Origin of the sequence: Rhizohabitans arisaemae (assembly GCF_025996515.1) — a bacterium.
In the GTDB taxonomy this organism is placed as follows: domain Bacteria; phylum Actinomycetota; class Actinomycetes; order Streptosporangiales; family Streptosporangiaceae; genus Rhizohabitans; species Rhizohabitans arisaemae.
The window spans coordinates 861471-976813 of the sequence record NZ_BLRH01000035.1; the positions used below are offsets into that span (position 1 = coordinate 861471).

Sequence of the window (115343 nt, forward strand, 5' to 3'; positions counted from 1 at the left end):
GACAGCGGGAGAGGTGACCGGGTCGCCGGTGCATCTGCTGGACATCGGCAGTGACGTCGGTGTGCCGACCATGCTGGCGTACACGGCTCCCACGTCCCGGCATCCGCACCGGCGCGGCGCCGGCACCTCGCTGAGTCCGGCCTACGCCGCCTGGCGCGCCCTCACCGAGCTCATCCAGGTCACCCTCGGGGAGGGTTTGCCGCAGTCCGGAGCTCTCAAACGTGGTGATCTGACGGGGCTGGCGGCGCACCCCGAGCTGCACACGTGTGGGCGGTTCGATCTCACCGGCCTCCTGGGTGAGGCGCGTGTGATCCCCTTTCCCCGGGCCGTCGAGGTGGCCGAGCCATCCGAGGGCCAGGTGCGGAGGGTGGCCGCGATGCTGGCCGCCCGGGGTTACCGGGCCTACCACCGTACGATGTGCGCCCTTCCCGGCGGGATCACCGCCGTCCACGTGATGGTGCCTGGCATGGAGCGATTCATGCTGATAACCGACGGCAACCTGGTCATCCCCGGCCGTAGAGGGCAGGCAGCCGCGGCCGGGCGGCCCTTTCCCCGGCCTCCGGAAGGGTTTCCAAACGATCGATGCCTGGCTATTGGCGGCACTATTAATGAGGCGGCCGGTTTTTCCGGTTTATAAAGCTGCCTGTGTTGGTGTTTGGTTCTCTTTTCGACTTATGTCAATACAGTAGACTTATGTCATTGCGATATCGGCAGAATCGCAAAGCGAGGGCGTCCGTCGCGCTCGGCGTTCTCCTCTTGGCGCTGTCCACCGTGTTCCTGTTGGTCGCCCCGCGACTGCCCGGGGGATCGGGGACAACGGTCGGAGCCGCCTCCATCGTGGCGGCGGCGGCCAGCGCGATGGCGCTGGGCAACGGCTTGGTGCAGTTCCTGTCCTGGTGGCGCAGACGAGCCGCACCGGCGCCCGCGCCGACGTCGGCCGACATCGCCACCGCGAAGGACATCCTGGGCGGTCTGGTGACCCAGCAATGGCGTGACGAGACGGCCCTGCGCTCACTGTGCGATCCGGAGCCCATGCCGCTGCCCTGGCGCTCGACGCGGCGGCGCGAACTCGTCGACCACCCCGAGATCATCGCCAAGGGCACCGTGGCCTTCCCCGGCTTGGGCTTGCACATCGCGGACATGGTGCGCAACTTCCGCGACCTTCGCTGCCGTCGGCTGGTCATTCTGGGCGATCCGGGTACCGGCAAGACGACACTGGCCGTGCAACTGGTGCTCGAACTGCTGCGTACGCGGCGGCCGGAGGAACCGGTCCCGGTGCTGCTCTCGGCTGTACGCTGGGACGACCGCCTCTACCCGAACCTCCAGGACTGGCTGGCGGCGAGCCTGGCGTCGGACTACCCCGCACTGCGCGCGGAGAGCCTCGGCCCCGACATCCCGGAGACGCTCGTGGCCCGCGGCGAGGTGCTGCCCGTCATCGACGGGCTGGACGAGCTGCCCGGCTCCGCCCGCGTGGACCTGCTCACCGCGCTGAACCGCTCGATGCACGAGAACGACCAACTCGTCATCACCTGCCGTACGGACCAGTTCGCGAAGTCCGTCCAGGAGGTCGGCGACGTCCTCACCGCGACGGCGGTCATCGAGCCACAGCCCATGACCCCCGTCGCGGCTGCGGAATACCTGCGGGCGTGCCTTCCCCCCGTGCCGCATCCCGCCTGGCCCCGGGTCCTTTCTGCGCTGCGTACGGGCGCCGCCCCCGCGCTGTCCGAGGTCACCTCGACGTCCCTGGGGCTCTGGCTGGTCCGCGCCACCTACATCGCGCCGCGGGTGGATCCCACGCCGCTGCTGGAACTCGGGCGCGGCAGCACGGCGGAACTGCACGACCATCTGTGCGACCAGCTCATCCCCGCCCTGGTGAGTGCCCGCCCACCCGCCGACAACCCGGCCCAGCCCTTCCGGCCGCAGCACGCGTGGCGCCCGGAGCAGGTCGGACGCTGGCTCACCTACCTTTCCCGCCAGCTCCAGTTCAGCGAGGACGACCCACGCGACATGGCGTGGTGGCACCTGGCCCGCCATGCCTCCAGCCGCGCGGTCCGGGTGTGGTCGGGCATCGCGATCGGAATCGGGGTCGGGCTGGTCTTCCTGCTGCTGACCGGGATGCCCCACGCCAGCCTGGGCATCGGCCTGCTGTCCGCGCTCGTGGTCCTGATCATGATCGGGTCCTGGTTCACCGAGCCGCCGGGCCACGCCGACTTCCAGCTCCGCGACAGAATCCCCCAGCTCCTCCGCGTCCTGCGGGACGGGCTGATCGTCGGAGCCCTGGGGGCTCTCGTCGGCTGGCTCATGGCCAGCCCGGTGGGAGGCACGAAGGTCGGTTTGCTGGCCGCGCGGGACATCGGCCTGCTCTCCGGCATCGGGTTCATCGTCGTACTCAGCCTCATCCGCTGGGTCGAGCACCCCACCGCCGCCGCGACCGCCAGATCCCCTCGCTCGACCTGGCGGGCCGACCGGAACCTGACCGTCATCCGGATCGTCAGCGGGCTCGTGGTCGGACTCATGGGCGGGGCGATCGGGCTGAAGGCGCAGCTCAGCCCGAGCGTCGCGATTGTCGGCGGGCTGCTGCTGGGACTGCTGTTCGGGATCATCCTGGGACGCCACCACGCCTGGCTGGCCTACAAGCTGACCGTCCCCCGGCTGGCCGCCAAGGGGTGGGTGCCGCTGCGGGCGATGGACTTCCTGGACGACGCCCACCGTCTGGGTCTGCTGCGCACCGAGGGGCCGTACTACCAGTTCCGGCACGTCGAGTTGCAGCAGCATCTCGCGCGCGGGCGGCAGGGGTCCCCCGCGAAGGAAGGACGGAGACCGCCAAGAGCCCGGACATCCGGCCGGCGAACGCGAACACCGTCCAAGGAGATCTGACTCCGGCCGGGAGCAACCGCTTTCGCCGGGACGGCACCAGGTCCGAAGGGGGCAGGGCATGACCACGATGGAAGAGACGCCTGCCACGCTGCGGGAGGACGTCGCGGCGCGGGTGGCCGACAGGAGTGAGCAGCGCCGCCGGAAGATCGCGGTGCTCGCCGAGCCGGGCGGGATCGCCCGGGCCGACGAGCCCGAGCGGGTGGCCGACCGCATCGACCGGCTCAGCCACCACTACCCGGGCATCCGCCCGATCGACCCAGCGGCGATCACCGCGGCCGAACCGGCGGCCGTCACGGCGGCGGCGGTGGTGCTGGAGCGGATCATCCAAACCAACGACCTGCTGCCCGTCGGCTACCTGGAAGGCGGGGCGGTCGCGGCGCGGGCGGTCGGGCGCGTGGTCATCCGCGACGTCCGCGGACGGCCGACCGGATACGGCACCGGCTCGCTGGTCTCCCCGGAGCTGCTGCTCACCAACCATCACGTGCTCACCGACGCCGCCACAGCCGGCCAAAGCGTCGTCGAGTTCGACTACCAGGACGGTGTCGACGGACGGCCCCTGCCGCCACAGAGATTCTCCCTGGACCCGGACCGGTTCTTCTTCGCCGACGAGCAGCTGGACTTCGCACTGGTGGCGGTGAAGGCCGGCCCGGGCGAGCTGGCCCGGTTCGGGTTCAACCGGATGATGGCCGCCGAGGGCAAAGCCATCGTCGGGGACTTCGTCACGATCGTCCAGCATCCGGGTGGGGAAAGGAAGCAGGTCGCCCTGCGGGAGAACCGCATCGTCGACATCCTGGAGCTGTTCCTGCACTACCAGACCGACACCGAGCCGGGCTCCTCCGGCTCTCCGGTCTTCAACGACCAGTGGGAGATCGTGGCCCTGCACCACGCCGGCGTCCCCGATCCCGACCGCGACGACTTCGGCGGCGTCATCAACGAGGGGGTGCGGGTCAGCCGACTGCTGGACTTCCTGCGCGGCCGGGCGTTCCCGCCGGCCCAGCAGGCCCTGGTCGACCGGTTGCTCACCGACCGCGTCGGCCTCCCGTCAGCCTCACCGGCCTCGGACGCGCCGGCCGCCCGACCGGCCGAGCGGCGGGAGACGGTGGGACAGGCGGCTGACGGGCAGATGCCGCTGACGCTCACGCTGTCGGTCCCCGTCGACGTCCTGCTCCGCGGCGAGCCGGTCGAGACGGCCCGTACGGCCGGGGCGGTGCCGGAGGCGATCCAGATCGATCCGGACTACGCACACCGGCGCGGCTACGACCCGGGCTTCCTGCCAGGCGGGCATCGGGTGCCGCTGCCCGCCCTCGACCCCGATCTCCTCGCGCTGGCGGCCCGCAACCGGCAGGCCGGCGACGGGCAGGAGCATGTGCTGGACTACCACCACTTCAGCGTGGTGCTGAACCGTCGGCGGCGGCTGGCCTTCTTCACCGCGGTCAACATCGACGGGGAGACCAGCGTCCGTATCCGCCGCGATCCCGACCGATGGGTTTTCGACCCTCGCCTGCCCGACAGCGAGCAGACAGGGGAGGAGGTCTACCGCGACAACCCCCTGGACCGCGGCCATCTGGTCCGCCGCCTGGACCCAGCCTGGGGCGCCGGCCAAGCCGTGGCCAAGGCCGGCAACGACGACACCTTCCACTTCACCAACTGCACCCCGCAGCACAAGGACTTCAACCAGAACCGGACCACCTGGGCCGGTCTGGAGGACTACATCCTGGAGAACGCCGACAACCGCGACCTGAAGGTCACCGTCTTCACCGGCCCGGTCCTGGCCGCCGACGACGACCCCTACCGAGGTGTCCAGCTGCCCCGCCAGTACTGGAAGGTCGTGGCGATGACCAAGCAGAACGGGGAATTGTCGGCCACCGGCTACCTGCTCAGCCAGGATCACCTCATCGAGGGCCTGGAAGCCGCCGGCGAGGATTTCTCCTACGGCGCCTACAAGACCTACCAGGTCCCGATCCGGCGCATCGAGCACCTCACCCGGCTGTCCTTCGACACCCTCGCCGACGCCGACCCGCTAGCCCGAATGGAGGTGACGGACACCGCGGCACGGGAGATCACCCATCTTTCTCAGCTCACCCTCTGACAATCGCCTCGCACCTACCCTGCCCTCACCGAGGCGGTGGCGACCTTCTCCCCCGGTCGCCGGGAGACTGGTTCACCATCAACTCCTGCCTCCTCCCACCACCGCTCATAAGTGATCAACATGCCGATTCCGGGTACGGGCTACGCCGAATTGGGCGCCTGGGTCCTGCGGCCGGTGTCCGGTTCACCCTGATGCCGGTGTCCGCCGCCACCGAGCAGAAGCTTCGCGAGGCCATGGCCCGCCTGTCGGCTGGCGAGCCCCTGCACACCGACGGCGCGCTGACCAAGGAGAACCTGGCATGCGAGGTGAAAGTCAGCCACGCCACCGTCCACCGCGTCGAGGAGATCCTGGCTGAATGGGACGCCAAGGTGGCCCGTCCGATGCTCCGTACGCCGGGAGAAGTCCAACGCGACGAGACAATCGCCGACCTACGCAATCGACTACGGGACGCCGCCGCCAGGGCGACCGAACTCCGGGGCAGGCTCGACGCACTCGCCACGATGATCGCGAACCAGTACTACGAGAACCTCGAACTGAGAAAGAAGGCATCGGCCCAGCGACAAGGCCGGGTTTCCGCCCTACCCGCGTCAACCCCCAGGCCGTAGCCTCGGCCGGCGCCGGCGCTCGCCAAGAACCTGGGCCGTCTACTCGAAGCGCAGGCTGTCGATGGCGTGGAGGTCGATGCCGTACTGGGCGTAGACCTCCGTCGTATTGATCGAGGTCAGAGACTCGCGCGCGATCCCGAGACGCGCCGCCGCTGCCCAGACCTCGTCCTCGCTGTCGGCTTCAACTTCCAGATACGGCGGAATGCTCGGCCACTCATCGACCTCCAAGCGCACCGCACCAAGCCGATACGAGGTCCGGTAGTTCTCCTGGTAGGTACGTGGCGCCAGCCCAGCTAGCTGAAGAAGCGCATGCGCCTCCGCGAAGTCGCTGACCACGACCTCCGTCTCATGAGTGCCGTCGACCTCGTCCGACAAGATCTGCTTGACGCACAGAGTGACGGTCTGGCCCGTATCACGGAGCCGGACCCACTTGCCCACCAGAGCCGGGATGGTGTCGTAGACGTAGCGTCGCTGCAGCTGCCGATCGCTGACCTGCTCCCCGCCGGCCTCGTCAATGAGTTGCCGGACCTTCTCCGGGTCGACCTCCAAGGCCTTCGCCTCGTATTCGATGCCTGCCATGAACGGGTTCCTTCGCTTTCCCGCCGGGCCGCCATAGCCGGGCGCCACTCACCATAGATCACGCTGACCAAGCGGTACGGGTCCAAGGTCGCCGTCGATCACCTGTCGTTCGAGGTGAAACCGGGGCAGGTGACCGGGTTCCTCCTCTCTCAGCTCACCCTCTGACAATCGCCCCGCACGCCGACCCGGCCCGCACCGAGGCGGTGGCGACCTTCGCCCCCGGTCGCCCGGCGACCGGTTCATCGAGGATTTCCTGCCTCCTCCCACCACCGCCACTAAGTGATCACCATGCCGATTCCGGGCACGGGCTACGCCGAATCGGGCGCCTGGATCCTGCGGTCAGTGACCGGCTCCACCCGTCGTCGAAACGCCTCCCGCAGCCCCGGTCAGTGCCAGGGGGCTGGTTCGGGTTGCGGCTCTCGCCCTCACAGGCTGGGGTGCCATGTCCTTCCCAATCGGGTCACTCGCAGCATTCTCAAGCACACCGATTGACCGCAGGAGGATCGCAGACTGATCCTCAACACGTCGGAGCATGCGATTCCCAAGGCGCGTGGTTCGCCAAGTGTCCTGGGAGGTGTGGCTGCGCGAACCGGCGTCAGGCGAGAACTCTGAACTGGAAGGAGGTTCCGATGGCTCTACGGTTTGTGGGCAAAGATCCAGAGTTGGATCACAACGGATCCCCTACGATCTACGAGGACGGGGACACATACATCCTCCAAGGATGGGTGATCGAGGATCCGTTGACCCTTGCGGAGATCCATGAATTTCAGCCCATCCCTGATGGCGAGGCGGTCATTCGTTTTCCGAAACGGATGATGCCACTCTTCCCGGAGGTTTACTGTGCGGCCGACGACGAGCGCCGTCAGCGTGGCGACGGCGACGCGTAACGAGTTTGCCGAACTACTCGAGTCAGCCCAGCACTCGGCTGTGCACTTGGAGACACGGGATGTCTATGCCGTCGGTGACCCGTTCTTCCAAGCGTGGAAGGCCGGAGAGCCGTTCGACCGATCCGAGCGTGATCAGGTGTGGAAGGAGATCCTGGTCGGTCCCGTCAGCCGGGGTGTGGAGATCCGGCGGGCACGTATTGTGTCCGAACCCGTCTCGGACTACATCAGGTACGAACACTCGATCACTGTCTATGCCAACATCGCGGCCGGTGAGCAGGTTAGGTGGCTGTCCCGTCGCCTCGCCTCCGACCTGGCTTTGCCGGGAAACGACTTTTGGTTGTTCGACGGCGAAACCGCGGTGTTCAATCACTTCACCGGGGACGGTGAATGGGTGGGGACGGAGGTCCTTGTCGACCCTGCAGTCACGAGGCTGTGCGCGTCGGCCTTTGACGCGGTCTGGGATCGTGCCACACCCCACCAGGAGTATCGGCTCAGCTGAGATATGCGACCCACATGTCGGTTTCCAGCGTAGAAGCGGCACGTAGGGCTCTTGCCCTACGGCTTCGCGAGATACGTGTCGAACGCGGCCATACGGCCAAGGAACTGGCGAGACTCGCCGGGTGGCATGACGGCAGCAAGGTCTCCAAGATCGAGCACGGCAGGCAGACACCTTCCGCCGACGATATCCGTGCCTGGTGCCGTCATTGTGACGCGTCGGATCAGATCGACGATCTTATGGAGAGCATGCGGATCGTCGAGGGGATGTACGTCGAGTGGAGACGGCGGCAACGCACCGGGATGCGCCGTCTTCAGGAGTCCTATGTGCCGTTGTATGAGGCGACCAGCCACTTTCGCATCTACCAATCGCTGTGTGTGCCCGGCCTTCTTCAGACGGAGGAGTATGCTTCGGTGCTGCTTGGGGCGATCATCTCTGCCCAAGGCGTTCCTGATGACACACAGGCCGCTGTCGCAGCCCGCATACGGCGGCAGCAGGTTCTCCACGAGGGTACTCGCCGGTTCGCGATTCTCCTGGAAGAGTCCGTGCTGCGCACGGGTCTGGGTGGGTCCGAGGTCATGGCCGGTCAGCTCAACCGGTTGACGGCGGCGATGTCGTTGCCTCGGGTGAGCCTTGGAATCATCCCGGCAACCGTCAACCGGACCGCTTGGCCGACTGTTCCGTTCTGGGTCTATGACGAGAATCGGGTCATCGTCGAACTGCCGTCAGCCGAGGTGACGATCACACAGCCTCGCGAGATCGCGATATACACCGCCACATTTAGGTCTCACGCCAAGGACGCCGTCTATGGCATACAGGCTCGGGCCTTGATCGATTCAATCATGAGTGAAATCTCTTGATCTGACATTGACGAGCATTCTTCAGCACAGTTATCGGCCGCTGCACTGCGCGGGTCGATCCTTGAGGTGCCTCCGTGGCAGGCATTACCGCCTTAGATCAGATGGTTCGGAAGGGAGATCTTCTAGTGCTTGAAGACTTCGAGCTCAACCGGGTCGAGGCGTTCTTCCGGAAGGTTGCCGACCGCTTTCCTCTTGTTGAGTCTGTGTCCACGGTCGTGATCACGCATCTGCTGCCTGAGCGGCCCGTGTTCTTGCGCGCTGTTGATCGCATTGCTCCGGTTGTATCGGTTTTGCCCAAGCCTAAGTCGATAAATGCGGCTGCCCTGCGTGAGATCAGCAAAGCCATGCCCGTGGGCGAACTGGACCGTGCCGCGCTTGCTGCACCCGACCACGCTCTAGCCTTCCTGGAGTCACAGGCGGCGGGCCGTAATCTCGTACTCCTGGATATCGGCGGATACTTCGCACCCACCCTGGCATACCTGTGCGACCAATTCTCAGGTCAGATCAGCGGCGTCGTGGAAGATACCGAGAACGGTCATCAGCGTTATGCGGCGTTGGCCAAGCTGCCGTGTCCCGTTCTCAGCGTTGCCAGATCTCCTTTGAAGGAGCCTGAGGACTTCCTGGTAGGGCAGTCGGTTACCTTCTCGACAGAAGCGCTGATCCGATCGCGCGGCGACATCCTCAACGGACGTCCGGCCACCGTCATCGGCTACGGCAAGATCGGCCGATCTATCGCCTCGATGCTCCACGCGAAGAACGTCGGCGTTACCGTGTACGACTCCGACCCCGTCCGCCGCGCTCAGGCCCTCTCCCAAGGATTCAGGTCAGCGTCGACACTCGCCCAAGCACTTAGAGGAGCGGGGGTCATCATATGCGCGACAGGAAACCTTGCACTCAGAGAAGACGACTTCGCAGCCGTGGCTAACGGCGCGTACATTGCCTCGGTAACAAGCAGTGACGATGAACTGGAGCTGGCCGCGCTCGACGCGCTATATGAGCGGACCTCAGCGGGGGAGTACATCACCCGATATGCACGGACCGGGCACTACTTCTACGTGCTGGCAGACGGGAACGCGGTCAACTTCCTGCACGGCGCGAGCGTCGTGGGACGCTGTCGGGGGGCAGCGGCTGCATGCGATGGACGCCGCCGATTCGGTGAACGCGGTGGCCGTGGGGCGGTTCAACGGTAAGCCCGTGATCATCTCCGGCGGCGACGACGGCAGCGGCGGCGGCAAGGTGGAGATCTGGGATGCCGTCGGCGGGCAGCGGCTGCACGCGATGGACACCAACGGTTCGGTGTACACGGTGGCCGTGGGGCGGTTCAACGGTAAGCCCGTGATCATCTCCGGCAGCGGCTCTAGCTCGAGCGGCGACAAATTCGTGGGCAAGGTGGAGATCTGGGATGCCGTCGGCGGGCAGCGGCTGCACGCGATGGACACCGGCGGTTCGGTGTACACGGTGGCCGTGGGGCGGTTCAACGGTAAGCCCGTGATCATCTCCGGCAGCGGCTCTAGCTCGAGCGGCGACAAATTCGTGGGCAAGGTGGAGATCTGGGATGCCGTCGGCGGGCAGCGGCTGCACGCGATGGAAACAGCCGATTTCGTGTCCGCGGTGGCCGTGGGGCAGTTCAACGGCCAACCCGTGATCATCTCCGGCGGCGGAGATCTGCTCCAGGTTTGGGCGACCTCATTGCCCGCCGATCTCCTCAGCGATGTATGCGCCCAGGTATCTCGCCCCCTCACCCCGGCCGAATGGATCGAACACATCGGGATTGACGACGCTTTCCGACAGGTGTGTCCAGACCAAGGTTCGACGTACGCTCCGCCGTGAACTCCCGGACCGGATCCGCATCCTCGGCGCCGGCCGCCAAGCTCGCGGCTTTGTAGCGCGATCCCGCCTGGCGACCGGTTCCCCAGTACCGCCTCAACCGTTCGGGGAACCTCGCCGGTACTTACGTTGGGTTCGGCGTCTGGGCTGCTTGGGGCCGCACACATCTGTTGAGACCGGGTACGGGCTGCGCTGGGGAGCGGGCTGCGGGCGCCGTACCGGATAACGGTTCAGCCTGGGGGTGGACAGTCTGTGGTCCGATGTGCGGGACGGGGTGGGTGGGTCACGCTGGCGGGCATGATTGAGTTGCGGGAGTTGACCAAGCGGTACGGGACCAAGGTTGCCGTCGATCACCTGTCCTTCGAGGTGAAACCGGGGCAGGTGACCGGGTTCCTCGGGCCGAACGGCGCAGGGAAGTCGACCAGCATGCGGGCCGTACTCGGCCTGGACGCCCCCACCTCCGGGGAGGCGCTGGTGGGCGGCCGGCGGTACGCCACGTTCCGGCGTCCGCTGCACGAGGTGGGCGCGCTGCTCGACGCCGGGGCGGTGCACCCGGCCCGTACCGCGCTGGACCATCTGCGCTGCCTGGGCCGGAGCAACGGGATCGGGCGGCGCCGCGCCGAACAGGTGCTTGAGCTGGCCGGGATCGCCGAGGTCGGGCGGCGGCGGGTCGGCGGTTTCTCGCTGGGGATGCGGCAGCGGCTGGGGATCGCCGCGGCGCTCCTCGGCGACCCGAAGGTGCTGCTGTTCGACGAGCCGGTCAACGGGCTCGACCTGGACGGGGTCCGGTGGATCCGGGAGCTGCTCCGCGGGTTCGCCGCCGAAGGCCGTACCGTCCTGATCTCCAGCCATCTGATGAGCGAGATGGAGCTCGTCGCGGACCGGCTGCTCATCGTCGGGCGGGGACGCCTGATCGCCGACACCACCGTCGAGGAGCTGGCCGAACGCTACCAGCGGGGCGTGATCGTCCGGACGCCGCAGCCGGAGCGGCTCGCCGCCGCGCTGGAGGCCGTCGGGGCGAGGGTCGTCGCCGAACCGGACGGGCGGCTCGCCGTTCGCGGAGTGGACGCCGTCAAGATCGGGGATCTGGCGGCGGAGGGCGGCATCCCGGTGTACGAGGTGACCCGGCGCGGCGCCACCCTGGAGGAGGCGTACCTGCAGCTCACCGCGGAGAGCGTCGAGTTCGGGGGAGCGGCGGCGTGATCGACGCCGTCGCGGCGGAGTGGCTGAAGCTCCGTACCGTCCGCTCCACCTACTGGATCGTCGGCCTGGCGTTCGCGACGCTGCTCCTCGGCTCGGCGATGGCGCTCTCGGGGGTGAGCGGCTGGGACAGCCTGCCGCCGGAACGCCGGGTGCGTTTCCAGGCTGTGCCGATGGAGCAGGTCATCGCGCCGATCGTCCAGCTTTCCCTGGCGGTCCTCGCGGTGCTCGCGATCACCTCCGAGTACGCCACCGGGCTGATCCGCGCCACGGTCACGGCGGCGCCCCGGCGCTGGACGGTGCTCGCCGCCAAAGCGTCCGTGCTCGCCGCCGTCACCCTGGTCGCCGGGACCGCGATCGTGTTCGCGATGTTCTTCCTCGGCCGTCTGATCGTCGGCGACCGGCCGATGCCCGGGCACACATCCCCGATCCCGGAGGAGATCCCCCGGCTGATCGCCGCCACGGTGACGATCACGGTCGTCGCCCTTTTCGGCCTCGGGCTCGGCGCGGTGCTCCGCTCCACAGCGGGGGCGCTCAGCGTGCTCTTCGGGTTCGTCTTCGTGCTGCCGCCCATCGTGGGACTCGTGCTGCCCGAGCCGTGGGACGCCCGGGTCGCCGCGTTCCTGCCGCCCGGTCTGGCCGACGGGCTGGCGGGTACGGTGGCCGACCCCGTGCTGTCCCCGCTCGCCGCCGGGCTGGTGCTGGCCGGATATGTCGTGATCTCGCTGGGCGCCGGGGTCTTCGCGCTCACCCGCCGAGACTGCTAGAAGCGGGCTCGATCGGCAGTGCTTCCGATGCCGGGTCCGGGCGACCGTTCCGGGGTGCGGTGGCCGAACCTGTATCGAGGTGTCCGCGCTCCCCGAAGGGGCTGTTGAAAGCAGGGGTTCGTGCCCGAACCGTGAGACGCGGCGGTCGCCGTGTCCCCATCGCCGGTTCCGGCAGACGGGCTCACGGGTGCGGTGGCCGAGCCTGCGCCCGCCGGATATCTGCGTATGTGCTCACCCACAGGGACTGCTGGAGGCGGGCTCGATCGGCATGCGAGAACACCGGGTAGGCTCGCCTGCCATGGTGACAGCCGGACTGATGGAGGAGATTCCGCTCGAAGGCGGGGACGTGACCGCCGGCGTGGTGCGGGTGGGGGACACGGTACGGCGTCCGCCCCGGCCCACGGCGCCCGCCGTACACGCCCTGCTCAAGCATGTACGGTCCCGCGGGTTCGCCGGGGCGCCGCAGGTCATCGGGGTGGACGACCAGGGGAGGGAGATCCTCACCTACGTGCACGGGGAGACGGCGCTGCGCCCCCTGCCCGACTACGCGGTGACCGAGCGGACCCTGGTGGAGCTGGCCCGGCTGCTCCGCCGGTACCACGACGCGGCCGAGTCCTTCGTGCCCCCGACCGACGCGGTGTGGGAGTCCGGCTCCAATGTGGACGACGAGCCCGAGCTGATCGGGCACTGCGACGTCACCCCGGAGAACGTGGTGTTCCGTCTGGAACGTCCCTACGCCCTGATCGACTTCGACATGGCGCGGCCGACGACCCGGCTGTTCGACGTGGTGACGACGCTCCGGCACTGGGTTCCCCTCGCCGACCCGGCGGACCGCGACCCTCGGCAGGCCGGGCTGCAGGCCGGACCGCGGATCCGGCTCTTCTGCGACGCCTACGGGCTTACTTCTGAGGAACGGCGGAAGGTGCTGCCCATCGCCCGTCTCCGCTTCCAGCGGTCCTACGACGAGATGGCCGATCGCGCGATCACCCACGGCGGCGGCTGGGCTCGGATGTGGGACCAGGGGGCGGGGGAACGGATCCAGCGGGCCCAGTCCTGGCTCACCGCGAACTGGGGCGAACTCGATGCCCACCTGGCGTAGGTCACACAGCCGGGCCCTCGGTCTGGCGCTCGGCTTCGCCCTCGACAAGATCTTCGCCGACCCACGCCGTGGCCACCCCGTCGCCGCGTTCGGGCGGGCCGCCGGTTTTCTGGAGAAGCGTCTGTACGGCGACTCGCGGGTCCGCGGCTCGGTCTTCGCCGCACTCTCCGTGGGCGCGGTGGCCGGGGCCGGGATCGCCCTGGAGCGGGTCACCCGCTCCGGCCGGGGTTCGGCGTTCACCCAAACCGCCGCCACCGCCGCCGCCACCTGGGCTGTCCTCGGCGGCACCAGCCTGGCCCGGGAAGGCGAGCGGATGGCGCGCACCCTGTCCGACGGCGACCTGACCGCCGCCCGGGGCCGGCTCGGCCACCTCTGCGGCCGGGACCCCTCCCGGTTGGACAGCGCCGGAATCGCCCGAGCCGCCTTGGAGTCGGTCGCAGAGAACACCTCCGACGCGGTGGTCGCCCCTCTGTTCTGGGGAGCCTGCCTGGGCGTTCCCGGACTGCTCGCCTACCGGGCGATCAACACCCTCGACGCGATGGTCGGCCACCGGTCACCCCGCTACCAGCGGTTCGGCTGGGCCTCGGCCCGCCTCGACGACCTCGCCAACCATCTTCCCGCCCGGATCACCGGACTCCTCGGCGCTGTCGCCGCCCCCATCGTCGGCGGCTCTCCACGCCGGGCGCTGTCCACGATGCTCCGGTACGGCTACCGCCACCCCAGCCCCAACTCCGGTGTCTGCGAAGCCGCCTTCGCCGGCGCCCTCGGGGTACGGCTCGGCGGTCTTAACCACTACGCGGGCCGCGACGAGTTCCGCCCCCACCTCGGCGAAGGCGCCCCGCCCACCCCCCAGGACCTCCGCAACGGCGTCCGCCTGGCCCGCACCGTCAACCTCCTCGCCCTCGCCACCGCCGCAGCCATCACCCTCCGCCCGTCGCGTGAGCGGCAGCAGACCGGCTGAGCCAAGTAGGCCGAACACAGGTCAGGCTTCTTCCAGATTCCTGAGGAGTTCGAACATGCCGGACGAAGGATTGTCCTTGGGAAAGAGCGTGCCGTTCCGCTTGCCTCGTCGTGGTCGCTGTGGCATCCGACTAGCCGATCAGCCCAAGCGCACGGCGGATGCCGGACTGGTCTATGTGGGGGAGTGCTCCGAACCTACCGCGCAGATAGGCGTCTTCGAGATTCCGGGAATTCCGTACACGTTCACCCGCGAATTCAGCGAGTGCCCCCAGGTGGGTGGAACCGTCGTCACGCTTCTCGGTGAGCCAAATTTCGTCCCGGTTGAGATGGTTGAGCAGGCTTGTAGCATGTGAGGTGAAGATAAGCTGTGCATCTCGCGGGTTGGTCGCCGGGCTGTGAAAGATTGTCAGTAGCTCTGCGGACAGGATTGGATGCAGGTTTGCATCCAACTCATCGAGAATTATAACGGACCCTCTTCTTGGGGCTGTCAAGACAGGCCCGATCAGGTGGAACGAGGTCTTGGTTCCCTCAGATTCGGAACTGAAATTTAGAGGTATATCTCCTTCGGAGAATCTCAGGCCTCGGTGCGTCTGAATTTCCTGGATCTTGCGGGCGAAATCCGAGACAAGTGGCTCGTCGAATCGGCGTGCGATTGAGAGGGCCAGGGCGCTGTGGGTCAGCAACTTACGGGTTCCGGAAATGCCACCAAGGCCTCGCTGTAGCTTAAGCTCCAGGCCGTCCCGCTCAAAGATTCGCCTGCGATTCTTCTCCGGATAGTGGAACAGACCTTCGTAGAGAATCCTCGCCTGGGTGAGTGCGAGAACATACTCGAATCTCACTCCTTTTATGGTCATCTCGACGGAGAACTCGCTAGGCATGGTCGGGCCTGTACCGAACGCGAATGGGTCGATGGGGATTTCGTCTTCCCAGAAACGCAGGGAGTGCTGAACGGCGTCGCGGACCCAGGAAAGCGCCGCCACGACATTCGACTTTCCCGAGGCGTTGGGGCCGAACACTGCGGCGACGGGCAGGAGGCTCGCGCCGAGTTGTGGAGCCGGACGGGCCTCTTCCCGATCATCGATCGCCACCATCGAAAGCTCGACCCGCTCTCTGATGGAGCGGTAGTTCTTTGCATCGAATCTTATCAACACTATGCCACAATATTCGCTGTTAGTCGTCGATGCAGATGAAATCTGTAACCATGGGACGGAGACTGGGCTTGAAACCAGTTAAAGTGTGAGTGTGCTGGTTGCCCAAATCCGACTAAATCCTGAATTTGAAATTTGGGGCGTTCTGTGACTCCATTAACAGATGGACAGTACGACCTGACCCCGGTTGGTGGGGAGCTCGCCAATCAGGGTGTGCGGGCGCGTATGCGGTCGTCGAGGAGGAGTAGGTCGGCCACGAGGCGTTCGGGGGTGTGGGCCGCAAGTTCCAGGTCGGCCACCACCACGTGACCTCCTGCCGGAGCGGTGCACGGGTAGACGGTGAGCGTTTCCGGCAGCCCGGTGGCATCGACGTTCCGGGGCAGGTAGGTGACCGTCCACGCCTCGACCGCGTCTCGGACGTCCATCAGTTCGTCGCGAAGCAGGTTGTTGCCGATGCGAACCGTGGGTGCGTCGATAGCCTGCACTACATCTGAGACCAATGACACCAGCCAGACAGGCGGATGTTCCTCCAAAGGTCTAGCCCCGCCCTGCGCGACCGGATAGCGCGTATAGAAGCCGAACGATGCGGTGAACGACCACCTGTGCAACACCCCGGCGGTCCATCGCGAGTGGATGATGTTCTTGGGCATATCGTTGAGGCGGCCCTGGGCGATACCACTCGTCCCAGCCGCCTCGAACAGCTTGCCAAAGGCATCAACCCTGCGGTTGCCCACCATCTCGGCTTCGATGGCATCCGGATCCGCCCACTGTTCGGCCGTCATGCCCTCCGAGTGCCAGGAGACTGGGGCCTCATAGGCTTCGGTTACGTGGGCGTCGATCACGTCCATGAGGTTGCGTAGCCGTCGCGCTTCCCCGTGCCAGCGCTCAGCGGGTACCTGCGAACCCGTTGAGAGCGTCCATTCATCGAGCGCCATGGGGCCATCCTTTCTTATTCCGGTGGCTTGGGCCGGTACACGGCACGGATTTGCCCTTCAAGTCGAGGGTCGTTGTTGAAGGCTCGGTTGAGCAGGCGGGCGAAGGCCCGTTCGGCGCACCACCACTCAACCGGTCTTCCGGCACCCGCCACCACTTGATCAAGCGCTCGATCCAGTAGTTTCGGAAGGCCGCTGCGCGATGAATGCGCCCACCGTGAATAAAAGTCGCCGGTGCCTTTGTCGATGAACTGGTCGTACCGCCCTTTGGCGTCAACCAGCACCTCAACCGAAACGCCATCGCGCTGTTCAACCCGGGCTGCGTCGAACATCACCGACTTGCCACCGTGCACTACCAGGTATTCGCGGTCCGCGGGGCCGCCGCACTCGCGCCGGACCCAGCCCTCATAGTCGGCGTTGAACGGGGCGCCGTGGTGGCGGGGCGGGGCCACGATCCAGCCCGAGCCGAGCAGCGTCGCCGCGTACAGCAGGACCAGGTTGTGGCCTTTCCGCATTTGGACGTACGCGTCCTCCAGCCGGGCCAGGGCCTCTGCCAGATGCGCCAGTCCTTCCTGGGGTAGCGGGGAGAGAGCACCGTCCGCGATCGGAGCCAAGATGCTCGCCGCCGTCTCCACTCTTTCCCTGGCGGACTCCAGCGGCTCGACCGGGAGCCCCTCGGCGATGGCGCGTAGACGCGCGGCGAGATCAGTGATCAAAGACATCCGGACCGCCGTTCGTCTCCGGAGGGGGAAGCGACGTCGACGCCTCGCGAATCACCCGAATTCAGCACCCAACGGTCGGCGGCAGAGAGAACGGCCTTACCCCGGTGACACTTCGGAAGTGCGTCCCGCCGGGAACGTACGGTCGGTATCGTCATGTATGCAAGGAGTTATTCCGGAATGGCATGCCGCAACGGCCGCCGGTGGGATTCGCCCTTGTGCCTAGCGACACCGGGTTGCTCAGCTGTTCAAGCTGGGGCGTCGAATCGCCGGGATAAACCTGATACCTATGTGCGTGGGTGTTTTGCGCAAAGAGTGAGGGGACTCGGTGGCGAGGAACGGGGCGTTGCTGGTGGCGGGGACGGCCAGTGATGCGGGGAAGAGTGTGCTGACCGCGGGGATCTGCCGGTGGCTGGCACGGCAGGGGGTGAAGGTGGCCCCGTTCAAGGCGCAGAACATGTCGCTCAACTCCTTCGTCACCGCCGACGGGGCCGAGATCGGGCGGGCGCAGGCGATGCAGGCGGCGGCGTGCGGGATCGAGCCCACCGCGGACATGAACCCGGTGCTGCTTAAGCCGGGGAGCGACCGGCACAGCCAGGTGGTGGTGCTCGGCCGGCCGGTCGCCGAGGTGGACGCGCTCGGGTACCGGGAGCATCGGGACCGGCTCCGCGAGGTGGTGCTCGCCTCCCTGGAGCGGCTCCGCGAGGCGTACGACGTGGTCATCTGCGAGGGCGCGGGCAGCCCGGCCGAGATCAACCTGCGGGCGGGGGACATCGCGAACATGGGGCTGGCCCGGCCCGCGCGGCTCCCGGTGCTGGTGGTGGGGGACATCGACCGGGGCGGGGTCTTCGCTGCGCTCTACGGGACCCTGGCGCTGCTGGATCGGGAGGATCAGGCCTTGATCGCCGGATGGGTGATCAACAAGTTCCGGGGGGCGCCCGAGCTGCTCGCGCCGGGACTGGACATGCTGCGGGAGCTCACCTCGCGGCCGGTGCTCGGCGTGCTGCCGTGGCTCGCCGGACCGGAGATCGACGTGGAGGACTCCCTGGCGCTGGAGCGTCCGGCGGCGACCCCGCTGCCGCCGTACGGAGCGCAGACCCTGCGGGTCGCGGTGGTGCGGTATCCGCGGATCTCCAACTTCACCGACCTGGACGCCCTCGCCGCCGAACCCGGGGTCGTGGTCCGGTTCACCGCGGATCCGGCCGAGGTGGCGGCGGCGGATCTCGCCGTGCTGCCGGGTTCCCGGGCCACCGTCGCCGATCTGGAGTGGCTGACCGAGCGGGGGCTCGCGGCGGCCCTGACGCGGCGGGCCGCGGCGGGTCGGCCGATCCTCGGGGTGTGCGGCGGATATCAGATGCTGGCCGGGACGATCCACGACGAGGTCGAGTCGGGGCGGGGTCTGGTGCCGGGGCTGGGGCTGCTGCCGACCCGGGTGGAGTTCGCCAAGGCCAAGACGCTGGGGCGGCCAGCGGGGGAGGGGTACGGCCATCCGGTGGCCGCCTACGAGATCCATCACGGGCTGACCACGGTGGAGGGTGACGCGGACCGCTTCCTCGACGGCTGCCGGGTGGGGGGCGTCTACGGGACGACCTGGCACGGGGCGATGGAGAACGACGACTTCCGCCGGGCGTTCCTGGCCGATGTCGCGCGGCGGGCGGGCCGCTCCTTCGTCCCCGCGCCGGACGTGTCGTTCGCCGCGATCCGGGAGGCGCGGCTGGACGCGCTCGGCGATCTGGTGGAACGGCATTTGGACACGGCCGCGATCTGGCGCATCCTTGAGCATGGAGTGCCGACCGGCCTGCCGGTCATTCCACCCGCCGGCCTGGGAGGCGCGTCGTGAACTTTCTGCTCTTCGTGGTGACGGTCATGGTCGTCGTGATCGGTGTGTCGATCCTGCTCCGCGATTCCCGGGCACGCCGGGCGCTGGCCGGCAGGCCGAAGCAGGAGAGCCCGCGCGAGATCCTCATGCGCCGGTATGCGGCCGGGGAGATCGACGAGGACGAGTACCTGCGCCGAATGTCCGGGCTGTCGCAGAGCTGGTGATCACGCGCGGGTCCCGGCACCGGGTCAGGAGGGCTGGAAGCTCCCGGTGAGCTCGCCCTTGGCGATCGCGTTCTGATCCAGGCTCTTGCCGATCTCGACCGGGCTTTGGGTCTCGGCGTTCTGCAGCGGCTCCTTCAAGGCGTAGACCTTGAACACGTAGCGGTGCCGCTGTCCGGGCGGGCACATGCCGGCGTAGGCGGCCTGCCCGTTCGATCCCTTGAGCTGCGTCCCCTTGGCGGGCACGGCCCCTTCGGCCACCTCGGTCGCGGCCGGGTCGATGTTCAGGACGACCCAGTGGACGTACGGGGGATTCGGCGCGTCCGGGTCGTCCACCACGAGGGCGAGTGAGGTCGCCTCCTTGGGCACCCCGCTCCACTGCAGCGGCGGCGAGATGTTCTCTCCCTTACAGGAGTACTTCACCGGGATGTCCGCACCGGCGGCGAACGCCGAGCTGGTGACGGTGATCGACGCGGTGGCGGGGGCGGAGGAAGCCGGGGGTTTCGTGCCGTCCTGGCTGCTTTCGCCGGTACCTGACGAGCATCCGGCGAGGGCGAGGATGGTCACGCTGATACAGATAAGCCGCTTCATACCCGGGATTGTTGCTGGAGTCGCCGTTGTTTTCAGCATTTTTCGCTTATCAAGATTTACGAGTGTTCGGCACTGTTATGTCGGTGCAGGTGGGCATGGGTTTTTGTGGTGTTATGTCGAGATTCTGAGGTGAAGCCGCCTCGTCTATAAAGTGATAAACGGTGAAATAATGTAATAAGAGATCATGGAGGCGTCGAGTAACGCTCGGGCTCGATCGGTTAACGGGATAAAGACACATAATCGAGCTGGGTACGGCCTGCGGGTGCCCAGACGCCGGACTCCGGCGGAGCAAGCGTCCGCGCAGCCCGTACACCGTCTGACTCGGGCATTGACCGGCCCGGCACCTGAGGGCGGGCCTTGGCGTGGCCTTGTTCCGCCGGGCGCGTGCACCGCGTCGGCCCCGCGGTGCACGCGTAGCCCGTACATGATCGGAAGGGTCCACGGAGCCGGTACCCGACCGGGTTCCGGCGGCCCGGCGCCCGCCGCACCGGGGCGAACCACCCGTCGGGCACGCCGGGGAGAAGCGCCGGCGGACATGTTGCCGGGACCGGGAAGCGAAGACCAGGATGAACTGTCCGGGTACGGTACTCGTCCGGCGATGGCGGGAACATCAGGATTGCCCCATGACAGCAGTGATTGAGGCCGAGGGACTGAGCAAGTTCTACGGCCGGCGACGAGGGCTGGAGAATCTCACCCTGACCGTCGCAGCCGGGGAGGTGTTCGGATACCTCGGGCCGAACGGCGCGGGAAAAACCACCACCATCCGGCTCCTCCTGGACGTGATCAGGCCGACCAGAGGCCGGATCAGGATCCTGGGGAAGGACCCCCGGGACCACCGGGTCCGCGCGCGGATCGGCTACCTCCCCGGTGAGCTCTCCCTGGAGGGCACCGAGCGGGCGAGGGAGTACCTGGAGTTCCTCGCCCAGGTCAGAGGGTCCGGCAGGAGTCAGATCCCGGTGCTCGCCGAGCGGCTGGAGGCGGATCTGTCCGTCAGCATGGGCAAGCTTTCCAAGGGCAACAAGCAGAAGGTCGGCCTGATCCAGGCGTTCATGCACAATCCAGATCTTCTGGTGCTCGACGAGCCGACCAGCGGCCTGGATCCGCTGGTTCAGCAGGAGTTCCTCGCAATGGTCCGCGAGGCCAGGAACGCGGGCCGTACCGTGCTCATGTCCTCCCACGTGCTCGCCGAGGTCGAGCACGTCTCCGACCGGGTGGGGGTGGTCCGCGGGGGCCGGCTCGTGGCGGTGGAGGGTGTGGCCGCGCTGCGCGAGAAGGCGATCCGCCGGGTGGAGTTCCACTTCGACGCGCCCGTTCCGCCGGAGGCGTTCGAGGGGCTGCCCGGGGTGCGTGACCTGAGGGTCGAGGGTACGGCGGTCCGCTGCACGATCGACGGGCGGCCCGACGCGCTGATCAAGGCCGCGGCGCGCTTCACGGTCGTGCACATGGTGAGCGAGGAACCCGACCTGGAAGAGATCTTCCTGGCGTACTACAGCGAGGAGGAGGACCATGCCTACGCTGGTGCGTAAGACCCTGCGGGACTACCGGCGCTCGCTGATCGGCTGGACTGTGGGCATATGCGCGTTCCTCACACTTTATCTGTCGATATATCCGAGCATTGCCGCCAACCCCGACGTGTACGGCGATGCCGCGCTCGCCAAGTACCCCGGCGCGCTCCGCGACCTCATGGGAGGTCTCGACGACATCGCCAGCGGTGCGGGCTACCTGCAGACCCTGGTCTACCAGCTCTTCGGGCCGCTGCTGTTCATCGTCTGCGCCGTTCTGCTCGCCAACCGGGCCATCGCCGTCCCCGAGGGGAAAGGCACCCTGGAACTCACCCTCGCCCTCCCGCTCTCCCGGAGCCGGATCGTCCTGGAGCGGTGGGCCGCCGTCGCGGTCGGGCTCCTCATCGTGACCGTCGTCAGCTTCGCGCTGGTCACGACCATGGTTGCGCTTGTCGACATGAACGTCGAGGTGGACCGGGTTCTCGCCGCGCACACCGGGCTCTACCTGCTCGCCCTGCTGGTCGGCACCCTCGCCCTCGCCATCGGGGCGATCACCGGCCGTAAGGCGGTCGCCTTGGCGGCGTCCGGCGGGGTGGCCGTCGCCTCCTACGCGATCGAGTCGCTTGCCAAGAACGTCGACGCGATCTCCTGGCTGCGCTGGGTCTCCCCGTTCCGCTACTACGCGGACGGAAACCCACTCCGCCTGGGCTGGCCCGTCGGGGACTACCTGATCCTCGCCGCCGCCATCGCCGTCCTGCTCTTCACGGCGGTCCGCGCCTTCGACCGCCGTGACGTCGGGGTGTGAGCGTGGCACGTGACCGAATCGGGTAAAACGGAGCCCCGGGACGACCGGGGCTCCGCGGCTGAGAGGGCCGGAGTAGGGTTGCCGTCGGTGCGCACCGCGAGGAGGGGACGTGGCCGGAAACGGTGACCTCTCCACCCGGATCGGCGAGGCCGTCGGGGTTCCCGCCGACCTGCTCCGTGAACCGGTCTCCGTCGTGGTGGACGCCGTGGACACCGGCCGCCCGCCCGGGCGGGACGCGATCGGCCGCTGCCGCGAGGCCGCGGCGCTCGCCGCAGAACGGGGCGCCCCGCTGAAGGCGCTGGTCGAGGCCGTACTGCTCGCCGCGGAACACCTGACCGCATCCGGTACGGCGTCCGCGCCGATCGCCGCGTTACGCCGTACGATCCTCACACTCATGGACGGCTACGAGGCCGCCCAGCGCGCCGCGATCAGAAAAGAGGTCGAGGCCCGCAGGGAGTTCATCCACGATCTGCTGCACGGCAGGGCCGAACGGCTCGCCGAACGCGCGGAGCACTTCGGGCTCGCTCTCGCCGAGGCGTACACGGTCACCGTGGCCAGGCCCGCCCAGTCCCCGATCGGCGCGGATCCCGTCATCCGGCGGATCGAACACCTGATGATCGCGCGATTCGGGTCGCACAACGTCCTCGTCACCGGAGAGGACGGCCTGCTCGTCTGTGTCTCCCCGGGCACCCTCCCCGCGGCGGTCGGGGAGTTCACCCACCACGTCAGGGCGGCGCTGGAACCCGGCTGGCGGATCGGAGTCGGCCGCCCGCACCACGGACCCGGCGGGGTGGTCACCTCCTACCGGGAGGCCTGCGGGGCGGTCGAGCTCGGCGATCGGCTCGGCCTGCGAGCCCCCGTGCTCAAAGCCGCCGACCTGCTCGTCTTCCCCGTCCTGCTGCGGGACCGGGCGGCCATCGAGGACCTCGTCGGCTCGGTGCTCGCCCCGCTCCGCCAGGCCAGGGGAGGCCCGGGGCCGCTGCTGGCGACCCTGGAGGCGGTGTTCGCCGCGCAAGGCAACCAGAGCGCCGCCGCCCGCAGACTCGGCATCAGCTCCCGGGCGGTCACCTACCGGCTGGAACGCATCCGCCGGCTCACCGGTTTCTCCCCCGACGACCCGACCCAGCGGTTCACCCTGGAGGCCGCGGTCCTCGGCGCCCGGCTGCTCGACTGGCCCGAGCACCCGTTCCCGCACGATCGGTGACTTGATACGATCTTGATCGACATCGTCGGATCGAGGGGAATCGCATGCGTATCGACAAGGCCGACCTCGCCGCTCCGACGCGAGGGGACATCGCGCTCTAGCCGCTCGATCGGCACCCTCACTCCTCGCCTCGGGGCGGTCACAGGCACTGACCGATTCCCTCCTCCGAGGAGCAACTTTTGCGTGCCCGTACATCCGCGCGTCTTGGCGCGGATTTTTCCAAGCTGTGGACCGCCACGGCCATTTCCAACATCGGCGACGGCATCACCATGGCCGCCGGACCGCTGCTCATCGCCTCCCTCACCGCAGACCCCGCCGCGGTGGCCGCCGCCGTCTTCGTCCAGCAGCTGCCCTGGCTGCTCTTCGCCCTGATCAGCGGGGCGTACGTCGACCGGGTGGACCGGCGGCGGCTCATCGTCGTGGTCAACCTGCTCCGCGGTCTGGCGCTCGCCGCCCTGACCGTCACGGTGGCGACAGACCTGGTGAGCCTCCCGGTCGTCTACCTCACCCTCTTCCTGCTCGGTGCCGGTGAGACCCTCGCCGACACCGCCGCCGGGGCGATCCTCCCCGCCGTCGTCCCGCCGGAGCGGCTCGCCGGCGCCAACGCCCGGCTGATGGCCACCTTCACCCTCGGCAACCAGTTCCTCGCCAAACCGCTCGGTGCGGCTCTGTTCGTCGTCGCCGCCGCACTGCCGTTCGGCGTGGACGCGCTCACCTTCCTGGTGGCCGCCGCGCTCATGGCATGGGTACGGCCGATTCCGGCGCAGCCGTCCGAGCCCTCCGCCGGGCTGCGCGCCGAGATCGCCGCGGGGGTTCGCTGGCTCTGGCGGCACCGCCTGATGCGGACCCTCACCGTGAGCATGGGCCTGTCCAACGTGGTGTTCGGCGCGGCCTTCTCGGTCTTCGTCCTCTACGTTCAGCAGCGGCTGGGCCTGTCGGAGCTCGGGTACGGCCTGCTGCTCACCACCTTCGGGGTCGGCGGCCTGGTCGGCACCGGCCTGGCCGCCCGGCTCCAGGCCCGCTTCGGCGCCGCGGTCCTGCTCCGGGCCGGGCTCGTCGTCGAAGCATCCACCCATGCCGTCCTCGCCCTGGCCACCACGGCGTGGATCGCCGTGCCCACCCTGGTGTTCTTCGGCATCCACGCCATGGTGTGGGGCGTCATCGCGGTGACCCTGCGCCAGCGGGTCGTACCGCCGGACCTGCTCGGGCGGGTCGGCAGCGTCAACGCGCTCTTCGACGTCGGCGGTTCCGCCTTGGGCGCCCTTCTCGGCGGGCTGCTCGCCTCGACCCTCGGCATCACCGCCCCGTTCTGGACGGCCGCCGTCGTGGTGACCGTCATCACGATCGTCGCCTGGCGTCGACTGGGGGAGGCCCCTGGGAAGTAGCACCATCCCCGCCAGGCGGGTCCCCCTCGGGCCCGCCTGGCCCTTACCGGATCCATACCGATCAGGTCAGATCGCTTGAAAAAACGACGAACACGAATTGTCTAATCGATGTAACTAATTGCTATGGCGGTTGATATGCCGAAATCCCCCTGATATCGGAGAGCTGGATTGTCCCTGGGAGAGGTGATCGCACGAGCGGGATCGGCGCTTGTCGGTTCGGAACGGGCTCGGCATCTTTCGGCCGAGGCGGCGGATGCGCTGGACTGGGCCTGCGCCGAACTGCGTCGCACCCTCCACGGCTCAAGCGCACCCGAGTTCGAGGAAGCCCTTGCGTCGTTGACCAGAGCCCAGGACGCGATCGGTGAGATGTGCTCCACCCTGGCCTTGGCGGAGACGGCAATCCACGCCTACCTTCGCCACCTGGGCGTATCTGACACCGACGCCCCGGTCACCACCGTTGCGCCGGAATCGAGATCGGCGAGGGCCGTCGGCACGCCTGGTGCCGGGCCCTCGAGGAAGCCGGGTCGGGATACGCCGGCTGCGGCTGATCAAGGTGTTGCCGCCGACACTGAAAGGTACTGGAAACCGGACGGGCTTCCTGAAACGATTCCGGTTGAATGGGGGGCTGGAATTTCGAATAGGAAGGGTACGGGAATACGCTGGCATGATCCCTTGAATCCTCGTGGAAGCGGTGTCAGGATCGACAAGGGAGACCCAGATAGTGCATGGCCGTCACAGCGAGTTGATCACGTTATTGTTCGTTACAATGGCAAGGTGATCGGGCGTGACGGGAACCCGATAGAGGGATCGATTAAAGTTTATTTCGAGAATGCCCATATTCCGTTCAGTGAATGGTCGAAGTGGTCGACATGGCACACTCCATGAGTGATGATGTCCGATTTCCGGAAATGCGGCGGGAGATAATCTCCGCGGTCAACGCGCTGGCGAGTCCCGAGCACCAGCAGAGGGTGTGGATCGATCGGGAGTATCCTCATCCGGGATACTACGACGACTTCACTCTGAATATACATATTCTCTATGATGACACGGATGTCCTGGAGAACACTTCATCGTGCATCGGGGACTATCTCAGGTCGCAGGATGAAGTCGACGCCCTAACAAAGCTTGCCGCCGCGATCGACGCGATGTTCGCAGCTCTGGGGACGGAACTTGAGGACCTGGATTACATGAGATCCCCGTTCTGGGGTTCCGTGGTCAGCGCTGCCGCTGCCGCGGTTCGTGTTCTAGCGAATGAGGGCGACCAATCCGCGAGAACTTAGGTCTCACGGCAGAAGCAGGAGTTTGCCGGTGGTGCGGCGGCTTTCCAGGTCCTCGTGCGCCTTGCGGGCGTCGTCGAGGTTGTAGCGCTGGAAGATGCGGACGGATAGGGCGCCGGAGGCCAGCAGGCGGAAGATGTCGGCGGTGCGGGTGCGGAGTTCCTCGGGGGTGGCGAGGTAGGCGCCCAGGGAGGGGCGGGTGAGGAAGAGCGAGCCTCCGGCGGCGAGCCGCTGGGGGTCGACGGGGGAGACCGGGCCGCTGGCTTGGCCGTACAGGGCCATCATGCCCCGGGGTCGCAGGGAGTTCAGGCTGCCCTCGAAGGTGGCGGCGCCGACCCCGTCGTAGACGACGTGCACGCCGGCGCCGCCGGTGAACTCCCGGGCGGCGGTGGCGAAGTCGTCGTAGCGCAAGACCTCGTCGGCTCCGGCTTCCCGGGCAATCTTCTCCTTCTCCTCGGTGGACACGGTGCCGATGACCCGTCCGCCGAGGAGTTTGACCATCTGGGTGAGGAGCTGCCCTACTCCGCCCGCCGCGGCGTGGACCAGGGCCACATCGCCCGGCTGGACGGGGTAGGTGGAGTGGGTGAGGTAGTGCGCGGTGAGCCCTTGCAGCAGTACGGCGGCCGCGTCCTCGATCCAGACACCGGAAGGGACGGCGATGACCTTGTCAGCGGGGATCACCGCCTTCTGTGCGTATCCGCCGGGAACGTTCACCCAGGCGACGGGGTCGCCGACCGCGAATCCGGTGACGTTCTCGCCGAGGGCCGAGACGGTGCCCGCGCCCTCGACCCCGGGGACGAACGGCATCGGCATGGGGTAGAGACCGGTGCGCTGGTAGGTGTCGATGTAGTTCACGCCGGAGGCGGCGACGTCGATCAGGATCTCGCCGGGACCGGGGAGGGGATCAGCCAGGTCGCGTGGCTCAAGAACCTCGGGTCCGCCGAGGGACGAGACGACTACCGCGCGCATGGCTGCCTCTTTCGCGAAACGACTTCTGATCGTTCACGATATCGCCCCGGAGCTTTCCGCTTGCTGCACCGGGGGTGTGTCCCAGCCGAACCGCAGTGCCTCCCCGGCGATCGCGAGGGTCTCGTCGATCCGGGTGGAGAGCTCCTCCAGGTCCGTGGTGTCGGGGTGGATGCAGAGTCCGGTGCCGACGCGCACCGCGGCCCAGAAGAACTCGACGATCAGGATTGGCCGTGGATCGGCTTCCGGGTCGATGCCCCATCGGGTGGCGATCGCGTCAGCGAGCTGTTTCCCGACTTTCAGGTTCCGGCGGAGGTTGCCGGCGAACAGAATCGGACTCATCTCGGCAAGTCGTACAGACTTGCGAAATCTCTGTGATCTTTCGGTGTTACTGAGAATAGTCGTTTGCATGATGGTACGCCATGCGGTGCACAATGCTGCGAAGGGTGCTTCGTGGTCGAGGCGCAGCATGAACTCGGCGAAGAAGGCGTGCTCGGTCTCGACGAAGCAGGCCAAGGCGACCTCTTCCTTGGTGGCGAAGTAGCGGAAGAACGTCCGCTGGGAGACGTTCACGGCCGCGGCGATCTCATCGACGGTGGTCGTCTCGTAGCCCTGGGTGAGGAAGAGGTCGAGCGCTGTGTCGATCAGGGCGGTCCTGGTCTGCTGCTTCTTGCGTTCCCGTAGCCCGCTGTCTGACATTGTGACCTTCCTCTCAGATCGGTCAGTCGCTGATAAATGTCAGTAGCTGACTGATTGGTCTAGTATATGTCAGCAGCTGACACTTAATGTACTTATGCCCCCGGGGGAAAGAACCACCATGTCTCAGGCGAACGCTGTAATCGACCCACCTGCTCAGGTTCCGAAAGGCCCGCAGGGTCACCCGTGGCTCACCCTTCTCGCGGTCTCGCTCGGCGTGATCATGGTGATGCTGGACGGCACCGTCGTCGCCATCGCCAACCCCGCCATCGCCGCCGACCTGAACACCACACTCGCCGACCTCCAGTGGATCACCACCGGATACCTGCTCGCCCTGGCCGTCTTCCTCGTCACCGCGGGCAAGCTGGGTGACCTGTTCGGACATAAGCGGATCTTCGTCGTCGGCATCGTCGGATTCACCCTCACCTCGCTGGCGATCGGCTTGACCTCTTCAGTCGGCTGGCTGATCGCGTTCCGGGTGCTCCAGGGCCTGTTCGGCGCGCTGCTGCAGCCCGCCGCGCTGGCGTTGCTCCGCGCGGCGTTCCCCCCTGAGCGGCTGAACATGGCGATCGGCATCTGGGGTGCGACCATCGGTGTCTCCAGCGCGGCCGGCCCGATCATCGGCGGCGTCCTGGTGGAGAACGTGAGCTGGCAGTCGGTCTTCTTCATCAACGTTCCCGTCGGCATCGTCGCGTTGATCGTCGCCGTTCTGGTGATCAAGGAAAGCAAGGCGGGCATCCTCTCCAAGATCGACGTTCCCGGGGTGGTCCTGCTGTCGGGTGCCATGTTCGCCCTGATCTGGGCGATCATCAAGGCCCCGGAGGAGGGCTGGGGTTCCGGCTACACCCTCGGCTTCCTCGGCGGGGCGATCCTGCTCACCGCGATTTTCCTCTGGTGGCAGACCCGGGCCGTGGAGCCGCTGCTCCCGCTCAGTCTCTTCCGGAACATGTCGGTGTCCATGGGCACCGTGCTGATGGTGCTCGTCGCCTTCTCGATGTTCGGCGCGATGTTCTTCCTCACGTTCTTCTTCCAAGGCGTGCACAGCCTCTCACCCCTGGAGGCGGGTCTGCGGATGATGCCGATGAGTGCGGGCATGATCGTCGCCTCGCCGCTCGCCGGGTTCCTCATCGGCAAACTCGGGCCGAAGATCCCCATCGTGGTGGGCATGCTGCTCACCGGGACGGCGATGTTCCTCCTCTCCCGGCTCGGGATGGACGCCGGCTACATCGACACCGCCATCCCGTTCGTACTGCTCGCCTTCGGTCTGTCCCCCGTCATGGTCGGTGCGACGGAGATCATCGTCGGGAACTCGCCCGAGCACCTCAGCGGGGTCGCCTCCGGCATGCAGCAGTCGGCCATGCAGGTCGGCGGATCGCTCGGTACGGCCGTGCTGGGCGCGCTGATCACCGCCAAGGTCACGGACGTGCTCCCCGGCCACTTCGGCGCGACCGGGCTGCCCGTCCCGTCGGCGGAGCAGGTCGACCAGATCAAGGGCGTGGTCGCCTCCGGGTTCGCCCCGGTCCCCCCGGGCACCCCCGACCAGGTGGCCTCTCTGATCGAGAAGGCCTCGCACCTGTCGTTCCTCGACGGCATGCACCTCGGCTTCACGGTGAGCACCGGCGTCGCGGTCTTCGCCGCGGTCCTCGGCCTCCTGGTCAAGGCCGGCCGCAAGACCGACGCCCCGGCGGTCCACGTCGGATAGCCCAGGACAGCCGTGAAGGGCGGCCGGCTTCTCCAGGGAAACCGGCCGCCCTTCCTGTCTTCCGGCTCACCACGGCGGGAGTCCCGGCCCAGCCGTGTGCCGGCGCCATGAGGCTCCGTTCCCGGGACTCATGGCGCTGTCCGTGCTCAGGCCGAAGCCGTCACTGGTCGATGGCCCAATTGCCGCACCTGGATACATTGTCGATGCGAGCGCACGCCCGTACGGCGTAGTGCCAGCTGTAGACCGACTGGGTTCTGAAGACGTTGAACGGGCCGCACTGTTTCCAGCCGCCGCCGTAGGAGCGCACACGGTTGTCGTCGCTGAAGTACCTGGGCGATCGCTGGCTCATCGTTCGCCTGCTCCGGTCGATCCATACCTGGTCGCCGGAGCGGAACCCCGTCTTGATCTCGGCGCGGCTGTAGCGGTCCAGGAGACTCTCGTTCTGCAATTCGACCCTGCGGCCGTTGAAGTTGAACGACGCTCCGCTCTCGACGGCCCGGAACCGTCCGACCACCGCGGTGCCGTCGCATTCGGCGGGGGTCGCCTGGGCCGTTCCCGGCGTCAGCGCCGTAAACGCCGTGACGCTGAGCAGGATGGCGGCGAACGCACCACCGCGACGCTTGATATTTCGGTTTCCCATGAAATTCTCCTTTGATTCTTTCCAGGTCCTGAGTCCAGGACGATTTCCTGCGCGGAATCCGCGGGATGGCTGCCGCCAGGCCGGCGACGACGGAGAATGCTCATCGCTTACGTGGCTTCGCACCCCTGTTCGCCGTCACCGGCGTCCCTCGTCAGCGGCGCCGCACTGGAAACACAGGCGATATTTGCCGCTGATACCGACCCCTGGCAATAGAAAACCGACGAGATGGGATACTGGGACGTCTCTCCCACCATGAGCTGCGGCTTCTTAGCCTGCTGGGATATGGGTGGGACATGCTTCTCGATTGATGGGACCATAACGGAGGGGGCGATGACCCTGACGAAAGAGATTGAGCAGTTCGCCGCCCGCCTCCGGGTACTCAAGAACCGGGCGGGGAGAAGCTCCGAAGCGCTGGCCAAGTAGACCGGAATCAGCCGTTCCAGCCTCCATCGTTGCTGCGCGGGCACGAAATTTCCGGCCGGCCACGGTGCGGTTCACGCATTCGCCGTGGCACGTGGGGCGTTGGGTGCCGGCCCGGCTGCTCTCCGTACGTGCGCTTCGCCTGGTCCGGGGACAAGCGGCGATCGAGTTCCTTGGCCGACGTGGACCGGCTTACGTCCGGACCGCAGACGCCGGATCCTTGCGACCATCGCGGTACGGCAACGGGAAGCCACCCTGCCTGCGCGGGTGCGGCGGTATGTCACATTCATGGGCTTGCTTTCCCTCGTATGGGGTGAGGACCGGGAAGGCAAGGAGGAAACGGATATGCCAAAGGAGATCACGGTTGTCGGGGGAGGGCTGGCGGGGCTGGTGGCGGCCATCGCGTGCGCCGAGGCCGGGGCGCGGGTCACGCTGCATGAGGCCCACGCCACGTTCGGCGGGCGAGGCCGGGCGACCGCCGCGCCGTACATCGCCCATGAGGGGGCACACGTCTTCTACGCAGACGGCCCGCACTGGAGCTGGCTCACCTCGCGGGGCCTGACGGGTCCGCTCGGCAGGCCGCCGCTCCGGGACGCCGTACGGATGGGATTCCTGCACGGCGGCCGGATGCGCCGCCTCCCGCCCGCCGGGTTCCTCCGCCTGATGGCGGGGCGGGGCAGGAAAGCCCCCGTCGACGAGGACTTCTTCACCTGGGTTTCCAGGACCCACGGTGCGGAGACGGCCAGGGTGGCCGCCAACGCGATCGGCGTCGTCACCTACGACGCCGACACCGGGCGTCTGTCGGCCGCCTTCGTGTGGGAGTTGCTGCGGCGGGTGTTCGCGCCGGCTCCGCCCGCCGTCCGATGGGTGATCGGAGGCTGGCAGGCCGTCGTCGGCAGGCTTGTCGACCGGGCCCGCGAGCTCGGGGTCCGCCTGGAACCGAACTCCCGGGTGACCGAGCTTCCCGGTGGGCCGGTGATCGTGGCGACCGAGCTGGCCTCGGCCCGGGTGCTCCTCGGCGATGCGTCGCTGACCTGGGAGAGCGGGAACTGTGCGATGCTCGACCTGGCCGTCCGCCGGGACTCGCGGGACCGTTTCATCTGCTTCGACCTCGACGGCGGCGGCTTCCACGAAAGCTATTCGATGCAGGATCCGACGGTCGCGCCGGAGGGGGAGTCACTGTTCCAGATCGACATGCCGGTCCGCCGGGACGAGGGCAGGACGGACGCCCGGAGGCGGGTGGAGGAGCTCGCCGACCTGACGGTCCCCGGCTGGCGGGAGCGGACGACCTGGCGGCGGTCGGGGTTCTCCAAGGGTCGTACCGGAGCTCTGGACCTGCCGGGATACACCTGGCGGGACCGTCCCGCGATCGACCGCGGCGACGGCGTGTTCCTGGCGGGTGACATGGTGGCGGCGCCCGGTATGCGCGGTGAGATCTCCGTCAACAGTGCGATCAAGGCGGCCGAGGGGGCGGTGCGTGCGGCGGCGGGCAAGGTCGGGGCGGCGCCGTGACCACGGCCCACGACGTCTTCCAGGCTCACCGGAACCTGCTGTTCAGCCTCGCCTACGACATTCTGGGCAGTGTCGCCGACGCCGAGGACACGGTTCAGGAGACCTGGCTGCGCTGGTCCGGGGTGGACCATGCCGGGGTAGGCAACCCGCGCGCCTACCTGGTGCGGATCACCACCCGCCTGGCGCTGGACCAGGTGACGCGTGCCCGTTCGGCCCGGGAGGACTACGTCGGTCCCTGGCTGCCCGAACCGCTGTGGACCGAGCGGCCGGAGAGCGGCGGGGACCCGGCCGAGGACGTCGTCCGCGCCCAGACCGTCGCCTTCGGCTTGATGGTGGTGCTGGAGACCCTGTCGCCGCTGGAACGCGCGGCGTTCGTGCTGCGGGAGGCGTTCGGGTTCGAGCATTCCGAGATCGCCGTCATCCTCGCCCGGTCACCCGCCGCCGTTCGCCAGCTCGTCCATCGCGCCCGTGAGCACGTTCAGGCCCGCCGCCCCCGGTTCGCCGCGGAGCGGGCCGTCGCGCAGGCCGCCGCGGAACGTTTCCTGGACGCGGCGCTCGGCGGCAGTTTCGACGGCCTGATGGAGGTTCTCGCCCCCGACGTCACGCTCTGGTTCGACGGCGGGGGACAGGTCCGTACGGCGCTGCGGCCGATCCGGGGGAACGACAAGGTGAGCCGTCTGCTCGCCGTCGTGGCCCGGACCGACCGGCCCCTGGACGTCCGCTGGTCGCGGGGCGACGGCCCGCCGACCGCGCTGATGCTGGCCGACGGGACGCCGCTCGGCGTGCTCACCGTGGTCACCACTCCGGGCGGGGAGCTGATCAGGGAGGTTTACGGGCTCCTCAACCCGGCCAAGCTCACGCACCTCCGGCCGGCGGAGTGATCGCGCACCCCGATCCCGTCGGTGAACGTCGCCGTGGGAGCCGGGGGTGGGCGGCGGAAACCTCCGTGGATTCCGGCGATGCGTCTTCGGGTGGGCGGCTTCCCGTCTATTACCGCATACACGGTCGATGACATGCGGAAAATCGGCAAACTAACGAACTTGCGTTCGATCATGTTATGAACGTATGTTCGATCCGAAGTCTACAGCCGTGCCTCTCCCCCGGAGGCGATTCGTGCGCCTGGGGAGAGTGACCATGAACGGGTGGACCGCCGACAACCGTGCTGATGCTGACGCGACGGCCGAACCGCTGGGCGAGGAGGAGACGTGAGCAGAGTGTACGGAGACCCCATCGAGGCATGGACCCGGGACGGACGGCCGGACCGGTTCCTCTGGCGCGATCGCCTCTACACGGTGGAACGGGTGCTCGATCACTGGGTGACCTCCCGCCAGTGGTGGAAGACCACCGAGACCGACCTGGGGGAGCGCCGGTTCTGGCGGGTCGAGGCGACCCCGGACCGGGAGGTCGGGGTCTACGAGCTGCGGTACGACACCGCGAGCAACGGCTGGCTGATGCTGCGGGTCTGGGACTGAGCGGTGCGCCCGTTCACCCATCTGCACGTCGCCTCCGCCTACTCGCTCCGGTACGGCGCCGCGTTTCCGGCGGCCCTCGCCGCGCGGGCGGCCGAGCTCGGCATGGACGCCCTGGCGCTGACGGACCGCGACGGGATCTACGGCGCGGTCAAGCACGTCCAGGCCTGCGTGAAAGCCGGTATCCGGGCGATCGTCGGCGTCGACCTGGTGCTGGCGGACGATTCCGCGCCGGGGAAGCCGGCGAGGGTCACCCTGCTGGCCAAACCCGGCGGGTGGGGCGCGCTCTGCCGGGTGGCCAGCGCGGCCCATCTGGGGCAGGCCGGCGCCCGGGGCGCCCCCGCGGTGACCCGTGAGTCGATCGCGGAGCAGGCGCAGGGGGAGCTGGTCCTCTTGCTCGGCCGGGGGTCGGACGTCGGGCGGGCGGTGGCCGAGCATCGGTTCGACGACGCGCGGGACCTGTTCCGGCGCTGGCGTGAAGCGGTCCCGGACCTCGCCGTGGAGGTCGTCGACCAGTACGGCTACCGCGAGGCGAGCACGGCGGCCCGGATGCTCGCCTTCGCCGACCGGGTGCGCGCCAAGGCCGTACTCACCAATCAGGTGCGGTATGCGGATCCGCAGGACGCGCCGGTCGCGGACGTCCTGGACGCGGCGCGGCGGCTGGCGCCGCTGCACCCCCGGCATCTGGATCAGAGCACGTCGCACGCCTATCTGAAGAGCGGGAAGGAGATGCTGGAGGTCGCGGAGCGGATCTGCGGGCCGGACCGGGCGGCGATCGGCCGGTTGCTGCACACCACCCGCGAGGTCGCGGAGGGCTGCGTGCTCGACCCGGACGACGTGCTGGCGATGCGCGTGGGCCGGGTCCACCTGCCGGAGGTCGGCCGGGATCCGGTGCCGCTCCTGCGCAACCACTGCGAGGACGGACTGATCCGCCGAGGTATGGAACGATCCAAAACGACACGGGCCCGGCTTGAGGACGAGCTGCGCGTCATCGAGCGGAAGAACCTATCCGGATATTTCATCGTCATCGCGGAAATCGCCAGCATGATTCGGCACATCCCGGTCCGCTGCGCCATCCGCGGATCCGGCGCGGGCAGCCTGGTCAACCACCTGATCGGCATCAGCGAGGTGAACCCGATCGAGCACGGCCTGCTCATGGAGCGCTTCCTCTCCGACGGCAGGATCGGGCTCCCCGACATCGACCTCGACGTGGAGTCCGCCGCGCGGCTCGACTGCTATCGGGCGATCTACGAGCGGTACGGCGAGACGCGGATGGCCTGCGTCTCGATGATGGAGACCTATCGGGCCCGCAGCGCGATCCGGGACGTCGGCGCGGGGGTGGGCCTGCCGCCGCACGAGATCGATGTGATCGCCAAGGCGTTCCCGCACATCCGGGCACGGCAGATCCGGGCCGCGCTGAACGACCTGCCCGAGCTGCGGGCGAGTGGGCTGGACCAGGCACAGCTGCGTCAGGTGTTCGCCCTGGCGGAGCGGCTCGACGGGCTGCCCCGGCACATCGCCATGCATCCGTGCGGGGTGCTGGTCGGCAACGGCGGGCTGCGGGACCGCACGCCGGTGCAGCACAGCCTGATGGGTTTCCCGATGAGCCAGTTCGACAAGGACGACGTGGAGGAGGCCGGTCTGCTCAAACTGGACGTCCTCGGGGTACGGATGCAGTCGGCCATCGCCTACACGCTCTCGGAGATCTCCAGGGTGGACGGGGTGACGGTGGATCCGGACGCGGTGCCCCGGGACGACGCCGCGACCTACGACATGATCTGCTCGGGCCGTACCCTGGGCTGCTTCCAGATCGAGTCGCCGGGTCAGCGGGAGCTGGTGGCCAAGCTGGAGCCCCGGACCGTCCACGATCTGATCGTCGACATCTCGCTGTTCCGCCCCGGACCGGTCAACTCCGACATGGTCACCCCGTATCTGGAGACCCGGCACGGCTGGCGTGTCGCGAAATATCCGCATGAAAGTCTGCGGGAGGCGCTGGCCGAGACCCACGGGGTGGTCGTCTTTCACGAACAGGTTCTCCGGGTCGTCGACGCCGTCACCGGCTGCGGCCTCTCCCACGCGGAGAAGGTGCGCCGGACGCTGAGCGACCCGGACCGGCGCCAGGACGTCCGCCGCTGGTTCCTGGCGAACGCCCGGCCGGACTTCGACCCGGCGACGGTGGAGCGGGTGTGGACGATCCTGGAGGCGTTCGGCGCGTTCGGCTTCTGCAAGGCCCACGCCGCGGCCTTCGCCCTGCCCACCTACCAGTCCGCCTGGCTGAAACGGCACCACACCGCGGCCTTCTTCGCCGGGATCCTCACCCACGAGCCGGGGATGTACCCGCCGCGGGTCATCCTCGACGACGCCCGCCGATGCGGGGTGGAGATCCTCCCGCTCGACGTCAACCGGTCCGGCCGGAACTGGGAGGTGGAGAAACGCCCGACCCCGGACGGACCCGTCTACGGCCTGCGGGTTCCGCTGTCCGCGGTGAAGGGGGTCTCCGACGCCGAAGTCGAGCGGATCACGGCGGGCCGCCCGTACACCTCCCTCGCCGACTTCTGGGCGCGGGCGCGGCCGTCCCGCCCCGTCGCCGAACGCGTCGTCGAGGTGGGGGGAGCCGACGGCCTGTACGGGCTGAGCCTGGCCGGTCCCCGCTGGCGCCCGGGGCGCCTGACCAGGCGCGATCTGATCGCCCAGGTGGGGGCGCTGGCGCGGGGGCCGTCGGGGGCGGGGGCGCAGATGCCCCTGGAGTTCACCGAGCGCATCGAGCCGGGGGAGCTGCCGGAGATGACCGAGGCCGAGGCGGTCCGGGCGGAGCTGGAGATCCTGGGGATGGACGTCAGCCGGCACGTGGTCGGGTTCCACGAGGAGCTGCTCGCGGAGCTCGGCGTCGTCCGCTCCCGCGACCTGCTGCGCTGCCGGAACAACTCCTCGATCCTGGTCGCCGGGGTCAAGGTCGCCACCCAGACGCCCGCGGTGCGCTCCGGGCAGCGGGTGATTTTCGTGACGCTGGACGACTCGACCGGGCCGGTCGACCTGACGTTCTTCGAGTCGGTCCAGGGGGCCTGCGCCGCCACGGTGTTCGGGTCCTGGCTGCTGGTGGCGAGGGGGGTGGTCCGCCGTACCGGCGCTCGGGCGGTCTCCCTGCGCGCCGAGGCGTGCTGGGACCTTCCGGCGCTTGAGGAGCTCCGCGCCGCCGAGGGGCCGGACGCGGTGCGGAGCCTGGTACGGCGTGCGCCCGCAACCCGCGACGGGGGCGTCGGCGGCCGGGCGATCGAGTACGGCAACGGCTACCGGCTCTCGCCGTACGCAGACCTCGGGCCCGTTCCGTCTCCGGCGGCCGGCCTGGCGGCGAGCGTGCCGTCCGCCAGGCTCTGGCACGCCAGCCAGGGAAGCTCCGGGGACACCGGGCGCCGACAGTATTTACCTCGGCACTGATCCGGGGTTGCGGATTCTCGACGATCGGCTTTCTACATTCTTCGTTGTCCCGTTCAGCCGATCGAAAGTGAGACGCCATGAAGCCCTCCGCGCTTCTGATTCCCCTGATCGCAGCCGGTGTGGTCGCGGTGACAGCCGTCCCCGCCAACGCCGAGGTGAACTCCTTCAGAGTGACGGTGAACCCCGGTGAGGAGATCTTCGCCAGCGGTCCGCTCAAGAAGACGAAGGACTCGCTCGGCGCGGTCCTGGTGAAGCTGGAGGAGAACGCCGCCAACGCCGAGGTGAAGGTCGGCAACTGCAAGGGCAAGTACCTCGGTGCCGCCGCCATCGTGGCGAACGACCACCGGCCGGCCGTCGCCGCCGCCCAGATCCCCACCGGCCAGTGCGTCAGGCTCAAGGTGAAGAACAACGGCACGGCTCCCACGGTCTTCGCCGGTACCTGGTCCTTCTGAGCGACCCGTCCCCGCGAGGGCCTGTGACCGGGCCCTCGCGGTCGGCCGTACTTCGCGGGTATCCGGCGGATGCGCGGGCGGGATGCGCTCCGACCTGTTACTAATGGGGCAACGTCAGATCGGTAACGGGGTCCGTCATGCGCCGTGGGGCGATTGCCGCTGCTCTGTGTGTCGCGCTGGCGGCATGCTCCGTCGTCTCGCGGCCCCAGGTCGGCGGGACCGGCCCGGCGCCGCCGTCGGCGACCGTCGCCGATCGGGGCGGGCCGCAGCCCGCCGTGGCCGAGGCGGAGGCGGAGCGGATCGCCCGGCGCTATCTGGAGGTCGCGGGCGAAGCCGACCTGCGTAGGGACCAGCGGCTGCTCGCCCAGGTGGAGGGCGGTACGGCGCTCGCCGTGCACAGTGCCCTCTACCGGATTCTCCCCAGGCCCGGCCGGATCCCCGGCGATGTGACGGACCGGTTCCTGATCCCCAAGTTCACCGGGTATCCGCGGTGGTTCGTCGCGGAGGGCCGGGGGCATGCCGCCGTGTTCGTCCGGCGGTCGCCGGGCGCGCCGTGGCTGGTCCGCCATCGGGTCACCCTGCAGGGGCCGCTGCCGCGGGTCAAACGGGATCGGGACGGATACGCCGTCCAGCCCCGGGAGGTTCCGGACCCGGCCGTCGACCACGCCCAGCTGATCACCCGCGGCGGATGCGGCGATCTCTGTACGGCGCTCCGCCGCCACCACCGCCTGTTCGCCGGCGCGCGCTGGCGGGCACGGGTGCAGATCCGGCCGGGGCAGGAGCGCTACGCGCTGCGTACGGCCGACGGCGGTTCGCTCGTCTGGTACTTCCTCGATCACTCGTTCACGGCGGTCAGAGGCGAAGGCGGTCACCCGGTCACGATGGAGCAGGAGGCGGCCCGCATGCTCGGCGTCGCCGAGCTCACCCGCAGGATGGACTGGCGGTCGAGCTACCAGGCCGTCGCCCACGCCGGCCGGGGGCGGACGCTCTGGCTCGGCCTGGAGCTGCCCGGCTGGGTGAGCGTCACCGGGCGGTGACCCGGGGCGTCACCGCAGGCCCCGCCGACCGGCCCCGGCGGGTACGTCGAGGCGGACGGTGGAGTCGGTGGTCATCTGCTGGGCCCGGGTGATCTCCCAGATCGTCGCCCCGCACAGCAGCGCGGAGACCAGGACCGAGGCGGCCTGCGCGTGGCCGGTCCCGGTCAGCAGCGGGCCACGGGAGAACACCAGCGTCCAGACCGTCACCAGGCAGCTCGCCCACCAGCAGGTGAGCAGGGTGAGCCAGGGGGCGAGGGTGAGGCGCCGGGGGGAGGAGCTGCCCCGCCAGACGTCGTGGACGATCAGGGGCGGCAGGACCAGGTTGACCAGCGGGACGAACCACACCGCGATCGCCCATCCCCGGCTGAACCGCGGCCTGGTCAGCCCGTACACCTCGATGGTCTGCCTGGCCCGCCACAGCCAGCCCAGGTAGGACCCGGCGGTGGTGAGGGCGATTCCGGTCGCCAGCAGGACAAGCAGGGCGAAGACCGTGACGGCCCCGACGACGGGGTTACCTTCCGATTCCCTGGGCATACCGCCCATGGCGGCGATCTCTCGCATCAACGTCTGGCCACGGGTGGCCTCGAAGATCGCGAGAGCGGTGACCGCCAGGACGTTCGAAACCAGTAAAACGCAGGTCCACATGGCAGGCCGAACCGGCGCACTTGGCGCATAGCGCATGATGTCTCCCCCCGCATGCGCTTGATCACAGACAGTGCCTACATATCCCGGGGTTGGACACTCCTAACCCAAGATCGTTCCATCTCTGTGACCGGTAACGGGGGCGTAGTACCGGTTCAGGTGACGAATCCGGACTCCCAGGCCCATGCCGCGACCTCCACCCGGTTCCGTACGCCGAGTTTGGTCTGGATGCTGCCGAGGTGGGTCTTGACGGTGGACAGCGAGACGAAGAGCTCGGCGGCGACCTCCTGGTTGGTACGGCCCCGCGCGACCAGCCGGACCACGTCCAGCTCGCGCTCGGTGAGCGGTTCGGCCGGGGCCCGTCCGTGCCCGGTCGTCGAGGGTTTGGCCAGATGCTCCAGGAGCCGTACGGTCACCGACGGCGAGACCAGGGCGTCTCCGCCCGCGGCGGCCCGGATCGCCTCGATCAGCAGGGTGGGCCCGCTGTCCTTGAGCAGGAAGCCGCACGCTCCCGCGCGCAGCGCGCCGTACACGTATTCGTCGAGGTCGAACGTGGTGACGATGACCACGCGGAACGGCTGGGCCACCCCGGGGCCGGCCAGGATCCGGGTGACCTCTATTCCGTCGAGCCGGGGCATCCGGATGTCGAGCAGGCACACGTCCGGTCTGAGCCGCCGCGCGTGCTCGACGGCCTCCGCCCCGTCGGCCACCGACGCGACGACCTCGATGTCCGGCTGGGCATCCAAGATCATTTTAAAGCCGGTGCGAACAAGCTGCTGGTCGTCGGCGATGAGAACCCGAATCGTCACATAGGTGATTCTGTCACCTCGAAAAAGGGGGCAGTCCGTACTAATCAGCCATTCGGCTGACCCGTCGGCCATCGGATAGCACCACCGGCCGATCCGGTGACGGCCTTGCGACACCCATGATCGGTCGTATGAGTGAAGACGTGCTGTCCGGCATCGGCCTGGTCAAGAGATTCGGGGAGACCGTCGCCCTCGGCGGCGTCGGCCTGCAGGTCGCCCGAGGCGAGGCCGTGGCGATCATGGGCCCGAGCGGGTCGGGAAAATCCACCCTCCTGCACTGCCTGGCGGGGATCACCCGACCCGACGCCGGCCGGGTCCACCTGCTCGGACAACGCATCGACACGATAGGGGAGCGGCGCCGCAGCGAGCTGCGGAGAACCCGGTTCGGCTTCGTCTTCCAGTTCGGCCAGCTCCTCCCCGAACTCCCCGCCGAGGAGAACGTCGCCCTCCCCCTCATGCTGGGCGGGATGCCCCGGACCAAGGCGGTCGGGCGGGCCCGGGACTGGTTCGGCCCACTCGGGCTCACCGGTAAGGAGCGGCGACGACCCGGTGAACTGTCCGGCGGCGAGGCACAGCGGGTCGCGATCGCCCGGGCGCTCGTCACCGAGCCGGCCGTGGTCTTCGCCGACGAGCCCACCGGCGCACTCGACCAGGCCACCGGCCACACCGTGATGGGGCTGCTCGTCGACTCCACCAGGAAAGGCGGGGCCTCGCTGGTCGTCGTCACCCACGACCCGGAGGTCGCGCGCTGGTGCGACCGCGTCGTCGAGGTACGCGACGGACTCCTGCGCGGCGCCGCCGGCGCGGAGGCCGGCCGGTGAGCGCGCTCCTCAGACTGAACGTCCGGCTGCTGCGCGGCGGCGGGCGGGGCGGCCTGCTCGGCAGCGGCCTGACCCTCGTCGCCGTCGCGGTCGCCACCACCCTGCTGCTCTTCTCCGTCTCGGTCAACGTCGCGTTCGCCGACCGGGCCGCCCGCGAAACGTGGCGCAACCCGGCCCCCGCCGAGAGCGGCGCCCGGGTGATCCAAGCCGTCGGCACCGAGTTCGCCGGCGGCAAGCCGATCGTCGTGGTCGACCTCGCCGCACTCGACCCCGGCGCCCCCGCGCCGCCCGGACTGCCCCGGTTCCCCCGGCCAGGGGAGGTATGGCTCTCCTCCGCGCTCGCCGAACTGGCGGCAGAGCTCCCCGCCGACCGGCTCGCGGCCAGATTCCCCGGCGAACGGGCGGGTACCGTCGGGGACGACGCGCTCATCCACCCGGACGAGCTCGTCGCCGTGCTCGGGCATCGGCCCGGCGCCCCCGCCGTGACCGCCGAGCGGCCGCCCGGCCCCGACCTCACCTCCGTCTCCCCGACTCCGATCAAGGACTTCGCCGGTACGGAGACCCGGCTCGCGGTGAACTACCGGATTCTCGCCGCCGTCGCCGCCGTACTCATGATCGTCCCGCTGCTGGTCTTCGGCGGCGCCGCGGCCCGGCTCACGGTCGCGCGCCGCGACGCCAGACTCGCCGCGCTCCGCCTCGTCGGGGCCACCCCCGGCCAGGTCGTCGGCATGACCGTGGCCGAAGCCGTGGTCACCGCGCTGGCCGGCTCGGCGGTCGGCACCGTCCTGTACACCGTGGCGATCCCGGTACTCGCCCGGATCGAGATCGCCGGTGGGGGCTGGTACGCGGCGGACCTCTGGCCGGGGATCCCGATCGTCGCCGCGGTGCTGTTCGCCGTACCGCTGCTCGTCGGGCTCAGTGCGGCGATCGGGCTCCGCCAAGTCGTGGTGAGCCCACTCGGGGTGGCCAGACGGCACACGCCGCCCGCCCTGCGCGTGATCCGGGTCCTGGCCTTCGTCACGGCGCTGCTGGTCGTACCCTTCATGAGCCCGGAGGTCGGGGTCGGCGTCATCCTCACCGTGATCGGCCTGGTCTTTCTGGCGATCAACCTCGTCGGCCCGTGGGTGGTGGCGCTGATCGGCCGGATCACCGCCGCGGTCGCCCGGCGGCCCGCGGGACTCCTCGCGGCCAGGAGGCTCGTGGACGACCCGCGGTCCGCCTGGCGGACGGTGAGCGGGGTCGCCCTCACCGGGTTCGTCGCCGGTTTCGTCAGCCTGCTCAGCCCCGACCCGAGCGCGTTCACCCGCGACACCCCCGGCGACCGGCTGGAACTCACCGTGCCCGCCGCACAGGCGGCCGGCACGGCCGACGCCGCCCGCCGGAGACTGGCCCAGGCGGGGGTGCGGGCCACGGTGACGGCGGAGGACACCCGGCTCCAGGGCGCCGACCGGGTCGCGACCGTCGTCGCGACGGTGAGCGGAGGCGGCGACGAGGCGCTGGACCGTGGCCGGACCGCCCTGCGCGACCTCGTCCCCGGACAGCCCCCGCAGGCGAGCCGGGACCGCGACGCGCAAGCCGTCTCCCTCTTCACCGACATCCGCACCGGGACCGTCGTGGTACTCGCCGTGTCGTTCCTCGTCGCCGTCGCCGGAGCCGGGATCACCGCCGCCTCCACCATCTTGGACCGGCGCCGGACGTACGCGCTGCTCCGCCTGGCCGGAACCCCCCTGGAGGTCCTCGATCGGGCCAGACGGTCCGAAACCATGATCCCCCTCACGATCATGGGCGGCGGGGCGATCCTCACCGGACTGTTCGTCGCGGCGCCGTTCGCGACGCAGGTCGGGCTGAATCCCGGCGGCCTCGTCACCCTCGCGATCTGCGTGAGCCTGGGCGTCGCCGGGGTGATCGGCGCCGGCGCGCTCACCAGGCCCCTCCTCAAATCCGTGACCGAGAACCCGGCCCCCCGCCCCGACTGACCGCTGCCGGTACGGGGCAAAGCCCGAGGTCGTCCCGGGGAGCCGCTCGCGCCGCGTCCGGCGGGGGCCGCACCCGGAACCGGTTCGTGCCGCCCTTCGCGCGGCACGAACCATCCGCAATCGATGTCGGCTGGGAAGAGCGCGATGCCGGTGTGGGGGACGGCAGGATAGGTTGACGTGTCCGAGGCGGCGGTGCTCGGTTTCGTGGTCGCCGGGCAGATGATTCCGCGTGAAGGGGCTCGGATGAGTGTTGACCTTTGGACACCAGGCACCACGGTGTCGACCGGGCGCCTGCTGCTGCGGCCGTGGGAGGAAGGGGACGTCGAGGACTGCTGGGCGGCCGTCCACGGGGACCCCGAGATCGGCCGCTGGATGCCGTGGGCCGAGGACTACACCGTGGAGACCGCGCGGGACTGGTGCACCGTGCACGCGCACGCCAATCCGCGCACCTCGCTGAACTTCGCGATCGTCCCCCAGGATCGGTCCGGCTCCGCCCCGGTGGGGGGCCCGGCGGTCGGCTCGATCGGGCTGACCCGCTTCGCCGCCATGGCGCGCGTCCCCACCGTGGAGATCGGCTACTGGCTGGCCGCCCCGGCGCGGGGCCGGGGCTACATGTACGAGGCGGTCGGCGCGCTGTCCGTGTACGCCTTCGAGACCGGGGCCGAGCGGGTGGAGATCCTGGCCGCGTCCGGCAACGAAGCCTCGCAGCGGGTCGCGCTGAAGTGCGGTTTCACCCGGGAGGGGACGCTCCGCGGCGCCGGGCGGGTCACCGGGGGAGTCGTCGATCTCGTGGTGTTCGGCCTGCTCCCCGGGGAGACGCCGTGACCGGGTGCGCCGACGTCGATCTGCGGCACCACGGCGACACCGAAGTGGGTCCGGGCCTGACGGACCTCGCGGTCAACGTACGGCCGGACACCCCGCCACGTTGGCTCGCCGACCTGCTGCGGGAGTCGATCTCCGAGCTGTCCGCCTACCCAGACCAGCGTGCCGCGCGGGCCGCGGTGGCCGCCCGGCACGGCCGTACCGCCGGCGAGGTGCTGCTTACCGCGGGGGCCGCGGAGGCGTTCGTGCTGCTCGCTCGGGTGCTGCGGCCGGAACGGGCCGTGGTGGTGCATCCGCAGTTCACCGAACCCGAGGCGGCGCTGCGCGCGGCCGGCCACCGGGTGGACCGGGTGCTCCTCCATCCCGGCCGTTTCCTCCTCGACCCGGCCGCGGTCCCGGCGGACGCCGATCTCGTGGTCGTCGGCAACCCCACCAACCCGACCTCGGTCCTCCATCCCGCCGAGGCGGTCGCCGCCCTGGCCCGGCCCGGCCGGACCCTCGTGGTGGACGAGGCTTTCGCGGACTGCGTCCCGGGGGAGACCGAGAGCCTGGCCGACCGGGGTGACCTGCCGGGGCTTGTGGTGGTCCGCAGTCTCACCAAGACCTGGGGGCTGGCGGGGCTGCGGATCGGATACCTGCTCGCCGAACCCGCCCTCGTCGCGGAGCTGACAGGGGTCCAGCCGCTCTGGGCGGTGTCCACTCCCGCGCTGCTCGCGGCGCAGGCCTGTTCGGCACCGCACGCGGTCGCCGAGGCGGAGGAGTGGGCTGTGTCCCTCGCCGCGGATCGCGCCCACCTCGTGGCGACGTTGGCCGAGGCGGGGGCCGAGGTCGTGCCCGATCCGCGAGCCTCCTTCGTCTGCGTTCGCCTCCCCGGGGCGGACAAGGTACGGCTGGCGCTGCGGGATCGCGGCTTCGCGCTTCGCCGGGGGGACACCTTCCCCGGTCTCGGCCAGGATTGGCTGCGTATCGCCGTACGCGACAAACAGACCACGGACCGGCTTGCCGCCGCGCTCGCGAACGTGCTCTGACCCATCTCCCCGAAGGAAGTGACCCGTGGTGGAAACGACCCTGCTCGACGAGACCCTCGCCCTCCTCAGCCCGCCGGACGGGCGGGCGGCGGAAGAGGCCCGGGCGCACCAGGACCGGCTGACCAAGCCGCGGGGCGCGCTGGGCGCCCTGGAGGACGTGTCGGTGCGGCTCGCCGGGATCGCGGGCGCGTGCCCGCCGCCGATGCCCGCCCCGGTGTCGCTCGCCATCTTCGCCGCCGACCACGGGGTGCACGCGCAGGGGGTGTCACCCTGGCCGCAGGAGGTGACCACCCAGATGGTGGCGAACTTCCTCGCGGGCGGGGCGGTGGCCAACTGCTTCGCCGCGCAGGTCGGCGCCGAGGTGATGGTGGTCGACGTCGGGGTTGCCGGTGACATGACCGGCATGTCAGGACTTGTCGCCCGTAAGATCGCGTACGGCACCGCGGACATGACCCAAGGGCCCGCGATGACCCTCGCCCAGGCCCGGGACGCGATCGAAGTCGGCATCACCGTCGCCCACGGGCTGATCGACCGGGGCAGCCGCTGCCTGATCACCGGGGACATGGGGATCGCCAACACCACGGCCTCGGCGGCGCTGATCGCCTGCCTGACCGGTAAGGACCCGGCCGAGGTCACCGGGCGTGGCACCGGAATCGACGACGCGGTGTACACACACAAGATCGAAATGGTCCGGCGCGCGCTCGTCGTCAACGGGCTCGACGGTGCCGGCTCCCGGGACGCGCTGCACGTCGTGGCCGCGGTCGGCGGGCTGGAGCACGCGGCGCTGGCCGGATACCTCCTCGGCGCGGCGAGCAGGCGGATCCCGGTCATCCTCGACGGGGTGATCGCCGGGGCGGCGGCGCTGGTCGCGTCCGCGTTCGCCCCCGTCGTCGCCGAGTACTGCGTGGCCGGACACCGCTCGGCCGAACCCGGGCACGCCGCCGCGCTCGACGTCCTCCGGCTCCGCCCCCTGGTCGACCTGGAACTCCGCCTTGGCGAAGGCACCGGCGGCCTCCTGGCGTACCCCCTGGTCAGCAGCGCGGTCCGGGTCCTGCACGACGTCGCCACCTTCGACTCCGCCGGCGTCACCGACAAGGACGCCCCCGCGTGACCTCCGGACGCCGCCTCCGGTCGGCGTCCCGGTGCACCACCCCACGGATCCTGTACGGGCACACCCGGCGAAACCGGCTACCCAGCCCGTACAGGATCGCCCACCTACGAGCATGTGAACTCGTATGCCTCCTTCGGGGAAGCCGGTTAGGAGAGAGCGCGTTGGCGGCTGGTGTGGCGGAGCCGGGGTCGGGCTAGAGTCGGGCGTGGAATGACCTTTTGACATGAGAAGAATCGCCCGTGATTCGCGCGACCGCTCGGATTCGTGCCAAGCTCGCAGCACTCCGGCTCAGAGAGAGCGTCACTCTCGGTCCCGTGCTTACCGATACGCAGGTCTCACAGTTCGAAGCCGACCACGGCATCCGGCTACCGGAGGAGTTCTGGTGGTTCGTGACCCGTATCGGTCACGGCGGATACGGCCCCGCCTGCGGATTACTGCCGATGGAGCGGTGGATATGCAGGGGAGCGGCGAAGAGAGGCGAAAGGCTCGACCAACCGTTTCCGGTGGATCCCGATCTGGAAGTTCCCACCAGCCTCGATATGCATGACGGGATTGTGGGTTCCTGTCCCGGTACCATCCAGGTCGCCGATGGTGGCTGCACCACCTACACACTGCTCGTTGTCACCGGGTCCGGTCGTGGGCGCCTGGTCGAGGATTACGGCGATCTGGCCGCTCCGCGATATTGCGCCGACTCCGACTTCCTTTCCTGGTACGAGCGCTGGCTGGACTTCGTCCTGGCGGGACACCGAAGTCTGACCTCGTTCTCCCACCAGATGGCCGGTGACGAAGACCGGCTTGTGGCCACGCTCCGGCACGACCCCAGCACGGCGCGGCGCCGCGCCGCCGCTTACACGTTCATCACTTACCCGGGTCCAAGTGACATGCTGGTCGGCAGTCTTCTTCAGGCTTTGGCGGCTGAGCCTCATCCGGCGGTCCGAGAGACGATTCTGCGCGCCCTTGCCGCACAGGACGAGGATGACCCTGAGCTGCCGACTGCGGCTCTTGCGGATCCGCATCCCCGCATTCGCTCCCTCGCGGCCGGCATGGTGGATTCGAGGACTCCGAATGTGCACAGCGGCCATTCACCGAGATGAGGGGCTCATGGTTGCCCCATAGCCCCGCCTATGCGAGTGAGACGCCGGGTCAGTGAGCGTGGTCGGCAGCCGCATCCGGCTGGGCGGCCTCATCCCGCGTCGTCCTGCACTCCCGACCGGACTCGATCAGGGAGGCGCAGGTTCGTGGTGTTTCTCCGGCCCCGCCGGGCTGGTGTGGTGGGAGCCGAGTGGGGTGTTCGGGGTGGACGATGCCGAGACTCGACAAGATCGAGACCATTATGTCGCCCGCAGTGTCTTGAATGGGGTCCTTCCAGGTCAGCGAGGAAACGCCCGTGGGGCCACATAGAGGCCAGCAACCTGTTTTGAGCCATCAAGGGCTCAGATGGCGCTATTTTTCTTGTCTGGTTACAAGTAGCCAAAAGGGTGCGTGAGGCCGGTCGACGACAACCGATAGGTTTACCCCATACCTAACGTGCGAGGCACACTTCGATGGGAGATCCTGCAATGCCGCCCTACCTGCTCGGTCTGCGCCTCCACGGGCGCCGGGTTCTCGTGGCCGGCGGTGGTCGGGTGGCCCAGCGGCGCGTGCCCACCCTGCTGGGAGCGGGCGCCGAGGTGCTCCTAGTCTCGCCCGAGGTGACGCCGGCGCTTGACGATCTCATCGCGGCCGGGCGCATCACCTGGCGCCGCAGGCCGTACCAGGCGGAGGACTGCGCCGGGGTGTGGCTGATCCAGGCGTGCACGGACGACCCCGTGGTCAACGACGAGATCGCCCAAGAGGCCGAGCGTCGGCACATCTGGTGTGTACGCGCCGACGACAAGGACGCCTCCGCCGCGTGGACCCCGGCGAGCGGCCAGGTCGACGAGATCGGGATCGGAGTGGTGGCCGGGGGCGATCCCCGTCGCTCCGCGGGTGTCCGGGACGCGATCGTCGAAGCGCTCAGGGACGGCACGGTGGACGCCAGGCGGGGCCGCGCCCGGCCGGTCGGCGTCGCCTTGGTGGGTGGGGGGCCCGGCGACCCCGGGCTGATCACCGTCCGCGGCAGGCAGCTGCTCGCCCAGGCCGACGTGGTCGTCGCCGACCGGCTCGCGCCCAGCGCGCTCCTGGACGAGCTGCCGCCCGACGTCGAGCTGATCGACGCGGCGAAGATCCCGTACGGGCGTTCGCTCGCCCAGGAGAAGATCAACGAGGTGATCGTCGACCGCGCGCTCGCGGGCAAGTTCGTGGTCCGTCTCAAGGGAGGCGATCCGTTCGTCTTCGGCAGAGGGGGCGAGGAGCTTGAGGCGTGCGCCGCGGCCGGGGTTCCGGTCGTCGTCGTCCCCGGTGTGACCAGCGCGATCGCCGTACCCGGATCCGCAGGGGTACCGGTGACCCATCGGGGGGTCACCCAGGAGCTGCACATCGTCTCCGCCCACGTGGCGCCGGGGGACCCGGCCTCCACCGTCGACTGGGCCGGACTGGCGCGATCGACGGGCACGCTGATCCTTCTCATGGCCGTCGAGCGCATTTCGGTCATCGCCTCAACATTGGTCCGGTACGGACGTTCTCCTGAGACTGCCGTAATGGTGGTACAGGACGGTACTCTTCCCACCCAGCGCACTCTCGTCGCGACGCTGTCCGATGTCGCGGAGCGGGTGAAATCGGCTGGAGTTCGACCTCCGGCGATCGTGGTCGTCGGTGATGTTGTCAGGGTCGGCCAGGAGATTGAAATGGTTCGAGCGGGGCAGATTCCGTGACATCTGCGGCCAAGAAGCCAGGACAGGCGAACTCGCCTGACGGCGGCGTTCCGGTGGGCTCCGGCAGCATGGAGACCGAGCCGTCGATGGGCGAACAGACACTTACCTTCACCGCGATCTCCGCGGGGACCCCCGACCCCCGGGAGTCCGCAGCGGCCCGGGTCGAGGACGACGATCCGCCCACAGGCGAGATCGACCTCCCCGGCGACCTGGCCGGGGACACCGTCTACTCGGACTTCGGCGCGTTCGAGGACTCCGAGGACGACGATCTCGCCGCCTCCGGAGACGATCCGGCCGGTTCACGCGATCTCGACGATCCGATCGACCTGGACGATCCGGTGGCCCTCGGCGACCTGGACGACCTCGACCTGGAAGACGACCAGGACGATCGGGTTGATCTGGACGACCTGGCCGGAGACGACGTCGGCAAGTCCGACCGGGACTCCGGGAAGATCGACGCGTTCGACTTCGGTGTGGGTGCGCGGCCCGAACGTGAACCGCGCGTCCCCGACCCGATCGCCAAGCAGGTCGAGGCGGCGCTTTCGACGCTGCGCGAACTCATCGGCGGGATCCGGCTCGGACTGGAGCTGCCCGGGGTGGAGAAGGCGAGGAAGTCCCGGCAGGAGATCCTCGCCCAGCTCGACGACTACGTGGTGCCCAGGCTCACCTTCTCCACGGCACCCGCGCTCGTCGTCGTGGCCGGATCCACCGGCGCGGGCAAATCGACCCTCGTCAACACCCTCGCGGGCGCGAAGGTCAGCGCCACCGGGGTACGCCGCCCCACCACCAGCGTCCCCGTCCTCGTGTTCCACCCGTCCGACCGGGCTTGGTTCCAGGAGGGCGGTGTCCTTCCCGACCTGGTCGCGACGGCCGGGGCGCCGGAGCAGGCGCAGATCGTGCTCACCGAGACCGAGCGGCTGCCCGAGGGGGTGGCCGTACTCGACACCCCCGACATCGACTCGGTGGTGGAGGAGAACCACGCGGTCGCGCACCGGCTCCTCGCCGCGGCCGACCTGTGGGTGTTCGTGACCACGGCCGCCCGGTACGCCGACGCGCCGGCGTGGCGGCTGCTCCGCCTGGCCAAGGAGCGCGGGGCGAGACTGGCGATCGTGCTGTCCCGGGTGCCGGGGCGGTCGAAAGACGTGGTCGTCGCCCACTTCACCCGCATGCTGGAGGACTACGGCCTCGGTGACGTGGAGCGGTTCGTCATCCCCGAGTGCGCGGTGACCGACGGCAGGCTCCCCTCGGCCGAGGTCACCGAGCTGCGGATGTGGCTTGCCGAGCTCTCCGTGGACGAGGAGAGCCGCGACCGGGCCGTCCAGCAGACGCTCTCCGGGGTGCTGGACAGTTTCCGGACCCGGATCCCCGAGCTCGCGCGGCACCTGGAGGCCCAGGTCGCCTTCCGGGCGGAGATGCGCGCCGACGTCGAGGCGGCGTACGGCACGGCGCTGGCGGAGATCGACGAGGCGATGCGGAGCGGCTCGCTGCTCCGCGGCGAGATCCTCGCCCGATGGCAGGACTTCTCCGGAACGGGGGAGCTCATCCGAAGCCTGCACGTCGGCCGCTCCCGCCGGCTCCGCGCGCCCGGGAGCAAGCACCAGGAGCCGGCCCGGGCCGGCACGTTGAAGGCCGCCATCCGCTCCGGACTCGAGGCCGTGATCATCGCTGCGGCGCATCGGGCGTCCGAGGAGGTCGTGGTCCGCTGGGGCTACCGGGCCCCCGCGGGGACCGCGCTCGCCGCGACCCCGGGGCTCGGCCGGGCCTCCGAGGAGCTGATCCGCCGGGCCACCCGTGCCATCGGCGCCTGGCAGGAGCACGTCCTGGAGCTCATCCGCACCCATGGGGTGGCCAAGCGATCGGTCGCCAGGGTCGTCTCGTTCGACGAAGAGGCGCTGGCGATGGTCTTCACCGTCGGCCTGCTCGGCTACGGCACCTCCGACGTGCGGATCGAGACGGGGACGAGTGTGATGCCCCAGCGGCTGCTTCGTGCCCTGTTCGGCGCCGAGTATCTGCGGAACATGAGCGCCAAGGCGCGCAACGACCTGCGGGCCCGGGTCAGCATGCTCTTCGACGAAGAGATGATCAGGTACGCCGACGCGCTCGACCACGCCGGGATCCCCGACGAGAACGCCGCCACCCATCTGTACCAGGCCACGTACAACCTCGAGGTCGCACGATGACGACAGTCACGACGTCCGGCAACGATCTCGCCGCGCGCCTGACCGCGCTCTCCAGGATCGTCGAGTTCGGCGCCGACCGGGTCGAGCCGCGGGCGCTCGCGGAGGCCAGGCAGTTGCTCGGCCGGGCCGGGGACCGGCTGGCGCTCTCGGGCGAGCACACGGTGGTGGCGCTCGCCGGTGGCACCGGCAGCGGAAAGTCGACCCTGTTCAACGCGGTCTGCGGGTTGGACCTGTCCCCGGTGGGGATGCGGCGGCCGACCACGTCGAACACGCACGCCTGTGTGTGGGGCCTGGAAGGGTCGGGACAGCTGCTCGACTGGCTTGGCGTCCAGTCGCGATACCGGTTCAACCGGGCCAGCGCGCTCGACCGGGACGACAACCGGCTCCACGGTCTGATTTTGCTCGACCTCCCCGACCACGACTCCATCCGGGCGCTCACCGACTACGAGGCCGATCGCATGATCGGTGTGGCCGACCTGATCGTCTGGGTGCTGGATCCGCAGAAGTACGCCGACGCGTCGGTCCACCGTAAGTACGTCACCGAGCTGGCTGGGCACGACGCCGTCACCGTGTTCGTCCTCAACCAGATCGACCGCCTCACCCCCGACGAGGTGGCCGAATGCGTCGATGACCTGCGGGATCTGCTGCGGCGGGAAGGCCTGGAGAACCCGATCATCGTCACCACCTCGGCGCTGACCAGGAAGGGCGTCGACGGGTTCCGGAGCGTCGTCGCCCAGATCGTGGCCACCAGGCGCGCCTCGGCTCAGCGCATCGCCGCGGACCTGGAGCGGATCGTGCCCCAGATCACGCCGCCTCTGCCCCCCGTGGAGATCGACGTGGTGGTCGATCGGCAGCGCCGAACGGGGCTCACCGACGCCCTCTGCGACGCCGTCGGGGTCGCCGCGGTCGCCGACACCGTGGAGAACGTCTACGCCGCGCGGTCGGTGGAGTGGGTGGGCTGGCCCTACGCCCGATGGGTCACCTCCCTCGGCACCGACCCACTGCGCACACTCAACCTCCACGGCTTCCGGGACGACATCAGGGCCGGCCTGACCGCGGCGTCGGTGAGCGCACAGCCCGCCGAGGTCGACAACGCCGTACAGTCCCTGGTGGATGGGGTAAGTTCCGGCATACCGGATAACTGGCGCTATGGCATCCGCGACATCGCCCGGGCCAACTCGGCGAACCTCCCCCGGGCGCTCGCCGATGAGCTGGTGAGCGTCGCCCCACGCCTGGATCACGTGCCCGGCTGGTGGCAACTCATGCGTCTGTGGCAATTTCTCCTGGTCCTCCTCGCCGTCGTCGGGGTGGTCTGGGCGGGCTCCCTCCTGCTGTTCGGCGTGCCGGAGTCGCAGACACCGGTTCCCTGGGTCGCCGCCGGGGTCGCCGTATCCCTGGGTCTGGGTCTGCTCACCGCCGTCGTCAGCCGCAACGTGGTCCGGCGCACCGCCGCCGCCGACCGGGAGCACCTCGAACGGGAGATGCGCGGGCGGGTCGAACGGATCGCCGAGGAGTCCGTGATCCTCCCGGTGGAGGGGGAGCTCGCCAGGTACGGGGAGTTCCACACGGCCCTGGCCACGGTCGGCGCGATCCAGCGGCCCATGGCGGGCCTGCGCGGATAGGGCTTCGGCTCCCCGGTCCCGCTCCGTACCGCACACGCCCCACCGCGCCCAACACACGTCGACTGTCGCCGGCCGCGCCGACGCGGAGCCGTCGATCGCCGCGTCGGTGAACGACGCAAGCGGGGAGGCGAGCCGCCGTACGTCGGGGGAGAGCGCAGGCGCACGGTGGGATTCCCGGTTCGTCGCATCGGTCAGGCGGCACGGGTCCGGCCATCGGGCCACCCTTCGCCGTCCTCGGCCGGAAGGCCCGCCTCCTCCGGCGGCTCGTACCCGGAGGAGTCCCCGTAGGACGACTCCCCGCCGTCGTCGATGGGTTCGACGCCCTGGGCCCACTCCCCGGTGTCCTCGTCGTGCCGCTTCATCGCCTGAGAGTCGCCGGGGATCGTCCACGCCCGGTCGGCTTTGCTGAACGTCGAGACACCCCACCGCAGGTCGTGGCCGAGGGCGACGGCTTCGAGCTCGATGGAGACCCGCCGGGTGCGTCCGTCCTCGAAGCTGCGGACGTTGAGCCTGCCGTGGGCGATGATCCGCTGTCCCACCCGGACCGACTGATGGACGTGGTCCGCGAGCTGACGCCAGCAGCGGACGTTGAGATAGACCGTGTTGCCGTCTTTCCAGCTCTCGGTCTGGCGGTCGAACTTGCGGGGTGTGGACGCGACACGCAACGTCAGGACGTGCACCCCGTTCGCGACTTCGGCGATCTTGGGTGTGGCGGTGACGTTGCCGACCACGGTGATATACGTTTCGTTCACAACGGCCTCCTGTCCTCAACGGGCCCGGCGCGCTGCCGAAGGCCACCGGACAAGCGTGGCCGAGCACCCGTCGGCCGACCTCGACCGAGCGCCGTTCTGTGGAAATCCCCACTCCCGACGATCACACCTGTGGACAACACGGGGAGCACCTCGGACAGCGCCCCGTCGCGAGGGGCAACCGTGGAGCCCGCCGACGGCGAAGCCGACGCGGGGGAATTGCGCAGACCGGTCGGCTGAAGGGTCGTGACGGCGTGGCCCTGCGCGGACGGCGCCGAGGTGGGGAGGGCGTCTGCGTCGGCGGGCGGACCGTTCGGAGGAGAGCATCCGCGGCGGGGCCGGCCGGGTGTGCCGGTGTGGGTTGCGGGAGTGGATTTATTCACCCGCGATGGATCGGATCCTCGGCGCCGACGGCGGGACCGCATGGGGATGCCGATCTTCAAACCGGACTTCGGTCCAGGTGAGACCCCTGCTTGGTGCATGCCGGATCACGCGGAGACCGGCCCGGCCGGGATGTCTCTCCAGCGGTGGGAGTTCCGGAGGAGGTCAAGAAGCCACCGGTTCAAGTCGCACTCTGCACGAGGCGCAATTATTGTGTTACACAACGTGATAGCAGTTGTGGCCTCACGGCACTCCGGGTGATCCGCGGATGATGGGGGAGGGATGTTGGCTCCCAGTCGGGCTGGTGTTGAAGGCGATGTGAGAAGGCGGCGGCGAACCGCGTGGCCGATTCGTCGCTGGCCACTGCTCACGCAGCGGCATCCCCTGATCGTTTATGTGGGCGCGGTCGTCTCACTCCACCTGTTCGCGATCGGGCTGTTCGCCGCGCAGACGGAGCTGCGCTGGCGTGAGCTGCTCACCTTCGTGGCGTTGACGATCTGCGGCGCGGTCTGCATCGAGGCCACCCGAAGACTCGGCATGCCGGCCGGGGTCTCCCGTGACCTGCTGTCCGCGTGGTGGCTCCCGGCGGCGCTCCTCCTACCGCCGGTCTACGCGTTGCTCGCGCCGGTGCCCCTGCAGATCCTGCTCCAGTTGCGTGTCCGCCCGACGATGCTCTTCCGCAGGGTGTTCAGCGCGGCCGCCATCGGGTTGTCCGCGCTCATGGCCTCGCTGGTGTTCCACGGGGCGGTGCCCGCGCCCCTGGAGAGTCCGAGCGCCTGGCTCCTCGGCTCCGGCATGAAGATCATGCTTGCCGTCGTCTGCGGGGTGCTCTTCACCGTCGCGAACACGGTCCTGGTCGCGGTCGCCGCGCACACCTCCGACCCCAAGGCCAGGTGGCGGGGTCTCTTCTGGAACCGCGAGACCCTCATCCTCGACATCGTCGAGCTCTGCCTCGGGGTCCTCGTGGCGATCACCTGCGCCCTCAGCCCGGCGCTGCTTCTGGTCACCCTGCCCCCCGTGGTCCTGCTCCAGCGGAGCCTGCTCCACGCCCAGTTGCAGGCGGCGGCGCGTACCGACGCCAAGACCGGCCTGCTCAACGCGGCGGCCTGGCAGCGGGAGGCCGACACCGAGATCGGGCGGGCCCAGCGCACCGGGGAGACCCTCGGGCTCCTCATCGTCGACATCGACCACTTCAAACGGGTCAACGACGGCTACGGGCACCTCGTCGGAGACCAGGTGCTCATCGCGGTGGCCGGGACGCTCCGCAACCAGCTCCGTGACTACGACGTCGTCGGGCGGTTCGGCGGCGAGGAGTTCGTCGTGCTGCTGCCCCGGGCCGACGTCGCCGAGGCCCGCAGGGTCGCCGAGCGGCTGCGCTCCCGGGTCGGCCGGCTTGCCGTCCCCGTAGACGACACGTTGATCACGGTCACGATCTCGGTGGGGGTCGCGATTCTCCGCACCCACGGGGACGACCTGATCGAGCTTCTCGCCGCCGCGGACCTCGCCCTCTACCGGGCCAAGGAACTCGGCCGCGACCGGGTCTGCGTACCGGTGGTCGCCACGCCCGCCCCGAGCACAGGGGATGAGGCCGCCCAACCGGGCTGAGGCCCGTCAGTCGGCCTCCCGCCAAGAGGTCGTCGACCACACGGGCGCGTGATGTGAGGGATGTCCGGGATAGGTGGGGACTGAGGGCGGCGATGGGTCGCGGCCAGGCCTTCCTCGATGACAGCACTGGACGAGAAAGGCCCTAGGCTTGCTGACATGCCGGAGTACATCTACACGTTGCAGCGCGTGCGCAAGGCGCACGGGGACAAGGTTGTCCTTGACAACGTCACGCTGTCGTTTCTGCCCGGGGCGAAGATCGGTGTGCTGGGTCCAAACGGCACGGGAAAGTCCACTCTGCTGAGGATGATGGCCGGTCTGGAACAGCCCTCCAACGGTGAGGCCCGGCTGATGCCGGGGTTCACCGTGGGAATGCTTCAGCAGGAGCCCCCGCTCAACGAGTCCAAGACGGTGCTGGGCAACGTCGAGGAAGGCGTGGCCGAGACCAAGGCGATGATCGATCGGTATTACGAGATCGGCGAGCTGATGGCCACCGACTACAGCGACGCCCTCCTCGAAGAGATGGGCAAGCTGCAGGAGCAGCTCGATCACCGCAACGCGTGGGATCTGGAGGCGCAGCTGGAGCAGGCGATGGACGCGCTGCGCTGCCCGCCTCCCGACGCCGAGGTGAGCAACCTTTCCGGTGGAGAACGCCGGAGGGTGGCGCTCTGCAAGCTTCTCCTCGAACAGCCCGACCTGCTTCTTCTCGACGAGCCCACCAACCACCTCGACGCCGAGAGCGTGCAGTGGCTGGAGTCCCACCTGGAGAAGTATCCGGGGACGGTGCTGGCGGTCACCCACGACCGGTACTTCCTGGACAACGTCGCCACCTGGATTCTGGAGCTGGACCGCGGCCGCTGCTACCCCTACGAGGGGAACTACTCGACCTATCTGGAGGCGAAGGCCGCCCGGATGAAGGTGGAGGGCCAAAAAGACGCCAAGCGCCGCAGGCGCCTGGAGGACGAGCTGGAGTGGGTGCGCTCCAATCCGAAGGCACGCCAGACGAAGAGCAAGGCCCGTCTGCAGCGCTATGAGGAGATGGCGGCGGAAGCCGACAAGTATCGCAAGCTCGACTTCGAGGAGATCCAGATCCCGCCGGGCCCGCGCCTGGGCTCCGTGGTGATCCAGGCGTCGGGACTGACCAAGGGGTTCGACGACCGGCTGCTGATGGAGAGCCTTTCGTTCGACCTTCCGCGCAACGGCATCGTCGGCATCATCGGCCCGAACGGGGTCGGCAAGACGACCCTCTTCCGGATGATCATGAGTTCGGAGAAGCCGGACTCCGGGTCGATCACGATCGGTGAGACGGTCAAGGTCTCCTACGCCGATCAGAGCCGCGGCGGCATCGACCCCGGCAAGAACGTGTGGGAGGTCGTCTCCGACGGGCTCGACCACATCAAGGTCGGTCACGTCGAGATGCCGTCCCGCGCCTACATCGCGGCCTTCGGGTTCAAAGGTCCCGACCAGCAGAAGAAGGCGGGTGTCCTCTCCGGCGGAGAGCGGAACCGGCTCAACCTGGCGATGACCCTCAAGCAGGGCGGCAACGTCCTCCTGCTCGACGAGCCCACCAACGACCTCGACACCGAGACCCTCTCCAGCCTGGAGAACGCCCTGCTCGACTTCCCCGGCTGCGCGGTCATCACCTCGCACGACCGGTGGTTCCTGGACCGGGTGGCGACGCACATCCTGGCCTGGGAGGAGGGCTCCAGCTGGTTCTGGTTCGAGGGCAACTTCGCCGACTACGAGAAGAACAAGATCGCACGCCTGGGTGCCGAGGCCGCCCGCCCGCACCGGGTGACCTATCGCAAGCTGACCCGCGAGTAGCGTCTCCGTCCGCCCGGTGGCGTCGGCGTCCACCGGGCGGGCCCGCTCACGACCCTTGGCACGCTGCGGTGCGGGCGGCGGCCTAGCCGGTGGGGGCGTTGATCAGGCTGTGCGCCGCGTAGACGAGGTAGTTCCATAGCTTGGTCTCCTGCTCCTCGGGGAGCTTGAGTTCCTCGACGGCGTCACGCATGTTCTTGAGCCAGGCGTCCCGCTCGCGTTCGCCGATCACGAACGGGTTGTGCCGCATACGCAGCCGCGGGTGGCCGCGTTCCCGGCTGTAGGTGTTCGGGCCGCCCCAGTACTGGATGAGAAAGAGGCGCAGGCGTTCCTCCGCACCCTCGAGGTCGGCTTCCGGATAGAGGGGAAGCAGGACCGGGTCCTCCGCCACCCCCTGGTAGAAGCGGTGGACGAGCCGGCGGAACGTCTCCTCACCGCCGACGGTCTCATAGAAACTCTCGGATTCGGACACGTAATCCAGATTAGGCCCTCTTCCGGGACGGTTCGGCCCGTGAGCCGTCGCCCCCGATCGTGATTCGGGGCACACGGTGCCGGTGCCGCGCCGGGCTTGCCCGTACCGAGGTCTCGGCGTGGAACGGAGCGCGGCCCCGAGGTGGGTCAGGAGGGGGCCGCGGCCAGGGAGATCCCTTCCCGGTCGAGTGCGTCCTTGACCCGGACCCGCAGTTCCCGGGAGACCTCCCACTGCTTGAGCGGCGCGGTCTTGACCACGACCCGGATGACGACGGCTTCGTGGGAGATGGCCTCGACGCCCCACACTTCGGGCTCTTCGAGGACGACCCCTTCCTCCAGGTCCCGCCAGAGTTTCACCGCGGTCTGCTTGAGCACCTCGCGTACCCGGGGGACGTCGGAGTCGTAGGAGACGGGGACGTCGAACACGGCCCGCGCCCAGCCCTGGGACTCGTTGCCGACCCGGATGATCTCGCCGTTGCGGACGTACCAGACGGCGCCGTTGACGTCGCGGAGGCGGGTGATCCGCAGAGTGACGGCTTCGACGGTGCCCTGGGCGTGCTGGACGTCGATGACGTCGCCGACGCCGAACTGGTCTTCGAGGATCATGAACAGACCGGAGAGGAAGTCCTTGATGACGTTCTGGGCGCCGAAGCCGACGGCGACCCCGATGACGCTCGCGCTGGCCAGCAACGGGCCGAGGGGGATGCCGAGCCGGCCGAGGATGGTGAGGACGGCGGTGCCCAGGATGATGATCGAGGCGATGGACTTGAGGAGGGAGTCCATGGTGCGGGCCCGCTGCCGCCGGCGTTCGGCGAGGAGCGCCGGGTTGCCGTCGAAGACCGTGGCGGTCCGGTAGCGGAGCCGTTCCGGCATGAGGCCGGTTCCCATACGGGTGGTGAGCTTGCCGATCAGCCGGTTCACGATCGCCCGGATGACGAACGCGATGATCAGGATCAGGAAGAGGTCCGCGACTCCCGCGACGAGGGGGACCCACTTGGCGTTGTCGAACATCTGGTTGAAGAGCGGGCAGATGAGCCCGTCGGTGCAGGATTCCATCAGCGCCTCGTCGGCCGGCTTGACGGGGAAGGTCGGGCTGGGCAGCGGCGAGGAGGGCGGTGCCGGTGTGGGCGTCGGCGTGGGTACGGACGTCGGTGTCGGCGTCGGCACGGGCACGGGTGACGGGCTCAACCCAATCAGCGCGGCCACGGGCGAGAGCACGAGGCGGATCCCCCTCGGATCGGATCGGGACTGTTACCTGGACATTACCGTCCTTTAGCCCCAGATCCGGCCGTTGTCATATACGCCGGGGAGCGGGAGCTCTCCGTCCTGGGCTGTTACAGGCGGACGGGGAGCGAACCGATGACGACGGCTGGGCGGTTACACGCACCCGGAAGCGTGGTCCTCGCCGTATCCGAGGGAGACACCCCTCATTCCCATACGGACGGTGCCGTATGGAGCCTATGAAGTCTTCCGTGCGGCCTCCGGGCGCCGGCGGGATGGACGCACAGGCGAAACCGGCGGGCGCCCGACATCCGGGGTCCGGATGTTCCGCACCGGACGTCCCGCCGGCCTCACCGTCGACCGCACGCGGCTGTGCGGATCCTTGTGAAGGCCTACGGCGGGGAGACCTCGTTCGGTCCCGGCGTAGGCGCTTCGCGGGCGAGCCCTCACTCGCCCACCGCTGCGAGGACCCGGGCGACCTTGGTCGCCGCACCCGCCGGGTCGTCGGCCCGGTGCATGCGCTCCCCCCAGGACCACCAGTAGTACTCCGTCGTCGCTTGGGCGTGACACGTGACGTTCTCCGCCAGGCTGGTCGCACGAGGGTTGATCACGCGGACGAAGGCTCGTCCCGACTGAGTCCGTACGACTCGCGCCAGCAATCCGTGCGAGTCCAGTGCGCAGACCAGTCGTTGCAGATGCCCGAAGTGTTCGTCCCCCACCTCGTGCCCACCTCCTGAGAAATCCCGGGCAACGGATGTGTGCGGAGGGTCTCGTTCCGGCCGCGTTCCGTTGCTGCTCCGCTCAACATGACTTACAAGTCGACAGCGGTCAACGTGCATAGCAAGCTCTACGGGGCTGTGGATATGCCATGCGGTGGCAGAGATCCCCGTCTGAGAAGAAGGTTCCGTCACCACAAGAGTTGTCAAGTCACACACACAGGTTGGGTCGGGCTGTCATCATCTGAAGGAAACGCAGTGGTCAACAGGTGTCACCCTGTGTTAATCGGTTGACTCACCGGTCGGGGCATGTAACTGGATGTACACGTCCAGCCGCAGGAGAGGGGCCGGGTTGTCCGGAAGGCAGCACAAGGAGATCGAGATCGCCCGGCGGATCCGTGCCAAGGGGATGGCGGCCGGGCAGAGCACGGCCCAGATCGCCGAAGAGGTGCATGAGACGTGCGGGCCCCAGTTCAACACCACGAAGATCAAAGCTCACCGCCTCTCCCACGGGATCGCCCTCGCCGATGTCATCGAGCAGGTTCGAGCACTGTTCGAGCGGGACGGCAAACCGCCGCCGGGGATCGGCGAGACACTCCTGTCGGCCTATGAAAGCGGGATGAAGCGTCCGGGTCCCGAGTATCTGCACTACCTGTGCTCGGTGTATCGGGTGGAGCCCGACGCGCTCGGGTACGACGGGCCGTGCATCTGCGGCCACGGCCATCGCATGCCCGGCGTCGTCCGGGGGGGATGCGCGGACGGGCTGGATCAGTCGCCGCCCCCTCGGGAACTCTGGCTGCAGCCGGGCTTCGCCCCGCCGTTCGGGGAACGGCGGGGGGACGAGGAGGAGGAGGTGCTCCGCCAGACGCTCCTCGACGTCCTCGCCCGGACCGGCCACGAGCTGGACGCGCAGGTCCTGGGGGCGGCCGACCGGGTTCGCCGCCGGATGGAGGACACCCTGGTGTCGGCGAGCGTCTCTCCCGCGATGCTCGACCAATGGGAAGAAATGATCATGGGGCTGGGCCGCCAGTACAGCAACACCGCCCCGCTGCGGCTCCTCTGCGACGTCCTGCTGGAGTTCAGCGGCGTCCGCCGGGCGTGTGAGCGCCGCCAGCCCATGGACCTGCACGAGCGGCTGTGCCGGATGGCGGCGCAGCTCTCCGGGCTGAGCGGCATGATCATGATCAATCTGGGCGACCACCGGCTCGCCCGCTCCTTCTTCCGGACCGGCAGGACGGCGGCCGACGAGACCGGTGATCGGGCGCTGCGGGCCTGGGTCATCGCCAGGGAAGCGCTGGTACCCCTCTACTACGGAGACCCACGCGAGGCCCTCACCCTCGCCAAGAAGAGCAAGGACCTGGCCGGCCAGACCCCCTGCGCGGCACAGGCCATGGCGCCCGTCGTCGAAGCCCGGGCCCTGGCCATGCTCTCGGGGTCGGGGCGCAAGGACGTCGTCGACCAGGCCAAACGGGCGCTCTCCAGGGCCAGGGCCGCCTACGCGCAGATGACCCCGTCGGAGAAGGACGACTCCGCCTTCGGATACACCGAACGCCAGCTCTACTTCCACCAGGGCGACGCCCTGGTCAAACTCGGGCAGGCCATGGAGGCCGACTTCCTTTTGGAGCAGGCGCTGGCGAAGTACGGCCCGCATGAGTGGCTAGATCGGACCCTCATCGGGTTCGACCGGGCCAAGTGCAAGATCCTTGAAGGGGACGTCGACGAGGCACTGGAACTGGGGCAGCGGACGGTCGAGTCCCTCGCATACGAGTACCGCACGGACATCGTGATGCGCAGAGCCCACGAGCTCGCCAAGTCCGCGGAGCTGGGTGGTAAGGCCAGTTCCTCCAGGCTCCGTTCGTACAAGGAGTCGCTCAAGGAACAGCAGGGGCGGCCCGGTACCTGATGCGCATCCGCCGGTATCTCCCCGCCGATCGGGACGAGGTGCTGGCACTCCATCGGGCCGGGCTGGCCGACGTCGGGGTACGGCCCGGCGACGGCGTCTACTACGAGGACGACCTGTCCCGAATCCCGGAAATCTATCTCCACGACGGGGGAGAGTTCCTCATCGGCCACATCGACGGACGGGTGATGGCGATGGGCGCGCTCCGGCGGGTCGGCGACGGGGTGGCTGAGATGTGCCGACTCCGGATCCACCCGGACTTTCACCGGCGCGGACACGGCTCGGCGATGCTCCGGGCGCTCGTCGATCACGCCCGGAGTCTCGGCTACACCGCACTCGTCGCGAACACCACCCTGGGCCAGCGGGCCGCGCTCGCCCTCTACCGCAAGTACGGCTGGCGCGAGCTCGGGCGGGCACGGGTCGGTGAGCACACCGTCGTCTATCTCGGTCGGCGGCTGGATCCGGCCGATTGAGGGAGGGGTCTCAGCCGCAGCAGCCGCCTCCGCAGCATCCTCCGCCGGAACCTCCGCGCGGCGCGGGGTCGCTCCCGCCGCGGCCGGTCACGGCCACGGTGGAGAGAAGTTTGACGGTGTCGTCGTGTCCCCCGGGGCAGACGGTCGGATCGTTCGCCTCGGCCATGGGACGGTTCTGCTCGAAGGTGGCTCCGCAGGCGCGGCAGCGGTAGTCGTATCGCGGCATGTGCCTAGCGTACGGGGCGACCCATCGGGTGGGTACAGGTCCCGGCGCCGCGGCGACGAGAGATCGCCGACGGCACCGGGGTCACCGTCTCACGCGGCCGATCGCGAGAGATAGGGCGCCCAGAGCGGGTCGCTGTCGTAGTGCGAGCCGATGAGCCGCCAGTGCGCACCCCGGGGGACGACGGGGGCGAAGGGCAGGGCCCATCCGAGCTCTTCCAGCAATCTGTCAGCCTTGCGATGGTTGCAGGACATGCAGGAGGCCACGCAGTTCTCCCAGGTGTGGGTACCCCCTCGGGAGCGTGGCACCACATGGTCGATCGTCTCGGCGCGGTGACCACAGTAGGCGCAGAGATAGTCGTCGCGCCGCATGAGCGCGGCGCGGGTCAGGGGGACACGGGACCGAAAAGGGATTTTCACGTACCGGCGTAACCGGATGACCGACGGCACGTCGATCACCTGTGTCGCCGAGTGCAGGACCGTACCTCGCTGATCGCGATGAACGACGTCGGCCTTGTCCCTCAAGATGAGCACGACGGCACGGCGCAGGGAGAGCGTCGTCAGCGGCTCGTAGGTGGCGTTCAACAACAGAACCTGGCGCATCACTCGACCCCCGCCGGGGTCGTCCAGGCACACTTGGCACAATCATGGGTCGCGTCGGTGATTTCACCGGGGCGCGACCCGGTTTGTCGGCCGCTGTCAAGCGGCCCGGGCGCATCCGTCACGAGGACCTCCGCCGGAAGCCCTGCGGACCCTTGCCGCAGCGGCCGTCCTGGTTAAGTGTGGCGTTTGATGCGGCCCTCTCGCCACCCCATAACGCCTCGGCCGGTGTGACGGGCGGACCCTCTGGCTGCTTTATAGCCGCTTTAGCAGTTTAATACACTCTGTGGAGGGAAAGATGCCCTAAAGGGCCTTAGTGTCTTTTTTGGTGCTGGGGTGGCGAGCGAGAAGACGTCCGGTGCGCCGTGAACCGAGGCCTTAGAGTGCCTCACATGACGCCGCGACACCCGTACCCATCCGCGCCCCGCCAGGACCTCGTCGAGGAGGTGCACGGCGCCCGGATAGCCGACCCCTACCGATGGCTCGAGGATCCGGACTCCCCTGACACCCAAGGCTGGCTCACCGCCCAGGACGCGCTCTTCACCACCGCGAGCGTCGACTTCGCGGGTGTCGGGGCCTTCCGGGAGCGGGTCGCCGAGCTGACCCGTACCGGCTCGGTCGGCACGCCCGTCTGGCGGGGGAAGCGGCGGTTCTTCACCCGGCGGGACCCCGACCAGGAGCACGCGGTGCTCTACACCGTCTCCCCGGAAGGGCAGGAGCGCGCCCTGCTCGACCCGATGGAGATCGATCCCAGCGGGCTCACCACACTCGACACCTGGTCGGTGGACAAGGAAGGGCGGCTTCTCTCCTATCAGATCTCCGTGGGCGGTGACGAGAACTCCCTCCTGCACGTGATGGACGTCATCACCGGGGCCGTGATCGAAGGCCCGATCGACCGGTGCCGCTACTCTCCGGTCGCCTGGCTTCCCGGCGGCGAGGCCTTCTACTACGTCCGGAGCCTCCCCGCCGAGGCGGTCCCGGCGGGCGAGGAGCAGTACCACCGCCGGGTCTACCTCCATCGGGTCGGGACCCCCGAAGGGAGCGACGTCCAGGTCTTCGGCGAGGGCCTGGAGAAGACCAACTACTACGGGGTCTCGGTCAGCCGGGACGGACGTCATCTGCTGATCAGCGCGACGAGGGGGACCGCCCCCCGCGACGACCTCTGGATCGCCGACCTGACCGCGTCCCCGCCGCACGCACCCGAGCTGATCGTCGTCCAGGAGGGGGTGGACGCCCAGACCGGCGGCCAGGTGGGACGGGACGGGCGGCTGTACCTCCGGACCGACCGGGACGCGCCCCGCGGCCGGCTGTGCGTGACGGACCCCGCCACCCCGGACGCGTCGAACTGGCGTGACCTCGTCCCCGAGGACCCCGCCGCGGTGCTCCAGGACCACGCGATCCTGGACGACCTGGAACCCGCAGTGCTCCTGGTCGGCTGGACCCGGCACGCGGTGAGCGAGATCACGGTGCACAGCCTGGAGACCGGGGAGCGGATCGGCACGGTCCCCCTGCCGGGCCTGGGCTCGATCGGCGGGATCTCCGAACGCCCGGAGGGCGGCCACGAGGCCTGGTTCGGCTACACCGACCACACCACGCCGGGCACCGTGCACCGATACGACGCCAGGACCGGCCAGACGACGCTGTGGGCCTCCGCGCCCGGCACCGCCGAGATCCCGTCCGTCACCACCGAGCAGGTGGAGTACACCTCCAAGGACGGGACCACGGTACGGATGCTGATCGTCTCCTCCGGTGGAGGCGGCGGGGCCCCTGAAACACCCAGGCCGACGATTCTGTACGGGTACGGGGGTTTCGGGATCTCCCTTACGCCCGCCTTCTCGGCGGCCGTCCTCGCCTGGGTCGAGGCAGGCGGTGTCTACGCCATCGCCCAGCTGCGCGGGGGCGGCGAGGAGGGCGAGGACTGGCACCGGGCGGGCATGCTCGGCGCCAAGCAGAACGTCTTCGACGACTTCCACGCGGCGGCGGAGCGGCTCGTCGCCGGCGGGTGGACCACCCCGGACCGCCTGGCCGTCTCCGGCGGCTCCAACGGCGGCCTCCTGGTGGGTGCCGCGCTCACCCAGCGCCCCGACCTCTTCGCGGCGGTGTCCTGCTCGGCACCGCTGCTGGACATGATCCGCTACGAGCGGTTTGGCCTCGGCCAGAGCTGGAACGTGGAGTACGGCTCCGCGGACGATCCGGCGGAGTTCGCCTGGTTGCGCGGCTACTCCCCGTACCATCACGTTCAGGAGGGGGTGGCCTACCCCGCGGTGCTGTTCACCGTCTTCGACTCCGACACGCGGGTCGACCCGTTGCACGCCCGCAAGATGTGCGCCGCGCTCCAGCACGCCCAGTCCGCCGACCGGCCGGTCCTGCTCCGCCGGGAGACCGAGGTGGGCCACGGGGCCCGCTCGGTGAGCCGTTCGGTGGACCTCTCCGCGGACGTCCTCGGCTTCCTGGCCGCTCAGACCGGGCTGACCCCGCCGGACCCCGCCTAGACGGGTACGGGACCACCGGGGCATGCCGACGGCGCGGCCTCGGTGGTCCGGCCCGGACGGATGCGAATCAGGAGCGGAAGACGACGGTGCGCCCGCCGTTGAGCAGGACGCGCCGGTCGGTGTGCCAGCGCACGGCGCGGGCGAGGGCCAGGCACTCCAGGTCCCGGCCGACGGCGGCGAGCCGGTCCGGGTCGTGGGTGTGGTCCACCCGGGCGACCTCCTGCTCGATGATCGGCCCTTCGTCGAGGTCGGAGGTGACGTAGTGCGCCGTCGCGCCGATGAGCTTCACACCCCGTGAGTGGGCCTGGTGGTACGGGCGCGCGCCCTTGAACGAGGGGAGCGCGGAGTGATGGATGTTGATCACCTTGCCGGAGAGCTTCGCGCAGAGGTTCTCGGAGAGGATCTGCATGTACCGGGCGAGCACCACCAGGTCCGCCTGGTAGTGGTTGACCAGGGTGAGGATCTCGTTCTCCTGCGTGCCCTTGGTCTCGGGCGCGACCGGGAGGTGGTGGTAGTCGATGCCGTAGGACTGGGTGAGCGGCCGCAGGTCCGGGTGGTTGGAGACGACGGCGACCACCTCGATGTCGAGCAGGCCGCTGCGCACCCGGTAGAGCAGGTCGTTGAGGCAGTGCCCGAGCCTGCTCACCATGACGAGCACCCGAGGCTTGATCGCCTTGTCGTGGAGCTCCCACTCCATGGAGAACTCGGGGGCCAGGGCCGCGAACGCCGTACGAAACCCGTCGGCGTCGCCCCCGGTGAACTCGACCCGCATGAAGAAGCGGGCCTCGTACGGGTCGCCGTACTGCTGGCTTTCGGCGATGTTGCATCCGTACTCGGCGAGGGCCCCGGAGACGGCGGCCACCACCCCGGGCCGGTCGGGACAGGACAAGGTCAGCACGAATCTACTCATACGAGGCCCTCAACGTGGCTAGGACGGTCAGCGGGCGAGCTGGCTCAGGTCGCGGGAGGCGCCCGTGGAGGCCGACGTCGTCAACGCGGCGTAGGCCTGCAGCGCGGCGCTCACCGGACGGTCGCGGTCCCGCGGACGGTACCCGCCGAGCTCCGCGAGCAGCCGGGTGCGCCGGAGCGCGAGCTCGGAGTCGGCCACCGCGAGGTTGATGGAACGCCCCGGGATGTCGATCTCGATCGTGTCGCCGTCCTCGACCAGGGCGATGATCCCGCCCTCCGCGGCCTCGGGGGAGGCGTGGCCGATGGAGAGCCCGGAGGTGCCGCCGGAGAAACGCCCGTCGGTGATGAGCGCGCACGCCTTGCCGAGGCCGCGCCCCTTCAGGAAGGAGGTGGGGTAGAGCATCTCCTGCATGCCGGGGCCGCCCTTGGGTCCCTCGTAGCGGATGACGACCACGTCGCCCGGCTTGACCTTGTTGCCGAGGATCCCCTCGACGGCGCTCTCCTGGGATTCGAAGACCCGGGCGGTGCCGGTGAACCGCCAGAGCGACTCCTCGACCCCGGCCGTCTTGACGATGCAGCCGTCGGGGGCGAGGTTGCCGTAGAGCACCGCCAGGCCTCCGTCGCGGGTGTAGGCGTGCTCGTGGTCCCGGATGCAGCCCTGCTCGCGGTCGAGGTCGAGCTCCTCCCACCGGGCGTTCTGCGAGGCGCCCTGCGTGGTCCGCACCCCGCCGGGGGCGGCGTGCCACAGCTCCGTCGCCTCCGGGGAGGCGGTGGGCGACCGGACGTCCCAGGCCGCGAGGTACTCGGGGAAGGAGTCGCTGTGGATGCTGTGCACGCTGCGGATGAGCAGACCCGCCCGGTCGAGCTCGCCGAGGATGGCGGGGATGCCGCCCGCGCGGTGCGCGTCCTCCACGTGGTACTTGGCGGTGGCGGGGGCGAGCTTGCACAGGCAGGGGACCCGCAGGGAGATCTCGTTGATCTCCTTCAGCCCGAAGTCGACGCCGGCCTCCCGGGCGGCGGCGAGCAGGTGCAGGATCGTGTTGGTGGAGCCGCCCATGGCGACGTCGAGGGCCATGGCGTTGGCGAACGCGTCGTGGGTCGCGATGGACAGCGGCAGGACCGAGGCGTCGTCCTCGTCGTAGTAGCGGCGGCACAGGTCGACGACGGCCCGGCCCGCGTCCTGGTACAGCCGCTTGCGCGCGACGTGGGTGGCCAGGGTCGTGCCGTTCCCGGGCAGGGCGAGCCCGAGCGCCTCGACCAGGCAGTTCATGGAGTTCGCGGTGAACATGCCGGAGCAGGAGCCGCAGGTCGGGCAGGCGCTCTCCTCCATCTCCAGGAGCTCGGCGTCGGAGACGCTCTCATCGGCGGCGGCGATCATCGGGTCGATGAGGTCGAGCTTGCGGCCCGCGGTCCCCTTGCCCGCCTCCATGGGCCCGCCGGAGACGAAGACCGTGGGGATGTTGAGCCGGAGCGCGGCCAGCAGCATGCCCGGTGTGATCTTGTCGCAGTTGGAGACGCAGACGAGGGCGTCGGCGCAGTGCGCGTTGACCATGTACTCGACCGCGTCGGCGATGAGCTCGCGCGAGGGGAGGGAGTAGAGCATGCCTCCGTGCCCCATCGCGATGCCGTCGTCGACCGCGATCGTGTTGAACTCGCGGGGGATGCCGCCGGCTTCCCGGACCGAGTCGGCGACGACCGCGGCGACCTCCCGCAGGTGCACATGACCCGGTACAAACTGGGTAAAGCTATTGGCGACGGCGACGATCGGCTTGCCGAAGTCGGTCCCCGCCACACCGGTGGCCCTGAGCAGTGCCCGGGCACCGGCCATGTTCCTGCCGTGCGTGACGGTACGGGACCTGAGGGTGGGCATATCGGTGCGCTCCCATCGCGAGACCTACGTCTCTAGATGGTACGGGTCACGTCCTGCCCGCGCACAATCAACGCGGCCTTCCCGGGCCCGGCCGGGCCGTCGTCAGCTGGGCGGATACCGGGTCGGCAGGACCGCTTCGGCGGCCTCGGCGATCTCCTGGACGTCGGCCGGGGTGAGGCACTTCTCCCGCTTGGTGATCCAGCTCCGGACCCTGCTCCCGTCGAAGACGTCGACTTCCCTGATGTTGAGGACCTTCCACGGGATGGAGGGACCGTAGATGGCCAGCGACGGGACGACCGTGATCTCACGCCCGAGTTCGTCGCTGATCAGCTTGGCCGCGGTGCTGGCCTCCCAGTTGGCCTCGTCCAGCCGCGCCTTCTGGTTGAAGGGGCCGTGGAAGAGCTTGCGGTGCGACATCGCGCGGACCGGCAGGCGCTTGTCCCACTTCTCGGAGTCCACGGCGTAGATGCCGGTGGGCCCCACCACGAGGTGGTCGATCTGCGCGTCGCTGTCGGGCAGCGCCCGGGCGTGGAGGGAGTAGTACCCGTTCCGCTCCAGCCGGCGCAGCTGCGCCTCGGTCCGCCGTTCCGCCACCGAGGCCCGGCGCCACGCCGAGACCGACGAGACGGTGCGGGCGCGGTAGACGGTGTCGGCGATCGCCGCGATCACCGCGGCGGTGAGACCGACCCGCCAGTTGAGCAGGATCGTGAACAGGACGGCCGCCCCCAGCGAGACGATGAGACGCCGTCGCCAGTGGGCGTACTCCGGTTGCTGCAGGAACCCTTTGAGGGACGCCCGCTCCACGGGAGCGTAGGTCGTGGTCTCCTCGACGTCCGGGGTGCCTGCCCGGGGAGGTCGCTCGCTCACCCAGATCGGGGATTGCGCGTTGGCGTCTTCCGGGGTGTTCGCAGAATCCACACGAGGCAAGGTAGTTGACGCGCGGTTACCTGCCTAGTGTTGTGTAGTTCATACTTTTATCGCCGTGTTGTTCCGGTTCACCCGGGTGGAATACGGGTATTATTACGTTCCCTTTTCTCCGTTCCCTGGTGCAGGTTACGCCAAACTCGGCGACCGTCGGTGCCCGAGGGCCGGGATTTCTTGATGTGACTCCGCTCCGTCACCGTTTTCCTTCTCGGCTATCGAACATCCATTCGTTCGGCTGGGAGAGTTTAGTGGGAATTTGCGGGAGACAGCCCTCACCCCTCTGGTCAGGGTCCGCCCGGAAGATTACGTTGACATCATGGTCAGCGGGATCGAGATCCTCGGGATACTGATCGCGGTGTCCGGAGGGATGTTCATAGTGATCGGTCTTCTCGTGGTCGCCCCCACGCTGAAGCGCTCCCAGGAATCACGGGTGGGTTCCCTGCCGCTCTGGTTCAACGGCCCGGGCGGTGCGGAGGAAGGCGTCGGCACCTCCAGGCTCGTCCTCACCGACCGCCCCGCGCACTGGGCGGCCGGCGGCACGGCCGACTGGACCGAACTCGCCAGGACCGCGGAGCCCGCCCGGGGCACCGGCGGCGCGTCGGCGGGGTGGTGACATGCCGATCCTGACCTCTCCGCAGGCCGACGACGTCCGTACCGCCATCCGGCACGCCGCGCTCCGGGCGGACCTGCGGGTGGCCGTCTTCATGGGCTCCGCCCAGGGGCGCGCGCGCGACTACGCCGAGCGGCTGCACGCCGCGCTCGGCGACGAGCAGGCCCCCCGCGCCGTTCTCGTCTTCGTCGACCCCGGGACGCACGCGCTGGAGATCGTCACGGGCGCGCTGATCCGCGGGCGGGTCACCGACGGGCAGTGCCGCCTCGCCGCGATGGCGATGGTCACGGCCTTCAGCGCCGGGGACTACGACGGCGGCCTCGTCCAGGGCATCGAGATGCTCACCGAGTACGCCACGCACAGCTGAGGTCCGGTACGGCCTGCGGGCGGCCCGGCGTCGCCCGCAGGCGGATCCGCTCAGTCCGCGGGGTCCAGGGAGAGCCGGAACTCCAGGTGGGTTCCCCCGGCCTCGCCGCGGACCGTGCACCGCGCGCCCGGCCGGTCCAGGTGGACCATGAACCCGGTGAGCTGGGCGTTCACCGCCTCGACCATCGCGCCCGGCATCCGGATGTTGACCCGCCAGGCGCCCCGGTACCTGATGTAGAGCAGGATCCCCGTCCCGCCCGCCTCGATCGTGCAGCCGGGCCCGCCCACCGTGTGCGGGTCGTTCCCGGTGAGGAGGTGCCGGGTCCGGCCCACCGTGAGGTGGAGCGGAGGCGTCTCGTCTCCCCCCGGCGCGGGGACCGGAACCGGCCCGGCCGGAACGGGCGGACGTGCGGGCGGGATCCGGGCCGAGGGGTTCCGTTCCGGCGGGGTCGCCTCCGGGTGGAGCCCGTCCGGCAGGACGAGGGTCGGTGTGGGCCGGGCCGGCGGCGCCGTCCGGAGGCGCTCCGGCGTGGGATCCGGGGAGACCAGGGCCTGCAGAAGGTGGAACGCGGTCGGCCGGAGCGCGGGGTCCTTGCTGAGGCAGCGTTCGACGACGGGCCGCAGCGCCGCGGGTACCCCGCTCAGGTCGGGTGCGGTGTTGAGGATGTGGTGCGGGAGGGCGTTCAACGGGACGCTGCCGAACAGGGTCCGGCCGGTGGCCGAGAAGACCACGGTCGCGGCCCAGGCGTAGACGTCGGCGGCCGTGCCGACCGAGCCGACCTCGAACTGCTCGGGCGCCATGTAGAGCGGGGTGCCGAGGAGCCTGGTCGTCGGGCCCAGTGTGGTCTCCACCGCCCGGGCGATGCCGAAGTCGACCACCCGGGGCCCGTCCGGGCCGATCAGGACGTTGCCGGGCTTGAAGTCCCGGTGGATCACCCGGGCGTCGTGGATGGTGGCGAGCGCGGTGGCCAGCGAGATCGTCAGGCGTTCCAGGGCGGGGCCGGTGTAGGGGCCCCGCTCGTCCACCGCCCGCTGCAGCGACGGTCCCTGGACGTACTCGCTGACGATGTACGGGACGTGCCCGTCCACGTCGGCGTCGAGCACGGCGGCCGTATAGGCGTGCCGGACCCGCCGGGCCGCGGCCAGCTCCTCGGTGAAGCGGCGGCGGGCGTCCGTCTCGCTCGCCCATCCGGCGCGGAGCACCTTCACCGCCACGCGTTCGCCTCCGGGGGCCTGAGCGAGGTACACCAGCCCCTGGCCTCCCTCCCCGAGCTTCCCCATGATCAGATACGGCCCGATGCGCCGCGGGTCGCCGGGGGTAAGGGGTTCGAAGTGGCTCATGCGTTCAACACCGTGACGACGATCAGGATGACCACGAAGACCATGAGAGCGAGGACGATCACGGTGGCCCTGCGCTGGGCGGGTGTCCGCTCGGTCGCCCGCTCGGCCGGGATCCGTGGCGCCGGTATCGTGGCCTGCGGCCGGGACGCCGTGATCGGCGGCTTGGCGACGACCGCGGACCGCCCGGGCGGCCAGGGCTCCTTGATGTACCCGTCGATGTTCACCGACAGGCGGCCGGGGGCGACGAGCCGGGGCCACAGCGCGGCGGCCTCCCGGAGCCGCTCCCGGGTCCCCTGGGGCGGGAGGGTCCGGCAGCATTCGGCGAGCAGTTCGACGTAGGGGGTGGTCATCACCCGCTTCAGAACCTCCTGGTCGATGGCGAAGGTCTCCGCGTTTTCCTGAACGCAGCGGACGACCGCCCAGGCGAACTTGTAGTAGTCGGAGTTGGCGTCGAAGGCGGCGCCCTGCATGCCTTCGGGGAGCTGGTAGATCTCCGGATCGACCCGGGCGAGCGCCCCCACACCGCTCAGCGGGACACAGGAGTCGCAGTCGAGGAGGAACACCTCGGGGCGCGGGTCGACGGTGAACACCGCGTTGCGCAGCTGAAGGTCACCGACGGCGTAACCGCGGGTGTGCAACCAGTTCACGGTGCTGAGCAGCTGCCCGAGCACGGCGAGCTTGTAGGGCGGCTCGTAGTAGGTCGTGCCGATCCGCCGGGCCCGCTCGGGGCCGCGGGTCAGCACGTCCAGATGCCGGGGGGAGACCCTGGTCCGGCCGTCGGGCAGGGTGTGCTGCTCGAACATGGCCGGCGGCGCGAGCCGGATGAGGATGCCCTGGACGTACCCGGGACCGCCGACCGCGGCGACCGGCCAGGCGCAGCGCCGGTCCAGTTCGGCCCGCTCCTCGGCGGGCAGTTCCCGCCGCCAGCGCACCATGTCGATCAGCATTTTCTCGCGCATGCCCGCGATGGTGTCCTCGCTGTAGCGCTTGTAGACGTACTGTTCCAGGTCCGGCCCGGTGCACAGCCGCATGTCGTCGGCCTGGCCGCCCGCGCGCAGCCCCCGGTCGGGCAGTCCGGGGTCGGCGAGCCGGAGCGGATCCACCAGGAGGGGGAGTTCGACGTCGTCGTCCATGGCCCCGGTGCTCATGTGACCGCCAGATCGTGCCGGCCGGACCAGAGCGCCACGACGGTCCGGTCGTCGTCGAAGGTGGAGAGCCGGAAGTCGACCTCCCGGAGGAAGAGGGGGAGCTCCGGCGGTTTGCGCCAGGTCTTGGCGAGCCACGAGGCGAGCGGGCTCGTCCCGTCGCCCATCGCGGCGGCGAATCCGTCGCTGCTCAGCACCAGCAGGTCGCCGGATTTCCACCGGAGCCTGCGGACCGTGGAGTCCTCGGGGTTGGCGGGGAGCGCCGCGGTGACGTTCTCCGGGAGGTCACCCTGCTTGCCGGGGAAGACGGGAATCCACATGCCGTCCTTCAGCCAGTACGCCGGGGAGTCGCCCACGGCGGCGCAGACCGCCTCGCCCTCGCCCCCGGCCGGGATCACGGCGACGGTGAGGGTGGTGGAGGGGGAGTCCCTGGGCACCCGTCCGCCGGCGTTGCTCCCCGGCTGAGGTTCGCCGAGCCCGCCGGTCGACCGGCGGATCCGGTCCGCGATCGCGGTGTAGAAGGCGGGCCAGTCCCAGCGGCTGGGGTCGGCGTTGCTCCGCAGGTGGTCCTCGGCCACCTCCACGGCGGCGTGTACGGCCGAGGAGGCGGCCCGTTCGGCGTGCTTGGCGCTGCCCAGCCCGTCGGCGACCGCCGCGATCACCCACGCCCGGTCCGCGCTGAGCCGTACGGCGAACGCGTCCTGCCGGGGCTCGCCGCGGAAGGCGTGCTTACGCCCCCGGACGCTCGCCGCCCGGACCGTCGTGGCGCCGATCATCCCTCCGTCGAGCGCGATCCCCGAATCCCGCGAGGTGCTTCCGTAGGGCAGGTGTACCTGGATGGGCCGCGGCGGCGGGCCGAGGGTGAGCCGGTGCTCGTCGGCCTGGCCGGTCCGTTCCGGCCGGTTAGGCGGGACGGGGCGCTCCTGCGGGCCGGGGCGTCCCTGCGGGGGCTGCCCGGCGGCGGGTCGTCCCCGCTGCGGCGGGCCGGCGGTACGCCGCAGCCGCAGCAGCAGGACGCCCAACCCGATCAGCGCGATCAGCAGCAGGATCAGCAGTGTCCAGAGGGGGAACCCGCTGTCCTGTTCAGCCGGTTCGCGGGTTTCGGTGCCGGGCTTCTCCGGTGCCGGGAGGTTCGTCGTCGCCCAGCGCCGGGCGTTGTCCTTCACATCTCCGCCGGGTGACCGCATCGCGTGCATCTCGGCGGTGGTGAGCGAGGCGGAGACTTCGTCGACGATCTTTTTGACGTCGTCGCCGAGCTTGTCGGAGACGAGGGGGACCATGGTTCTCGGGCGGGAGGCATTCTCCGTGTCGCCGAGCGGCAGGAGCTCGTCGTTCGTCGCGATCCTGGGGTCGGCGGTCGACATCAGCGCGAGCTGTATCCGCTGCTCTTTCAAGTCCTTGACCGGATCCGAGGTGGCGGTCCAGGTGCCGAACCGCAGGCCGTGGGGCTTGGCGTTCAGCCGGTCCCGCCACTCCGGTGCGAAGATCGAGTCATGGCCGACGGTCCAGCCCGCGGCTGCCTTCACCCCCGTCAGGTCGCCGAGTGACCAGGCGTTGTGCTGCTTCGCGACCTGCCTGAGCATCACGAAGGCCGGTCGGGTGGACGCCTTGAGCGGGTCGAGGACCCGCAGGCCGTTCAGGGCGGTGCCTTTGACGGCCTCCGCCACCTTCTCGACGGTGCTCGGGACGGTCCGGCCGAGACCGCTCAGCAGATCCAGGGTGTCGACGGCGGCCACGGCGGGGACGCCGGCTGTGGTCAAGGCCTTCCTGATGCTCTCGACGGACGGGGTGCCGGCCGTCTCCTTGCCCGTCGGCCCGCCGTCCGGCTTGACCTCGGTCAGCAGGATGTCGTGGCCCCGGGCGCTCAGCACGGCCGTGTAGATCTCCGCGAGCAGTCTGCTCTCCGGGTGGCCGTAGAAGAAGACGGCGATCTTCTGCGGGGCGGACTTCTCCGGAGCGGGCGCGCCCGCGGTCGTGGCGTCCTTGGGCGCCCCCGCCCGGCCCGCGTCGCCCGTACAGCCCGCCAGGACCGCGGCGGTGAGGAGGGCGAGCCCCGCGGCCGCGGCCGTGCGGACGGAGGTCATGGGAGCCGGCATTCGAGGTGCCGCATTCCGACGGGGACGCGAAGGCTGAACTCGCTCTTGCTGACCGATATCCCGATGCTGTCGGAGACGGCGCGGGCGATGCCCTCCAAGACCTGGGTGGCCTGGATGGCCTCCTTGGCGACGTAGGCGAGGGAGCTTCCGCCGAGCTTGGTGGCGATCTGGCAGAGCGAGCGCTCGGTCACCTGATCGAACCCCATGGCGGCGATGTGCGGCCGATGCCCGAAGGAGGTGTCGGCGAGCCGGTCGCGCAGCGGGAGCCAGACCTGCGGCGGCTGGGTGCTCTCGCCGACGTAGGGCTCCCCGTCGGTGATGAAGAAGACCACGGGCTGCTTGAGCTCGTAGTCCTGGCGGAGCCTGCGGCAGTCGGCGTCGATGATCCGGAAGAGGGCGTCGAAGACGGCGGCGTAGTTGGTCTGCCCGCCCTTGGGGAGCTCCGGAACCCTGACCGCGTCACAGGGCCGGGTGAGCGGCAGGATCACCTGTGCCTGGTCGGAGAAGGCGACGATGCAGATGTGCGCCGCCTCGCTGACCCCGGGGTCGCCCGCCTCAAGCTGGAACAGGAGCTGGCCGACGCAGTTGGAGAGCACCTCGTGCGGGGTCGGCCGGCCGTCCCGGCGGGGCGCGTGCATCGAATAGGAGACGTCGCACACGATGTAGAAGGGGAATGCGCGGGGGCGCGCGTAACCGGGGAGCGGTTCCGGGATGTATGGCATGTGGGGCGCCTCAATGACCTAACTGGTTGATTGTCCAGGAGAGGGTCCGCCCCCGTGGCCCTCGATTCGGGTCTGCACAATAGGCGAAAGGCGCTGCCCGACTGGCGCCTTCACCGATATTGGACTACCAAAAATCGGTATTATTGCGATTTGTCCAGAAAATGTGGTTGATCACTGAATCTCCTCCCCCTCGGTGTGATTCTCAGTGACCGCGACCTCTTGGATATCATCATTCGACGACATTTCACCGGACAGGCCGATTACAGAATTCTGACCCCGCGGAACCACCGGACGGGAGAGCCGGTCTGGTACGGCCGCCGCGGCGCGCTCAGCCGGAGAGGGCTTCCACCAGGCAGGCCGAGACGTCGGCCAGGAGGGTGTCGGGCTTGATCGAGACCCCGGCCACCACCGAGAACACCGTGGTCAGCCTCTCCAGCGGGAAACCGTCCGCCTCCGACGGCTCACCGAGCAGCGGCGACTTCGACAGCGAGGTGACGCTGCGCTGCCAGGCCTCCAGCACCTCCTCGGGGGAGGGCACCCCGAAACCGTGGCCGACCGGGGCCGCGTGGCGGAGCCGGACCAGGGCGCTCTCCCCGAAGTCGAGCGCCACCCGGCACCGTTCGGCCAGCGTGTCGTCCCGCACCCAGTCGACGGCCGCGCACTTGCGGCGGCAGGCCGAGGCACAGACCCCCAGCGCGTGGGCGACGTGGCTGTGCTGCCGGTCCAGATAGGAGCGCCAGCCCAGCGGCGGCTCGATTGCGACCCGCAGGCTCCGCGCCACCGCGGACTGGTCGGACTTGGTGTGATCGCAGGAACGCTCGCCCAGGACCCCGAACCGGCTTCCCTCCGCGGTGAGCTCCGCGGGCCAGCGCGCCGGATCCCCCGCGTGGCCGAGCACCGGCTCCCACGCGAGCAGCGGGAGGTACTCCGAGGCGATGTGGATCGCCGCGATCATGGCGCTCATCTCCCTCCGCCGCCAGCGGGCCTCGATCACCTCCAGGAGCAGCCGGTAGGCGGGCCGCAGCGAGGCCAGCGCCCCTCGCGGGCGCTCCCGCGCGGACTGCGGCATGTGGCAGGCCCGGGCGCGGTTCTGCAGGTCCCGGGGGATCACCGCGACGCCCCGGCCGGGCCGCGGCACGCCGGGCGCGACCGGGAAGGGGTGCTCGATCTCGGTGCCGAAGTCCTCCGCGTCCAGGTCGAGCAGGCGTTCGCCGAAGGCGCACAGCGCGGTGACCCGGGCGGACTTGACGGGGTTCGACAGGTGGGCCGGGGCGAGCGCGGCGACGTCGCCGAAGGAGTACCGGCGGGCCAGGGCGACGAGGAGATCACGAGCCGAATCCACTCGATCACCCTACTCATGTCCTGGGGTGGGGGTGATCCACCCAAGGTAGGGCAACCGGGGTGGTGGGCTTGCGGGGCCGTTGACCCGATCACGGGCGCATGGAGCCGGTACGGCCGGATCCGGCGTCGATGAGCCTCCCCGCGTAGCCCGTACCCCACGAAGTCCGGGTGTTCCGGGCGTACGCCGTACTTCCCCTCGGGCCGGAAACGGCGGCGGCCGGGCGGGGATCATACCCCGCCCGGCCGCCGCCGGCTCCTGGATCAGGCGGTCGCCGTACGGTCGCGCTCCCGGGCCCGCAGCGCGCGCCGGACGCCGTCGGCGCCCTCGATCAGCAGGCGCCGCAGGGCGTGCGGCGGATCCTCGGCCCGCAGGTACCCCTCGGTGGACTCGATCGTCGACGGGTCGATGGCGAGCGCGGGGTAGCAGCCCGTGGCGAAGGTCTGCGCCGTGTCGAAGGTCCACTCCGACCAGATCCGCCCCACCTCGGCGAAGTACTTCTCCGTGTACGGGGCGAGCAGCTCGTCGTGGCCGGGGTGCAGGAAGCCGAGCACGGTGGAGCGGAGCACCGCCCCGGTCAGCGTGCCTCCGATGATCTGCTGCCAGGCCCGCTCCTTGCCCTCGGGCGTGGGCAGCGAGGCACGGCACATGCCGGCGGAGCGTTCGCCGGTCGCGGTCGGGTCCCGGCGCAGCTCGTCGTCGATCTCCTGGGCGGAGGCCGCGCCGGCCGAGACGAGGCTGTGCAGCACCGTCCAGCGCAGGTCGGCGTCGACGGTGAGCCCGTCGGGGACCGACTCACCCGAGAGGATGCCGCGCAGGAAGGCGACGTCGGCGTCCGAGGAGGCCACCCCCGCGAACGCGTTGAGGTAGGCGAGCTGCTTGTCGGAGCCCGGGGCCGCGTCCTTGACGAGCTCCCTGAGGGTGTCGGCGAGGAGGGCGAGCCCCTTCGCCCGCCAGGCCGGGTCGGTGTACTGCCGGACGGCCAGGGTCGCCTGCCGCAGCACCGTCTGGGTCACGGTGATGTCGGCGACGGACCCGATGCCGGAGCAGACCAGCCGGATGTAGTCGCGGGTGGCCATCTCGGCGTCCCGGGTCATGTCCCACGCCGCGGACCAGCACAGGGCGCGGGGGAGCGACTCGGCGAACTCGGTGATGCCCCCGTTCACCAGCGTGGCCAGGGACCGCTCGTCCAGGCGGACCTTGGCGTAGGTGAGGTCGTCGTCGTTGACCAGGACCAGGTCCGGCCGCCGTTCCCCGACGAGCTCGGCGACCTGGGTCTTGGCGCCGACCACGTCCAGTTCCACCCGGGTGCGCCGGACCAGCGAGCCGTTTTCCCGGTCGTACAGACCGATCGCGACCCGGTGGGAGCGGAGGGTGGGGTACTCCTGCGGAGCCTCCTGCAGCACCTCGAACTTCGTGAAATTTCCGGATTCGTCTACGTCGAAGGACGGGCGGAGCGTGTTGACCCACGAGGTCTCCAGCCACTCCTTGGTCCACGAGGACAGCTCCCGGCCCGACGTCCGCTCCAGGTGCGTCATCAGGTCCTGCAACGTGGTGTTGCCCCAGGCGTGCTCCTTGAAGTAGGCGCGCACCCCGGCGAGGAAGTTGTCCAGGCCCACCCAGGCGACGAGCTGCTTGAGGACGCTCGCGCCCTTGGCGTAGGTGATGCCGTCGAAGTTGACCTCGACCGCCTGCATGTCGGGGATGTCGGCGGCGATCGGGTGGGTGCTCGGCAGCTGGTCCTGGCGGTAGGCCCAGGCCTTCTCCACATTGGCGAAGGTCGTCCACGCGCCCTGGCCCCACCGGGTGGCCTCGGCCTGGCAGAGCACCGACATGTAGGTGGCGAACGACTCGTTCAGCCACAGGTCGTCCCACCAGCGCATGGTGACCAGGTCGCCGAACCACATGTGCGCCATCTCGTGCAGGATCGTCTCGGCGCGCCGCTCCACCAGGGCGTCGGTGACCCGGGACCGGAAGATGTAGTCCTCCAGGAAGGTCACGCAGCCCGCGTTCTCCATCGCGCCCGCGTTGAACTCGGGCACGAAGAGCTGATCGTACTTGCCGAACGGGTAGCGCAGGTCGAAGACGCGGTGGAAGAAGTCGAACCCCTGCCGGGTGACCTCGAAGATGTTGTCCGCGTCCAGGTGCTCGGCGAGCGAGGCCCGGCAGTAGATCCCCAACGGGATGCCGTCGTGCTCGTCCCGGACGACGTGGTAGGGACCGGCCACGAGCGCCGTGATGTACGTGGACATGCGCTGCGTCGGGGGGAAGCGCCAGCGCTTGGCCGCCTGGAGCCCGCCGTGCCCGCCCAGCGTGGACGCCGGCAGTTCGACGATCTCGTCGGGGGCCGTGTTGGAGACGGCCTGCCAGTCCGCCGGAGTGATCACGGTGAGCTGGAAGACCGACTTCAGGTCGGGCTGGTCGAAACAGGCGTACATCCGGTGCGCGTCGGCGGTCTCGAACTGGGTGTGCAGGTACACCCGATCGTCGACCGGGTCGACGAACCGGTGCAACCCCTCGCCGGTACGCATGTAGGTGCAGTCCGCGTCGATGCGCAGCTCGTTCTCGGCCCGCAGGTCGGGGAGGGGAAACCGCCCCTTCGCCGAATCGTAGGCGGCCGGGTCCAAGGCGACGCCGTTCAGCACGACCTTGCGGATCTTTGCCCCCGCAAGGTCGATGAAGGTCGACGCGCCGGCTTGCGTACAGCCGAAGCGCACCGTCGTCACACTCTCGAACCTCTCCTCGCCCTCGGTGAGGTCCAGCTCCACCTGGTACGACTCGACGGTGAGCAGCCGAGCCCGCTCCCGGGCCTCATCGCGGGTCAGGTTCCCTGCCACATCCGCTCCTTACGCACTTCGCGAAGACAGCCCACGGTTTACGTGGGGTTGACTGAACGATGACTGAATCCTGCCATGCAGGACAGGAAATACGGCAAGCGTATCGGCGCCGGCCTCCACGGCCACGCCCCCCCGAGCCCGCCGAGTCCATCTCTACCCGATCAGATCATCGTTCGCGAGGGAATAGTCCCGGCACGGGCTCGGGTTGTCGAAGCCGAGACAGTTGTTTGATCAGTGGAGCTGAACCGTGACCGAGCGAACGCGCGTTGACTTCTGGTTCGACCCGCTCTGCCCGTGGGCGTGGATGACGTCCAGGTGGCTGACCGAGGCCGCCGCCGTGCGCGACCTGGCGCCGCGCTGGCATGTGATGAGCCTGGCGGTCCTCAACGAGGGCAAGGACATCCCCGACGACTACCGGGAGCTGCTGACGGGGGCGATCGGCCCGGTGCGGGTCTGCGCCGCGGTCGCGGAGCGGTACGGCGAGGACGCCCTCGGCCCCTTCTACACCGAACTCGGGACGCTCTGGCACAACGAGGGGCGCGGGGAGTTCCGCGACGGGTGGCGGACGGTTCTGGCGGAGGCGCTGGAGCGGGCCGGGTTCGACCGCGGGCTCGCCGACGAGATGGACTCCGACCGGCTGGACGGTGCGGTACGGCGTTCGCACGGCGAGGGCATCGGCCTGGTCGGCCAGGAGGTGGGCACCCCGGTCATCGCGGTCGAGGGGGTGGCGTTCTTCGGCCCGGTGGTCTCCCCGATTCCCCGGGGGGAGCAGGCGGGGCTGCTCTGGGACGGGGTTCGGCTGGTGGCGGGAACCGACGGGTTCTTCGAGCTCAAGCGCAGCCGTACCCGCAAGCCGGTTTTCGACTGATCTGTCAGGGTAAGAGGCGGTTCCATGCGGCAGAACTACATCGACGGGGCGTGGACCCCCGCGATCTCGACCCGATCGGCGGGGGAGCGGACGTCCGACGACGGACCCCCGGCCGCCGAGGCGATCGACGTCCTGAACCCGGCGACCGAGGAGATCCTCGACCGGGTTCCCGCGGGTTCGCCCGACGATGTGGACCTGGCGGTCGCGGCGGCCCGCGCCGCCTTTCCCGCGTGGGCCGAGACGGCCCCCGCGGCCCGGGCCGCGGTCCTCTCCCGGGCCGCCGCGCTGATCCGGGAGCGGGCCGAGGAGATCGCCCGGATCGTCGTCGCCGACCTGGGCGCGCCGCTCGGGGTCGCGCTCAAGGTGCACACCCTGATGCCCGCCGCGGTGCTGGACTCCTACGCCTCACTCGCGCAGACCTTCCCGTTCGACACCGGCCGGGTCGGCAACTCGCTGGTGGTCCGGGAGCCCGTGGGGGTGGTGGGCGCGATCACCCCGTGGAACTACCCGCTGCACCAGGTGGTCGCCAAGGTCGCCCCGGCCCTGGCCGCGGGGTGCACCGTGGTGGTGAAACCCTCGGAGGTCGCCCCGCTCGCGGCGTACGAGTTCGCCGCGATCCTGGCCGAGGCGGGGCTCCCGCCCGGGGTCTTCAACCTGGTCGGCGGCACCGGCCCGGTGGTGGGCGAGGCGATCGCGGCCCATCCGGACGTGGACGCGGTGTCCTTCACCGGCTCGGTCCGGGCCGGGCGCAGGGTCGCCGCCCTCGCCGCCACGACCGTCAAACGGGTCACCCTGGAGCTCGGCGGCAAGTCGGCGAACCTCATCCTCCCGGACGCCGACCTGCCCCGCGCGGTCAAGGTCGGGGTGGCGAAGGCCTTCCTCAACTCCGGCCAGACCTGCTCGGCCTGGACGCGGATGCTCGTGCCGGAGTCGAGCTATCCCGAGGCGGTGGCACTCGCGGCCGAGGCGGCCGCCGGGTACACCGTGGGCGACCCGCTCGCCGCGGACACCCGGCTTGGGCCGCTGGTCTCCGCCGCCCAGCGCGAGCGGGTCCTCGGCTACCTGCACCGGGGGGTCGAGGAGGGGGCACGGGTCGTCGCCGGCGGCACCGAGGTGCCCGCGGGCCGCGGGTTCTACGTCCGGCCGACGGTCCTCGCCGACGTGCGGCCCGGCATGGTCGTCGAACAGGAGGAGATCTTCGGCCCGGTTCTGTCGGTCCTGTCGTACGCCACCGAGGACGAGGCCGTCGCGATCGCCAACGGCACGCCGTACGGCCTGGCCGGCGGGGTCTGGTCGGCCTCGCAGGAGCGGGCGGTCGCGGTGGCCCGGCGGCTGCGGACCGGCCAGGTCGACATCAACGGCGGCGCCTGGAACATCCTGGCGCCCTTCGGCGGCTACAAGCAGTCCGGCGTCGGCCGCGAACTCGGCGTTCACGGCTTGGAGGAGTACCTGGAGGTCAAGTCCCTCCAGCTCTGACCGGCCTCGGGTGCGAGCCGTCCGAGGCCGCCCCCGTCCCCGGCGGGTGGGAAGGAGCGGGCCCGAGGCCGTACCGGATCTTCCGGCCCGGTGGGTGTACGGCCTGCGGCGGCCCGCGCCGGGTCAGCGCAGGCCGGACATGATCTTGCGGCGGACGTCCTTGGGGAGGTGGTCGATGTAGAGCGTCCCGTTCAAGTGGTCCGTCTCGTGCTGCAGGCAGCGGGCGAGGTGCGCCCGGCCCCGGACCTCGACGGGGCGGCCGAGCCGGTCCACGCCCCGGACGGTGGCCCCGACCGCGCGGGGGGTCGGCTCGTAGTGGCCGAGGACGGACAGGCACCCCTCTTCGTCCACGACGCTCTCCACGTCGTCGACGGTCAGTTCGGGGTTGACCACGTGCCCCTTGCGCCCCGCGCAGTCGAACACGAAGATCCTCAAACCCACGCCGATCTGGGGCGCGGCGAGCCCGACCCCCTCGGCGGCGTACATGGATTCGAACATGTCGTCGATCAGCCGCCGCAGGTCCCGGTCGAAGGTCGTCACGGTCTCGGCGGGGGTACGGAGCACCGGGTCGCCGAGCTGGCGGATCTCGTGGACGGTCATGAACACTCCGGGAGTAAGAGTCGACGTGGCGGTGTGGCCGTTACTCTATCGGGCCTGACAGACTAGGGCGCTGTGCGTGTCTACATCGGGGCCGACCATGCCGGCTATGAACTCAAGAATCACCTGGTCACCTGGCTCAAGGAGCAGGGCCACGACCCGGTCGACTGCGGTCCGTTCGTCTACGACGGGCAGGACGACTACCCGCCCTTCGTGCTCCGCGCCGCGGCCGGGACGGCGGCGGAACCGGGGAGCCTCGGCATCGTGATCGGCGGCTCCGGCAACGGCGAGGCGATCGCCGCCAACAAGGTCGCCGGGGTACGGGCGGCGCTGGTCTGGAGCGAGGAGACCGCGACGCTCGGGCGTGAGCACAACGACGCCAACGTGATCAGCGTCGGCTCCCGCATGCACTCCCAGGAGGAGGCGACCCGGTTCGTCGAGGTCTTCCTGGCCACGCCGTACTCCGGCGCGGAGCGGCACACCCGCCGGATCGAGATGCTCTCGGCCTACGAGCGGACCGGCGAACTGCCCCCGCTGCCCTAGGACGGCAGGTCCTCCGGCTCGCTTTTCCGCGGGCCGGAGGCCTTACCCCGTGATTCGTGCTGCCTGCCCGACTCGTCGCGGAGGGGCCGCGAGTCGGCGGCCGCCTCCTGCTCGGGCGAGGTCCGTGAGACGTCGCGGGCCCGCATCGCCGTGATCGTCGTGATTCGCATCCCCTGGATCGCCACCAGCCCACAGTACGGCCGGAGCGCGGCCCCCACCAGGGTGGGCCGGTCAGAACATCAGGCCGCAGTGCGGCTTGACGCCCCAGGACATCGCCGTGGACAGGTGCGCGACCGCCCCCGGCCGGTGCTCGGAGACCAACCCGGCGGTGTGGTAGGAGCCGAGGGACTCCCCGCCGAGATAGGCCGAGCCGAGCGCCTGCACCGGGACCGTCAGATCCGCGGGGTCCCCGGTGGGCGTGCAGGTGCCCCCCGAGCGGTCGCCGGAGAGCCGGAAGCGCCGCTCGTTCCACGGGCACACCGGGTCGGTCACGTCGATCACGACGTCCACCGGCGCGGCGTAGGCCCGCATCCCCAGCGCGCGGTCCACGTCCACGAGGCGGACCCAGAGCTCGTCCGACCAGGTGGAGTGCAGATGGCGGGGCTCGGCCAGCAGCCGGGTCAGGGGGTCGTCCACCGGGCCCTGGGCGACCACGGTGGAGACCAGGTCCCGGTCCAGGAGCTGCCGCCACGTCACGGCGTACGCGGCGGGGTCGAGGGCGACCAGGTCGACCAGGGTCAGCTCGCAGTCGGGCACCCCGTGGGAGTCCCATCCGTCTTTGATCCGGAACAGGGCGTAGCCTCGCGGCCCGGTCGCGTCCTCCACGATCACGCCGCGCAGCGGTCCCGACCCCCGTCTGCGGCTTTCGCCGTCGGACAGGCGGGAGTTCCAGCGCGCCTCCGTCCGCTCGTATCTGCCCGGACGAAGCGGCACCGCCTCGGCGTGCACCTTCGCCAGGTCCTGCCGGGCCTCGTCCACCTTGCCCGGCCGCAGCAGCCGGACCCGCAGCCCGGGATCGTCCGGGGCGTCCCGGACGTAGGCCGTCGACCCCCGGGTGGGGATGCGGTACGACAGCTCGTGCGAGGCCACGCCGTAGCCGTACCGCCGGTAGATCGGGGACTCCGAGGCGTACAGCGCGGCCACCGCCTCCCCGCCCTCGTGCAAATCGGTGAGCTGCCGGGTCATCAGCGACCGCAGGATTCCGCGGCGGCGATGGGAGGGGTCCACCGCGACCGCCGTCACCCCGGCCACCTCGCGGACACCGCCGGGAACCGCCATCCGCAAGCTGTACAGGGCGGTGCCGCCCACCGGTGCGGAGCCGTCGAAGGCGACCAGGGTCCGGTCGAACTCCTGCATCGCGCTGAAGAGCGCGCCTTCCGTCTCGTCTCCCTCGATGTTGAAGGCCTCGACGTCCACGGCCGCGAACGCGGGCCACTCCTCGGCCTGGACCGGCCGGATCGGATAAGAGTTCATACTGCCCACGCTAGCCAGAGTGGGCCGTGGCCCGCGAACCCTTATCGGGGGCCCTGATCAGGCTCGTCGCGCGGCGCACGGGCAAGTCGGATGCTCATCCGGCCTCGGGAACGATACAGTCAAACGCATCATGAGTCCCCGACCGGCGTCGTTCATCCCAGCTCGGCTCCGTGCGTTCCTGGCCCCAGTGGGGTACATATCCCGGTTCGCACGGCGAGGGCCGCACGCCAGGGATCACGGCCTGCTGATCCTACTCGGACTCGCCTCACTCCTGCTCGGCGGGTTCGCCGCGCGGTTCTCCCCGGTCTGGTTCTCCCCGAGCATCCTCATCCTCGTCGTGCTCGTCGGCGGGCTCCAGCTCCGCCTGCGCAGCCTCGTCCTCCTGCTCGCCGCGGTCGTCGTCTCCGTCGGCTACATCGCCGTCGTGCTCGGGCTGCCCGCGGTCGGCCCCGGCCTGCTGGTCACCCTCGCCGTCACCACCACGCTCGCCGTGGTCATGGCGCGCACCCGGGGCAAGCTCGGCGTGCAGGGCCTGCGGGGCGACGCCATGCTCCTGGAGCTCCGAGACCGGCTCAAGAGCCAGAGCGAGCTGCCGAGGCTCCCCCGGGACTGGGGGGAGAAGGTCGTGCTCAAGCAGGCGGGCGGCTCCTCCTTCGGCGGGGACTTCGTCGTCTCGCTCCGGGAGGGGAACCGGCTGGAGGTGGCGCTCGTCGACGTCTCCGGCAAGGGGGTCGACGCGGGCACCAGGGCGCTGATGCTCTCGGGGACGTTCGGCGGGCTCCTCGGCTCGGTCGCGGGCTCGGACTTCCTCGCCGCCTGCAACAACTACCTGCACCGGCAGCGGGAGAGCGAGGGCTTCGTCACCGCGGTCCACCTCCAGGTGGACCTCGACTCCGGGAAGTACACGATCACCTCGGCGGGGCACCCGCCCGTGGTCAAGTTCGACGCCGGGACCGGCACCTGGCTGGTCGCCGCGACCAAGGGGGTCGTCCTCGGGGTCGTGCCCGACCTGCACTGCGAGCCCGACAGCGGCACCCTTCGCAAGGGCGACGCCCTCCTGCTCTACACCGACGGCCTCATCGAGCAGCCGGGACGGGACATCGACGCAGGGCTGGACAAGCTCCTCGGGGAGGCGGAGCGCCTGCTGGCGTCCGGCTACCGGGAGGGGGCCAGAGCGCTGGTGAACACCATGTCGGCCGGTCACAACGACGACTGCGCCCTGGTCCTGATCTGGCGGCCCTGACCCCGGCGACCGAGATTCACGGCCCGAGTCCGGTACGGGCCACGCGGTTACAGCCAGCCGGAGTCGGTGGCGATGCGGATGGCGTCGATCCGGTTGCGGGCCCCGGTCTTGCACATGATCCGCGAGAGGTGGTTCCGGACCGTTCCCACGGAGAGGAAGAGGCGTGAGGCGATCTCCGCCGAGGGGGAGCCGTCCGCCGCGAGGCGCAGGACGTCGACCTCCCTGCGGGTCAGCGGGCTGTCCGCGGTCTGCAGCGCGGCGATCGCGAGCTCGGTGTCGATCGCGCGGTGGCCCGCGGCCATCCGGCGGATCCCGGCGGCCAGGCTCTCCGGCGCCACCGTCTTGCCCATGAACCCCAGCGCGCGGGCCGCCAGGGCCCGGCGGGCCAGACCGGGGTTGGGCCGGACGGAGAGGATCAGGACCCGGCACGCCGGAGCCTTCTCGTGGACCCGCGCGGCGACGGCGAACCCGTCCGTGCCCGGCAGTTCCAGGTCGATCACGGCGATGGCCGGCTCGAACTCCAGGACCGCGGGGACGACGTCCTCTCCGCTCTCCACGTCGGCGACGACGGTGAGATCGGGTTCACCGTTGAGAAACTCCACGAGCCCGCGGCGGGTCAACGGCGCGTGCTCGGCAACCAGAATGCGGATCAAGACAGTCCCTCGCTCGGTTTCCGCTTCCAAGAGTGATCGCATGGTGGCGCAGTGTCAACGCAGTCTCCAGGTTGGGTAGAGGTTACGCAAGTCCTGCGGCGGCGGCGCGGGCGGCCTCGCGGGGTTACGATCGACCACAGGGTTTCTCCGATGCGGGGGTAGCAGAACATGAGCTGGCTCTACGTGGCCGGGATCGTCATCTTCCTGGTGGGGTTGATGGCGTCGATCGCCCTGCACGAGATCGGCCACCTGGTGCCGGCCAAGCTGTTCAAGGTCAAGGTGACGCAGTACATGGTGGGGTTCGGCCCGACCCTGTGGTCACGCCGCAAGGGGGACACCGAGTACGGGGTCAAGTGGATTCCGATGGGGGGCTACATCCGGATGGTCGGGGCCCTCCCGCCCCGGGCCGCCGACGAACCCGGCAAGGTCCGCCGCAGCTCGACCGGGCCGTTCCAGAACCTGATCGAGAGCGCCCGCGAGGTCGCCCTGGAGGACGTCCGCCCCGGTGACGAGGACCGCCTCCTCTACCGGAAGAAGTGGTGGCAGAAGGTCGTCATCATGGCGGGCGGCCCCGCGATGAACTTCGTGGTGGCCTTCGTGGTCTTCGCCGTCGTGCTGATGGGCTTCGGCGTGCAGACGGCCCAGCCGGTCGTCAAGACCGTCTCCCCGTGCGCGGTCCCCGTGACCGAGACGCGGGCCTGCGCGGCCGCGGACCCGATCGCCCCCGCCGCCAAGGCCGGGATGCGACCGGGCGACCGGATCGTCTCCTTCGAGGGCAAGCCCGTCTCCTCCTGGACCGAGGTGAGCCTCGCCATCCGGGGGCACGGCCCCGGGCCGACGGTCGTCGAGGTGGTGCGCGACGGCCGGACGGTGCCGATCCAGGTCGAGCTCATCGGGCAGGACCGCCCGTCGCTGACCGAGGAGGGGAAGATCGACAAGAACGTCGGCTTCCTCGGGATCACCCCGACCGCGGAGTACGTCCGGCAGGACCTGGGCGCGGTCACCGCCGCGATGTGGGACATGACCGTCCGCGGCACGCTCGCCATCGTCAATCTGCCCGAGCGGATGGTCGGGGTCTGGGAGGCGGCGTTCAGCGGGGAGAAGCGCGACGCCAACGGGCCCATCGGGATCGTCGGCGCGGGGCGGATCGCGGGTGAGCTCGCCGAGAACTCCGACTCGGGTCTGGAGATCATCATCTCCTGGCTGATGCTGCTCGCCGGTTTCAACCTCGCCATCGGCCTGTTCAACCTGATTCCGCTGCTTCCGCTGGACGGCGGCCACATCGCGGGCGCGCTCTGGGAGGGGTTGCGCGGCGGTGTGGCCAAGATGCTGGGCCGCCCCAACCCCGGCTACGTGGACCTGGCCAAGGCGCTGCCGCTGACCTACGCCATGGCCTTGATCCTGGTGACGATGGCGGGCCTGCTGTTCTACGCCGACCTGGTCAACCCGGTACGCCTGTTCGGCTGAGGCTCGGGCCGGCCGGATGAGAAAAGCCCCGCTTTGCGGGGCTTTCTTCATGTGAGCTCGCCGGGGACGTCCCCGGAAGCCGAACGCGGCCCTGCCGGCCGGTGATCCCGTGGTGCCCCGGCCGGATCAGTGACCCACGGGCACCTGGTCGTGGTCCTTGGCGGCGGGGTGGGAGCGGAGCGGGACCTCCTTGAGGACGAGCGCCAGGAGGAACGCGGCGACCAGGAACGGGACCGCCCAGAAGAACACCGTGGTCAACGAGTCGGCGATCGCGGTGAGCACCCCGGACCTGACGGGCTGGGGCAGACCGTTGATCGCCTCGGTGCTCAGCTGCCCCACGTCCGGAAGCTGCGCGGCCGCTCCGGGAACGCTCGCGGCGAGCTTCGCGGTGATCTGGGAGTTGAAGATCGCCCCGAACACCGCGACCCCCACGGAGGCGCCGACCATCCGCATGAAGGCGACGGTCGAGGTGGCCACCCCGAGGTCCCGGACGGGGGCCGCGCTCTGTACCGCGAGCACCACGACCTGCATGACCAGACCGATGCCGGTGCCCAGGACGACCATGTATACGCCGGAGACGACCAGGGAGGTGGCCGCGTCCATGGTGGACAGGAGCCACATGCCGAGCGCCGCGACGGCCGTACCGATCACCGGGAAGACCTTGTATCGGCCGGTCTTGCTGATCATCTGCCCGGAGACGATCGAGGTGAGCAGCAGGCCTCCCATGAACGGCAGCAGGAGCAGCCCGGCGTTGGTGGCGCTCGCCCCCGAGACCAGCTGCAGGAAGACCGGGAGGAAGCTGATCCCGCCGAACATGGCGAAGCCGGTGACGAAGCTGATCCCCGAGGAGACCGAGAAGACCGAGTCCTTGAACAGGTGCAGGGGGAGCAGGGGGTCGAAGGCGCGCCGCTCCACCAGGGCGAAGACACCGAGGAGCAGGATCGTCGCCCCGCCGAGCGCCAGGATGAGCGGGGAGCCCCAGTCGTACTCGGTGCCGCCCCAGCTCGTGACGAGGACGAGGCAGCTGACGGCAGCGCTGAGCACCGCGGCGCCCGTCCAGTCGATCCGGACCCGCTCCCGGGTGACCTTGGGGAGCTTCAAGGCGGTGATCGTGACGAGCAGCGCGGCGATGCCGAGCGGCATGTTGATGTAGAAGATCCACCGCCAGGAGAGCTGGTCGGTGAAGAAGCCGCCGATCAGCGGACCGGCGACCGAGGAGAGCCCGAAGACGGCGCCGAAGTAGCCCTGGTACTTGCCGCGCTCCTGGGGCGGGACGACGTCCGCGATGATCGCCATGGCGATCACCATCAGGCCGCCTCCGCCGATGCCCTGGATCGCGCGGAAGACGATCAGCTGGGTCATCGTCTGGGCGAGACCGCACAGGATCGACCCGATCAGGAAGACCGCGATGACGAAGACGTAGATGGGCTTTCGCCCGTAGATGTCGCCGAGCTTTCCGTACAGCGGGGTCACCACGGTGGACGCCAGCAGATAGGCGGTGACGACCCAGGAGATGTGCTCAAGCCCGCCGAGGTCGCCGACGATGGTGACGAGCGCGGTGGAGACGATCGTCTGGTCGAGGGCGGCGAGCAGCATGCCGAGCATCAGGCCGGAAAGGATCATCAGGACCTGGCGATGGCTCAGGCCGGCCTCTTGGCCGGCCTTATGGTTCAAGGTTTCGGTCACCCGCACTCCATGTTTACCTGTGATTTCCCCGGATTTTACATGCAGCATACATATGTATCCTACATATGTCGACTGATATTATTTGGGGATGAATGAGTCCGTTTCGCCCGGAACTGCGATCGACCATGCCCTCTTCCGGCTGCGTGGGCTCTGGGCCAAGCCGTTCCGGCAGAGGCGGGCCGTCGAAGCCGGCAAATCCATACAGCTGTCGCACCTCATGGTGATCAGCGCGATCTTCCGGCTTCAGGAGGGCTCCGCGGAGGAGGTCACCGTCGGCGCGGTCGCCGACTTTCTCGACATCGATCCCTCGACCGCCAGCAGGCTGGTGCAGGACACCATCACCGCGGGGTACGCCGAGCGGGGCAGTTCGGCACTGGACGCGAGGCGGGCGCGGCTGCTCCTCAGCGAGCGCGGGCGGCGGTTGCGCGAGGCGATGACCAGGCTCCGGCTTGAGCACCTGGACGAGGTCATGGGCACCTGGTCCGAACCGGACCGGCAGACCTTCGCGGCGCTGCTCACCCGCTTCGTCGCCGACGTGACCCGTAAGCCCCCCGATCACTCCCGGCTGGTGGAGATGCTCGAAGAGACGGATCGGCCCTGTAGCGGAGACCGTCCGCCGCCGTACCCCAGGTGATCGTTGCGTTGTCCGCACCGTCTGAGGTACGCAGACGGCAAGGATCATGTGAGTGGCGTGTCGGCGGGGGCCTACTCCTTGTTCTGCGGGTGTTCGCCCGGCCGGTACGGGTGACTCGTCCGCCGCTCCTCGGCCTTCAGGCGTCGCCGGTGCTCGGCCACAGTCGTCCTGGGCGGTATGGGGGCGTGATGCCCGTGGTTCGCCGGTGGCTCCGGCAAGGTCAGCGAGCGGGTTCCGGGTCGTCGGCCGCCTGCGCGCGTGAACCCGTGTGGGCCAGGGCGAAGGCGGCGACGAGCAGCAGGGTGAGCCCCCCGTCGAACACCAGGATGTCGGTGGCACCGTCGACTCCGCCCTGCACGGTGTAGACGGCTCCCGCGACGGTCAGCAGCAGCTTGTTGGCGATGACGACGGCCCAGAGCGTACGGCGGCCGCGTGGCCGCCGGGCGAGCGATGCGAACAGCGCGGCGAAGGTGGCCAGGCCGACCATGCGCCAGGTTTCGACGACCTTGGTCGAGGCGGTCGCCTCGCTCACCTGCGCGATCGCGAAGACGGCGGAGGCGAGGGCCGCCGCGGCGGCGATCCACAGCAACACCTGTGCGACGACAAGCGGCTTGCCGTGTCTTTCAGAACTCACGTTCGCACCGTATCAGGAAATAAACCTTCCCAAATAAGGAGTATCATCCCTCGTCTCAGTGCATGGAGATGTGTACGTGGTCGTAGTGGTTCTGGGTGATGCTGCCGCGGTCGCTCATGGCCCGCCAGGCGCCGATCTTGCTGCCTCCATGCCAGATCTTCTGCCGGTAGATGATGTACTTCACGCCGAGTTTGCGGGCGTTCTTCATCGTCCACGCGGAGATCTCGTCGCCGAGTTTCACCTGCCCGGCGCTTGGCATCCGCCCGGCCGAGCTGAGCATGAAGTCGCAGGCCCTGCCCTGGGGGTGCTCCCCGCCTCCGGGGTCCACCCGGTAGCAGCCGACGACGAAACTCAGGTCGAACCGGTTCTTGACGGCGTTGAGCATGAGGCGGGTACGCGGGGTGATGTTGTCGCTTCCGGTGGGGAGCTCGGGGACCCAGGTGCCGTTCTTACGGCGGCCCGGTGCCAGCAGGTAGGAGTCGAGTTTCCGCTTGAGCTCGTTGATCAGGTCTTCCGCCGCGCGCCGCTTCTCCTTGGCCTCGGCCGCGGCCTCCAGCAGCTCCGTCGTCCGGGCGGAGGCGGCGTCGCGCGCCTGGGCGAGGGTGTCGCGCACGCTCATGAAGCGTTCGAGGGTGGCCAGCTGGGTGTCCGACAGCTGCCGCAGCAGCGAGGTCCGGCTGAGAAAGTCCTGGGTGCCGCCGTCGTTGATCAAACCCACGATCGAGTTGAAATGCGGGTACTGGTAGATGGCGGTGATGAGCGAGCCGAGCTCCTTGCGGGCCGCTTCGAACGCGGCGCCCGCCTCGGCGACCTTGGCCTGCGCGGCCTTCTCCGCCTTCTCCGCCCGCTGGTGGGCCACCCGGCGCTCGGTGTAGGTCGCGATCAGCGCGTCGACCTGCTTCTCCAGCTTCTTCACCTGGGCGAGAAGCTCTTTCTCGCTCGGCTTCGGCGCGCCGATGCCGAGATTCCCGGCGGGCCGGGCTTGCGCGGGGTGGGTGAAGCCTGTGGTGAGGACGGTCGCCGTCACCAGAAACGCGGCCACGCGGGCACGCCGAACACCCACTCGTTCTCCTCTCCTGCTACCGACCGGGTTAGCTGACGGGTTCGGGCCGGAGCAGCCCTACCGAGACGGCCGGTACGGCTGCCGCGGATTCACCCCTGTGCCGTGGCCGGTGGGGCGCACACCCCTGATCACGGCGCTCTGGGTCCCCGGTTCACGGGCCGGTGCCCGCGATTAGGTGGGTCAGCTTGAGACTGACATGAGACCGGATCGTAGTAGTTGATGCGATTGTTCGCGACTTTGTCGGACATCTTTTACCCCACACAAGGCTTGTGGTTGTCGAGAACCCTGTGGGGAAGGATGTTGTGAGAATCGCGCATCTGCTGGAGTGGTGGACATGCTGATCAGCGACCTGTTGCGCTACAAGGGGAGTGCGGTGACGACCCTCCCGTCGTCGGCGACCGTGGGAGAGCTCCTCGCCAAACTGGCCGAGCACAACATCGGTGCACTCGTCGTCTCCGACGACGGGCGGACGATCGCCGGAATCGTCTCCGAGCGCGACGTCGTCCGTCGGCTCCACGAGCGGGGCGCGGCCCTGCTGGAGGCCACCGTCGGATCGATCATGACGACCGAGGTCCGGACCTGTGCGCCCGGCGACAATCTGGACACCGTCCGGCGGACCATGACCGAGCGGCGGTTCCGGCACCTGCCGGTGGTGAGCGGTGGCCGGATGGTGGGGATCATCAGCATCGGTGACGTGGTGAAGAGCGCGATCTCCGAGCTGGAGGCCGAACGGGAGTACCTGGTCGGTTACATCCAGAGCTGATCGGATGCCACGTCGGCCAGGGTGATGCTCTCCAGCGTCGCCTCCTCCGCCTCGCGCAGCGCGTCCCACAGGTGCGCGAGGGGCCGCGCGGCGCCCGGGTAGACCCCCTGCCGCCTTCCGGTGTGCGGCGGTCTCAGCGGCGGACCCTCCACGGCCCGGACGATGTCGGCCAGGGTGATCTGGGCGGCCGGGCGGGCGAGCTGGTATCCGCCGTCCCGCCCACGCCGGCTGCGCAGGATGCCGGACTTGCGGAGCTGGAGCAGGATGTTGTCGAGGAAGCGCCGGGGGATGCCCTGGGCACGCGCGATCTGCTCGGCGTGCACCGGGCCGGGTGGCGCCGACGCGAGTTCGGCGCTCGCCCTCAGCGCGTAGTCGACCCGGGCTGAGACGCGCATGTCGGACTCCGGAGTGAGGTGGTGGGACGGGACCGGCCGCACGTGCGAACGCCGCCGCGGCCGGGTTCTCTCACACGGGACGCTGGTCGAGGCCCCAGCGACGTCGTAGTGCGTTGTCCGCCGTGTTGAAGAGGGCGTCCACGGCGATACCGATGATCAGAATGACGATCATCGTGGCGATCAGCCCCGGGGAGTCCGCCAGTTCCCTGGCGTAGTGGAGCTGCTCACCCAGGGACGTCTGGTTGGCGATGATGATGACGATCTCCCCGGCCATCAGGCTTCGCCAGGCGAAGGCCCACCCCTGTTTCAGGCCGGCCAGGAACGAGGGGAGGGAGGCGGGCAGGATCAGGTGCCAGTAGAGCCGCCAGCCGCGCAGGCCCAGCACCTTCCCCGCCCGGAGCAGGATCGGCGGGGTGTAGTCCACCCCGGTGATCAGTCCGTTGGCGATCGACGGGGCGGCGCCGAGGACGACGACGAAGAGAATCGTGCTCTCGCTCAGCTTGAACAGCAGGATCGCCAGGGGGAACCAGGCGATGGAGGGCATCGTCTGCAACCCCGTGATCAGTGAACCGAACGCGGCGCGCAGCGGCCGTACCCGGGACACCGCGGCCCCGATCACGAGGCCGATCGCCGTGGCGAGCGCGAACCCGGTGACGGCCCGGCGCAGGGTGACGGCGATCGCCTGATAGAAGGCGGGGTCCTGGAGGCGGCCGAACAGGTCGGTGAAGACCGCCGCCGGGCCCGCGAACGCGTACTCGGGCCGCCAGCCGCTCCAGACCACGAGCTGCCAGATCGCCAGGACGATGGCGACGGCCAGCAGGACGGGCCACAGGCGGGCCCACACCCGCGTGGCCAGGCTCGCCCGCCGCGGGGCCGCGGTCTCCAGCGCGTCGAGTCCGGTCAGCAGCCGCTCAGTGGTCGCCATGGCGGCTCACCTCCTCGCGGAGCCGGTCGGTGACGGTCGCGGCGAGGGAGGCGACCTCGGGGGAGTCGGTGCGCCGCGGCCGGTCCAGCAGCACGTCGAAGATCTCCACCACCCGGCCGGGGCGGCTGGAGAGCAGGACGACCCGGTCGCCGAGGCGCACGGCCTCACGCACGTTGTGGGTGACGAACAGGACGGTGAGTCCCCGGTCCCGCCAGATGCGCTCCAGCTCGTCGTGGAGGAGGTCCCGGGTCATCGCGTCGAGTGCCCCGAACGGCTCGTCCATGAGCAGCACGTCGCAGTCCTGGGCGAGCGCCCGGGCGAGCGCGACCCGCTGGCGCATGCCGCCGGAGAGCTCGTGCGGGCGCTTGGCCCCGAATCCGCCGAGGTGGACGGTCTTGAGCAGCTCGGCGGCGAGGGCCCGGCGTTCCGCGCGGGGCCGCCCGTTCAAGGCGAGCTCGACGTTGCGCTGGACGGTGAGCCAGGGGAAGAGCGCGGGCTCCTGGAACATCATGGCCACCCGGCGCCCCCCCAGGTGGATGCTCCCGCCGGTCGCCCGGTCCAGGCCCGCGATCAGGGAGAGCATGGTGCTCTTGCCGCACCCGGAGGCGCCGAGCAGGCAGACGAACTCGCCCGTGCCCACCTCTAGGGAGACGTGGTCCAGGGCGAGCAGCCCGTCCTGGCCGTACCCGTATGTCTTGGAGACGGCGTCCAGCCGGACCGCGGGCTCCGCGGTCCGGCCGGCGGGCGCCTCCTGCGCCCGCATGGTCATCGGTCGTTCACCTCGGGTGCGCCGGTCTCCTTCAGGACGGTGTTGAGGATGCTCAGGTCGTAGATCCCGTTGAGGTCGACCGGTTCGAGCAGGCCCACGTCGACCGCGTGGTCGGCGCTCCCCTTGAGGGAGGAGGCGATCGGGTCGTTGGTGAACGTGATGTTCTTGAAGACCGCGTCGAGGATCTCCGGCTTGAGCGCCTTTCCGGAGAGGCGCTCCAGGACCGTGTTGACGGTCTGCGCCGCCTCCGCCGGGTTGGCGTTGATCGCCGCGTTCGCCTCAACCTGGCTCTGCACCAGCTTCTTCACCAGGTCGGGGTGCTGGGTGAGGAACTCGGTGCGGACGATCAGGTGGGTGATCACGAACTTGCGGTCCGGCCACAGCTCCCGCTCGTCCAGGAGGATCTTGCCGCCGCTCTCGCTGACCAGGCGGCTGGCGAAGGGCTCGGGCACCCAGGCGCCGTCGATGTCGCCGGTGGCGAAGGTCTGCAGGGTCTGGGAGTTCTCCTGCGGCACGATGTGGACGTCGCCGCCCCCCTTGGTGTCGGTCTTGAGGCCCTGCTGTTTGAGCCAGTAGCGGATCGCCACGTCCTGGGTGTTGCCCAGCTGCGGGGTGGCGACCTTCTTGCCCTTGAGGTCCGCGGCGGACTTGATCTCCGGCTTGACGACGAGGAAGACCCCGCCGGAGGCCGCACCGGAGATGATCTTGATGGCCTGACCCTTCGACTTCGACCACGCGTTGATCGCCGGGTTGGGGCCGATGTAGGTCGCGTCGATGGCGCCGGAGAAGACCGCCTCGATGGCGGCGGGTCCGGCGTTGAAGGTCTGGGTCTTCAGCGTCGCGGCGCTGCCGAGGTTCTTCGCGAAGATTCCCTTCTCGACGCCGTAGAGCGCCGTCGCGTGCGTGACGTTGGGAAAGTAGCCGAGCCGTACCTCTGTGGCCGCCGTGGCCGCAGTCGTGCCCCCCTGAGTGGTGGTCTCCGCGCCACCGCACGCCGCAGCCAGGGCTGTCACCGTCAAGGCGACCACTGTGACCACGAACCCTCGAACTCTGCGGACTTCCACTGAAACTCCTCTATTCCTACTTAATAAGTGGGATATAGCGGGATTGAAGCCTGTCGGACGGGAATCGTCAAGCGCTCGTTATCAACCTGTGGCCGAAAGGAACGGCGGCTCCGCCTCGGCCCGGGACTCGTGATCAACTGCTCTAGCATCGTGCTCGTGACGCGATGGCTCGACGACGATGAGCAGCAGACCTGGCGTGCGTTCCTGATGGGGACCCAGGCGCTGTTCGACGCCCTCGACCGAGAGCTGCAGCGGGACGCGGGGATGCCGCACGCCTACTACCGGATCCTGGTCGTGCTGTCCGAGGCCCCGGACCGGAGCATGCGGATGAGCACCCTCGCCGAGGCGACCGGCTCCTCGCGCAGCCGCCTCTCCCACGCCGTCACCCGATTGGAGGCGATGGGCTGGGTCCGGCGGGAGAGCTGCCCGGGTGACCGCCGGGGACAGCTCGCCGTGATCACCGACCGGGGCTACGAGGTTCTCACCCGGGCGGCCCCCGGACACGTCGAAGGCGTCCGCCGGCACCTGTTCGACCTGCTCACCCCCGAGCAGGTCGGCAGCCTCCGGGAGATCGGCGAGGCGCTCACCCGCGGGGGGCGGACCCCTTCCTAGCTGTCGAAGCCCGTGGCCGTACGGGCGGATGCCGAGGCTTTGCCCCCACAGGCCGCGGCCGTGCCCGATCGCACCGTCGCGGCAGGCCGGACCCGCGGGCCCGCAGACCGCGGACGGCGGGCGGGCAATATCGTGGCCTGGTGCCCGGCTCGCGGGATCACGTGGAGAGGAAGTGCAGGACATGGAACGTGTCGCCGTCGTCACCGGAGCGGCCCGCGGAATCGGGGCGGCCGTCGCGAGAAGGCTGGCCGCGGACGGCATGGCGGTCGCCGCCCTCGACCTGGACGAGGCCGCCTGCGCCGACACCGTGGCGCGGATCGTCTCGGCCGGCGGGACGGCGATCGCGGTCGGCGCGGACGTGAGCGAGGCGGATCGGGTGGAACGGGCGGTGGAGCGGGTCGTCGCCGAGCTCGGCCCCCCGGTGGTCCTCGTCAACAACGCCGGGATCATCCGCGACAACCTGCTGTTCAAGATGGGCGAGGAGGACTGGGACCTGGTCATGGGCGTGCACCTCAAAGGCGCCTTCCTGATGACCAAGGCGGTCCAGGGACACATGGTCGACGCGGGGTACGGCCGGATCGTCAGCCTGTCCAGCACCTCCGCGCTGGGCAACCGGGGGCAGGCCAACTACGCCGCGGCCAAGGCGGGGATCCAAGGGTTCACCAAGACGCTCGCCCTGGAGCTGGGCCGGTTCGGGGTGACCGCCAACGCGGTCGCGCCCGGCTTCATCGTCACCGAGATGACGGCGTCCACCGCGGCTCGGGTCGGCGTGGAGTTCGAGGAGTTTCAGCGGGCCGCGACCGCCCAGATCCCGGTGCGGCGGGTCGGCTACCCGGAGGACGTCGCCCACACGGTGTCGTTTCTGGCGAGTGAGGGCGCGGGGTTCGTCTCCGGACAGGTGATCTACGTGGCGGGTGGACCCCGGGGGTGAGCTGACAGCGCGCCTTCGGCGACGTACCGTGATGGCGGGAGGGTCGCCGTGTCGATGTGCTCTGCGGAATCCTGTTCGGGTACGGCTGCCACGCCGTACGACCGGTGCCTGGCTCATCTGGATCGAGAGGAACTGGACCGCGCCCTCGCCGACCTCGGTCCCGGCCGGATGCTCGACGTGCGCGGGGTCGTGATCACGGCCGAGCTGCTCGCCGTGCTGCTCGGCCGCATCGGCCAGGGTCTGGGCCGGGTGCGTTTCGACGGGGCGGTCATCGCCTGCGACGCCTGGTTCTCCGGCAGGCGCTTCCAGGGCGACGTGTCCTTCGACGGTACCCGGTTCCTCGGGGCCGCGTCCTTCTACGGTGTGCGCTTCGAGCGCAACGCCTCCTTCCGCGGGGCGCACTTCCTGGGCGCGGCGTCGTTCGCCGACGCGCTTTTCGCCGGGTACGCCGTCTTCGACCACGCGGTCTTCCACCGGGACGCGGTCGTGAGCGCGGCCGAGTTCACCGAGGGGGCCTCCTACGAGGGCACGGTCTTCGCCGGATACGCCTGCTTCGACGATTCCCGTTTCGGCAGGGACGGATGGTTCCGCGGGGCCCGGTTCCGGCAGGTCGTGTCGATGAAGGGGACGACGTTCCACCGGGACGCGAGCTTCGCCGGAGCGGTGTTCGGCGGCCGGGCCTGGCTCGGCCCGATGACGGTGGCCAGGCAGCTCGTGCTCACCCGGGTGCGCAGCACGCGGGCGGTGACCGTGGCCGCGGTGGCGACCCGGGTGGACTGCGCCGGCGGGTACTTCGCCGACGGCACCACCCTGCGGCTGCGGCGGGCCGCGCTCCTGCTGGAGAACGCCGTCCTGGTGGGTACCGTGCGCGTCGAGGGGGCGCCGCGGCCCCTGCCGCGCACCTGCGAGCAGTTGATCGGCGAGGATCGGCAGGCCCTGGTGCTCTCGCTCCGGGGTGCCCGCCTCGACGACCTCCTCCTCGGCGACGTGGACCTCAGCGGATGCCGGTTCACCGGGCTGGCCCGGCCCGACCGGGTGCGGTTCTCGGGGAGGGCCGGATTCGCGGATCTGCCCGCGGGGCTGCGGCGGCGGCGCGGCTGGCCTCCGGTGGCCTGGCAGGGCGGGCGCCGGATCCTCGCCGACGAGTTCACCGTCCCGTTCGACCCGGCGCAGGTGGCCGCCCTCTACCGGCATCTGGCCGCCGCGCTGCTCCCGGAGGATCGCCGGACCGCCGCGGACTTCCGGTACGGCGAGATGGAGATCCGGCGCCGGAACGCGCCGCGCCTGATCGAGCGCTGGCGGCTCGGCCTGCACTGGATGCTGTTCGGGTACGGCCTGCGGCTGCGTCGCGGGCTGGTCTGGCTGCTCATCCTGATGCTGGCGGCCACGTTCGCCACGCTCACCCGGAACGGTGTGGGTTCGGGCCCGACCCGTCCGCACGTTGCCCCGGGGCTCAGGAGTACGGGTCATTGACGACCGGCTTGCGCCGTGCACTCCATCAGTCGATGCTACTCAATATCAGCATTTAGCTCTTGCATCCGAATTGCCCGCATAGCCGGGTCTGGGTTGAGAGGGTGGAGCACGCATGGCCAAGCACGCCCGCAAGAAGCGACACCGCCGTAAGAAGAAGGCGAATCACGGCAAGCGACCCAATTGTCGCTGATTTCCCCCATCTAGGGATAAATTCCCTGATGGCGCTATTTAACAATCGGTGTCATGCTTATTGACATCTCACGGTAGGCACCCCTATGTAAGAGGGGCTGAGAATCAGCCGACCTTCTTGAGTAGGTGGGAATGTCAACAGAATCTGATTCCGTTTCCGGGGAAACGCAGGCCCGGTTCGAACACCGGGCCCTGCAAGCCGGGGCTTTCGACCGGATCGGCGTCCGGTACGACGAGGCCTTCCCCCACAAGGAGGGCCAGCTCGCCGCCGGGGAGTGGCTGCTGAGCCGGCTCGGCCCCGGCGCCCGGGTACTCGACGTCGGATGCGGCACGGGCGTTCCCACCGCCAAGAGACTGGCGGACGCCGGACTCCTGGTCACCGGGATCGACATCTCGCCGGTCATGCTGGAGCTGGCGAGGGAGAACGTCCCCGAGGCCAAGTTCCTCGAACTCGACCTGCTCGACCTCGATCCGGTGCAGGAGGGCTTCGACGCGGTTGTCGCGTTCTTCTCGCTGCTCATGCTGCCCCGCCGGGACATCCTGCCCGCCCTGCGGCGGCTGAACGAGATGCTGGTCCCGGGTGGGCTGCTCTCCCTCAGCATGGTCGAGATCGATCTGGACGACGTCCCCTTCCAGTTTCTCGGGGCCCCGGTCCGGGTGACCGGCTACCTCAGGGACGACCTGAGGGCGGTCGTGGAGGAGGCCGGGTTCACCGTGCTGGAGGAGAACGCGATCTCCTACGCGCCCGCCACCATGCAGGCCCCGCCGGAGATCCAGCTGTTTGTGAACTGCAGAAAAGGTGCGTCCTGACGATCCGGACAGGAAGGGTTGGCGTGTCTGCGGATCTACGCGACAGCCTGGTTTTTCTGAGCCAGGCCACCGGTGCGATCGGCTCCAGTGTGGATCCGGAGGAGGCGGGCGCCCGGCTGCGTGAGGCGGTGGTGCCGATCCTCGCGGACCGGGCGGCCGTCTACCTCGCCGGCCACCTGGTGTCCGCGGAGGAGACCCGGCCCGACGTACCGCAGCCGTACCGGCGTCGGACCGGGGACCCCTCAGGCGATCTTGGATCGTTCTACGAGGTGCTCCTCCCCGCCGAGCTGGTCGTCTGCTCGCCGTGCGACAACCCGCTCACCAAGGCGCTCGTCACCGGGCGCCCGGTCGTGGAGGAATCCCTGCTCGCGGTCCCGCTCCGGGTCCGCGACCAGAGCCTCGGGCTCGTCGTGCTGCTCCGCTACCCCGGCGGCAGCCCGTTCACCGACCTTGATCTGCTCGTCGCCACGCAGCTCACGGAGGCGGCTGCCCTCGCCATGCACCACACCGACCTGCACCGCAGGCACCGGGTCGCGGTGGAGACGCTGGTCCGCGGCCTCCATCCGAGCAGTCCGCCCAGGCTCTCCGGAGTGGAGATCGCCTACCGGTACCAGCCGGGGAGTGAGACGGCGCGGGTCGGGGGCGACTGGTTCGACGTGATCCCGCTTCCCGGCGGCAGGGTGGCCCTGGTCGTCGGGGACGTCATGGGCCACGGGCTGAGCGCCGCCGTGATCATGGGCCAGCTCCGCACCTCGGTGCAGACCCTCGCCTCGCTCGACATGCCGCCGGAGGAGGTGCTGCGCTCCCTGGACGAGACCGCCCAGCGGCTCGCGGCGCAGTCCATGACCACCTGTGTCTACTGCGTCTACGACCCGGTGCTGCGGCGGTGCACGATCGCCAACGCCGGCCACATGCGTCCCATCCTGGTGCACGAGGACGGCAGGACCGAACTGATCTCGACGCCGCCCGGTCTCCCCATCGGCCTGGGGCGCCCGCCGTTCGAGACGATCGAGATCGCGGCGGACGACGACTGCCAGCTCGTCCTGTACACCGACGGCCTGGTCGAGGCGCGGGGACAGGACATCGACACCGGTGTCGAGACGGTGTGCCGGAAACTCACGGCCGGGCAGGCCGGTCGGCTCGAAGACCTCTGCGACGACCTCATGCCCGAGCAGCGGACCGACGACGTCACGCTGCTCATGGTCCGTTTCCGCGGCATAGCCAGCGGCAACGTCGCCAACTGGTATCTGGAGCCCCAGGCCCGTACCCCGAGCCGGGTCCGGCGGATGGTCGGCAGGGCCCTCGCCGAGTGGAAACTGGACGAGCTCATCCCGAGCGCCGCGCTGCTCGCGAGCGAGCTCGTCACCAACGCGGTGCGCTTCGCCTCCAAGCCGATCGGGATCCGCCTGATCCGCACCGATGTGCTCCTGTGCGAGGTCACCGACGACGACCACCGGCTGCCCCAGGTCAAGAGCCCGATGCCGACGGACGAGGACGGCAGGGGCCTGCGGCTCGTCAGCGAGCTCGCCGAACGCTGGGGGGCGAACCGGGTGGTGGGCGGCAAGGTCGTCTGGTTCTCCCTCGGCATCCCCGAGGACCGGTTCTGACCGCGCCGCGATTTCCGTGCCCCGCGCGTGATTGACGGTCGGATGTGGGTAGACGCGGCGTGGGGTCGACGGGACACCGACGAGGAGGCGCCTTGATACGTGTGCTGATCGCCGAGGACATGCACCTGATTCGCGGGGCCTTGGCGGCTCTGCTCGGCCGGGAGGACGATCTGGAGGTCGTCGCGGAGCTTGCGGACGCCGCTGAGCTGGTACGGCGGGCGCGGGCCACCCGGCCCGACGTCGCGTTGATCGACATAGGGCTCCCGGGTCAGGACGGGATCAGCGCCGCGGCCGAGCTGCAGGTCCGGGTGCCCGGCTGCAGGTCGGTGATCTTGACCGGGTTCGGCACCCCGGCGGCGCTCCGGCGGGCCCTTGCGGCGGGCGTGCACGGGTTCGTGGTCAAGGACGTGCCCTCCGAGGAACTCGCCCGATGCGTCCGCAGGGTGGCGCGGGGAGAACGGGTCATCGACCCCGCCCTCGCGGTCGCCGCGCTGAGCGGCGAGGACAGCCCGCTCACCGCCAGGGAGCTGGACGTCCTGCGGATCGCCGCGGAGGGCGCCGCGGTGGGTGAGGTGGCCAGGCGGCTCTACCTCTCCGAAGGGACGGTGCGCAACTATCTCGCCCGGATCATCGGCAAGGTCGGGGCACGCACCCGGGTCGAGGCGATCATGATCGCCCGGGACGAGGGCTGGCTCTGGCCCGCCGACGGCCGGAACCCGGGACTGGTCCGGGCCCGGCCCTCACGCATCCGCTAGGCGCGCGGCGGACGTCAGGCGGGGGAGGGGCTCGCGGTCCGCCAGTGCCCGACGAGGTCGGCGTAGAGCGGCGATTCGGAGATCAGCCGCTCGTGGACGCCGAGCGAGACGCGGGTGCCGTCCATCACCAGGATGTGCCGCGCCCGAGCCGCCGAGGTGAGGCGGTGGGCGATCACGATGAGCGCACCGCCGCGCCGGGCGAACGCCTCCTCGGCGCGGGCCTCGGCGGCCGGGTCCAGGTGGCAGGTGGCCTCGTCCAGGACGACCAGCCGGGCCGGCGCGAGGTAGGCGCGAACCAGGGCGATCAGCTGCCGTTCCCCGGCGGACAGGGCGCCGGGGTCGACCTGCGCGTGCAGGCCGCCGAGCCGCCGCACCAGCTCGGCGCCGCCGACGGCCTCGGCGGCCCGCTCGATCGCCGGCGCCGGCGTGCCGGGGGCGTGGTAGAGGAGGTTTTCGGCGAGCGAGCCGCGGAAGACGTACGCCTGCTGGGGGATTAGGACCCGGGCGTGCGCCATGGCCGGGCCGGTGGGGGAGCCGTCGACGAGGATCTCCCCGCGCTGCGGCCGGAGTACCCCGGCGATCAGGGCGGCGAGGGTGGACTTGCCGATCCCGCTGGGACCGACCACGGCGATGTGGTCGCCGTCGTGGACCGTCAGATCCAGCCCCGAGACGACCGGTTCCGCGCCCGCGCCGTAGGCGAAGACGACCCCGCGCAGCTCCAGCCGGGGCGCCGCGCCCACCGGGACCGAGCCGTCCGGCGCGGCGGAGAGCGCGGTGGAGGGAGCGGTGGAGGCCGGGCGGCATTCGGTCTCCAGGATCCGGTCGAGGGTGACCGCGAGCCGTACCCCGCTCACTCCGAGGCCCTGGACGAGCGAGCCGAGCGTGGGGGTGAGGGACTGCATGACGAAGGCGAGCGCGCCCAGGATCACCCCGGGCCCGGCCCCCTCGCGGATCAGCCAGGGGGTCCCCGCCAGCAGGAGCAGGACGGGCAGCCATCCTCCGACGGCGAGCGCCAGGGTCCGGACCGCGGTGAGCCGGGCCAGGACGTGCGCGGCCCGCGCCTGGCGCCGTACCGCCGACCCGACCGTGGCGCGCGTCCGGTCGGCCGCCCCGCACGCGGTGATGTCGCGCAGCCCGGCGACCATGGTCGCGACCGACTCGGCGGTGTTCTCGTCGGCCAGGATGAACGCCCGCTGGCGGCCGGCGAGGGCGGGCAGCGAGGCGAGGAAGAGCACCAGCCCGACCAGGAACGGCGGCAGCACCAGGACCAGGACCTCGGGCATGAGGGTGAGCAGGCCGAGCACCACGCTCACCAAGGTGAAGACGAACGTCCGGACCACCGTGATCACCGCCGCGTAGGAGTCGCGGGCGAGCTCCACCTGGTGGCTCATCCGGGACACGGCGGCGGTGTCGGCCCGATCCCCCGGGGTCCCGGCCCGGCTCAGCGTTCCGCCGACGATCCGGCTCAGCAGATCGTCGCGGAACGGTTCGACGACCGAGGCCAGCAGCAGGAGGATCTGCCGCGCGCCGACCGCGGCCACGGCCCAGGAGGCGCCGAGCACCGCGAGCCAGCCGAGGCCGGTGAGCGGGCGCCCGGCGGCGAACCCGTCGTCGACGGCCCGGGCGACGGCGTGCCCCGTGGTGAAGGCGGGCAGCGCCTCGGCCGTGGACCAGAGCAGGAACGGCACGAGCAGGGACGGCCGCCGGCGGATCGGCGTGATGACGATGTCGAGGATCCGACCGCAGTGGGCGAGACCGCCGATCATGAGGCCTCCCTGGGGGTTGGGCGCGGGGCCGCGACCTCCCGGCGACCACGGGACGGGTACGGCCGCACGGTGGACGCGGGGATCACGGCGTGCCGCCGGAGTCGGGGAGGGCGGTCTGGAAGACCGCGCGGTACTCGGGGTTCTCCCAGAGCACCTGGTGGGACGCGTAGGCGCGGACCCGCCCGTCCTGGAGCCAGACCACCCGGTCGCTCCGCGCCGCGGTGGCCACCCGGTGGGTGACGATGAGGCGGGTGCGGTCGCCGAGGCGCTCGGTGAGGGCGGCGGTGACCTGGCGTTCGGTGACCGTGTCCAGGCTGGAGGTGGCGTCGTCGAGGACGAGCAGCCGCCCGTCCCGCGCGAACGCCCGGGCGAGCCCGATCCGCTGGGCCTCGCCGCCCGACATGGGGGCCTGCGCGATCGCCGTGGCGTAGCCGTGGGGGAGCCGCCGGATGAACCCGTCGGCCCCGGCCTCCCGGGCGGCGGCGCGGATCCGCTCCTCGCCGGGGACGCGTGCGCCGAACCCGACGGCGTCGGCGACGGTCGCGCCGAGCAGGACCGGCAGCTCGAACGCGTAGCCCACGGCTCCGCGCAGCTCGTCGGCGGAGAGCCGGCGCAGGGGGATCCCGTCCAGGAGCACCGTGCCGGTGTCGGGGTCGAGGAGACGCCCGGCGACCGCGGCGAGGGTCGACTTGCCCGCCCCGACCGCGCCGACCACGGCGACGCACGAGCCGCCGGGGACGGTGAGGTCGACGTCGGCCAGGATGTCCCGTCCGTCGAGCCGGACGCCGACTCCGCGGAGCTCCAGGCGGCCGGGGCCGCCCGGCAGGAAACCGTCGCCGTACGGCACCGCGGGGAGTTCGAAGAGGCCGGCCACCCGGCGGGCGGCGGCGCGGGCCCGGGCGACGCGCCCCACGTAGCCGAGGGCCGAGGCGATTCCGGCGCCGAGGACGACGTAGCGGGCGGCGGCGAGGAGCTCGCCGACGGTGAGCGCGCCTTGGGCGAGCCGGACACCACCCACCGAGAGCACGGCGATCTCCAGAAACGGCACGACGACCGCCGCCTGGACGCCGGCGTTGGCGTGGACCCGCCACAGGCGCAGCCCGGCCTCGCGCAGCCGGGGCAGCGGGACCAGGACGCGCCGTGTCTCCTCCGCCGCGGTTCCCGCGGCGGCGATCGTCCTGGCCCCGGTCAGGGCGTCCAGGAGCCGGGCGGAGATGTCGCCCTGCGCCTGCTGGTAGTCGGCGGCGACCCCGGTGGTCTCGTGGAAGAAGGCCCGGAGCACCACGGCGATCAGCACCAGCCCGACGGCGAGGGTGAGGGAGAGCCACGGGTCGACGAGGGTGAGCACGACCAGGCTGCCCGCCGCGGGGATGACCAGGGTGGCCGCGTTGATCACGGCTTCGGGGGCGCGGCCCACCTCTTCGGCGTTGACGCCGGTCCGGGTGAGCAGGTCTCCGTGGGTGAATCGCCGGGTGGAGGCGACCCCGGTGTCGAGGATGTGCCGGACGGTCCGGTGCCGGAGCCAGGCGGTGGCCCGGGCGCCGCCCGCCCCGCCGGCGAGGATGCCGAGGACGTCGCAGACGACGATGAGGGCGACGACCGCCACGCACGCCCAGAGCACGGGTCCGGCCGCACCCCCGGTGACGAGGGTGTCCACGGTCCGCCCGAGCAGGTGGGGCAGGGCGAGGTCGGCGACGGCCCCGGTGAGCGCCGTCACCGCGAGGATCGCGAGCCAGGGCCCGCCGCGCCGGGCCACGCCGGTGATCAGCCGCCCCGGCTCCGGTACGCCGGTCTGGTCGGGTGGGGGCAACGGGTCCTCCCTGGGAACCTCGGGTCGTCCGGGTCTGCCGGGACGCGCACGCCGAAGGCCCCGGGCGGGATGAGGAGCCTTACTCCGCCCAGGGCCCGCGGACGTGTTAGTGGTTGCCGCAGAGAATGCTGAGGCTGCTGTTCTCGTGCGGGGTGCAGCCGATGAGGCTCAGCGAGCTGCCGCCACCGTGGTGTCCGCCGCCGGCGGGGGCTTCCATGCCCTGAAGGTCGAGAAGTGCCATGGTCCTACTCCTTAAGCGAGGGCCTGCTGAATGAGGGCCTGCCGGTGATGCACAAGCGACTGCGGGCGACTCAGTGGTTGCCGCAGAGAATGCTGAGGCTGCTGTTCTCGTGCGGGGTGCAGCCGATGAGGCTCAGCGAGCTGCCGCCACCGTGGTGTCCGCCGCCGGCGGGGGCTTCCATGCCCTGAAGGTCGAGAAGTGCCATGTTTTCCTCCTTTCGAAGTGTGAGATGGGGTGTCCCGCTTAGCCGGTGGTGGCGAGAGGCTCTCCGCGGTCGAGCCCCCGCTCCGGTGTCCGGCCGGGCGGTTGGCAGAAGGGGAGGTGAACCGGCTGCTCGTGCAGCACGGTGCCGAGGGCGAGTAGGATCCCCGCCGTTCCCGTCGCAAGGTCCATGGAGAGCCGCAGCAGCTGGTTGCCGGGAAAGGCGAGTTCACCTCGGTAGGGCAGGGCGTGCCAGGCCAGCCGGGGGATCTGGTCGATCGCGCGGGGGTCGGGGTGGGGCACCCCGGGGCGCAGGCCCATCCCGAGCGCGGCGATGACGCTGCCCCGGCCGGCGAACAGCCCCGACTGCACGTAGTAGGGGAGTCCGGTCACCCGGACGACGCCGTCGAGGGCCTCCCGGAACTCGGGGTCCTCCCGGTGCCCGAGGTACCTCGACAGGACCAGTCCGATGCCGAGCGACCCCTGGTCGAGGTAGAGGTTGGTGCGCCAGGTCTGCCGTACCTGGAGCTGACCGTCCTCGCGGACGACACACCTGCGCAGGTCCTGGCGCAGGGCGGTCGCCGCGTGGTCGAGCAGTCCGGTGTCGCCGGTCCGCTCGTAGGCGTGCAGGAAGAGCAGCGCGACGCCCGACGAGCCGTACAGCAGCCCGGCGTGCGGGTAGGCTCCCCCGCTGAACTCGGGGACGTCCTCGACGCGGCCCAGCCGGTCGGCGGAGAGGTCGACGGCCCGCTGGGCGAGGCGGAGGAACTCCCCCTCGCCGGTCGTCTCGTGGAGGTGCAGCAGGTTGAGCCCGATGCCGGCCAGGCCGTCGTTGAGGTTCAGGCCGAGCAGCTCCCACCGCTCGCGCAGGCAGACCTCCACCAGGTCGAGGGCGTCCTGGCGATGTCCCAGCAGGTCAAGGACGTGTGCGACGCCGTGCAGGCCGTCGTAGAAGCCCACTCCGGTTCCCGGCTCCGGCTCCGCGGCGCGCTTGCGCAGCCAGTCCTCGTGGTCGGGGAAGCGCCCGGCCCCGGTCGTCGCCAGCGCGTAGAGGACCCCGGCGGCGCCGTACCCGAGGTTGATCCCGCCGCCGGGCAGGAACTGGGCGATGTCCCCGGGGAAGAGCCGGTCGGAGCGTTCGGGTGTGGCCGAGGCGAGGATGGCGCGGCGCATGGACTCGCGGACCCGGGTCCAGTTCTCCGGACCCGGTACGGGGACGTCCGGCTTGGCCGGGGCGGCGGCGCTCCGGGGGTCGCCGAGAATCGTGCGGACCGCTTCGTCGACGTAGGCGCGCCGCACCGGGAACGTCGTGGCGACGAGTTCGGCCAGCTGCCGCACCTTGGGGCGGTGCATCCACAGGAGCACGGTGGCCTGCGGGGCGAACAGCCCGAGCCGCAGGCAGGCCAGGGCGTACTCGTCGACCTCGACGCCGACCCGGTCGGGCGGCGCCCCGAAGCCCGGGTGCGCCAGGGCGGAACGGGTCCGGTCCTGCGTGAGGGTCGCGACCTCGAAGTCGATGAGGACCGGCCGGTCGTCCTCGCCCACCAGGATGTTCAGCGGGTGCAGGTCGCCGAAGACCACCCCGCGCCCGTGCAGCTCCCGCACGGTCTGTTCCACCCGGGACAGCATGCCGACCACCCAGTCCGCGTACTCGGCGACGTCGGAGGGCTCGCAGTCCGCCCGGATCAGCGGGTGCCGCTGGATCGCGGTCTGGCTCAGGGTCGTCCCGTCCACGAACTCCTCGACCAGGAAGTGGTGGTCGCCCAGGGTGAAGTAGTCGATCAGGGCGGGCACCGCGTCCAGTCCGGCGAGGCGCTCCAGCATGTCGCGTTCGTGCCGCAGGCGGGCGACCGCGTCGCGCCCGGCGGCGTCCAGGCCGGCGTGCGGCCGCCCCTCCTTCAGGATGACCTTGGTCCCGGTCCTGGTGTCCACCCCCTGGTAGACGCCTCCGCCGTTGGAGAAGTGCAGGACCTGCTCGATCCGGTAGGGCAGTCCGGCGACGGTCACCGCGTTGCGCGCGGCCAGGTGCGGGGTGAGGAAGCCGGGGAGCGTGACCCACTCCGGGACCGCGAAGGTGGGTCCGCGCCGGTCGGGGACGAGCTCGCCGTCGGCGTTCTCGATCGCCAGGACCCGCTCGCCGCTCTCGGTGACGCAGTGCCGCTCGGCGAAGCCGCCGTAGCGCACGTACAGCGGTCCGGGGCCGTAGCGCAGGTCGCTCAGGATGTAGGGCCCTTCGACGCCGTCGAGGATCCCGGAGAGCTCGTCCAGGACGAGCTTGAGCCGCTCCTCGTCCACGGGGTAGATCGTCACGAGCTTGCCGCTCGCCCCGCGGGCGGCGTACTTGGAGTTGGCCATCATCAGGACGCGCGCGCCGCGCAGGAACTTGAAGGCGATCCCCGCGTTCGTGCAGTAGTCCCAGACGGCGTTCAGCGTGCGGTCGACGTCGTCGCGGCAGGCCGAGATGTGGATCTTCCAGCCCTGTGACGGCAGCCGGTGTCCCTCGGGTGCGTAGTGCATCCAGGTGTCGGTCTCCTGGTGCTGCCATCCCTCCGGCAGGGGCCGGGCGAGAATCGGGAAATCCGGGTGCTCGGCTCGCCGCTTGTCAAGTGTGTCGTAGAAGAGCGGGTCGGCGAGGCAGTAGATCTCATACTTGTCGATCATGAGATAGCCTCCTTTGCGCGGTCAAGGAGAGATAATTCCGGCTAGCCCCAGCAATGCCTAGTTACATACGCCACCGTCGCTATATGCGAATCTCACATAGGGAGTCGTGAATCCGGTCACGCCGATATCGGCGTACCAGGGGAGAGCCGTGGTCAGGCGAGCTTTCCGGGGACGGCCACCGTCAGGGTGAAGCGGCCGTCGGCACTGCGCACGTCGGACCGCCCGGCCACCGCGGCGACGCGGTCGCGCACATTCGCCAGGCCCTCGCCCGCCATGACCGTCCGGGTGCACCCCCGGACCCCGTCGTTGGCCACGGTCAGGGTGATCAAGCCGTCGGCGTCCCGGAGATCGATCTCGCATCGGCGGGCGGCGCTGTGCCGCAGCACGTTGGTGACCGCCTCGCGCAGCACCGTGGCGAGCAGGTCGCCGGTCTCCCGGTCCGGCTCCGCGGGTCCGGTGAACACGCAGGCGACGCCCGCGGCGGCGAGCGCCGCGCGCAGGCCGGCCACCTCGTCGGCGAAACGGGTTCCGCGGTACCCCGCGGCGAGCTCGCGGAGCTCGACGGCGGCGAGCCGGAGCGACTCGATCACCACGGTGAGCTCGGCGTGGACGGCGGGCAGGTGCTCGGACAGGCCGCGTGCCGTGTCGCCGTGGAGCCGGGCCACCCAGAGCCGGTGCCCGACGAGGTCGTGGAGGTCTCGGGCGAAGCCCGTACGGACCTCGGCCACCGCCCGCGCGGCGACCTCCACCTGCCGCGACCGGATCCGGCGCAGCCGGACCGTGAGCCGCCAGACGGCACAGGTAAGCACCGCGACGGGGAGCAGAGAGATCGCCGACAGTACCCAAAGGGAATCGAGCACCGAAATCTCGATTTATGAGTTGATAAAGTAATTAATATATCAACTCTGATAAATTCTAGAATGTCAAGTAGATGGGTAAAATCGATATGGCAAGCGGAGTCAAGCCGGGGTTACGGATTACCGGAGCCACGGATTCCGGGCTGGGCCGATCGCGGTGAACGACCGGCCCGGCCTCGCGTCACGGGAGCGGTACGGCGGGCACGCCCTCGTGGACCGCGGTCAGGCCCCGCGCGTAGAGGTGGCGGGCGAACCGCATGAGCGTCGCGAGGTGGGGGGTCCACAGCTCGCCCTGGGCGTCGCCGTCGAGGCCCGACTCCAGGTAGGACAGGAGCGCGGCGTCCCTCGTCGCGTCGTCCGGGAGCACCCCGTCCGGGCCCGGGCCGGCCGCCGCGACGGCCCAGCCGAGGGTGTGGCAGGCCAGGCAGAGCTCACGCAGGAACCGCAGGGCCCGCGGCGCCCGCCCGGGCAGCGGTGTCGGCAGCGGGGAGAGTTCCCTGGCCATGCCCATCACCTGTTCCCAGGTGACCCCGACCCGGGCCAGATGCGCCTGCCGGTCGAGCGGGCCCTCGACGGGGTCGCACAGCAGGGACTCGCCGAGGACGAACATCGGCCGGTTCGGGGGGTGCCACAGGACCGGCTCCGCACCGTTCTCCCGGTACCGCCCGGCGGGGTCGGCGAAGCAGACCGACCGGCGCAGGCCGTGGTGGTCGTTGCCGGCCAGGCTCGGCAGTTCGCGGTGGTCGACCAGGTTGGGCACCCGGAGCAGGGCGGGGTGGCCGTTCGGGGCGAGGAACTCGGCGAGTCTTTCGTCGTCGCCCCGCGAGCCGGGGTCGGGGCGGGTTCGGCACCACGCGGTGAACGCGTGCGCGACCTCGCAGGGCGCGATCACCGCGAGGGTGGGGAAGTACTCGTCCGCCGCCGCGACGACCCACGTGTAACCGGCGAGCAGCGCCACCCGGGAGGCCGCGCCGTTGGAGCTGACGGAGTTGGCGTACAGCGACAGCACCGCGTCGGGGAACCGCCGGGCCGCCCGCTCGGCCGCGGCCGGCAGGGACGGGACGGGCTCGACGTCGTCCTGGACGACCAGGTGATGCGTGGTCCCGTCCGGGCAGCGGGACCACGCCGCGAGCGCGGTGCGGAGCGGGTTCGGCGGGCCGTCGGGCTTCGGGTCGTAGACGATCCCCGTCGCGTCCCCCAGCCGCTCGGCCAGGGCTTCGGCCGCCTCGGCCCGCCGGGGGTGGGCCATCACCGTGACGCCGACCGCGACGCGGCTGCCGTCAGCGCGCGGTGGGCTCGGCATAGGGCCCCGCCTCCCAGACGTCTTCGGGCGCGAGCCGGTCGAACAGGGACAGCAGCGAGCCGATCGCCCGTTCGATCGCGCCCATCTGCTGGCGCATCGCCTCCGGCGGGGGTGCCTCCGCCAGATCGAGCCGGGCCGCCTCCTCGACGGCGAGCTGGGTGAAGGCGAGCAGCCCCTCCAGGGCGTGCCGGTGGGCGGGCAGGTCGGCCCGGATCCCCGGGTCGCCGTGCCGCCAGGCCCGCAGCCCGGTGCGGAGCGCCTGAACCTGCTCGAGCGCGGTCGGCAGGTCGGTGCCGACGAGGCTGTGGAAACCCATTCCCGCCATCGAGGCGACGCCCGGCGGCAGCAGGTCGAAGGCGCCGATCTGGCCGCGGAGGTACTCGGCGACGCGGGCGGTCTGCCGTTCGGCCCGAGCCAGGTCGGCGAAGTCCGCCGACGGCGTCTGCCCGGCCCGCGGCGGGACGGGGCCGGGCGTGGGGCGGGCGTGCCGGGGGTCGGCGTGCAGCCGTACGACGCGGCGCTTCTGGATGGGAACCGGCTCGCCGCCGCCGATCAGGGTGGCGACGATCATCTCGGTCATCTCCGCGGCGACCAGGTCGCCGGTCTCGGCGTCCACCTGGATGTACCCCAGGTAGGACGACCGCCCGTCCTGGGTGAGCGGACCGGCGCGCACGGTGAGCTCGCAGTCGAGGCAGGAGAAGGAGTAGACGGCGGTCGGCCGGTTGTCCGTGACCCCGTATCCGATCTTGGTCGCGGTCATCGGCGCGTTGCGGAACATGGCGCTGGTGGAGGGGTCGGAGAAGCGCATGTCCGCCCAGGTCCCGGAGATGCGTTCGAGTTCCGAAACGACCCCGAGGCGGTTCAGCCCGGGCGTGCCGGTCATCTGGGTACAGAGCATCTCGAAGGCGAGCACGTCCCAGGTGAGCATGAGGAGCAGGTCGACCGCGGGCGCCTTGGGCAGGTCGGGGTAGGCCACCTGCACGGCGCCGGGTTCGGGGTTCTCCGCCGGGCCGGCGCCCGGCCCCTCGGCGACGCTGTGGGTGAGCAGGGAGTTGAACCCCTGCCCCCGCGCGAAGGTCCACTCCCGCCGGGGACCGGGGCCCTTGGGGCTGCCCGTCGCGGCGTGCACGCTCTGCCAGACGTAGCGGACCGGGACCGCGGCGGCCGAGCCGCCGAGTACCTCCCGGTCGACGACCCCGTCCACCTCCTGCCAGCGGTACGGCACACCGCGCGGGGTGAGGAAGTCGTTGCGCATCCGGACGTGCAGCCGGTACGGGAACTCCGGGTCGAGCCTGCGGCGCCGGCTGACCTGCGCTCCGGTCACCGCCGCGACGAGCTCGCCCGGGCCGCCCCCGCTCACAGCGCCCTCGCCACGGCGAGGAAGGAATCGGCCGGGGAGGCGAGGCGGCCAAGCCGTTCCCGGTAGTCGAGCTGGCGTTCGTACAGCTCGGTCCGGGCCGACATGTCGTCCAGCAGCGTGGTCATCTCGTCGAGGACTTTGCGGCGTTGCAGCACCCCCGCGGTGCGGAAGCAACCGGTGTAGGGGTTGTTCGAGAGCACCGGGGTGAGCAGGTCGTACCACCCCCAGGGGAACACCCGGAACGGGGTCATCGTGGTCAGCGTGGGCACCGCGGCGTCCAGCCAGGCGGGCGCCCCCACGGCGTGCCGGTGGTACACCTTGTCGTTCTGCAGCAGCAGGGTGGGCACCCCGGCGAGGGCGGCCTGGGTGAGGGTGACCGACGCGGCGTTGGCGGTGATGAAGAGGTCGGCGCCGGTCAGCCGCTCGTGGAACGACGCCGGGGGAAGCTTGATCAGGTGCCGGTACTCGATCCGCTCGTCGATCGGGAAGTCCCAGGCGCGCGGTCCGACGTGCACCACCTGGAGCGGGCGGCCCAGGGCGGCCAGGTGGCTGTGCACGATCCGCGGCATCGCGTGGATGAGCTGGTCCATCTCCGGGGAGTTGACGACGTTGACGTACTCCCACGCGGAGTTGACCAGGAAGACCGTGGGCCGCCCGGTGCGGTCGCCGCCGGGGGCCGGGCGGACCGGGGCCGCGCCGCGCAGGCCGCCGCCGATCATCGGGGTGACCGCGACGTTCGCCTCGCTCGCCGCGGGCCGGTTGAGCGGGCAGTTCCGGATCAGCAGGTCGCACTCCTCAAGGAGGCGGGGGAAACGCTTGCGGTAGCCGCCGTAGAAGTCGATGCAGTAGTCGGCCGCCCGCCAGTCGTACTGGTCGAACCCGGCCAGCGGCAGGTCGCCGTAGCGTTCCCGCAGCAGGCCGACGCTCAGCCCCGACCAGGAGGCCGAGTAGTTGAGGGTGAACGGGTCCGCGGCGACCAGGCAGTCCGGCCGGAAGTTCCGCATGATCGTGTCGAACGTCGCCAGGTTGGCCTCGGGGGTCCCGGCGTCCAGGGGCAGGGTCGCCAGCCCCAGGTCCCTCAGTTGCGGGACCGCGTCCGGGGTGGCGACGAACCCGACCTGGAACCGGTTTCTGGGTAACTGCCTGGCGAAGTCCGCGGCGATGCTCACATCGCCTTTGGACAGGTGGCCGAGGCCGAGGAAGAGCAGCTTCATCGGGACTCCTTGAACATGGGTCGGCGCGGTCTTCCGGCGGTGCCGCGGCCACACCGGGGGTCTGCGGTTGCGGTACGGCCTGCCCGGCGTGTCGCCCGTGTGATCGTTGTGGTGTCCGCACCCTGGGGGGTGCGGAGAGCGCAACGATCACCCCGTGCAGGGGACGGCCGGGCCGGGAGCCGTCCGCCGTACCGGGCGCCCGGGTGCCCGGACTCCGCCCGGACAGGACGGCGTGGGGTACGGCCTGCGGCGGGCCCGGCGCAGCCCGTACCGGCCCTCACCCGCGGGGTACGGCGATCCGGCGCAGGATCGTCTCCACGTCGGGGAGCCCGTTCAGGGTCCGCAGGTAGTCCTGCCGGGCCGCCTCCACCCGGTCGCGCCCGGGCCCCGGCGCGAGCAGGCCGACGAGCGTCTCCAGCCCGGCCTCCTCCCGGAAGACCTCGATCGGGGTGATCAGGGCGGCGAAGGGGTTGCCCGCGAGCAGGGAGCGCAGGAAGTGGTACCAGCCCACCGGGAACATGTGGAACGGATAGGGCTCCCCGATCCGGGCGAACACCTCCCGCGCGGACTCCGACAAGGTGCCGTCGTCGGCGGTGAGGGAGTTGCGCACCACGGCCGAGGGGACGCCGCCGAGCGCCAGCCGGTGCAGGCTCACCGAGACGACGTTGTTGGAGACGTGCAGGTCGACGGTGCCGGCGAGTTCGGCGAAGCGGGCCGGGGCGAGCGGCCCCAGCGGGTGGTAGCCGGGTGGGGCCCCGTCCCGGAAGACGGGGGAGGGTCCCACCGAGACCACGTGGGCGTGCTCCAGGAGCGGGGTGAGCAGCCGTTCCAGCATCTCGGTGCACGCCTGGACGAAGGCGGTGACCCGGGGGTAGGCGGCGTGGCTGCGCTGCCAGGTCGCCCCGGCGACGAGGACGACGGGTTTGCCGTCGTCCAGGCCGAGCGCGGCGCGGATCTCGCGTGCGGGGGGTCGTGCCGTCGCGGGGGGTTCGGCGAGCAGCGGGTAGGGGAAGACGCCGGGCTCCGCGGGCGCCGTCGGGTGGTTGAGCGGGCAGGGTCTCAGCCGGAACGAGAGACCTTTGAGGGTGATCTCCCCTTCGTAGCGCGCCTTGAAGCCGTAGGTGTCCAGCCAGGCGCCCTCGCGACCCCAGGAGAAGTTGTCGAACGTGCCGATCGGGCATTCGAACACGTCCAGGTCGTCCCGGGTGAGGCCGTAGTGCCGGTCGCAGAAGTCGTAGTTGAGGAAGTCGGCGAGCACCACCAGGGCCGGCCGGTGGACGTGCTGGATGTCCGCGAGCTGGATCCTGTTGATCTTTCCGGCCCCGGGGATGACGACGTGGTGGGCGAACCCGGCCTCGGCGACCGCTCCCCGGTGGGTCGGCGGGATCAGGAAGAGCGGGGTGAAGCCGGTGCCGCGCATCCGCCGGGCGAACTCGGTCGCGATGGCGAGTTCGCCGTGCGCCCAGAAGCTCGTGACGATGAACAGCACCACCCGGGAACCGCTCACGGGATCGGGAACCGGCCGAGCGCGTCGCGGACCGCCGGCTGGTCCGGGTAGAGCTCCCGCATCATGGTGGCGATCAGCTCCCGCTCCGGCAGCGTGACGTCCATGTACAGCGCGACGAGCGGTTCGCAGAGGATCGCCCCGAGCGCGGGGTAGGGGACCCGGCTCCGCGGTCCCGCCTCCGCGGCCTCCCGGATGGTCTTCCCGACGTGGGCGGGGTCCCGGCCGTCCTCGCCCGGGGTGTGCGCGGCGAGGGCGTAGGCGCTGACGAAGTACGGCTGCCACGCCGCGGCGGCCTGTACCTCGATCAGCTCCTGCGAGCCCTCACCCGCCTTGTCCCGCTCCATGTCCAGGTAGGTCTTGTAGATCAGGGAGCTGGGGATCATCGTCCGGAGCCGGGCCCGGAGGTACTGGGCGAGCCAGTGCGCCGGGTCGGTGTACAGGATGTCGTTGAGCGTCTCCAGCGCCTCGTTGAAACTGGCGTGCTTCTCGAAGCCGGAGACGTCCGCCTGGAGCATGGCGACCACGGCCAGCGCGTAGGGGAAGGCCGCCTGGGGGTTCTCCCAATCCTCGGCGTACTGGTCGTTCAGCCGCTCGACGAGGGGGTCCGCCCGGCCCAGTTTCGCCGCCACGACAATCGTCTGGAACAGGTTCTCGTCCGCCTGGGTGATCAGCCGCACTCTTCGCCCTTTCCGTGTCTCAGGTGGCCTCTGCGGGGGTGACCGGCTGGAACTCGTCCCACCCGATGAACTCCGCGTACTCCTTGTAGACGCCGCCGCAGCGGTCGTTGTGGACGCAGCCGTGGCAGCGCTGGTCCTTGACCCGGGTGAAGTCGTCCATGTACGACTCGTAGTCGTCGAGCACGAAGGTCCGGTAGAGCATCTTGAACTTGTTCTCGTCCCAGTCGAGCATGTACTGCTCGTAGCCGGGGATCGCGCAGTACGGGAAGCCCTCCATGGTGATCACGCTGCCGCGCCTGACCGCCCGGTCGATCGCCTCGAAGACGTACGG

General features: G+C 69.9%; 106 protein-coding genes and 1 riboswitch (2 of these 107 cut by a window edge). Of the genes, 58 read left to right on the top strand and 48 right to left on the bottom strand.

Annotation, left to right across the window (positions count from 1 at the left end):
- The 4 genes from RUR_RS25875 to RUR_RS25890 form a co-directional block, all read left to right on the top strand.
- Nucleotides 1-637, top strand: the end of a protein-coding gene (locus RUR_RS25875; RefSeq protein WP_283137786.1) for a YcaO-like family protein. 761 nt of this gene lie to the left of the window's left edge; only the last 637 of its 1398 coding nucleotides appear in the window; the start codon falls outside the window, past its left edge; the stop codon is at nt 635-637.
- A 56-nt stretch (nt 638-693) separates the two neighbouring features.
- Nucleotides 694-2877: an NACHT domain-containing protein gene (locus RUR_RS25880; protein WP_283137787.1), complete on the top strand. Its 2184-nt coding sequence runs from the start codon at nt 694-696 to the stop codon at nt 2875-2877.
- A 58-nt stretch (nt 2878-2935) separates the two neighbouring features.
- A complete protein-coding gene (locus RUR_RS25885; RefSeq protein WP_283137788.1) occupies nt 2936-4966 on the top strand; it encodes a DNA/RNA non-specific endonuclease in 2031 nt (676 codons plus the stop codon).
- Between the two features lie 197 nt (nt 4967-5163).
- Complete coding sequence (locus tag RUR_RS25890) at nt 5164-5571, top strand: hypothetical protein (RefSeq protein ID WP_283137789.1); 408 nt, start codon at nt 5164-5166, stop codon at nt 5569-5571.
- 39 nt (nt 5572-5610) lie between these two features.
- Here the strand turns inward: RUR_RS25890 and RUR_RS25895 are convergent, their stop codons facing one another.
- Entirely contained in the window at nt 5611-6150 is a 540-nt protein-coding gene (locus tag RUR_RS25895; protein WP_283137790.1) for a class IV adenylate cyclase, read from the bottom strand.
- Between the two features lie 629 nt (nt 6151-6779).
- Between RUR_RS25895 and RUR_RS25900 the strand changes: the two genes are divergently transcribed.
- From RUR_RS25900 to RUR_RS25940, 9 genes are all read left to right on the top strand, one after another.
- Nucleotides 6780-7037, top strand: coding sequence for a hypothetical protein (locus tag RUR_RS25900; RefSeq protein ID WP_283137791.1), 258 nt, complete (start codon nt 6780-6782; stop codon nt 7035-7037).
- Entirely contained in the window at nt 7018-7536 is a 519-nt protein-coding gene (locus RUR_RS25905) for a DUF6879 family protein (RefSeq protein WP_283137792.1), read from the top strand. The genes RUR_RS25900 and RUR_RS25905 overlap by 20 nt, the downstream gene beginning before the upstream one ends.
- Before the next feature lie 14 nt (nt 7537-7550).
- Nucleotides 7551-8393: a helix-turn-helix domain-containing protein gene (locus RUR_RS25910; protein WP_283137793.1), complete on the top strand. Its 843-nt coding sequence runs from the start codon at nt 7551-7553 to the stop codon at nt 8391-8393.
- Between the two features lie 74 nt (nt 8394-8467).
- Nucleotides 8468-9583, top strand: coding sequence for an adenosylhomocysteinase (locus tag RUR_RS25915; RefSeq protein ID WP_283137794.1), 1116 nt, complete (start codon nt 8468-8470; stop codon nt 9581-9583).
- Complete coding sequence (locus RUR_RS25920) at nt 9531-10223, top strand: WD40 repeat domain-containing protein (protein ID WP_283137795.1); 693 nt, start codon at nt 9531-9533, stop codon at nt 10221-10223. The genes RUR_RS25915 and RUR_RS25920 overlap by 53 nt, the downstream gene beginning before the upstream one ends.
- Nucleotides 10224-10517: 294 nt before the next feature.
- Nucleotides 10518-11423, top strand: a complete 906-nt coding sequence (locus RUR_RS25925; RefSeq protein ID WP_283137796.1) for an ABC transporter ATP-binding protein — start codon at nt 10518-10520, stop codon at nt 11421-11423.
- Entirely contained in the window at nt 11420-12187 is a 768-nt protein-coding gene (locus RUR_RS25930) for a DUF2705 family protein (RefSeq protein ID WP_283137797.1), read from the top strand. Before RUR_RS25925 ends, RUR_RS25930 begins: the two co-directional genes overlap by 4 nt.
- Before the next feature lie 298 nt (nt 12188-12485).
- Complete coding sequence (locus tag RUR_RS25935; RefSeq protein WP_283137798.1) at nt 12486-13286, top strand: phosphotransferase; 801 nt, start codon at nt 12486-12488, stop codon at nt 13284-13286.
- On the top strand, nt 13270-14247 hold the full coding sequence (locus RUR_RS25940; RefSeq protein WP_283137799.1) for a cobalamin biosynthesis protein: 978 nt from the start codon (nt 13270-13272) through the stop codon (nt 14245-14247). Before RUR_RS25935 ends, RUR_RS25940 begins: the two co-directional genes overlap by 17 nt.
- 130 nt (nt 14248-14377) lie before the next feature.
- On the opposite strand, the gene RUR_RS25945 is transcribed toward RUR_RS25940, so the two are convergent.
- The 3 genes from RUR_RS25945 to RUR_RS25955 all read right to left on the bottom strand — a co-directional run bounded on the left by RUR_RS25945 (nt 14378) and on the right by RUR_RS25955 (nt 17042).
- The gene (locus tag RUR_RS25945) at nt 14378-15397 is read right to left on the bottom strand and encodes an AAA family ATPase (protein ID WP_283137800.1); all 1020 of its coding nucleotides are present in this window, start codon (nt 15395-15397) and stop codon (nt 14378-14380) included.
- A 203-nt stretch (nt 15398-15600) separates the two neighbouring features.
- Nucleotides 15601-16329, bottom strand: a complete 729-nt coding sequence (locus RUR_RS25950) for a hypothetical protein (protein WP_283137801.1) — start codon at nt 16327-16329, stop codon at nt 15601-15603.
- Nucleotides 16330-16343: 14 nt separating this feature from the next.
- The gene (locus RUR_RS25955) at nt 16344-17042 is read right to left on the bottom strand and encodes a hypothetical protein (protein WP_283137802.1); all 699 of its coding nucleotides are present in this window, start codon (nt 17040-17042) and stop codon (nt 16344-16346) included.
- A 331-nt stretch (nt 17043-17373) separates the two neighbouring features.
- Between RUR_RS25955 and RUR_RS25960 the strand changes: the two genes are divergently transcribed.
- Both RUR_RS25960 and RUR_RS25965 read left to right on the top strand, forming a co-directional pair.
- On the top strand, nt 17374-18885 hold the full coding sequence (locus RUR_RS25960; protein ID WP_283137803.1) for a cobyric acid synthase: 1512 nt from the start codon (nt 17374-17376) through the stop codon (nt 18883-18885).
- The gene (locus tag RUR_RS25965; RefSeq protein WP_283137804.1) at nt 18882-19088 is read left to right on the top strand and encodes an SHOCT domain-containing protein; all 207 of its coding nucleotides are present in this window, start codon (nt 18882-18884) and stop codon (nt 19086-19088) included. The genes RUR_RS25960 and RUR_RS25965 overlap by 4 nt, the downstream gene beginning before the upstream one ends.
- 24 nt (nt 19089-19112) lie before the next feature.
- Here RUR_RS25965 and RUR_RS25970 read toward each other — a convergent pair whose 3' ends face one another.
- Nucleotides 19113-19676: a YbhB/YbcL family Raf kinase inhibitor-like protein gene (locus RUR_RS25970; protein WP_283137805.1), complete on the bottom strand. Its 564-nt coding sequence runs from the start codon at nt 19674-19676 to the stop codon at nt 19113-19115.
- A 623-nt stretch (nt 19677-20299) separates the two neighbouring features.
- On the opposite strand from RUR_RS25970, the gene RUR_RS25975 reads away from it, so the two are divergent.
- The 6 genes from RUR_RS25975 (at nt 20300) to RUR_RS26000 (ending at nt 25852) form a co-directional block, all read left to right on the top strand.
- Nucleotides 20300-21202 carry an ABC transporter ATP-binding protein gene (locus RUR_RS25975; RefSeq protein WP_283137806.1) on the top strand — a complete coding sequence of 301 codons (903 nt, stop codon included), beginning with the start codon at nt 20300-20302 and terminating at the stop codon, nt 21200-21202.
- On the top strand, nt 21183-21983 hold the full coding sequence (locus tag RUR_RS25980; protein ID WP_283137807.1) for an ABC transporter permease: 801 nt from the start codon (nt 21183-21185) through the stop codon (nt 21981-21983). Before RUR_RS25975 ends, RUR_RS25980 begins: the two co-directional genes overlap by 20 nt.
- Nucleotides 21984-22092: 109 nt before the next feature.
- Nucleotides 22093-23187 carry a PucR family transcriptional regulator gene (locus RUR_RS25985; protein ID WP_283137808.1) on the top strand — a complete coding sequence of 365 codons (1095 nt, stop codon included), beginning with the start codon at nt 22093-22095 and terminating at the stop codon, nt 23185-23187.
- A gap of 179 nt (nt 23188-23366) precedes the next feature.
- Nucleotides 23367-24572: an MFS transporter gene (locus tag RUR_RS25990; protein WP_283137809.1), complete on the top strand. Its 1206-nt coding sequence runs from the start codon at nt 23367-23369 to the stop codon at nt 24570-24572.
- Between the two features lie 183 nt (nt 24573-24755).
- The gene (locus RUR_RS25995; protein ID WP_283137810.1) at nt 24756-25457 is read left to right on the top strand and encodes a hypothetical protein; all 702 of its coding nucleotides are present in this window, start codon (nt 24756-24758) and stop codon (nt 25455-25457) included.
- Nucleotides 25424-25852 carry an SCO4402 family protein gene (locus tag RUR_RS26000; RefSeq protein ID WP_283137811.1) on the top strand — a complete coding sequence of 143 codons (429 nt, stop codon included), beginning with the start codon at nt 25424-25426 and terminating at the stop codon, nt 25850-25852. Before RUR_RS25995 ends, RUR_RS26000 begins: the two co-directional genes overlap by 34 nt.
- Nucleotides 25853-25855: 3 nt before the next feature.
- Here the strand turns inward: RUR_RS26000 and RUR_RS26005 are convergent, their stop codons facing one another.
- Together RUR_RS26005 and RUR_RS26010 are read right to left on the bottom strand one after the other, a co-directional pair.
- On the bottom strand, nt 25856-26818 hold the full coding sequence (locus tag RUR_RS26005; RefSeq protein WP_283137812.1) for a quinone oxidoreductase family protein: 963 nt from the start codon (nt 26816-26818) through the stop codon (nt 25856-25858).
- Nucleotides 26819-26851: 33 nt separating this feature from the next.
- Nucleotides 26852-27514, bottom strand: a complete 663-nt coding sequence (locus tag RUR_RS26010) for a TetR/AcrR family transcriptional regulator (RefSeq protein WP_283137813.1) — start codon at nt 27512-27514, stop codon at nt 26852-26854.
- A 118-nt stretch (nt 27515-27632) separates the two neighbouring features.
- Between RUR_RS26010 and RUR_RS26015 the strand changes: the two genes are divergently transcribed.
- Nucleotides 27633-29213: a DHA2 family efflux MFS transporter permease subunit gene (locus RUR_RS26015; protein WP_283137814.1), complete on the top strand. Its 1581-nt coding sequence runs from the start codon at nt 27633-27635 to the stop codon at nt 29211-29213.
- A 160-nt stretch (nt 29214-29373) separates the two neighbouring features.
- Here the strand turns inward: RUR_RS26015 and RUR_RS26020 are convergent, their stop codons facing one another.
- Entirely contained in the window at nt 29374-29853 is a 480-nt protein-coding gene (locus RUR_RS26020; protein WP_283137815.1) for a hypothetical protein, read from the bottom strand.
- Between the two features lie 765 nt (nt 29854-30618).
- Between RUR_RS26020 and RUR_RS26025 the strand changes: the two genes are divergently transcribed.
- The 6 genes from RUR_RS26025 (at nt 30619) to RUR_RS26050 (ending at nt 38178) form a co-directional block, all read left to right on the top strand.
- Nucleotides 30619-31785, top strand: coding sequence for an NAD(P)-binding protein (locus RUR_RS26025; protein ID WP_283137816.1), 1167 nt, complete (start codon nt 30619-30621; stop codon nt 31783-31785).
- Entirely contained in the window at nt 31782-32666 is an 885-nt protein-coding gene (gene sigJ / locus RUR_RS26030) for an RNA polymerase sigma factor SigJ (RefSeq protein WP_283137817.1), read from the top strand. Before RUR_RS26025 ends, sigJ begins: the two co-directional genes overlap by 4 nt.
- Nucleotides 32667-32990: 324 nt before the next feature.
- Nucleotides 32991-33257: a DUF6504 family protein gene (locus RUR_RS26035; RefSeq protein ID WP_283137818.1), complete on the top strand. Its 267-nt coding sequence runs from the start codon at nt 32991-32993 to the stop codon at nt 33255-33257.
- A gap of 3 nt (nt 33258-33260) precedes the next feature.
- A complete protein-coding gene (locus RUR_RS26040) occupies nt 33261-36689 on the top strand; it encodes a DNA polymerase III subunit alpha (RefSeq protein ID WP_283137819.1) in 3429 nt (1142 codons plus the stop codon).
- A gap of 77 nt (nt 36690-36766) precedes the next feature.
- Nucleotides 36767-37141, top strand: coding sequence for a hypothetical protein (locus RUR_RS26045; protein WP_283137820.1), 375 nt, complete (start codon nt 36767-36769; stop codon nt 37139-37141).
- Nucleotides 37142-37278: 137 nt separating this feature from the next.
- Nucleotides 37279-38178 carry a DUF8094 domain-containing protein gene (locus RUR_RS26050; protein WP_283137821.1) on the top strand — a complete coding sequence of 300 codons (900 nt, stop codon included), beginning with the start codon at nt 37279-37281 and terminating at the stop codon, nt 38176-38178.
- A 9-nt stretch (nt 38179-38187) separates the two neighbouring features.
- Here RUR_RS26050 and RUR_RS26055 read toward each other — a convergent pair whose 3' ends face one another.
- The gene (locus RUR_RS26055; RefSeq protein WP_283137822.1) at nt 38188-38859 is read right to left on the bottom strand and encodes a DUF4328 domain-containing protein; all 672 of its coding nucleotides are present in this window, start codon (nt 38857-38859) and stop codon (nt 38188-38190) included.
- 116 nt (nt 38860-38975) lie between these two features.
- Nucleotides 38976-39629 carry a response regulator gene (locus RUR_RS26060; RefSeq protein WP_283137823.1) on the bottom strand — a complete coding sequence of 218 codons (654 nt, stop codon included), beginning with the start codon at nt 39627-39629 and terminating at the stop codon, nt 38976-38978.
- A 128-nt stretch (nt 39630-39757) separates the two neighbouring features.
- Between RUR_RS26060 and RUR_RS26065 the strand changes: the two genes are divergently transcribed.
- The 9 genes from RUR_RS26065 to RUR_RS26105 all read left to right on the top strand — a co-directional run bounded on the left by RUR_RS26065 (nt 39758) and on the right by RUR_RS26105 (nt 51978).
- On the top strand, nt 39758-40447 hold the full coding sequence (locus RUR_RS26065) for an ABC transporter ATP-binding protein (protein WP_283137824.1): 690 nt from the start codon (nt 39758-39760) through the stop codon (nt 40445-40447).
- A complete protein-coding gene (locus RUR_RS26070; RefSeq protein ID WP_283137825.1) occupies nt 40444-42423 on the top strand; it encodes an ABC transporter permease in 1980 nt (659 codons plus the stop codon). Before RUR_RS26065 ends, RUR_RS26070 begins: the two co-directional genes overlap by 4 nt.
- Nucleotides 42424-42666: 243 nt before the next feature.
- Nucleotides 42667-43248 (top strand): GNAT family N-acetyltransferase, encoded by a 582-nt coding sequence (locus RUR_RS26075; protein WP_283137826.1) that lies wholly within the window; start codon nt 42667-42669, stop codon nt 43246-43248.
- Nucleotides 43245-44273, top strand: a complete 1029-nt coding sequence (cobC, locus tag RUR_RS26080; RefSeq protein ID WP_283137827.1) for an Rv2231c family histidinol phosphate aminotransferase CobC — start codon at nt 43245-43247, stop codon at nt 44271-44273. Before RUR_RS26075 ends, cobC begins: the two co-directional genes overlap by 4 nt.
- 25 nt (nt 44274-44298) lie before the next feature.
- Nucleotides 44299-45384: a nicotinate-nucleotide--dimethylbenzimidazole phosphoribosyltransferase gene (gene cobT / locus RUR_RS26085; protein WP_283137828.1), complete on the top strand. Its 1086-nt coding sequence runs from the start codon at nt 44299-44301 to the stop codon at nt 45382-45384.
- A gap of 314 nt (nt 45385-45698) precedes the next feature.
- Nucleotides 45699-46478 carry an SMI1/KNR4 family protein gene (locus RUR_RS26090; RefSeq protein WP_283137829.1) on the top strand — a complete coding sequence of 260 codons (780 nt, stop codon included), beginning with the start codon at nt 45699-45701 and terminating at the stop codon, nt 46476-46478.
- A 465-nt stretch (nt 46479-46943) separates the two neighbouring features.
- Nucleotides 46944-48176, top strand: a complete 1233-nt coding sequence (gene cobA, locus RUR_RS26095) for a uroporphyrinogen-III C-methyltransferase (protein ID WP_283137916.1) — start codon at nt 46944-46946, stop codon at nt 48174-48176.
- Nucleotides 48177-48262: 86 nt separating this feature from the next.
- Entirely contained in the window at nt 48263-50356 is a 2094-nt protein-coding gene (locus RUR_RS26100) for a GTPase (RefSeq protein ID WP_283137830.1), read from the top strand.
- Complete coding sequence (locus RUR_RS26105) at nt 50353-51978, top strand: GTPase (protein ID WP_283137831.1); 1626 nt, start codon at nt 50353-50355, stop codon at nt 51976-51978. Before RUR_RS26100 ends, RUR_RS26105 begins: the two co-directional genes overlap by 4 nt.
- A gap of 191 nt (nt 51979-52169) precedes the next feature.
- Here RUR_RS26105 and RUR_RS26110 read toward each other — a convergent pair whose 3' ends face one another.
- Nucleotides 52170-52730, bottom strand: a complete 561-nt coding sequence (locus RUR_RS26110; protein WP_283137832.1) for a single-stranded DNA-binding protein — start codon at nt 52728-52730, stop codon at nt 52170-52172.
- A 774-nt stretch (nt 52731-53504) separates the two neighbouring features.
- Here RUR_RS26110 and RUR_RS26115 point away from each other — a divergent pair.
- Entirely contained in the window at nt 53505-54713 is a 1209-nt protein-coding gene (locus tag RUR_RS26115) for a GGDEF domain-containing protein (protein WP_283137833.1), read from the top strand.
- A gap of 156 nt (nt 54714-54869) precedes the next feature.
- Nucleotides 54870-56534 (top strand): energy-dependent translational throttle protein EttA, encoded by a 1665-nt coding sequence (gene ettA / locus RUR_RS26120; RefSeq protein WP_283137834.1) that lies wholly within the window; start codon nt 54870-54872, stop codon nt 56532-56534.
- Nucleotides 56535-56616: 82 nt separating this feature from the next.
- On the opposite strand, the gene RUR_RS26125 is transcribed toward ettA, so the two are convergent.
- The 3 genes from RUR_RS26125 to RUR_RS26135 form a co-directional block, all read right to left on the bottom strand.
- Nucleotides 56617-57003 (bottom strand): globin, encoded by a 387-nt coding sequence (locus tag RUR_RS26125; protein WP_283137835.1) that lies wholly within the window; start codon nt 57001-57003, stop codon nt 56617-56619.
- A gap of 146 nt (nt 57004-57149) precedes the next feature.
- The gene (locus RUR_RS26130; protein WP_283137836.1) at nt 57150-58220 is read right to left on the bottom strand and encodes a mechanosensitive ion channel family protein; all 1071 of its coding nucleotides are present in this window, start codon (nt 58218-58220) and stop codon (nt 57150-57152) included.
- Between the two features lie 449 nt (nt 58221-58669).
- A complete protein-coding gene (locus RUR_RS26135) occupies nt 58670-58942 on the bottom strand; it encodes a hypothetical protein (protein WP_283137837.1) in 273 nt (90 codons plus the stop codon).
- A gap of 349 nt (nt 58943-59291) precedes the next feature.
- Here RUR_RS26135 and RUR_RS26140 point away from each other — a divergent pair, with 349 nt between their 5' ends.
- Nucleotides 59292-60842 carry an NsdA family TPR-like regulatory protein gene (locus RUR_RS26140; protein WP_283137838.1) on the top strand — a complete coding sequence of 517 codons (1551 nt, stop codon included), beginning with the start codon at nt 59292-59294 and terminating at the stop codon, nt 60840-60842.
- Nucleotides 60842-61312 (top strand): GNAT family N-acetyltransferase, encoded by a 471-nt coding sequence (locus RUR_RS26145; RefSeq protein ID WP_283137839.1) that lies wholly within the window; start codon nt 60842-60844, stop codon nt 61310-61312. The genes RUR_RS26140 and RUR_RS26145 overlap by 1 nt, the downstream gene beginning before the upstream one ends.
- A gap of 10 nt (nt 61313-61322) precedes the next feature.
- Here the strand turns inward: RUR_RS26145 and RUR_RS26150 are convergent, their stop codons facing one another.
- Both RUR_RS26150 and RUR_RS26155 read right to left on the bottom strand, forming a co-directional pair.
- Entirely contained in the window at nt 61323-61538 is a 216-nt protein-coding gene (locus RUR_RS26150; RefSeq protein ID WP_283137840.1) for an FmdB family zinc ribbon protein, read from the bottom strand.
- A gap of 89 nt (nt 61539-61627) precedes the next feature.
- Nucleotides 61628-62137, bottom strand: coding sequence for an HNH endonuclease (locus RUR_RS26155; RefSeq protein ID WP_283137841.1), 510 nt, complete (start codon nt 62135-62137; stop codon nt 61628-61630).
- A gap of 389 nt (nt 62138-62526) precedes the next feature.
- Here RUR_RS26155 and RUR_RS26160 point away from each other — a divergent pair, with 389 nt between their 5' ends.
- Complete coding sequence (locus RUR_RS26160; RefSeq protein ID WP_283137842.1) at nt 62527-64626, top strand: prolyl oligopeptidase family serine peptidase; 2100 nt, start codon at nt 62527-62529, stop codon at nt 64624-64626.
- Between the two features lie 67 nt (nt 64627-64693).
- On the opposite strand, the gene purU is transcribed toward RUR_RS26160, so the two are convergent.
- From purU to RUR_RS26175, 3 genes are all read right to left on the bottom strand, one after another.
- Nucleotides 64694-65536, bottom strand: coding sequence for a formyltetrahydrofolate deformylase (gene purU, locus RUR_RS26165; protein WP_283137843.1), 843 nt, complete (start codon nt 65534-65536; stop codon nt 64694-64696).
- Nucleotides 65537-65563: 27 nt separating this feature from the next.
- Nucleotides 65564-67405 carry a dihydroxy-acid dehydratase gene (gene ilvD, locus RUR_RS26170; protein WP_283137844.1) on the bottom strand — a complete coding sequence of 614 codons (1842 nt, stop codon included), beginning with the start codon at nt 67403-67405 and terminating at the stop codon, nt 65564-65566.
- Between the two features lie 102 nt (nt 67406-67507).
- Nucleotides 67508-68323 carry a nuclease-related domain-containing protein gene (locus RUR_RS26175; protein WP_283137845.1) on the bottom strand — a complete coding sequence of 272 codons (816 nt, stop codon included), beginning with the start codon at nt 68321-68323 and terminating at the stop codon, nt 67508-67510.
- A 322-nt stretch (nt 68324-68645) separates the two neighbouring features.
- Between RUR_RS26175 and RUR_RS26180 the strand changes: the two genes are divergently transcribed.
- Both RUR_RS26180 and RUR_RS26185 read left to right on the top strand, forming a co-directional pair.
- Nucleotides 68646-68942: a hypothetical protein gene (locus tag RUR_RS26180; RefSeq protein WP_283137846.1), complete on the top strand. Its 297-nt coding sequence runs from the start codon at nt 68646-68648 to the stop codon at nt 68940-68942.
- Between the two features lies 1 nt (nt 68943).
- Nucleotides 68944-69306 (top strand): TPM domain-containing protein, encoded by a 363-nt coding sequence (locus RUR_RS26185; RefSeq protein WP_283137847.1) that lies wholly within the window; start codon nt 68944-68946, stop codon nt 69304-69306.
- A 50-nt stretch (nt 69307-69356) separates the two neighbouring features.
- Here RUR_RS26185 and RUR_RS26190 read toward each other — a convergent pair whose 3' ends face one another.
- The 6 genes from RUR_RS26190 to pepN all read right to left on the bottom strand — a co-directional run bounded on the left by RUR_RS26190 (nt 69357) and on the right by pepN (nt 78785).
- A complete protein-coding gene (locus RUR_RS26190; RefSeq protein WP_283137848.1) occupies nt 69357-70646 on the bottom strand; it encodes a serine/threonine-protein kinase in 1290 nt (429 codons plus the stop codon).
- Nucleotides 70643-71794, bottom strand: coding sequence for a hypothetical protein (locus tag RUR_RS26195; RefSeq protein ID WP_283137849.1), 1152 nt, complete (start codon nt 71792-71794; stop codon nt 70643-70645). Before RUR_RS26195 ends, RUR_RS26190 begins: the two co-directional genes overlap by 4 nt.
- Nucleotides 71791-73875 (bottom strand): protein phosphatase 2C domain-containing protein, encoded by a 2085-nt coding sequence (locus RUR_RS26200; protein ID WP_283137850.1) that lies wholly within the window; start codon nt 73873-73875, stop codon nt 71791-71793. The genes RUR_RS26195 and RUR_RS26200 overlap by 4 nt, the downstream gene beginning before the upstream one ends.
- Nucleotides 73872-74609 (bottom strand): vWA domain-containing protein, encoded by a 738-nt coding sequence (locus tag RUR_RS26205; RefSeq protein WP_283137851.1) that lies wholly within the window; start codon nt 74607-74609, stop codon nt 73872-73874. Before RUR_RS26205 ends, RUR_RS26200 begins: the two co-directional genes overlap by 4 nt.
- Nucleotides 74610-74937: 328 nt before the next feature.
- Nucleotides 74938-75951, bottom strand: coding sequence for a hypothetical protein (locus RUR_RS26210; protein WP_283137852.1), 1014 nt, complete (start codon nt 75949-75951; stop codon nt 74938-74940).
- Nucleotides 75952-76211: 260 nt separating this feature from the next.
- Nucleotides 76212-78785, bottom strand: a complete 2574-nt coding sequence (gene pepN, locus RUR_RS26215) for an aminopeptidase N (RefSeq protein ID WP_283137853.1) — start codon at nt 78783-78785, stop codon at nt 76212-76214.
- A gap of 247 nt (nt 78786-79032) precedes the next feature.
- Between pepN and RUR_RS26220 the strand changes: the two genes are divergently transcribed.
- Both RUR_RS26220 and RUR_RS26225 read left to right on the top strand, forming a co-directional pair.
- Complete coding sequence (locus RUR_RS26220) at nt 79033-79653, top strand: mycothiol-dependent nitroreductase Rv2466c family protein (RefSeq protein WP_283137854.1); 621 nt, start codon at nt 79033-79035, stop codon at nt 79651-79653.
- 24 nt (nt 79654-79677) lie between these two features.
- Entirely contained in the window at nt 79678-81129 is a 1452-nt protein-coding gene (locus RUR_RS26225; RefSeq protein WP_283137855.1) for an aldehyde dehydrogenase family protein, read from the top strand.
- Between the two features lie 123 nt (nt 81130-81252).
- On the opposite strand, the gene def is transcribed toward RUR_RS26225, so the two are convergent.
- Nucleotides 81253-81729 (bottom strand): peptide deformylase, encoded by a 477-nt coding sequence (gene def / locus RUR_RS26230; protein ID WP_283137856.1) that lies wholly within the window; start codon nt 81727-81729, stop codon nt 81253-81255.
- 72 nt (nt 81730-81801) lie between these two features.
- Between def and RUR_RS26235 the strand changes: the two genes are divergently transcribed.
- Complete coding sequence (locus tag RUR_RS26235; RefSeq protein ID WP_283137857.1) at nt 81802-82269, top strand: ribose-5-phosphate isomerase; 468 nt, start codon at nt 81802-81804, stop codon at nt 82267-82269.
- On the opposite strand, the gene RUR_RS26240 is transcribed toward RUR_RS26235, so the two are convergent.
- Complete coding sequence (locus RUR_RS26240) at nt 82266-82454, bottom strand: hypothetical protein (RefSeq protein ID WP_283137858.1); 189 nt, start codon at nt 82452-82454, stop codon at nt 82266-82268. The genes RUR_RS26235 and RUR_RS26240 overlap by 4 nt on opposite strands.
- 46 nt (nt 82455-82500) lie before the next feature.
- Complete coding sequence (locus RUR_RS26245; RefSeq protein WP_283137859.1) at nt 82501-83742, bottom strand: GNAT family N-acetyltransferase; 1242 nt, start codon at nt 83740-83742, stop codon at nt 82501-82503.
- Nucleotides 83743-83872: 130 nt separating this feature from the next.
- Between RUR_RS26245 and RUR_RS26250 the strand changes: the two genes are divergently transcribed.
- On the top strand, nt 83873-84985 hold the full coding sequence (locus RUR_RS26250) for a PP2C family protein-serine/threonine phosphatase (RefSeq protein ID WP_283137860.1): 1113 nt from the start codon (nt 83873-83875) through the stop codon (nt 84983-84985).
- Between the two features lie 47 nt (nt 84986-85032).
- Here the strand turns inward: RUR_RS26250 and RUR_RS26255 are convergent, their stop codons facing one another.
- Entirely contained in the window at nt 85033-85638 is a 606-nt protein-coding gene (locus RUR_RS26255) for a response regulator transcription factor (RefSeq protein WP_283137861.1), read from the bottom strand.
- Between the two features lie 168 nt (nt 85639-85806).
- Between RUR_RS26255 and RUR_RS26260 the strand changes: the two genes are divergently transcribed.
- A complete protein-coding gene (locus tag RUR_RS26260) occupies nt 85807-87105 on the top strand; it encodes a M50 family metallopeptidase (RefSeq protein ID WP_283137862.1) in 1299 nt (432 codons plus the stop codon).
- Between the two features lie 126 nt (nt 87106-87231).
- Here RUR_RS26260 and RUR_RS26265 read toward each other — a convergent pair whose 3' ends face one another.
- Nucleotides 87232-88791 carry an MDR family MFS transporter gene (locus tag RUR_RS26265; protein WP_283137863.1) on the bottom strand — a complete coding sequence of 520 codons (1560 nt, stop codon included), beginning with the start codon at nt 88789-88791 and terminating at the stop codon, nt 87232-87234.
- A gap of 88 nt (nt 88792-88879) precedes the next feature.
- On the opposite strand from RUR_RS26265, the gene RUR_RS26270 reads away from it, so the two are divergent.
- Nucleotides 88880-89425 carry a MarR family winged helix-turn-helix transcriptional regulator gene (locus RUR_RS26270; protein WP_283137864.1) on the top strand — a complete coding sequence of 182 codons (546 nt, stop codon included), beginning with the start codon at nt 88880-88882 and terminating at the stop codon, nt 89423-89425.
- A 220-nt stretch (nt 89426-89645) separates the two neighbouring features.
- Here RUR_RS26270 and RUR_RS26275 read toward each other — a convergent pair whose 3' ends face one another.
- Nucleotides 89646-90059, bottom strand: coding sequence for a hypothetical protein (locus tag RUR_RS26275; RefSeq protein ID WP_283137865.1), 414 nt, complete (start codon nt 90057-90059; stop codon nt 89646-89648).
- Nucleotides 90060-90114: 55 nt separating this feature from the next.
- Nucleotides 90115-91122 (bottom strand): coiled-coil domain-containing protein, encoded by a 1008-nt coding sequence (locus RUR_RS26280; protein WP_283137866.1) that lies wholly within the window; start codon nt 91120-91122, stop codon nt 90115-90117.
- A 3-nt stretch (nt 91123-91125) separates the two neighbouring features.
- A riboswitch (cyclic di-AMP (ydaO/yuaA leader) is annotated at nt 91126-91310 on the bottom strand.
- A 146-nt stretch (nt 91311-91456) separates the two neighbouring features.
- Here RUR_RS26280 and RUR_RS26285 point away from each other — a divergent pair.
- Entirely contained in the window at nt 91457-91885 is a 429-nt protein-coding gene (locus tag RUR_RS26285; RefSeq protein ID WP_283137917.1) for a CBS domain-containing protein, read from the top strand.
- Here RUR_RS26285 and RUR_RS26290 read toward each other — a convergent pair.
- From RUR_RS26290 to RUR_RS26305, 4 genes are all read right to left on the bottom strand, one after another.
- The gene (locus tag RUR_RS26290; RefSeq protein WP_283137867.1) at nt 91870-92280 is read right to left on the bottom strand and encodes an RrF2 family transcriptional regulator; all 411 of its coding nucleotides are present in this window, start codon (nt 92278-92280) and stop codon (nt 91870-91872) included. The two genes, RUR_RS26285 and RUR_RS26290, sit on opposite strands and share 16 nt — an antisense overlap.
- Before the next feature lie 70 nt (nt 92281-92350).
- A complete protein-coding gene (locus tag RUR_RS26295) occupies nt 92351-93205 on the bottom strand; it encodes an ABC transporter permease (protein WP_283137868.1) in 855 nt (284 codons plus the stop codon).
- A complete protein-coding gene (locus tag RUR_RS26300; RefSeq protein WP_283137869.1) occupies nt 93192-93974 on the bottom strand; it encodes an ABC transporter ATP-binding protein in 783 nt (260 codons plus the stop codon). Before RUR_RS26300 ends, RUR_RS26295 begins: the two co-directional genes overlap by 14 nt.
- Entirely contained in the window at nt 93971-95038 is a 1068-nt protein-coding gene (locus tag RUR_RS26305; protein WP_283137870.1) for an ABC transporter substrate-binding protein, read from the bottom strand. The genes RUR_RS26300 and RUR_RS26305 overlap by 4 nt, the downstream gene beginning before the upstream one ends.
- A gap of 156 nt (nt 95039-95194) precedes the next feature.
- On the opposite strand from RUR_RS26305, the gene RUR_RS26310 reads away from it, so the two are divergent.
- From RUR_RS26310 to RUR_RS26335, 7 genes are all read left to right on the top strand, one after another.
- On the top strand, nt 95195-95650 hold the full coding sequence (locus tag RUR_RS26310; RefSeq protein WP_346349066.1) for a MarR family winged helix-turn-helix transcriptional regulator: 456 nt from the start codon (nt 95195-95197) through the stop codon (nt 95648-95650).
- Nucleotides 95651-95831: 181 nt separating this feature from the next.
- Entirely contained in the window at nt 95832-96581 is a 750-nt protein-coding gene (locus tag RUR_RS26315; protein WP_283137872.1) for an SDR family oxidoreductase, read from the top strand.
- A 54-nt stretch (nt 96582-96635) separates the two neighbouring features.
- Nucleotides 96636-98054, top strand: coding sequence for a pentapeptide repeat-containing protein (locus tag RUR_RS26320; protein WP_283137918.1), 1419 nt, complete (start codon nt 96636-96638; stop codon nt 98052-98054).
- Nucleotides 98055-98166: 112 nt separating this feature from the next.
- Nucleotides 98167-98244, top strand: a complete 78-nt coding sequence (locus RUR_RS36860; RefSeq protein ID WP_428847028.1) for a 50S ribosomal protein bL37 — start codon at nt 98167-98169, stop codon at nt 98242-98244.
- A gap of 131 nt (nt 98245-98375) precedes the next feature.
- Nucleotides 98376-99053 carry a class I SAM-dependent methyltransferase gene (locus RUR_RS26325; protein ID WP_283137873.1) on the top strand — a complete coding sequence of 226 codons (678 nt, stop codon included), beginning with the start codon at nt 98376-98378 and terminating at the stop codon, nt 99051-99053.
- Between the two features lie 23 nt (nt 99054-99076).
- A complete protein-coding gene (locus RUR_RS26330) occupies nt 99077-100660 on the top strand; it encodes an ATP-binding SpoIIE family protein phosphatase (RefSeq protein ID WP_283137874.1) in 1584 nt (527 codons plus the stop codon).
- A gap of 101 nt (nt 100661-100761) precedes the next feature.
- Entirely contained in the window at nt 100762-101415 is a 654-nt protein-coding gene (locus RUR_RS26335; RefSeq protein WP_428847029.1) for a response regulator, read from the top strand.
- Nucleotides 101416-101429: 14 nt separating this feature from the next.
- Here the strand turns inward: RUR_RS26335 and RUR_RS26340 are convergent, their stop codons facing one another.
- The 12 genes from RUR_RS26340 to RUR_RS26395 form a co-directional block, all read right to left on the bottom strand.
- Nucleotides 101430-103181: an ATP-binding cassette domain-containing protein gene (locus RUR_RS26340; protein ID WP_283137876.1), complete on the bottom strand. Its 1752-nt coding sequence runs from the start codon at nt 103179-103181 to the stop codon at nt 101430-101432.
- An 82-nt stretch (nt 103182-103263) separates the two neighbouring features.
- A complete protein-coding gene (locus tag RUR_RS26345; protein ID WP_283137877.1) occupies nt 103264-104991 on the bottom strand; it encodes an ABC transporter ATP-binding protein in 1728 nt (575 codons plus the stop codon).
- A gap of 106 nt (nt 104992-105097) precedes the next feature.
- Nucleotides 105098-105232, bottom strand: coding sequence for a SapB/AmfS family lanthipeptide (locus RUR_RS26350; protein ID WP_283137878.1), 135 nt, complete (start codon nt 105230-105232; stop codon nt 105098-105100).
- A 70-nt stretch (nt 105233-105302) separates the two neighbouring features.
- Nucleotides 105303-105437 carry a SapB/AmfS family lanthipeptide gene (locus RUR_RS26355; protein WP_283137878.1) on the bottom strand — a complete coding sequence of 45 codons (135 nt, stop codon included), beginning with the start codon at nt 105435-105437 and terminating at the stop codon, nt 105303-105305.
- 38 nt (nt 105438-105475) lie between these two features.
- Complete coding sequence (gene lanKC, locus RUR_RS26360; RefSeq protein WP_283137879.1) at nt 105476-108094, bottom strand: class III lanthionine synthetase LanKC; 2619 nt, start codon at nt 108092-108094, stop codon at nt 105476-105478.
- A gap of 152 nt (nt 108095-108246) precedes the next feature.
- The gene (locus tag RUR_RS26365; protein WP_283137880.1) at nt 108247-108954 is read right to left on the bottom strand and encodes a sensor histidine kinase; all 708 of its coding nucleotides are present in this window, start codon (nt 108952-108954) and stop codon (nt 108247-108249) included.
- Nucleotides 108955-109132: 178 nt separating this feature from the next.
- Nucleotides 109133-110254 (bottom strand): hypothetical protein, encoded by a 1122-nt coding sequence (locus RUR_RS26370; RefSeq protein WP_283137881.1) that lies wholly within the window; start codon nt 110252-110254, stop codon nt 109133-109135.
- Nucleotides 110232-111614, bottom strand: a complete 1383-nt coding sequence (locus tag RUR_RS26375; protein ID WP_283137882.1) for a hypothetical protein — start codon at nt 111612-111614, stop codon at nt 110232-110234. Before RUR_RS26375 ends, RUR_RS26370 begins: the two co-directional genes overlap by 23 nt.
- Nucleotides 111611-112828 carry a DUF6365 family protein gene (locus RUR_RS26380; protein ID WP_283137883.1) on the bottom strand — a complete coding sequence of 406 codons (1218 nt, stop codon included), beginning with the start codon at nt 112826-112828 and terminating at the stop codon, nt 111611-111613. The genes RUR_RS26375 and RUR_RS26380 overlap by 4 nt, the downstream gene beginning before the upstream one ends.
- Before the next feature lie 277 nt (nt 112829-113105).
- Nucleotides 113106-114335 (bottom strand): DUF6365 family protein, encoded by a 1230-nt coding sequence (locus RUR_RS26385; RefSeq protein WP_283137884.1) that lies wholly within the window; start codon nt 114333-114335, stop codon nt 113106-113108.
- On the bottom strand, nt 114332-115012 hold the full coding sequence (locus RUR_RS26390; protein ID WP_283137885.1) for a hypothetical protein: 681 nt from the start codon (nt 115010-115012) through the stop codon (nt 114332-114334). The genes RUR_RS26385 and RUR_RS26390 overlap by 4 nt, the downstream gene beginning before the upstream one ends.
- Nucleotides 115013-115031: 19 nt before the next feature.
- Nucleotides 115032-115343 carry the 3' end of a radical SAM protein gene (locus tag RUR_RS26395; protein WP_283137886.1) on the bottom strand. It continues 597 nt past the right edge of the window, so only the last 312 of its 909 coding nucleotides appear in the window; its start codon lies off the right edge, out of view — the gene reads right to left on this strand; the stop codon is at nt 115032-115034.

Bases quoted from the DNA above. Each gene is read 5' to 3' on its own strand.
- RUR_RS25880 (WP_283137787.1), top strand. From the start codon at position 694: ATGTCATTGCGATATCGGCAGAATCGCAAAGCGAGGGCGTCCGTCGCG.
- RUR_RS25885 (WP_283137788.1), top strand. From the start codon at position 2,936: ATGACCACGATGGAAGAGACGCCTGCCACGCTGCGGGAGGACGTCGCG.
- RUR_RS25895 (WP_283137790.1), bottom strand. From the start codon at position 6,150: ATGGCAGGCATCGAATACGAGGCGAAGGCCTTGGAGGTCGACCCGGAG.
- RUR_RS25900 (WP_283137791.1), top strand. From the start codon at position 6,780: ATGGCTCTACGGTTTGTGGGCAAAGATCCAGAGTTGGATCACAACGGA.
- RUR_RS25910 (WP_283137793.1), top strand. From the start codon at position 7,551: ATGTCGGTTTCCAGCGTAGAAGCGGCACGTAGGGCTCTTGCCCTACGG.
- RUR_RS25920 (WP_283137795.1), top strand. From the start codon at position 9,531: ATGGACGCCGCCGATTCGGTGAACGCGGTGGCCGTGGGGCGGTTCAAC.
- RUR_RS25925 (WP_283137796.1), top strand. From the start codon at position 10,518: ATGATTGAGTTGCGGGAGTTGACCAAGCGGTACGGGACCAAGGTTGCC.
- RUR_RS25935 (WP_283137798.1), top strand. From the start codon at position 12,486: ATGGTGACAGCCGGACTGATGGAGGAGATTCCGCTCGAAGGCGGGGAC.
- RUR_RS25940 (WP_283137799.1), top strand. From the start codon at position 13,270: ATGCCCACCTGGCGTAGGTCACACAGCCGGGCCCTCGGTCTGGCGCTC.
- RUR_RS25950 (WP_283137801.1), bottom strand. From the start codon at position 16,329: ATGGCGCTCGATGAATGGACGCTCTCAACGGGTTCGCAGGTACCCGCT.
- RUR_RS25970 (WP_283137805.1), bottom strand. From the start codon at position 19,676: ATGAAGCGGCTTATCTGTATCAGCGTGACCATCCTCGCCCTCGCCGGA.
- RUR_RS25975 (WP_283137806.1), top strand. From the start codon at position 20,300: ATGACAGCAGTGATTGAGGCCGAGGGACTGAGCAAGTTCTACGGCCGG.
- RUR_RS25980 (WP_283137807.1), top strand. From the start codon at position 21,183: ATGCCTACGCTGGTGCGTAAGACCCTGCGGGACTACCGGCGCTCGCTG.
- RUR_RS26000 (WP_283137811.1), top strand. From the start codon at position 25,424: ATGGTCGAAGTGGTCGACATGGCACACTCCATGAGTGATGATGTCCGA.
- RUR_RS26005 (WP_283137812.1), bottom strand. From the start codon at position 26,818: ATGCGCGCGGTAGTCGTCTCGTCCCTCGGCGGACCCGAGGTTCTTGAG.
- RUR_RS26010 (WP_283137813.1), bottom strand. From the start codon at position 27,514: ATGTCAGACAGCGGGCTACGGGAACGCAAGAAGCAGCAGACCAGGACC.
- RUR_RS26015 (WP_283137814.1), top strand. From the start codon at position 27,633: ATGTCTCAGGCGAACGCTGTAATCGACCCACCTGCTCAGGTTCCGAAA.
- RUR_RS26020 (WP_283137815.1), bottom strand. From the start codon at position 29,853: ATGGGAAACCGAAATATCAAGCGTCGCGGTGGTGCGTTCGCCGCCATC.
- RUR_RS26025 (WP_283137816.1), top strand. From the start codon at position 30,619: ATGCCAAAGGAGATCACGGTTGTCGGGGGAGGGCTGGCGGGGCTGGTG.
- RUR_RS26045 (WP_283137820.1), top strand. From the start codon at position 36,767: ATGAAGCCCTCCGCGCTTCTGATTCCCCTGATCGCAGCCGGTGTGGTC.
- RUR_RS26050 (WP_283137821.1), top strand. From the start codon at position 37,279: ATGCGCCGTGGGGCGATTGCCGCTGCTCTGTGTGTCGCGCTGGCGGCA.
- RUR_RS26055 (WP_283137822.1), bottom strand. From the start codon at position 38,859: ATGCGCTATGCGCCAAGTGCGCCGGTTCGGCCTGCCATGTGGACCTGC.
- RUR_RS26065 (WP_283137824.1), top strand. From the start codon at position 39,758: ATGAGTGAAGACGTGCTGTCCGGCATCGGCCTGGTCAAGAGATTCGGG.
- RUR_RS26075 (WP_283137826.1), top strand. From the start codon at position 42,667: ATGAGTGTTGACCTTTGGACACCAGGCACCACGGTGTCGACCGGGCGC.
- cobA (WP_283137916.1), top strand. From the start codon at position 46,944: ATGCCGCCCTACCTGCTCGGTCTGCGCCTCCACGGGCGCCGGGTTCTC.
- RUR_RS26100 (WP_283137830.1), top strand. From the start codon at position 48,263: ATGGGCGAACAGACACTTACCTTCACCGCGATCTCCGCGGGGACCCCC.
- RUR_RS26105 (WP_283137831.1), top strand. From the start codon at position 50,353: ATGACGACAGTCACGACGTCCGGCAACGATCTCGCCGCGCGCCTGACC.
- ettA (WP_283137834.1), top strand. From the start codon at position 54,870: ATGCCGGAGTACATCTACACGTTGCAGCGCGTGCGCAAGGCGCACGGG.
- RUR_RS26145 (WP_283137839.1), top strand. From the start codon at position 60,842: ATGCGCATCCGCCGGTATCTCCCCGCCGATCGGGACGAGGTGCTGGCA.
- RUR_RS26150 (WP_283137840.1), bottom strand. From the start codon at position 61,538: ATGCCGCGATACGACTACCGCTGCCGCGCCTGCGGAGCCACCTTCGAG.
- RUR_RS26155 (WP_283137841.1), bottom strand. From the start codon at position 62,137: ATGCGCCAGGTTCTGTTGTTGAACGCCACCTACGAGCCGCTGACGACG.
- RUR_RS26160 (WP_283137842.1), top strand. From the start codon at position 62,527: ATGACGCCGCGACACCCGTACCCATCCGCGCCCCGCCAGGACCTCGTC.
- purU (WP_283137843.1), bottom strand. From the start codon at position 65,536: ATGAGTAGATTCGTGCTGACCTTGTCCTGTCCCGACCGGCCCGGGGTG.
- ilvD (WP_283137844.1), bottom strand. From the start codon at position 67,405: ATGCCCACCCTCAGGTCCCGTACCGTCACGCACGGCAGGAACATGGCC.
- RUR_RS26180 (WP_283137846.1), top strand. From the start codon at position 68,646: ATGGTCAGCGGGATCGAGATCCTCGGGATACTGATCGCGGTGTCCGGA.
- RUR_RS26185 (WP_283137847.1), top strand. From the start codon at position 68,944: ATGCCGATCCTGACCTCTCCGCAGGCCGACGACGTCCGTACCGCCATC.
- RUR_RS26190 (WP_283137848.1), bottom strand. From the start codon at position 70,646: ATGAGCCACTTCGAACCCCTTACCCCCGGCGACCCGCGGCGCATCGGG.
- RUR_RS26195 (WP_283137849.1), bottom strand. From the start codon at position 71,794: ATGAGCACCGGGGCCATGGACGACGACGTCGAACTCCCCCTCCTGGTG.
- RUR_RS26200 (WP_283137850.1), bottom strand. From the start codon at position 73,875: ATGACCTCCGTCCGCACGGCCGCGGCCGCGGGGCTCGCCCTCCTCACC.
- RUR_RS26205 (WP_283137851.1), bottom strand. From the start codon at position 74,609: ATGCCATACATCCCGGAACCGCTCCCCGGTTACGCGCGCCCCCGCGCA.
- RUR_RS26225 (WP_283137855.1), top strand. From the start codon at position 79,678: ATGCGGCAGAACTACATCGACGGGGCGTGGACCCCCGCGATCTCGACC.
- def (WP_283137856.1), bottom strand. From the start codon at position 81,729: ATGACCGTCCACGAGATCCGCCAGCTCGGCGACCCGGTGCTCCGTACC.
- RUR_RS26245 (WP_283137859.1), bottom strand. From the start codon at position 83,742: ATGAACTCTTATCCGATCCGGCCGGTCCAGGCCGAGGAGTGGCCCGCG.
- RUR_RS26250 (WP_283137860.1), top strand. From the start codon at position 83,873: ATGAGTCCCCGACCGGCGTCGTTCATCCCAGCTCGGCTCCGTGCGTTC.
- RUR_RS26260 (WP_283137862.1), top strand. From the start codon at position 85,807: ATGAGCTGGCTCTACGTGGCCGGGATCGTCATCTTCCTGGTGGGGTTG.
- RUR_RS26270 (WP_283137864.1), top strand. From the start codon at position 88,880: ATGAATGAGTCCGTTTCGCCCGGAACTGCGATCGACCATGCCCTCTTC.
- RUR_RS26285 (WP_283137917.1), top strand. From the start codon at position 91,457: ATGCTGATCAGCGACCTGTTGCGCTACAAGGGGAGTGCGGTGACGACC.
- RUR_RS26290 (WP_283137867.1), bottom strand. From the start codon at position 92,280: ATGCGCGTCTCAGCCCGGGTCGACTACGCGCTGAGGGCGAGCGCCGAA.
- RUR_RS26295 (WP_283137868.1), bottom strand. From the start codon at position 93,205: ATGGCGACCACTGAGCGGCTGCTGACCGGACTCGACGCGCTGGAGACC.
- RUR_RS26300 (WP_283137869.1), bottom strand. From the start codon at position 93,974: ATGACCATGCGGGCGCAGGAGGCGCCCGCCGGCCGGACCGCGGAGCCC.
- RUR_RS26315 (WP_283137872.1), top strand. From the start codon at position 95,832: ATGGAACGTGTCGCCGTCGTCACCGGAGCGGCCCGCGGAATCGGGGCG.
- RUR_RS26320 (WP_283137918.1), top strand. From the start codon at position 96,636: ATGTGCTCTGCGGAATCCTGTTCGGGTACGGCTGCCACGCCGTACGAC.
- RUR_RS36860 (WP_428847028.1), top strand. From the start codon at position 98,167: ATGGCCAAGCACGCCCGCAAGAAGCGACACCGCCGTAAGAAGAAGGCG.
- RUR_RS26325 (WP_283137873.1), top strand. From the start codon at position 98,376: ATGTCAACAGAATCTGATTCCGTTTCCGGGGAAACGCAGGCCCGGTTC.
- RUR_RS26340 (WP_283137876.1), bottom strand. From the start codon at position 103,181: ATGATCGGCGGTCTCGCCCACTGCGGTCGGATCCTCGACATCGTCATC.
- RUR_RS26350 (WP_283137878.1), bottom strand. From the start codon at position 105,232: ATGGCACTTCTCGACCTTCAGGGCATGGAAGCCCCCGCCGGCGGCGGA.
- RUR_RS26355 (WP_283137878.1), bottom strand. From the start codon at position 105,437: ATGGCACTTCTCGACCTTCAGGGCATGGAAGCCCCCGCCGGCGGCGGA.
- lanKC (WP_283137879.1), bottom strand. From the start codon at position 108,094: ATGATCGACAAGTATGAGATCTACTGCCTCGCCGACCCGCTCTTCTAC.
- RUR_RS26370 (WP_283137881.1), bottom strand. From the start codon at position 110,254: ATGCCGAGCCCACCGCGCGCTGACGGCAGCCGCGTCGCGGTCGGCGTC.
- RUR_RS26380 (WP_283137883.1), bottom strand. From the start codon at position 112,828: ATGAAGCTGCTCTTCCTCGGCCTCGGCCACCTGTCCAAAGGCGATGTG.